Origin of the sequence: Streptomyces sp. NPDC007917 (assembly GCF_042959105.1) — a bacterium.
GTDB lineage: Bacteria > Actinomycetota > Actinomycetes > Streptomycetales > Streptomycetaceae > Streptomyces.
Genome location: NZ_JBIBKK010000008.1, coordinates 393,611 through 479,555, shown reverse-complemented (window position 1 = coordinate 479,555; position 85,945 = coordinate 393,611). Strand labels below are relative to the sequence as shown.

83 protein-coding genes and 1 pseudogene (1 of these 84 only partly in view) are annotated in these 85,945 nt (G+C 71.6%); 42 read left to right on the top strand and 42 right to left on the bottom strand.

Going from position 1 to position 85,945, the window contains the following annotated elements; translation table 11 throughout:
• The 4 genes from ACFZDL_RS19315 to ACFZDL_RS19300 all read left to right on the top strand — a co-directional run.
• A partial coding sequence (locus tag ACFZDL_RS19315; protein WP_391191622.1) for a biotin/lipoyl-containing protein occupies positions 1-429 on the top strand: 429 nt, incomplete at its 5' end.
• Between the two features lie 137 nt (positions 430-566).
• Positions 567-1,007, top strand: a complete 441-nt coding sequence (locus ACFZDL_RS19310; RefSeq protein ID WP_353588164.1) for a hypothetical protein — start codon at positions 567-569, stop codon at positions 1,005-1,007.
• A gap of 39 nt (positions 1,008-1,046) precedes the next feature.
• Positions 1,047-2,117, top strand: coding sequence for a hypothetical protein (locus ACFZDL_RS19305; RefSeq protein ID WP_353588166.1), 1,071 nt, complete (start codon positions 1,047-1,049; stop codon positions 2,115-2,117).
• An 88-nt stretch (positions 2,118-2,205) separates the two neighbouring features.
• Positions 2,206-2,799 carry a helix-turn-helix domain-containing protein gene (locus ACFZDL_RS19300; protein WP_353588168.1) on the top strand — a complete coding sequence of 198 codons (594 nt, stop codon included), beginning with the start codon at positions 2,206-2,208 and terminating at the stop codon, positions 2,797-2,799.
• 74 nt (positions 2,800-2,873) lie between these two features.
• Here ACFZDL_RS19300 and ACFZDL_RS19295 read toward each other — a convergent pair whose 3' ends face one another.
• Together ACFZDL_RS19295 and ACFZDL_RS19290 are read right to left on the bottom strand one after the other, a co-directional pair.
• The gene (locus ACFZDL_RS19295) at positions 2,874-3,857 is read right to left on the bottom strand and encodes a DeoR family transcriptional regulator (RefSeq protein ID WP_391191619.1); all 984 of its coding nucleotides are present in this window, start codon (positions 3,855-3,857) and stop codon (positions 2,874-2,876) included.
• A 162-nt stretch (positions 3,858-4,019) separates the two neighbouring features.
• The gene (locus ACFZDL_RS19290) at positions 4,020-5,468 is read right to left on the bottom strand and encodes an NAD(P)H-quinone dehydrogenase (protein WP_353588172.1); all 1,449 of its coding nucleotides are present in this window, start codon (positions 5,466-5,468) and stop codon (positions 4,020-4,022) included.
• An 86-nt stretch (positions 5,469-5,554) separates the two neighbouring features.
• On the opposite strand from ACFZDL_RS19290, the gene ACFZDL_RS19285 reads away from it, so the two are divergent.
• From ACFZDL_RS19285 to ACFZDL_RS19275, 3 genes are all read left to right on the top strand, one after another.
• Positions 5,555-5,992, top strand: a complete 438-nt coding sequence (locus ACFZDL_RS19285) for a gamma-glutamylcyclotransferase (protein ID WP_353588174.1) — start codon at positions 5,555-5,557, stop codon at positions 5,990-5,992.
• 148 nt (positions 5,993-6,140) lie between these two features.
• The gene (locus ACFZDL_RS19280; protein ID WP_353588176.1) at positions 6,141-6,956 is read left to right on the top strand and encodes a purine-nucleoside phosphorylase; all 816 of its coding nucleotides are present in this window, start codon (positions 6,141-6,143) and stop codon (positions 6,954-6,956) included.
• A gap of 1,149 nt (positions 6,957-8,105) precedes the next feature.
• Entirely contained in the window at positions 8,106-9,899 is a 1,794-nt protein-coding gene (locus ACFZDL_RS19275) for a phospho-sugar mutase (protein WP_353588177.1), read from the top strand.
• Between the two features lie 62 nt (positions 9,900-9,961).
• Here the strand turns inward: ACFZDL_RS19275 and ACFZDL_RS19270 are convergent, their stop codons facing one another.
• Positions 9,962-10,924: a helix-turn-helix domain-containing protein gene (locus tag ACFZDL_RS19270; protein ID WP_353588179.1), complete on the bottom strand. Its 963-nt coding sequence runs from the start codon at positions 10,922-10,924 to the stop codon at positions 9,962-9,964.
• A 122-nt stretch (positions 10,925-11,046) separates the two neighbouring features.
• Here ACFZDL_RS19270 and ACFZDL_RS19265 point away from each other — a divergent pair, with 122 nt between their 5' ends.
• Together ACFZDL_RS19265 and ACFZDL_RS19260 are read left to right on the top strand one after the other, a co-directional pair.
• Positions 11,047-12,078 (top strand): saccharopine dehydrogenase NADP-binding domain-containing protein, encoded by a 1,032-nt coding sequence (locus ACFZDL_RS19265; protein WP_353588181.1) that lies wholly within the window; start codon positions 11,047-11,049, stop codon positions 12,076-12,078.
• 95 nt (positions 12,079-12,173) lie between these two features.
• On the top strand, positions 12,174-13,493 hold the full coding sequence (locus ACFZDL_RS19260; RefSeq protein WP_353588183.1) for an ankyrin repeat domain-containing protein: 1,320 nt from the start codon (positions 12,174-12,176) through the stop codon (positions 13,491-13,493).
• A 101-nt stretch (positions 13,494-13,594) separates the two neighbouring features.
• Here the strand turns inward: ACFZDL_RS19260 and ACFZDL_RS19255 are convergent, their stop codons facing one another.
• Entirely contained in the window at positions 13,595-15,445 is a 1,851-nt protein-coding gene (locus ACFZDL_RS19255) for a HEAT repeat domain-containing protein (protein ID WP_353588185.1), read from the bottom strand.
• A 142-nt stretch (positions 15,446-15,587) separates the two neighbouring features.
• Complete coding sequence (locus ACFZDL_RS19250) at positions 15,588-15,710, bottom strand: hypothetical protein (protein ID WP_391191610.1); 123 nt, start codon at positions 15,708-15,710, stop codon at positions 15,588-15,590.
• Between the two features lie 68 nt (positions 15,711-15,778).
• On the opposite strand from ACFZDL_RS19250, the gene ACFZDL_RS19245 reads away from it, so the two are divergent.
• A complete protein-coding gene (locus ACFZDL_RS19245) occupies positions 15,779-15,955 on the top strand; it encodes a PhzF family phenazine biosynthesis protein (protein ID WP_353588187.1) in 177 nt (58 codons plus the stop codon).
• Positions 15,956-16,058: 103 nt separating this feature from the next.
• Here the strand turns inward: ACFZDL_RS19245 and ACFZDL_RS19240 are convergent, their stop codons facing one another.
• Both ACFZDL_RS19240 and ACFZDL_RS19235 read right to left on the bottom strand, forming a co-directional pair.
• Positions 16,059-16,667 (bottom strand): DUF6879 family protein, encoded by a 609-nt coding sequence (locus tag ACFZDL_RS19240; RefSeq protein WP_353588189.1) that lies wholly within the window; start codon positions 16,665-16,667, stop codon positions 16,059-16,061.
• Positions 16,660-16,929: a hypothetical protein gene (locus tag ACFZDL_RS19235; RefSeq protein WP_078610493.1), complete on the bottom strand. Its 270-nt coding sequence runs from the start codon at positions 16,927-16,929 to the stop codon at positions 16,660-16,662. The genes ACFZDL_RS19240 and ACFZDL_RS19235 overlap by 8 nt, the downstream gene beginning before the upstream one ends.
• Positions 16,930-17,184: 255 nt before the next feature.
• Between ACFZDL_RS19235 and ACFZDL_RS19230 the strand changes: the two genes are divergently transcribed.
• Complete coding sequence (locus ACFZDL_RS19230) at positions 17,185-19,308, top strand: tetratricopeptide repeat protein (protein ID WP_353588191.1); 2,124 nt, start codon at positions 17,185-17,187, stop codon at positions 19,306-19,308.
• 39 nt (positions 19,309-19,347) lie between these two features.
• Here ACFZDL_RS19230 and lspA read toward each other — a convergent pair whose 3' ends face one another.
• Positions 19,348-19,923: a signal peptidase II gene (lspA, locus tag ACFZDL_RS19225; protein WP_353588193.1), complete on the bottom strand. Its 576-nt coding sequence runs from the start codon at positions 19,921-19,923 to the stop codon at positions 19,348-19,350.
• Positions 19,924-19,961: 38 nt separating this feature from the next.
• Positions 19,962-20,642 carry a PH domain-containing protein gene (locus tag ACFZDL_RS19220; RefSeq protein ID WP_353588195.1) on the bottom strand — a complete coding sequence of 227 codons (681 nt, stop codon included), beginning with the start codon at positions 20,640-20,642 and terminating at the stop codon, positions 19,962-19,964.
• A gap of 246 nt (positions 20,643-20,888) precedes the next feature.
• Here ACFZDL_RS19220 and deoC point away from each other — a divergent pair, with 246 nt between their 5' ends.
• The 4 genes from deoC to ACFZDL_RS19200 all read left to right on the top strand — a co-directional run bounded on the left by deoC (position 20,889) and on the right by ACFZDL_RS19200 (position 25,121).
• A complete protein-coding gene (gene deoC / locus ACFZDL_RS19215) occupies positions 20,889-21,899 on the top strand; it encodes a deoxyribose-phosphate aldolase (RefSeq protein WP_353588197.1) in 1,011 nt (336 codons plus the stop codon).
• 37 nt (positions 21,900-21,936) lie between these two features.
• A complete protein-coding gene (locus ACFZDL_RS19210; RefSeq protein WP_353588199.1) occupies positions 21,937-23,430 on the top strand; it encodes an aldehyde dehydrogenase family protein in 1,494 nt (497 codons plus the stop codon).
• Positions 23,431-23,447: 17 nt separating this feature from the next.
• Entirely contained in the window at positions 23,448-24,368 is a 921-nt protein-coding gene (locus ACFZDL_RS19205) for an aldehyde dehydrogenase family protein (RefSeq protein ID WP_353588201.1), read from the top strand.
• 87 nt (positions 24,369-24,455) lie between these two features.
• A complete protein-coding gene (locus ACFZDL_RS19200) occupies positions 24,456-25,121 on the top strand; it encodes an ATP-binding protein (RefSeq protein ID WP_353588203.1) in 666 nt (221 codons plus the stop codon).
• A gap of 52 nt (positions 25,122-25,173) precedes the next feature.
• Here ACFZDL_RS19200 and ACFZDL_RS19195 read toward each other — a convergent pair whose 3' ends face one another.
• The gene (locus tag ACFZDL_RS19195) at positions 25,174-25,563 is read right to left on the bottom strand and encodes a hypothetical protein (protein ID WP_353588204.1); all 390 of its coding nucleotides are present in this window, start codon (positions 25,561-25,563) and stop codon (positions 25,174-25,176) included.
• Positions 25,564-25,779: 216 nt separating this feature from the next.
• Complete coding sequence (locus ACFZDL_RS19190; protein ID WP_353588206.1) at positions 25,780-26,607, bottom strand: SigE family RNA polymerase sigma factor; 828 nt, start codon at positions 26,605-26,607, stop codon at positions 25,780-25,782.
• A 204-nt stretch (positions 26,608-26,811) separates the two neighbouring features.
• Between ACFZDL_RS19190 and afsQ1 the strand changes: the two genes are divergently transcribed.
• The 4 genes from afsQ1 (at position 26,812) to ACFZDL_RS19170 (ending at position 30,367) form a co-directional block, all read left to right on the top strand.
• Entirely contained in the window at positions 26,812-27,489 is a 678-nt protein-coding gene (gene afsQ1 / locus ACFZDL_RS19185) for a two-component system response regulator AfsQ1 (protein WP_179285670.1), read from the top strand.
• On the top strand, positions 27,387-29,063 hold the full coding sequence (locus ACFZDL_RS19180) for a HAMP domain-containing sensor histidine kinase (RefSeq protein WP_353588208.1): 1,677 nt from the start codon (positions 27,387-27,389) through the stop codon (positions 29,061-29,063). Before afsQ1 ends, ACFZDL_RS19180 begins: the two co-directional genes overlap by 103 nt.
• The gene (locus ACFZDL_RS19175; RefSeq protein WP_353588210.1) at positions 29,060-29,659 is read left to right on the top strand and encodes a hypothetical protein; all 600 of its coding nucleotides are present in this window, start codon (positions 29,060-29,062) and stop codon (positions 29,657-29,659) included. The genes ACFZDL_RS19180 and ACFZDL_RS19175 overlap by 4 nt, the downstream gene beginning before the upstream one ends.
• A gap of 123 nt (positions 29,660-29,782) precedes the next feature.
• The gene (locus ACFZDL_RS19170; RefSeq protein ID WP_353588212.1) at positions 29,783-30,367 is read left to right on the top strand and encodes a VanZ family protein; all 585 of its coding nucleotides are present in this window, start codon (positions 29,783-29,785) and stop codon (positions 30,365-30,367) included.
• A 95-nt stretch (positions 30,368-30,462) separates the two neighbouring features.
• Here the strand turns inward: ACFZDL_RS19170 and ACFZDL_RS19165 are convergent, their stop codons facing one another.
• Positions 30,463-30,768: a hypothetical protein gene (locus ACFZDL_RS19165; protein ID WP_353588213.1), complete on the bottom strand. Its 306-nt coding sequence runs from the start codon at positions 30,766-30,768 to the stop codon at positions 30,463-30,465.
• Between the two features lie 136 nt (positions 30,769-30,904).
• A complete protein-coding gene (locus tag ACFZDL_RS19160; RefSeq protein WP_353588215.1) occupies positions 30,905-32,071 on the bottom strand; it encodes an adenosine deaminase in 1,167 nt (388 codons plus the stop codon).
• A 102-nt stretch (positions 32,072-32,173) separates the two neighbouring features.
• Between ACFZDL_RS19160 and ACFZDL_RS19155 the strand changes: the two genes are divergently transcribed.
• Entirely contained in the window at positions 32,174-32,935 is a 762-nt protein-coding gene (locus ACFZDL_RS19155) for an alpha/beta hydrolase (RefSeq protein WP_353588217.1), read from the top strand.
• A gap of 42 nt (positions 32,936-32,977) precedes the next feature.
• Here ACFZDL_RS19155 and ACFZDL_RS19150 read toward each other — a convergent pair whose 3' ends face one another.
• The gene (locus ACFZDL_RS19150; RefSeq protein ID WP_391191599.1) at positions 32,978-34,021 is read right to left on the bottom strand and encodes a LysR substrate-binding domain-containing protein; all 1,044 of its coding nucleotides are present in this window, start codon (positions 34,019-34,021) and stop codon (positions 32,978-32,980) included.
• A gap of 36 nt (positions 34,022-34,057) precedes the next feature.
• Here ACFZDL_RS19150 and ACFZDL_RS19145 point away from each other — a divergent pair, with 36 nt between their 5' ends.
• Positions 34,058-35,422: an MFS transporter gene (locus tag ACFZDL_RS19145; RefSeq protein WP_353588219.1), complete on the top strand. Its 1,365-nt coding sequence runs from the start codon at positions 34,058-34,060 to the stop codon at positions 35,420-35,422.
• A gap of 93 nt (positions 35,423-35,515) precedes the next feature.
• On the opposite strand, the gene ACFZDL_RS19140 is transcribed toward ACFZDL_RS19145, so the two are convergent.
• The 11 genes from ACFZDL_RS19140 to ACFZDL_RS19090 form a co-directional block, all read right to left on the bottom strand.
• On the bottom strand, positions 35,516-36,796 hold the full coding sequence (locus tag ACFZDL_RS19140) for a thymidine phosphorylase (RefSeq protein WP_353588221.1): 1,281 nt from the start codon (positions 36,794-36,796) through the stop codon (positions 35,516-35,518).
• Positions 36,797-36,848: 52 nt separating this feature from the next.
• Positions 36,849-37,268 (bottom strand): cytidine deaminase, encoded by a 420-nt coding sequence (locus ACFZDL_RS19135; RefSeq protein WP_353588223.1) that lies wholly within the window; start codon positions 37,266-37,268, stop codon positions 36,849-36,851.
• On the bottom strand, positions 37,268-38,536 hold the full coding sequence (locus tag ACFZDL_RS19130) for an ABC transporter permease (protein WP_353588225.1): 1,269 nt from the start codon (positions 38,534-38,536) through the stop codon (positions 37,268-37,270). The genes ACFZDL_RS19135 and ACFZDL_RS19130 overlap by 1 nt, the downstream gene beginning before the upstream one ends.
• Positions 38,533-39,735, bottom strand: coding sequence for an ABC transporter permease (locus ACFZDL_RS19125; RefSeq protein ID WP_353588227.1), 1,203 nt, complete (start codon positions 39,733-39,735; stop codon positions 38,533-38,535). Before ACFZDL_RS19125 ends, ACFZDL_RS19130 begins: the two co-directional genes overlap by 4 nt.
• Positions 39,732-41,306 carry an ABC transporter ATP-binding protein gene (locus ACFZDL_RS19120; RefSeq protein WP_353588922.1) on the bottom strand — a complete coding sequence of 525 codons (1,575 nt, stop codon included), beginning with the start codon at positions 41,304-41,306 and terminating at the stop codon, positions 39,732-39,734. Before ACFZDL_RS19120 ends, ACFZDL_RS19125 begins: the two co-directional genes overlap by 4 nt.
• A gap of 167 nt (positions 41,307-41,473) precedes the next feature.
• Complete coding sequence (locus ACFZDL_RS19115; protein WP_353588229.1) at positions 41,474-42,511, bottom strand: BMP family ABC transporter substrate-binding protein; 1,038 nt, start codon at positions 42,509-42,511, stop codon at positions 41,474-41,476.
• Positions 42,512-42,675: 164 nt separating this feature from the next.
• Positions 42,676-43,941, bottom strand: a complete 1,266-nt coding sequence (locus tag ACFZDL_RS19110; protein WP_353588925.1) for an amidohydrolase — start codon at positions 43,939-43,941, stop codon at positions 42,676-42,678.
• Positions 43,942-44,249: 308 nt separating this feature from the next.
• Complete coding sequence (locus ACFZDL_RS19105; RefSeq protein WP_391191594.1) at positions 44,250-45,551, bottom strand: hypothetical protein; 1,302 nt, start codon at positions 45,549-45,551, stop codon at positions 44,250-44,252.
• Positions 45,499-46,434 (bottom strand): N-acetylneuraminate synthase family protein, encoded by a 936-nt coding sequence (locus ACFZDL_RS19100; RefSeq protein WP_353588231.1) that lies wholly within the window; start codon positions 46,432-46,434, stop codon positions 45,499-45,501. Before ACFZDL_RS19100 ends, ACFZDL_RS19105 begins: the two co-directional genes overlap by 53 nt.
• Positions 46,435-47,655 carry an acylneuraminate cytidylyltransferase gene (locus ACFZDL_RS19095; protein WP_353588233.1) on the bottom strand — a complete coding sequence of 407 codons (1,221 nt, stop codon included), beginning with the start codon at positions 47,653-47,655 and terminating at the stop codon, positions 46,435-46,437.
• 211 nt (positions 47,656-47,866) lie between these two features.
• A complete protein-coding gene (locus ACFZDL_RS19090) occupies positions 47,867-49,192 on the bottom strand; it encodes a DUF6716 putative glycosyltransferase (RefSeq protein WP_391191639.1) in 1,326 nt (441 codons plus the stop codon).
• A gap of 322 nt (positions 49,193-49,514) precedes the next feature.
• On the opposite strand from ACFZDL_RS19090, the gene ACFZDL_RS19085 reads away from it, so the two are divergent.
• The 8 genes from ACFZDL_RS19085 to ACFZDL_RS19050 all read left to right on the top strand — a co-directional run bounded on the left by ACFZDL_RS19085 (position 49,515) and on the right by ACFZDL_RS19050 (position 57,439).
• Positions 49,515-50,489 (top strand): glycosyltransferase, encoded by a 975-nt coding sequence (locus tag ACFZDL_RS19085; RefSeq protein ID WP_353588237.1) that lies wholly within the window; start codon positions 49,515-49,517, stop codon positions 50,487-50,489.
• Positions 50,489-51,913 carry a polysialyltransferase family glycosyltransferase gene (locus ACFZDL_RS19080; protein WP_353588239.1) on the top strand — a complete coding sequence of 475 codons (1,425 nt, stop codon included), beginning with the start codon at positions 50,489-50,491 and terminating at the stop codon, positions 51,911-51,913. Before ACFZDL_RS19085 ends, ACFZDL_RS19080 begins: the two co-directional genes overlap by 1 nt.
• Before the next feature lie 138 nt (positions 51,914-52,051).
• Positions 52,052-53,275, top strand: a complete 1,224-nt coding sequence (locus ACFZDL_RS19075; protein ID WP_353588241.1) for an acyltransferase — start codon at positions 52,052-52,054, stop codon at positions 53,273-53,275.
• An 83-nt stretch (positions 53,276-53,358) separates the two neighbouring features.
• The gene (locus ACFZDL_RS19070) at positions 53,359-53,766 is read left to right on the top strand and encodes a peptidase inhibitor family I36 protein (protein ID WP_353588243.1); all 408 of its coding nucleotides are present in this window, start codon (positions 53,359-53,361) and stop codon (positions 53,764-53,766) included.
• A 46-nt stretch (positions 53,767-53,812) separates the two neighbouring features.
• A complete protein-coding gene (locus ACFZDL_RS19065) occupies positions 53,813-54,556 on the top strand; it encodes a PP2C family protein-serine/threonine phosphatase (protein WP_353588245.1) in 744 nt (247 codons plus the stop codon).
• On the top strand, positions 54,556-54,777 hold the full coding sequence (locus ACFZDL_RS19060) for a SpoIIE family protein phosphatase (protein WP_353588247.1): 222 nt from the start codon (positions 54,556-54,558) through the stop codon (positions 54,775-54,777). Before ACFZDL_RS19065 ends, ACFZDL_RS19060 begins: the two co-directional genes overlap by 1 nt.
• Before the next feature lie 319 nt (positions 54,778-55,096).
• Positions 55,097-57,082: a SpoIIE family protein phosphatase gene (locus tag ACFZDL_RS19055; RefSeq protein WP_353588249.1), complete on the top strand. Its 1,986-nt coding sequence runs from the start codon at positions 55,097-55,099 to the stop codon at positions 57,080-57,082.
• Between the two features lie 207 nt (positions 57,083-57,289).
• Positions 57,290-57,439, top strand: a complete 150-nt coding sequence (locus ACFZDL_RS19050) for a hypothetical protein (protein ID WP_353588251.1) — start codon at positions 57,290-57,292, stop codon at positions 57,437-57,439.
• Between the two features lie 340 nt (positions 57,440-57,779).
• On the opposite strand, the gene ACFZDL_RS19045 is transcribed toward ACFZDL_RS19050, so the two are convergent.
• The gene (locus ACFZDL_RS19045; RefSeq protein WP_353588929.1) at positions 57,780-58,382 is read right to left on the bottom strand and encodes an XRE family transcriptional regulator; all 603 of its coding nucleotides are present in this window, start codon (positions 58,380-58,382) and stop codon (positions 57,780-57,782) included.
• Positions 58,383-58,835: 453 nt separating this feature from the next.
• On the opposite strand from ACFZDL_RS19045, the gene ACFZDL_RS19040 reads away from it, so the two are divergent.
• Together ACFZDL_RS19040 and ACFZDL_RS19035 are read left to right on the top strand one after the other, a co-directional pair.
• Positions 58,836-59,216, top strand: coding sequence for a hypothetical protein (locus ACFZDL_RS19040; RefSeq protein ID WP_353588253.1), 381 nt, complete (start codon positions 58,836-58,838; stop codon positions 59,214-59,216).
• Positions 59,213-59,464 (top strand): hypothetical protein, encoded by a 252-nt coding sequence (locus tag ACFZDL_RS19035; protein WP_353588255.1) that lies wholly within the window; start codon positions 59,213-59,215, stop codon positions 59,462-59,464. Before ACFZDL_RS19040 ends, ACFZDL_RS19035 begins: the two co-directional genes overlap by 4 nt.
• A gap of 559 nt (positions 59,465-60,023) precedes the next feature.
• On the opposite strand, the gene ACFZDL_RS19030 is transcribed toward ACFZDL_RS19035, so the two are convergent.
• Positions 60,024-61,217, bottom strand: a complete 1,194-nt coding sequence (locus ACFZDL_RS19030; protein WP_353588257.1) for a HAMP domain-containing sensor histidine kinase — start codon at positions 61,215-61,217, stop codon at positions 60,024-60,026.
• On the bottom strand, positions 61,214-61,876 hold the full coding sequence (locus tag ACFZDL_RS19025) for a response regulator transcription factor (RefSeq protein ID WP_353588259.1): 663 nt from the start codon (positions 61,874-61,876) through the stop codon (positions 61,214-61,216). Before ACFZDL_RS19025 ends, ACFZDL_RS19030 begins: the two co-directional genes overlap by 4 nt.
• A gap of 181 nt (positions 61,877-62,057) precedes the next feature.
• Here ACFZDL_RS19025 and ACFZDL_RS19020 point away from each other — a divergent pair, with 181 nt between their 5' ends.
• The 3 genes from ACFZDL_RS19020 to ACFZDL_RS19010 are packed head-to-tail and all read left to right on the top strand — an operon-like array spanning position 62,058 to position 65,298.
• Positions 62,058-62,993, top strand: coding sequence for an ATP-binding cassette domain-containing protein (locus tag ACFZDL_RS19020; protein ID WP_353588261.1), 936 nt, complete (start codon positions 62,058-62,060; stop codon positions 62,991-62,993).
• Positions 62,990-64,525, top strand: coding sequence for an ABC transporter permease subunit (locus tag ACFZDL_RS19015; protein WP_353588263.1), 1,536 nt, complete (start codon positions 62,990-62,992; stop codon positions 64,523-64,525). Before ACFZDL_RS19020 ends, ACFZDL_RS19015 begins: the two co-directional genes overlap by 4 nt.
• Positions 64,522-65,298, top strand: a complete 777-nt coding sequence (locus ACFZDL_RS19010; RefSeq protein WP_353588265.1) for an ABC transporter permease subunit — start codon at positions 64,522-64,524, stop codon at positions 65,296-65,298. The genes ACFZDL_RS19015 and ACFZDL_RS19010 overlap by 4 nt, the downstream gene beginning before the upstream one ends.
• Positions 65,299-65,334: 36 nt before the next feature.
• Here the strand turns inward: ACFZDL_RS19010 and ACFZDL_RS19005 are convergent, their stop codons facing one another.
• From ACFZDL_RS19005 to ACFZDL_RS18985, 5 genes are all read right to left on the bottom strand, one after another.
• Complete coding sequence (locus ACFZDL_RS19005; RefSeq protein ID WP_353588267.1) at positions 65,335-66,807, bottom strand: CoA transferase; 1,473 nt, start codon at positions 66,805-66,807, stop codon at positions 65,335-65,337.
• A gap of 61 nt (positions 66,808-66,868) precedes the next feature.
• The gene (locus ACFZDL_RS19000) at positions 66,869-67,903 is read right to left on the bottom strand and encodes an L-idonate 5-dehydrogenase (protein ID WP_353588931.1); all 1,035 of its coding nucleotides are present in this window, start codon (positions 67,901-67,903) and stop codon (positions 66,869-66,871) included.
• A gap of 25 nt (positions 67,904-67,928) precedes the next feature.
• Entirely contained in the window at positions 67,929-68,714 is a 786-nt protein-coding gene (locus tag ACFZDL_RS18995) for an SDR family oxidoreductase (RefSeq protein ID WP_353588269.1), read from the bottom strand.
• A 22-nt stretch (positions 68,715-68,736) separates the two neighbouring features.
• Positions 68,737-70,134 carry a gluconate:H+ symporter gene (locus ACFZDL_RS18990; protein WP_353588271.1) on the bottom strand — a complete coding sequence of 466 codons (1,398 nt, stop codon included), beginning with the start codon at positions 70,132-70,134 and terminating at the stop codon, positions 68,737-68,739.
• Between the two features lie 51 nt (positions 70,135-70,185).
• The gene (locus ACFZDL_RS18985; protein ID WP_353588273.1) at positions 70,186-70,701 is read right to left on the bottom strand and encodes a gluconokinase; all 516 of its coding nucleotides are present in this window, start codon (positions 70,699-70,701) and stop codon (positions 70,186-70,188) included.
• 145 nt (positions 70,702-70,846) lie between these two features.
• Between ACFZDL_RS18985 and ACFZDL_RS18980 the strand changes: the two genes are divergently transcribed.
• Positions 70,847-71,548, top strand: a complete 702-nt coding sequence (locus tag ACFZDL_RS18980; RefSeq protein ID WP_353588275.1) for an FCD domain-containing protein — start codon at positions 70,847-70,849, stop codon at positions 71,546-71,548.
• On the opposite strand, the gene ACFZDL_RS18975 is transcribed toward ACFZDL_RS18980, so the two are convergent.
• Positions 71,545-72,975, bottom strand: coding sequence for an amidase (locus ACFZDL_RS18975; RefSeq protein ID WP_353588277.1), 1,431 nt, complete (start codon positions 72,973-72,975; stop codon positions 71,545-71,547). The two genes, ACFZDL_RS18980 and ACFZDL_RS18975, sit on opposite strands and share 4 nt — an antisense overlap.
• Positions 72,976-73,135: 160 nt before the next feature.
• Here ACFZDL_RS18975 and ACFZDL_RS18970 point away from each other — a divergent pair, with 160 nt between their 5' ends.
• Entirely contained in the window at positions 73,136-73,276 is a 141-nt protein-coding gene (locus ACFZDL_RS18970; protein WP_353588279.1) for an SCO1431 family membrane protein, read from the top strand.
• Here ACFZDL_RS18970 and ACFZDL_RS18965 read toward each other — a convergent pair.
• A complete protein-coding gene (locus ACFZDL_RS18965; RefSeq protein WP_353588280.1) occupies positions 73,251-73,961 on the bottom strand; it encodes a hypothetical protein in 711 nt (236 codons plus the stop codon). The two genes, ACFZDL_RS18970 and ACFZDL_RS18965, sit on opposite strands and share 26 nt — an antisense overlap.
• 170 nt (positions 73,962-74,131) lie before the next feature.
• Here ACFZDL_RS18965 and ACFZDL_RS18960 point away from each other — a divergent pair, with 170 nt between their 5' ends.
• Positions 74,132-74,863, top strand: coding sequence for a phenylalanine--tRNA ligase beta subunit-related protein (locus tag ACFZDL_RS18960; protein WP_353588282.1), 732 nt, complete (start codon positions 74,132-74,134; stop codon positions 74,861-74,863).
• A gap of 16 nt (positions 74,864-74,879) precedes the next feature.
• Here ACFZDL_RS18960 and ACFZDL_RS18955 read toward each other — a convergent pair.
• The 3 genes and pseudogenes from ACFZDL_RS18955 to ACFZDL_RS18945 form a co-directional block, all read right to left on the bottom strand.
• Positions 74,880-75,056: pseudogene (locus ACFZDL_RS18955) on the bottom strand (AzlD domain-containing protein); the annotation flags it as partial.
• Positions 75,057-75,058: 2 nt separating this feature from the next.
• Complete coding sequence (locus tag ACFZDL_RS18950; protein WP_353588284.1) at positions 75,059-75,709, bottom strand: hypothetical protein; 651 nt, start codon at positions 75,707-75,709, stop codon at positions 75,059-75,061.
• Between the two features lie 74 nt (positions 75,710-75,783).
• Complete coding sequence (locus ACFZDL_RS18945) at positions 75,784-77,373, bottom strand: methylmalonyl-CoA mutase family protein (protein ID WP_353588286.1); 1,590 nt, start codon at positions 77,371-77,373, stop codon at positions 75,784-75,786.
• A gap of 167 nt (positions 77,374-77,540) precedes the next feature.
• On the opposite strand from ACFZDL_RS18945, the gene ACFZDL_RS18940 reads away from it, so the two are divergent.
• The gene (locus ACFZDL_RS18940) at positions 77,541-78,425 is read left to right on the top strand and encodes a L,D-transpeptidase family protein (protein ID WP_353588288.1); all 885 of its coding nucleotides are present in this window, start codon (positions 77,541-77,543) and stop codon (positions 78,423-78,425) included.
• A 176-nt stretch (positions 78,426-78,601) separates the two neighbouring features.
• Here the strand turns inward: ACFZDL_RS18940 and ACFZDL_RS18935 are convergent, their stop codons facing one another.
• The 4 genes from ACFZDL_RS18935 to ACFZDL_RS18920 all read right to left on the bottom strand — a co-directional run bounded on the left by ACFZDL_RS18935 (position 78,602) and on the right by ACFZDL_RS18920 (position 83,767).
• Positions 78,602-79,939 (bottom strand): hypothetical protein, encoded by a 1,338-nt coding sequence (locus tag ACFZDL_RS18935; RefSeq protein ID WP_353588290.1) that lies wholly within the window; start codon positions 79,937-79,939, stop codon positions 78,602-78,604.
• Positions 79,939-80,622 (bottom strand): RNA polymerase sigma factor, encoded by a 684-nt coding sequence (locus ACFZDL_RS18930; RefSeq protein ID WP_353588292.1) that lies wholly within the window; start codon positions 80,620-80,622, stop codon positions 79,939-79,941. Before ACFZDL_RS18930 ends, ACFZDL_RS18935 begins: the two co-directional genes overlap by 1 nt.
• A 55-nt stretch (positions 80,623-80,677) precedes the next feature.
• Positions 80,678-81,685, bottom strand: coding sequence for a DUF4328 domain-containing protein (locus ACFZDL_RS18925; RefSeq protein WP_353588294.1), 1,008 nt, complete (start codon positions 81,683-81,685; stop codon positions 80,678-80,680).
• A 375-nt stretch (positions 81,686-82,060) separates the two neighbouring features.
• Positions 82,061-83,767 carry a glycoside hydrolase family 20 protein gene (locus ACFZDL_RS18920; RefSeq protein WP_353588296.1) on the bottom strand — a complete coding sequence of 569 codons (1,707 nt, stop codon included), beginning with the start codon at positions 83,765-83,767 and terminating at the stop codon, positions 82,061-82,063.
• 321 nt (positions 83,768-84,088) lie between these two features.
• Between ACFZDL_RS18920 and ACFZDL_RS18915 the strand changes: the two genes are divergently transcribed.
• The 4 genes from ACFZDL_RS18915 to sdhA form a co-directional block, all read left to right on the top strand.
• Positions 84,089-84,631, top strand: coding sequence for a 2-oxo-4-hydroxy-4-carboxy-5-ureidoimidazoline decarboxylase (locus tag ACFZDL_RS18915; RefSeq protein ID WP_391191575.1), 543 nt, complete (start codon positions 84,089-84,091; stop codon positions 84,629-84,631).
• A gap of 156 nt (positions 84,632-84,787) precedes the next feature.
• The gene (sdhC, locus tag ACFZDL_RS18910) at positions 84,788-85,168 is read left to right on the top strand and encodes a succinate dehydrogenase, cytochrome b556 subunit (RefSeq protein WP_076972214.1); all 381 of its coding nucleotides are present in this window, start codon (positions 84,788-84,790) and stop codon (positions 85,166-85,168) included.
• Positions 85,169-85,173: 5 nt separating this feature from the next.
• A complete protein-coding gene (locus ACFZDL_RS18905) occupies positions 85,174-85,644 on the top strand; it encodes a succinate dehydrogenase hydrophobic membrane anchor subunit (RefSeq protein ID WP_319689691.1) in 471 nt (156 codons plus the stop codon).
• A 24-nt stretch (positions 85,645-85,668) separates the two neighbouring features.
• A protein-coding gene (gene sdhA, locus ACFZDL_RS18900) for a succinate dehydrogenase flavoprotein subunit (RefSeq protein ID WP_353588297.1) crosses the window boundary here: on the top strand, positions 85,669-85,945 show its 5' portion. 1,478 nt of this gene lie beyond the right edge of the window; 277 of the gene's 1,755 nt are visible here — the first part of the coding sequence; the start codon lies at positions 85,669-85,671; its stop codon lies off the right edge, out of view.

Here is an 85,945-nt window from a genome sequence, read left to right as displayed (position 1 = left end):
TTCAACAACACCATCACCCCCTACACCCCCACCGGCACCGACGAAACCGACGAGCCCGTCGCACGCGAGACGGTGGTCGTCGAGGTCGGCGGCAAGCGGCTGGAGGTCTCCCTCCCCGCCTCGCTCGGTGTGGCGGCCGCTCCGGCCGGCGGTGGGGCCGGGTCGAAGAAGCCCAAGCGCAAGGCCGTGAAGAAGTCGGGCTCGGCCGCCTCCGGTGACGCCCTGGCCTCGCCCATGCAGGGCACCATCGTCAAGGTCGCCGTCGCCGAAGGAGACCAGGTCGCCGAGGGCGATCTGGTCGTGGTCCTGGAAGCGATGAAGATGGAACAGCCGCTGAACGCCCACCGCTCCGGCACCATCAAGGGCCTCGCCGCCGAAGTCGGCGCCTCCATCACCTCCGGCGCCGTCATCTGCGAAATCAAAGACTGACAGCAAGGGCTGACACCCCGCCACACAGCTGTACCCCCGGGCCCCGGTCGATCCCCTCGACCGGGGCCCGGCGCATACGGTGGCGACCGGAGCCGTCCGCGCGGCACGATGTGAGCTCGGCCGAGGGAGGGGGACCTATGGCACAGAAGAACCTGGAAGCGCTCATCACGCGAATCCAGGCTGCCGCACGGACCGGGGACGCGGCGGCCCGGAGGGCGTGGGACGCGCTGATCGCGCTGGTGCTGCGGCGGGGCGCCACGGCGGCGGACCTCGTAGTGACCCCGCACCTGCTCGTCGTACTGATCGAGGAACGCATCCGCGAGGGCCGGCAGTTCGACCGCAGACTCCGGAAGTGGACAAGCCAATACGGCACGGTCGCCGGGAGCGGCAAGGTCCGCAGCGAGCCCAGCGGCTCCAACGAATCCATCAGCGGCCCTGTCGTCCAGGGACGCGATTCCCACAGGGACATCACGATCGGCGACGCCATGCCCGCCCGGCCGCCCGGCCCTCCGTTCGGCGACGACGACTGGGACGAGGAGACGACGGACGACAACGAGACGACGGACGACAACGCGTGACCGATCCGCTCGCCCCCCAGCCACGGGAGGCCCGCCCCCGTGGGTGATATCGCCAAGGGCGTGCTCGGCGGCGCCTGGACCCTGCTCGTCGGCTGGATCCTGCCCACCGCGCTCAACCTGTCCGTCTTCTTCTTCACCGTCGCGCCCAGCCTCCACCACATCGACCTGGCGCAGCGCCTGTGGCCTTCGTCGAAGGTCAACACCGCCCTCCTCCTGCTGGCCGTCTCCCTCCTCCTCGGACTCGTCGTCTCGGCGGTGCAGACCCTGCTCTACCGCCTCCTGGAGGGCTACATCCTGTGGCCCGCCACCGCCTACGATGGGCGCTGCCGCCGCCACCGGCAGACCAAACAGGACCTCCGCGACCGCCTCGCGCTGCTGCGTCTCGAATGCCTCGAGCGCGAGGGCGGGCTGTCGCCGGAGGCCGCCCGACAACTGGCCGAGCTGCGCGCCAACCCCCGTATCGCCCGTGCCGCCCGCCGGGACCGCCTCCGTACGGCGGCCCAGCGCGCCCTCCTGCAGGAGCGGTTGCGCCGCTACCCCATCGACGACGACCAGGTCGCGCCCACCCGCCTGGGCAATGCCATCCGCCGTCTGGAGGAGTACGGCTATGACCGCTTCCGCCTCGACACCCAGGTCTTGTGGGGAGAGCTGACCGGCATCGCGCCCGAGCAGGTCCGCCGCCAGGAGGAACTGGCGCGCGCCAGCGTCGACTTCTTCATCGCCCTGCTCTACGGCCACGCCGCGGTGGCGGCGGCCGCCCTGGCCGCGCTGGCCTCCGGGGACGCGGACCGCACCGCGCTGCTGACCACCGCCGCCGTGCTGATCGCGCTGATCCCGCTGTGGTACCGGTCCGCCGTGACCGCCACCGACGTGTGGGCCGCCGCCGTACGGGCGCTGGTCAACGTGGGCCGCAAGCCGCTGGCCGAGTCGCTGGGCCTGGCGCTGCCGTCCGAGCTCGCCGCCGAGCGCACCATGTGGACGCTGGTCTGCCTGTTGTCCCGGGTCCCCTACCACGAGCGCGCGGCCGCCCTCGACCCGTTCCGCGCCGATCCCCAGCCGCCGGCCTGGCCCCCGGTCCCGCCGCCGACGCCGCCCCCACCCGGCTCGTAATGGCATGCTTGACCCACGGCCCCGTACGGCCCCTGACCTCCGTACGGCCGGCCGACCCCGTACGACCAGCGGCGCAGGGAGGACCGCGATGGCGACCGAGACAGCCACGGCGCACACCCCACCGCGCGCCATGCGCGCCGACGCGCGCCGCAATTACGAGCGGCTGCTGAACGAGGCGAGGACCGCGTTCGTCGAGCACGGCACCGACGCGTCGCTGGAGGACATCGCGCGCCGCGCGGGGGTCGGGATCGGCACGCTGTACCGGCATTTCCCCAACCGCACCGCGCTCATGGGGGCCGTCTTCCGACAAGAGGTGTGCGCGCTGCTGGCGCGCGCCCGCGAGCTGGCGAAGGCGCCGCAGCCGTGCCATGCGCTGGTCGACTGGCTGCGCGAGATCATCGATTACGCGAGCACCTACCGCGGGCTCTCGCACGCCCTGATGGCGGCCTCCGGGGACGAGAGCTCATCGCTGTCCCAGGGGTGCGGTCTGCCGATGCGCGAGGCGGGCAGCGCGCTGCTCGCCCGCGCCCAGCAGTCCGGGAACGTACGGTCCGACGTCGGCATAGACGATCTGATGCAGCTGACCAACGCCATCGCGCTGGCGGTGGAACAGTCACCGGACGACCCGGAGTTGGCCGACCGGCTGCTGGCCCTGACCTTCACCGGCCTCAAGTCCCGCTGAACGGGACTCACGTCCTGCCCAGCCGGCCTCACGTCCGGCTGAACCGGCCCGAACCGGTCAGGGCTTCACCCCCCTCAGCGCCGCCGTGGCGCCAGGTCCGCGACCCGGCCTCCCGGCTGCTCCGCGAGCGGCATCCCGCCGCGCAGCGTGGCGCCGGGCCCGGGGCCCGGTGGGTGCGGGTGGTTGCGACGCGGTCCGGGGAGCGGCAGCCCGTCCTCCGTGCCGCGCGCGGGGGGCGGGCCGCCGAGCCGGGGCTGCTGGCGGCCCGGCCCCGCCGGACCGCCCTCACCGCCCGCCGGGCCCGAGCCCGCGCCCGGCCCGGCCACCGCGATCTGCACGCCCTGGTCGGCGAGGGCCTGCAGTTCGGTCAGGGCGCGCTCGTCGTGCGGGGGCGGCTCGTCCGTGACCAGACGGGTGATCACATCCGTCGGCACCGTCTGGAACATGGTGTCGGTGCCCAGTTTGGTGTGGTCCGCGAGGACCACCACCTCGGCCGCCGCCTGCACCAGCGCCCGGTCGACGCTGGCCGACAGCATGTTGGACGTGGACAGGCCGCGCTCGGCGGTCAGCCCGCTGCCGGACAGAAAGGCCCGGCTGACCCGCAGCCCCTGCAGGGACTGTTCGGCACCGCTGCCGACCAGCGCGTAGTTGGAGCCGCGCAGGGTGCCGCCGGTCATGACGACCTCGACCCGGTTGGCATGGGCCAGCGCCTGGGCGACGAGCAGGGAGTTGGTGACCACGGTCAGACCCGGGACGCGCGCGAGCCGGCGGGCCAGCTCCTGCGTGGTGGTCCCGGCGCCGACCACGACGGCCTCGCCCTCATCGACGAGACCGGCCGCGAGATCGGCGATGGCCGTCTTCTCCGCGGTCGCTAGATGGGATTTCTGCGGGAAGCCGGACTCCCTGGTGAATCCGCCCGGCAGCACCGCACCGCCGTGCCGGCGGTCGAGCAGTCCTTCTGCCTCCAGCGCCCGCACATCCCGCCGTACGGTCACTTCGGAGGTCTGGACGACGCGGGCGAGCTCGCGGAGCGACACCGCTCCGTTCGCACGCACCATTTCAAGGATCAATTGGCGACGTTCTGCAGCGAACACGAAACTGACAGTAACGCCAACGACCGTCTGGTTTCAGCAGCTTGCACCAATTAACAGATGTTGTTCGTCTGCGACCCCGCGAGATGGTATGGGGACGGTGTGAGGGGGATATGGGGAGCGAGCGGCCTACGCCTCCGCCTGCGTCTTGCGCGTGTGCAGCTGCCGCGCCACCTCGGCGATCGAGCCGGACAGCGACGGGTACACCGTGAAGGCGTTGGCGATCTGCTCCACCGTCAGATTGTTGTCGACCGCGATCGAAATCGGATGGATCAGCTCGCTGGCGCGCGGCGCGACCACCACACCGCCGACCACGATGCCGGTGCCCGGACGGCAGAAGATCTTCACAAAGCCGTCCCGGATGCCCTGCATCTTGGCGCGCGGGTTGCGCAGCAGCGGCAGCTTCACCACCCGGGCGTCGATGTTCCCGCCGTCCACATCGGCCTGGGAGTAGCCGACCGTGGCGATCTCCGGGTCCGTGAAGACGTTCGCCGAGACGGTCTTGAGGTTCAGCGGGGCGACCGCGTCGCCGAGGAAGTGGTACATCGCGATCCGGCCCTGCATGGCCGCCACCGACGCCAGCGCCAGCACCCCGGTGCAGTCGCCCGCCGCGTACACGCCCGGCGCGCTGGTCCGCGAGACCTTGTCGGTCCAGATGTGCCCGGACTCCTTGAGCCGGACCCCGGCCTCCTCCAGGCCCATCTCCGCCGTGTTCGGTATCGAGCCGACGGCCATCAGGCAGTGCGTGCCAGTGATCACCCGCCCGTCGGCGAGGGTCACCTCCACCCGGTCCCCGACCCGCTTGGCGGCCTGCGCCCGCGAGCGCGCCATCACGTTCATCCCGCGCCGGCGGAAGACGTCCTCCAGCACCGCCGCCGCGTCCGGGTCCTCGCCCGGCAGCACCCGGTCCCGGCTGGAGACGAGGGTGACCTTGGACCCCAGCGCCTGGTACGCGCCGGCGAACTCGGCGCCCGTGACACCGGAGCCGACCACGATCAGCTCCTCCGGGAGCTCGTCGAGGTCGTACACCTGCGTCCAGTTCAGGATGCGCTCCCCGTCCGGCAGCGCGTCCGGGATCTCCCTCGGGTGGGCCCCGGTCGCCACCAGCACGGCGTCCGCGATCAGCGTCTGCTCGGTGCCGTCCGCGGCCCGGACGATCACCTTCCGTGACCCGTCGGGCGACTGCGACGGCTCCAGCCGCCCGCGCCCGCGCAGCACGCGCCCACCCGCGCGGGTGACCGAAGCGGTGATGTCATGCGACTGGGCCAGCGCCAGGCGCTTCACCCGTCGGTTGACCTTGCCCAGGTCCACGCCCACGACCCGGGCCGCCTGCTCCAGCGGCGGGGTGTCATCCGCGACGATGATCCCCAGCTCCTCATAAGAGGAGTCGAAGTTCGTCATCACCTCAGCGGTGGCGATCAAAGTCTTCGAGGGCACACAGTCGGTGAGCACCGATGCCCCGCCCAGACCGTCGCAGTCGACGACGGTCACCTCCGCGCCGAGCTGGGCGGCGACCAGCGCCGCCTCATAGCCGCCGGGTCCGCCACCAATGATCACGATCCGAGTCACATGCTCCATTGTCCCGCACCCGTTCGACATCACTCCTCCGGGGGGTTCCCGCCGCCCCCGAAACCTTCGCCCCCCACTCCCGTACCCTCTGAGCCATGTCGCTCTACGCCGCGTACGCCGGCAACCTCGACGCGCGGCTGATGTCCCGCCGCGCACCGCACTCCCCGCTGCGCGGCACGGGGTGGATCAACGGCTGGCGCCTGACCTTCGGCGGCGAACAGATGGGCTGGGAGGGCGCCCTCGTCACCATCGTCGAGGCACCGCGCTCCCAGGTCTTCGTCGCCCTGTACGACATCGCCCCCATGGACGAGGAGTCCATGGACCGCTGGGAGGGGGTCGGCCTGGACGTCTACCGCCGGATGCGGGTCCGCGTCCACACCCTGGACGGCGACGAGGCGGCCTGGCTGTATGTGCTGAACGGCTACGAGGGCGGCCTGCCCTCCGCCCGCTACCTCGGCGAGATCGCGGATGCCGCGGAATCCGCGGGCGCCCCGCACGACTACGTCATGGAACTGCGCAAGCGCCCTTGCTGAGACCGCGGCCCCGCCCCGTCTCCCGGGCCCCTCGACTGGCCTGCTCCGCACGCCTCTTCCCCGCGGTTCGATCGCGCCTTGACAACGAATCGAATACCGCCGTCGATACTTCTACGCGCGTAGGCAAACACCGGCTAGTCTCGTGCGCGTGAACGCATCAGTTACCCATCAGGGGGACCCCCACGCCGCCGCAGACGCCGCGGCCGCGCGCCTGCGCGAACTCACTGGCGAAGAGACTCACGACGTCGCCCTGGTCCTCGGCTCCGGCTGGGTACCCGCCACCGACGCCCTCGGCGCCCCGGAACACGAGTTCCCGGTCACCGATCTCCCCTCCTTCCCGCCGCCCGCCGTCGAGGGCCACGCGGGCAAGCTCCGCTCGTACAAGATCAACGACAAGCGAGCGCTGGTCTTCCTCGGCCGCACGCACTACTACGAGGGCCTCGGTGTCGCCGCCGTCGCGCACGGTGTACGGACCGCCGTCGCCGCCGGCTGCAAGACCGTAGTCCTCACCAATGGCTGCGGCGGCCTCCGCGAGGGCATGCGCCCCGGCCAGCCGGTGCTGATCAGCGACCACATCAACCTCACGGCAACCTCCCCGATCGTCGGTGCGCACTTCGTCGACCTCACCGACCTCTACTCGCCCCGGCTGCGCGCCCTGTGCCGGCAGATCGACCCCACCCTCGAGGAGGGCGTCTACGCGCAGTTCCCCGGCCCGCACTACGAGACGCCCGCCGAGATCACCATGACCCGCACCCTCGGGGCGGACCTCGTCGGCATGTCCACCGCCCTCGAGGCGATCGCCGCCCGCGAGGCCGGCGCCGAAGTCCTCGGCATCTCCCTGGTCACCAACCTCGCGGCGGGCATGACGGGCGAACCCCTCAACCACGAGGAGGTCCTTCAGGCCGGCCGCGACTCCGCCGCGCGGATGGGGAGCCTCCTGGCGCAGGTCCTCGACCGCATCTGACCCGCGCCCGCCGACGCCCCGGGCCGCCGGCCCTGACCGGTGATCCGTACGCGATCCGTACGCGCTCGCCCGGACCCACAGGACCGGAGCCGGTGCCCCGAACGCGCTGACCTGGGCCGGTAACCCCGGCCCTGCGGACCCGAGCCGCCGACGCGAGTCACGGACGCGAGTCACGGGCCTTGGGCCACAGACCGGAGCCACCGGCCTGGCCCCGCTGACCGGGACCCACTGCCCCGGACGTACAAGCCCGAGCCGCCGACGCAGACCCGCCAGTCCGAGCCTCGGGCCCCGAGCCGGTGCCTGGGACGCACCGACCCGGACCCGCCGGCCCGAGCCAGACCCGAGCAGGTGACCCCGGCCCTGGTGACCCACCCCGTTCGACCCGGACCGCCGCCCCTGAGCCGTCGACCGAACCCGTCGGTCCCGGCCCGCCGCACCCGACTCACCGACGCCGAGCCCCTGCCCCCGGCTCGCCGCCCTCGCCGCCCTCGCCGGCCGGCGAACCGGGCGGGAGACGGCCGGGCGGCAGGTGGTCGGGGGACGTACGGGCCGGGCGGCGCACGGTCCGGGCGACCGGGCGACGGCGGCCGGGTGGCACCACCCGCGCCGCCGCGCCGGACCGCGGGGTCCGGGCGCCCGTGGGTGCCGCCACGCCCGTGCGCGGCGGCCGCACAGCCGCAGCGGGCCGACCCGGCCCAGGCGGGCGCCGCTGCGCCGGACCGCGAGGCCCGGGCGCGGGGCCCTGTGGGCCGGCGCGGGCCCCCGCGCCCGCCGCAGCGCGGTGTGCGCCACGGCCGCGCCGCGGCAGGTGCCGCAGCGCTCGTGGGCCACGGCCGTGCGCCGCGGCCGTACAGCCGCAGCGGACCGGCCCGGGCCAGACGGGCGCCACCGCGCTGGCCCGCCGCGGACGTACAGCCGCAGCGGGCCGACCCGGCCCGGGTGGCATGGTCCGGCGCCGGGCGAACCCCGGGCGTCAGGGCTGTCTCTCGGGGTACTCACTGGTCAGCCACCCTCGGCGGCCATCCACCTCCGGCGGCGCCGAGGCGGCGGGCGCGGGCTTGCGACAGCGCTGCCCGGCCCCGCCCCCGATCCCGCCCAGAACCACGCATCCGCCCGACCCAGCCCCCCACCCACACCAGGAGGCCGCCCATGGCGCCCACCCCCGAGTCCGAACTCATCTCCGAGGCCCGCGCCTGGATGGCCGAGGACCCCGACCCCGAGACCCGCGACGAGCTGGCCAAGCTGCTGGAGGCGGCCGAGGCGGGTGAGGCCAAGGCCCTCGACGAGATCGCCGAGCGCTTCTCCGGCACGCTGCAGTTCGGCACCGCCGGCCTCCGTGGCGAGCTGGGCGCCGGGCCCATGCGCATGAACCGCGCCGTGGTCATCCGCGCCGCCGCCGGTCTCGCGGCGTACCTCACCAAGCAGGCGGGCGCGACCGAGCAGGCAGGCGCGACCAAGCAGGCAGGCACCACCGAGCAGGCGGACGCCGAGCCGCAGCCCGGCCTCGTCGTCATCGGCTACGACGCCCGCTACAAGAGCGCCGACTTCGCCCGCGACACCGCCGCCGTCATGACCGGCGCGGGCTTCCGGGCCGCCCTGCTGCCGCGTCCCCTCCCCACCCCCGTCCTCGCGTTCGCCATCCGCCACCTCGGCGCGGTCGCCGGGATCGAGGTCACCGCCAGCCACAATCCGCCCCGCGACAACGGCTACAAGGTCTATCTCGGCGACGGCTCCCAGATCGTGCCGCCCGCCGACCTCGACATCGCCGCCGAGATCGCGGCGATCGGCGGCCTCGCCGACGTCCCCCGCCCCGACTCCGGCTGGGAGACCCTCGGCGACGACGTCCTGGGCGCCTATCTCGCCCGTACCGACGCCGTCCTCTCCCACTCCTCCCCCCGGGACGTACGCGTCGTCTACACGCCCCTGCACGGCGTCGGCGGCGAGACCGTCGCCGCGGCCTTCGCCCGCGCGGGCTTCCCGGCCCCCACGGTGGTCGCCGAGCAGGCCGAGCCTGATCCGGCCTTTCCGACCGTCGCGTTCCCGAACCCGGAGGAGCCGGGCGCGATGGACCTGGCGTTCGCCACCGCGCGCCGCCTCGGCCCCGGCGGCGCCGACATCATCATCGCGAACGACCCGGACGCCGACCGCTGTGCGGTGGCCGTGCCGGCCCCCGACCCCACGGCGCCCGACGCCACCCCCGCCTGGCGCATGCTCCGGGGCGACGAAGTGGGCGCGCTCCTCGCCACCCACCTCATCCACAAGAACGCCCGCGGCACGTTCGCGACCTCGATCGTCTCGTCGTCCCTGCTGTCCCGGATCGCCCAGGCCGCGGAGCTGCCGTACACCGAGACGCTGACCGGCTTCAAGTGGCTGGCCCGGGTCGAGGGGCTGCGCTACGCCTACGAGGAGGCGCTGGGCTACTGCGTCGACCCGGCGGGCGTACGCGACAAGGACGGCGTCACGGCCGCCCTGCTCGTCGCCGAGCTGACGGCCGAGCTGAAGGAGCAGGGCCGCACCCTCACCGATCTGCTCGACGACATCGCGCTGGAACACGGGCTGCACGCGACCGACCAGCTCTCCGTACGCGTCGAGGACCTGTCCCTGATCGCCCAGGCCATGAAGCGGCTGCGCGAACAGCCGCCCGCCGAGCTCGCGGGCCTCGCCGTGTCCGCCGGTGAAGACCTCTCGCGCGGTACGGCGACGCTGCCCCCGACGGACGGGCTGCGCTACCTCCTCTCCGGCCGCATCGGTGCCGGCCCGGGCGGCACGGTCCGGTCGGCCCGGGTGATCGTCCGTCCCAGCGGCACCGAGCCGAAGCTGAAGTGCTATCTGGAGGTGGTGGTCGACGTCCCCGGGGCGGACGCCCTCGCGCCGGCGCGGGCGACGGCGGAGCAGGTCCTGTCGGCGCTCAAGGCGGATCTCGCGGCGACGGCGGGCATCTGAACGCTCCTGGTCAGGCCATGGGCCATGGTCGTTCCGGCGCCACGGCCATTGCGGCGCCATGGTCATTCCGGCGTCATGGCCGGCCGGGTCCGGGCGCGGAAGGTGCGGCGGTAGGCGTCCGGGGGCACGCCGACCGTGCGGTTGAAGTGTCGGCGCAGCGTCGTGGCGGTGCCCATGCCGGCGGCCGCCGCGATGGCGTCGACGCTGTCGTCGGTGGTCTCCAGCAGCTCCTGGGCGTGGCGGATCCGCTGGGTCAGCAGCCACTGCAGCGGGGTGGTGCCGGTCACCGCCCTGAAGTGGCGGCCCAGGTTGCGCGAGCTCATCCTCGCCCGGCGGGCCAGGTCCTCCACGGTCAGCGGCTGGTCCAGCCGTTCGATCACCCAGGGGAACAGTTCGGCCAGCGGGTGGCTGGCCGGGGCGGGGAGCGGGGTGGTGACGAACTGGGCCTGGCCGCCGTCCCGGTGCGGCGGCACGACCAGGCGGCGGGCGACCGTGTTGGCGATCGACGAGCCGTGGTCGAGGCGGACGAGGTGCAGGCACAGGTCCATGGCGGCGGCCTTGCCTGCGGAGGTGAGCACGCTGCCGCCGTCCACGTAGAGCACGTCCGGGTCCACCTCCACCTCGGGGTGGCGGGCGGCCAGGATCTCGGTGTGCGCCCAGTGTGTGGTCGCGCGCCGCCCGTCCAGCAGACCGGCGGCGGCCAGCACGAACGCGCCCGTGCACAGGGAGGCCACGCGTGCGCCCGCCTCGTGGGCCGCGCGCACCGCGTCGACCAGGTCGGCGGGCGGGTCGACGTCGATGTCGGCCCAGCCCGGGACGATCACGGTGTCGGCGCGCGCGAGCTGGTCGAGGCCGTGGTCGGGCTCCAGCCGGAACCGGCCGAGCCGCACGGCGGCCGGCCCGCAGACGGCGAGGCCGTACCAGGGGTCGGCCACGCCGCTCATGTCGGCGCCGAAGACCTCATACGCCATGGACAGTTCGAAGTGGAGCATGCCGTCGGTGACGGCCAGTGCGACGGTATTCACGTCCGGAATTGTATGGGTCATGGCGTTCCGGACACTCGTCCGGGCCGCCACCCCTCGTCAGGATGGTCCGCGGCAGATCGCGGCAGATCGCGGCAGATCAATTCGAGTACGGGGGAGAACCCATGGGATCGGGGCTCACGGTGGCGGTGTTCGGCGCGTACGGGCACACCGGGCGCTTTGTGGTGGCGCACCTGCGGGATCGCGGGTTCGTCCCGGTCCTGTCCGGGCGCGACGCCGACAAGCTGAAGGCGCTCGCGGAGTCCGCATCGGGCCTGGACGCCCGCCCGGCGTCGGTGGACGACCCGGCCGCGCTCGACCGTGCGCTGGCCGGCGCGGCGGCCGTGATCAACTGTGCCGGGCCCTTCGCCACGACGGCCGCCCCCGTGATCGAGGCGGCACTGCGCGCCGGTATCCCGTATGTGGATGTGGCGGCCGAGATCGAGGCCAACGTCGATACGTTCGCGCACTTCGCGGAGCGCGCCCGTGCCGCGGGAGCGGTGATCGTCCCCGCGATGGCCTTCTACGGCGGCCTCGGCGACCTGCTGGTCACCGCCGCGATGGGCGACTGGACGTCGGCCGACGAGGCGCACATCGCGTACGGGCTGAGCAGTTGGCACCCCACCGCCGGAACGCGCGCCGCGGGCGCGGTGTCCCAGCGGCGGCGGGAGGGCCGGCGCGTCCGTTACGCGAACGGGCGGTTGGAGTACCACGGCGACGAACTGCCGACCCTGGAGTGGCCCTTCCCCGACCCGATGGGCCCCCGGACCGTCCTCGGGGAGTTCACGATGGCCGACGTCGTCACCGTCCCCAGCCACCTGTCCATCCCCGAGGTGCGCACCTACATGTCGGTCGAGGCGGCCAGGGACCTGTCGGCCCCGGACACACCGGAGCCGACGGCGGCCGACGAGCGGGGGCGGTCCGATCAGACCTTTCTCGTCGATGCCGTGGTGCGCTCCGGCGGCGCCGAACGGCGCGCCGTGGCGCGGGGCCGGGACATCTACGCCGTCACCGCGCCGCTCGCGGTGGAAGCGGTCCACCGCATCCTGACGGGACGGACCAGGACGGCCGGGGTCGCCTCCGCGGGCGAGATCTTCGACGCGGCCGACTTCCTGCGCGCGCTGTCCGCGCACCTCTCCCTCGAAGTCCGCCCGTAGCGCACGCCCTTGCCGCCCCGCGTCGGCGTCGGCCTCGGCGTCGGCCTTGACAACGGCCTCGGCACGGCCGGGCGCCGTCGTACACAATCGCGGCCATGGATCTGAACGACGTGCTGCGCTGTCTCACAGAGGCCGAGGCCGACCGGCGCCGGCCCGAACTCTCCGGCAGGCGCTATGTGTCCGTGGCCAACCGCTACGCCCATGACGACGGCGCCCCGCTGCCCCTCGACCTCTTCGACGGGATCGAGGACGAGGAAGGAGAGGAGTGCTCGATCCTCGCCGGACTGGGCGAGGCCACGTCCGTGTACGACGCGCTGGACATCCTGGCGTCCGCCGTACTGGAGGAGGTGGGAGATCCGCCCGACGAGGAGGACATGAGGGAGGCGGACCTCCGGCGGCTGGACGGCATCCGCTCACCGGAGCGCCGCGCTCTCGCGTGCCTGCTCATGGGCTACGAGGGCGCCATCGAGGTGGACACGAGCGCGGGCCCGGGCTGGCTCGCCGGTGCCCGCTTCGTCTTCCTCAGCACCGCCGTCCCGCCCAACCAGGAGGCCGACTACGGCATCCTGGAACTCCAGCCCACCGGAGACCCCTCGGACGCCGACCGCGCGCTCATGGACGCCGCCGAGGCCGGTGACGCCGACGCCGTCTCCGAGGCCTTGAGCGAGGGCGCCCGCATCGACGCGCTGGATGAGCGCGGCATGAGCGCACTCCACATCGCCGTGGCCCACCGCCAGGTGTCCGCCGTGGCGGCGCTGCTCGCGGCAGGAGCGGATCCCGCGCTCCAGGCCACCTACAACAACGCCCCCCAATTCGCGTCACTCGACGACATGGAGCGGGTCTCGGCCGGCGCGGAGCGGATCGAGGACGCCGGCCACCTGGACATCCTGCGCGCGCTCATCGAGGCCGGGGCCCCCATCAACGCGCAGAACCGCGACGGCTCGACGCTGCTCGACATGGCCATCGCCACCCGGCCCTACCCCGAGGAGACGATCCGCTTCCTCGTCGGCAAGGGCGCGCGGAGTGTCCGGCTCACGGATCCGGACTTCGGCCGCCTCCTGGCCGACCTGCCGTACCACGGCGGCCGGCAAGCCCTCGAAACACGCGTCAGCCAACTGCGGTTCCTCCTCGAGTCGGGAGCCCGCCCCGAGGACGCCGAGGCGGCGGCCCAGCGGCCGTGGCTACGGGCTCAGGACGGCCCGGCCTTGCACGCGCTGCTCCACTTCACCGGGTACTACGAGCGCGAGGTGCCCGGCGAGATACTTCTCGAACTCGTCGATGTGCTCCTCCGCCACGGTGTCCGCGACATCTCGTACCAGGGCAGCACCGCGCTGGAGTGCGCCGAAAAGTGGGTGAAGAACGGCCACGCCAATTACGAGCCGGTGGTGCGAAGACTGCGCGAGGCCGCCGCCTGACCACCGGCGGAGCTTTAGCTTTGTGGTGAGTATGGGACAGCGACACGCCGTGATGTCGGCGTGTCGCTGTCCCATACTCACCACAAACACGCTGGCATGGCTCACAGGTGGGAGAAATGAGCCAGGTCGGTCAGCGATTGCAAGGCGTCCACGGCCGAACCGCCCACATCGATGCCCGCGAGCGCGGCGAACAGCGGCCTGGCGTCATGCCAGACAAGCCTGGCCCCGTAGGTTTCACCACCCTGCTCGTCCAGGACGAGTCCGAGATACGCCACCAGGCCGCCGTCATCGCCCTCGACGGCGCGTTCCACATGGAAACCAACCTGGGCATGGAGGGCAGTCCCGAAACGGCGACCGAGCGCGAGCGGAGTCACGCCCACCGAACCGCCTCCGTCTCCGTTTCCGCCTCCGTCCGCCATGCTCTTGGCGAACGCATACGACTGGCGTACTTCGGACCAGCCCCCCTCCGCCAGACACTCGACGAACGCGTCCAGGTCGGCCCGCAGGGCCGGGGTCAGCTCGGTGAAGGGGACACACACCCGCGCTTGGTCGTCCCCACCCGGCGTCACCGGCTCGGGCTCGTCATCGATGCGCGTCAGATCAGGCGGAAGGAGGGTGTAGCCCAGCTCCGCGAACACCGTCTCGGCAGCTGCCACACCGTCCAATTGCGGATAGAAGGCCCACGAGTAGCTCCCCCCAAACTGGTGCCGCGCCACCAGGGCCATCAGTGGCTGGGCGATCATCCGGCCAGCGGACATGAGCTCGGGCGGGAAGTCATCCGGGTCCTCCGGAATCGCGGATTCAATGCCCTCGGTCCACCGGTTGAGGAAGACGAACGGAGTGTCCAGCCACTCCTCCCGGCCCACCGCATGCGCCGCGTCCACTGCGGCCGGCACCTGCCGGGGACGCAGAATGAGCACCCTTTTGTCTTCGCCGGCAGCGTCGCCGAAGGCGTGGACGAACTCCCCCCGATCGAAGCCCGCCTCGATGCCATGGTCACTCAAGGCCAGCCAAAGACTGCCATATGCCCAGGCCGCGTCGCTGGCGGCGATGGCCGCCAATACCCGGCGCTGCCGCGGATCGAGGTCGTCGCGTGTGAAAGGAGTCGGCAAGGACTCCCGGGCCTGCGGCCCGAACGTCGCTGCCAGCAGCATCCCGTACAGCGACATCGCCCGGTCCTCGTCCGTCTCCGAGACCAGGACGGCGCACACCGCGTCGAGCAGTTCCAAGGACGCGTCGCCGGAAGCCAGCAGAGTCTCGCAGCGGGCCAACGGACTGTCCCGGGTCAGCTCGCGGGTCCACTCGTGCAGCCGGGTCAGGCTCTCCCCGTCGCGCAGCAGGCCGGTGAGCGTGTCCGCCACTTCCGCCCCGCCACGCGGCGCGCGGGCCAGCGCCCATGCCAGCCGCACCGCGCCATCCGCCTCGTCGCGGTCCGCCTCGTCGCCGTCGGCCGACAGCCGCCCTGCGCCCATCTCGCCCAGCGCCAGCCACGCGCCCGCACGCACGGACGGCTCCGGATCGGCTGTCAGCCGCGCCACATCGTCGGCAGCATGGCGGAGTTCGGCCGACGACAGGGCCCACAGCACCCGAAGACGCACCCCCGGGTCGCCGTCTCGCAGCAGTGGCGTCAGCCGAGGCACCTGCACGGCCATCGCCGCCAGCGCAGCGGCGTGCCCTGCGTCGCCGCCGTGGCACACATCGCCCAGGAACGACAGCAGATCCTCACGATCGGGATATCCGGGCTCCACGACGATATCGACCAGGAACGGAACCGCCGCGGCCGTCGCCTCGTACACCGACCCCTGATGACACAGGCTCCCGTATATATCGTAAAAAGCACCACTACGGTCTTGGGCATCGGCCGACCGCAGCGCACCCAGAATCCCGGGAACGTCGGTGGCCGCGCCGTACGCGTGCTTCAGCGACGCCCAGTCCACGTCTTCGATGTTCACGTCGATATCCAAACATCCGGGTGAGACATCGCAACGGTCCTTGGAAACGGCTGAGTTGGGGAACGAGCCGAGGTTTCGCCACCCCGCCGACTCCTGGCCGACCTGCCGCCGGGGCTACGCGACTACGGGAGCTACGGCGCCTTCACCAGCCGGCCAGGCGTTCCACCAGCAGAAGACCGCCGATGACGATCATCATGGCACCGGAGACCCGGGTCACCGCCCGAGCCGCCGTGGGCCGGGTCCTCAGCACCGCCGCAGCCGCCACCGAAGGGCCCCACCGCCCCGGAGGCGGACCTCGCCCACCCGTGGGTCGACAACGGTCCCGGCTGGGCCGTGAGCCAGCTGCCCACGGCCGAGGATGTCCTCGCCCTCGAACCCGACCTGTCCCTCATCCCGACCGCGATGATCGGGGCGATCGGCGCCCACACCGAGGGGGCCGAGCACGACTTCGAGATGCGCACCTTCGCCCCCGCCTGCGGCGTGGCCGAGGACCCGTATGCGGCAGCATGAACGCCTCGGTGGGCCAATTGCTCACCGCCACCGGCGCCGCGCCCTCCACCTACCGGGTCTCCCAGGGGGCGCGCGCCACGACGGCCTGATTCCCCGCAAGCCCTCAGTCAACAACGGGAGGCGGCAGAGGGGCGATTTCCCGGTCGAAGAAATCAAAAAACGGCTCGGCGCGCTCGTAAAGAACATTGAAGTCGGCCGATGTTTCTCTGATCAGCTCTGGATCCGTGAACCGATTGGCCCCTGCCGCGTTTCCGTCGTCGTCATACACAACTTCATACATGGCCACATCCCCAAGAATCACAACTTCGGGGACGGGCCGCCGCTCTTCGACATCCGCGATCTTACGGGCATCGAGGACCTTGATTTTATCGCCCAACTCGACGCGCAGGCGCAGCACGAACAGCTCCCACTGCACGTAGGGGGTGACAGGGAACTCCACAACGCGAAGACGGCGCTCTGTGACGTTGAGCTCGGAAGCCTTTCGGAATTGCTTGGCGTATACTTCGCGCTTCTCCTCGACAAGAGACAGCGCTTTGGCCCATTCTCCGGCAGCAAAGGCTTCCCAACTCGGGAAGCCTCGTTCCTTGAAGTTCTGGCCGCGCTCCAGCTTGTTCAGAAAGCCGATGCCGCTCTCATAAACGCGGCGAAAATCCTCGTGATACGCCGGACGCATCAAGCGCTCGGAGGCGCCGCTCGGAAACGAGTCAAACACTGGGGATGTCCGGCTTCGCCGCGATCATCATGCTCCTGGGGATGACCACCAGCCGTTCGTCGGCTCCCACGGAGACTCCCGGAGGCAGGGACTTGCCGAGTGAGTCCGTGAGATCCCTTCCGATAATGGCGACATCACCATTGCCAAGTTCCCAGATATCGGGGCAGTCCGGGTTGTCCGTCGTCGTCCCCAGCTCTTGGGGTGATTTACCCAGACGCCTCTTGAAGGTCGTCGACGGGTCGGCTTCCCACGGCCTAGCCATAGCCATCACTCCCTGGCTGCGCCCCGATTTGGGGCGACCATACTGCCAGGACACCGGGTTGACCAGGAATGGCGCACAGTTCAGGTCATCAGGCATATGCCAAAGGCAAGAGGGCCGAGCAGTGATCCTTGTTGGGCGAGCCCAGAAGTGAAATGATATGCGATCGCCAAGCAGGTCGCACAATCACGGCATAATCATCTCATCTGATCCATTAGCGCGGAGTCGGACCTGCATTCGACGGCCGCGGGGGGAGCCATGAGCGCAACCATGGACGGCCACGCTGAGGATGATGGCCGTGTCTACCAATCCGCAGGCGACCAGCACATCAATGAGCATCATTATTACGGGGCCGAAAGAGCAGAAATGGGCGGTCCGGACTCTGTTCGTCGTCCGGCGATCGGTCGGGTGCCCACGGTCCTGCGTGACCGCGCCGAGGTGTTGGAGCGCTTACAGGCAAGTGTCGGAAGGGAGCGCGGTGGTGAGGTCTACGTGCTCCATGGCATGGGTGGCTGCGGCAAAACAGCCGTGGCTCATGCCCTCTTCCAGTTCGCCACCGAGGAGAGCGGGCGGATCGGCTTGTGGGTGAATGCCGCCGACCGCGCGAGCTTACGCGCCGGCATGCTGGCCGTCGCAGCTGACCGAGGTGCCGGCGACGGCGAACTACTGGCTGCCAGAAATGGGCTCCGGCCTGCGGCTGATCTCGTGTGGCACTGCCTCGACCGTTCCCCTGAGTCCTGGCTGTTGGTGCTCGACAACGCCGACGACCCCCAGATCTTTCGTGACGGCAGCTGGCTCCGCAGCAGTTCGCGAGGTACGACCGTGGTCACCACGCGTCGCGCGGCCGCTCGCTGGTGGCCCGGTGCGGAGTTGCAGCACATCGGCGTACTGCCGCGCGACGACGCGGCCCAAGTGCTGTGCGACCTTGCTCCGCAAAGTGGCACGATGGAGCAGGCCGCTGCCATCGCGGACCGGCTGGGGCGGCTACCGCTCGCGCTCACACTCGCGGGGGGCTTCCTGTCCCACCAGGTACTCGACCCTTGGACGATGGACGCCTACGGGCGGCATCTGGACGAAGGCGAGTGGGTCGAGCTCATAGACCAAGGAGCTGACGTCTTGTCCGACGCCGACCCCCGGCACCTGGTCGGTCGAACCTGGCAACTGTCACTCGACGCCTTCGAAGCCCGCGGCCTTCCGGAGGCGGCTTCCCTTCTGAGGCTGATGGCCCGCTTCGCTCCCGAGCCCTTGCCACTGTCTCTGTTGAACCGGCCTGAAATCAGCGGTGTTCTCCCTCGCGCTCGGTGTGAAACAGCGTTGAGAGCGCTGTTGGACCATTCACTGACCGAACTGGTCGACGTCGGCGTTCGTTGTGCGCAGAGCCACGGTGTGCTGCTCGACAGTGTCACCGCTTCCACGCCTCGTGACAGACTCCCCGGTCTCGACGCGACGGCTGCCCGGTTACTCGACGCGGCCGTCCCCGCCCATCCGGACGCCGGCCCGTACGACCCGCAGTTACGCCTACTCGCCCCTCACACGCTTGCTCTGCTGGGGCACGCCTCACAGCCATCGATCATTTCTGACGTGTTGGCTGTCGCCAAACGCTTGTCCATCGCTCTTCACCGCACCGGGGACTACATGTCCGCCTGGGAGACGGCCAATGCCGCGGCCAACCTCACGGAACAGTCCCTCGGAGCAGAACACCGGCTGGTACTGGCAACACGTTCAAGAGCCGGCCGGGCGCTTTTCCGGCTGGGTAGATACACCGAGGCCGAGCTGCTCCTGGGCAACGTACGAGCGGCTCAAGAGCGCATTTTCGGGAATGACGACGCCGACACTCTCGACACCAGTCACGGCCTCCAACTCGTACTCGCAAATCTCGGCAGGCGCGAGGAAGCCCTGACGCTGCTGAAGTCAGTGGTGGCGGGACGCCAGGCAGTACTCGGGGCGGCGCACCCACTGACCTTGCGTTCCCGTGCCAGCCTGCTCACGATGTTGTCCGCCGATGAGCTGACTGCCAACCGCGACACACTGCTTTCGGTGCCTTCGGACTGTGATCTCCATCTTGGCCCCGAGCACACGGTTACTCTGGGTGCCCGGCATAATTACGCTTGGGCGCTGTATGTGCTGGGCCAGTTCGCTGCCGCCGACGAGGCGATACGGCTGGTTTGCCAGTCGTATAAAGATCGCTTCGGCCCCGACTATCCGATCGCACTCGCAGCCCAACAGCTCTTCGCCCGGACCCGGTTCGCACTCGGTCATACGGAATCGGGAGTCGACTTGATGGTTGATGTCGTGGCGAGACGAGAACGCAGCCTGGGGTTCGACCATCCTTTCACGGTCGCAAGCCGCGAACTCCTGGGGCAGTTCAGGGCGAGGCGATAGCGGTCGATCGGCGCGGGGCGGGGCTTCATGGGCGAGTGCTTAGGAAGCGCCGAGCCCTCCCTGCCGAGGCGGACCGCTGTCGCCCGCGGCATCGGATGGACTGGTCACGGAGCCCAGCTCCACCCCGCGGAAGGACAGCAGGACCACCAGGACGCCCCCGCAGGTGATCGCCCAGTCGGCGAGGTTCATCACGCTGAAGTCGCGGACCGCGATGAAGTCGACCACCGCGCCCTCCAGGCCGCCGGGAGAGCGGAAGAGCCGGTCCGTCAGGTTTCCGAGCGCCCCGCCCAGCAGCAGCCCCAGCGCGAACGCCCACGGGGTGCTGGTCAGCCGGCGCGACACCCGGATGATGGCGACGACGACGGCCGTCGCGATCAGTGTGAACACGATGGTCGTCGCCTCACCGAGGCTGAACGCGGCGCCGGGGTTGCGCTGCACCCGCAGCTCCATCCAGGTGCCGATCACCGGGACGGGGTCGTGTCCCTCCAGCCCCGCGACCACCGCCACCTTGCTCACCAGGTCGACGGCGTACGCGATACCGGCCACCAGCCACAGCAGCCAGACCCGCCGCCTCGGGGCGGGTGTGGCGCTCTCGGTCGCGTCGCTTGTCGTCACGCTCGGTCTCCTCGCTGTCCCCGTCCCGTTTCGGCCGCTCAGGTGATCGCCAGCACCACCGCGAGCAGCACCGCCCCCGCCACCGCCGGTGCGATGACCTCGAACGCCCAGCGCACCTCGGGCTCGCCCTGCGCGCCCTCCCGCGTGGCGTGGTTCTCCGCGAGCCCGCGCAGCTCGTCGATGGACCGGTCGGCCTGGGCCCGCCGCTCCGCGTCCGCGTCCACCGCCGCCTGGACGGACGTACGGCGGAAGGGGTCCTCGGTCGCCGCCCTCGCCTGCCGCCGCGTGGCCCGCTTGCGCTGGCGCAGCGACACCGGGATGGCCCACAGCTGGTACTTCGCGCCGCCGGCCAGCACCTCGCTGGAGTAGCCCGCGCGCACCGCCTCCACCGAGGCCCAGGGCAGGGTGATCGTACGGAAGGGGTTGCGCACCCGCAGCCGGTCCGCGCCGGCGAACACCGCCGGCCGGACCGTGAAGGCGACCACCAGCGGCACCGCCAGCAGCAGCCCGGCGAGCGCCACCCACGGCGTCCGGCCCTCGCCCCGGATCACCGCGTCGATCCCCAGCCAGGCGCCGATCGCGAGCAGCAGTACGCCGCCCGCGATGCCGCCCGGGGAGCGGAAGACGCGGTCCGCGTACTCGGTCTCCTGGTCAGCGGTCCCCTTTTCGGGCCCGCGCGGGGCGGAGGATTCGTGCGAGGAGTCGTCCGGGCTCGTCATGAGGCCGATTCTGCCGCACCGCCGCGGGCCCGCGGCGCTCGGCCCGTGCCGCGGCCCGTGCCCCGGCCCGCACGGCCCAGGGCCGCGGGGCGCTCCCCGGCCCGGGGAGCGCCCCCGGGAACGGCCCGGGGAGCCGCCTCGGGGACCGCCCGGGAACCACCTGAGGACCGCCCCTCGGGAACGGTCCCGGGAACGGCCCCGGGGGTGACATTCGGCTACGCGCGTAGATATGCTCCCCTGGTGACCATGCCCACCACAGTTCCCGCATATGGCGCGGACGCGGCCGAGCGACTGGCGTCGATGGCGGATGTGACCGCCACCGACGGTGCGCTGCGCCGCTTCCTGCACGGCCTGCCGGGCGTCGACGCGGTCGGCCTGCAGGCCCGTGCCGCCGCGCTCGGCACCCGCTCGATCAAGACCACGGCGAAGGCGTACGCCATCGACCTGGCCATCTCCATGATCGACCTGACGACCCTGGAGGGCGCGGACACCCCGGGCAAGGTCCGGGCGCTGTGCGCCAAGGGGGTCAGCCCCGACCCGACCGACCGCTCCGTCCCCAAGGTCGCGGCGATCTGCGTCTACTCCGACATGGTGGCCACCGCCAAGCAGGCCCTGGCCGAGGCCGGCGGGCCGGAGGTCCATGTGGCCTCCGTGGCGACCGCCTTCCCCTCCGGGCGCGCGGCGCTCGCCGTCAAGCTCGCCGACACCCGGGAGGCCGTGGCCGCCGGCGCCGACGAGATCGACATGGTGATCGACCGCGGCGCCTTCCTGTCCGGTCGCTATCTCCAGGTCTTCGAGGAGATCCGGCAGGTCAAGGAGGCGTGCCGGCGCGCGGACGGCAGCGGCACCGCAGCCCACCTCAAGGTCATCTTCGAGACCGGCGAGCTGCAGACCTACGACAATGTGCGCCGCGCCTCCTGGCTGGCGATGCTCGCGGGCGCCGACTTCATCAAGACCTCCACCGGCAAGGTCGCGGTCAACGCGACGCCCCCCGTCACCCTCCTCATGCTGGAGGCGGTCCGCGACTTCCGCGACACGACCGGGGTGCAGGTCGGGGTGAAGCCCGCGGGCGGCATCCGCACCTCCAAGGACGCCATCAAGTACCTAGTGCTGGTCAACGAGACGCTGGGCGCCGACTGGCTGACCGCCGACTGGTTCCGCTTCGGCGCCTCCAGCCTCCTCAACGACCTGCTGATGCAGCGCCAGAAGCTGAGCACCGGACGGTACTCCGGTCCCGACTACGTGACGGTGGACTGAGGCTGCCATGACCAATCCAGCCATGACGAATCCAGCCATGACGAACGCATTCGAATACGCGCCCGCACCGGAGTCCCGCTCCGTCGTCGAGATCGCCTCCTCCTACGGGCTTTTCATCGACGGCGAGTTCGCCGGGGCCGCCGACGGCAAGGTCTTCAAGACCGTCTCCCCCTCCTCCGAGGAGACGCTGTCCGAGGTCGCCCAGGCGGGCGCCGAGGACGTGGACCGCGCGGTCAAGGCGGCCCGCAAGGCCTTCGGGAAGTGGTCGGCGCTGCCCGGCGCCGAGCGCGCCAAGTACCTCTTCCGCATCGCCCGCATCATCCAGGAGCGCTCGCGCGAGCTGGCCGTCCTGGAGTCGCTGGACAACGGCAAGCCGATCCGCGAGTCGCGCGACGTCGACCTCCCCCTGGTCGCCGCGCACTTCTTCTACTACGCGGGCTGGGCCGACAAGCTGCAGTACGCCGGCTACGGGGCCAACCCGAAGCCGCTGGGCGTCGCGGGCCAGGTCATCCCCTGGAACTTCCCGCTCCTGATGCTCGCGTGGAAGATCGCCCCCGCCCTCGCCGCGGGCAACACGGTCGTCCTCAAGCCCGCCGAGACCACCCCCCTGTCCGCCCTCTTCTTCGCGGACGTCTGCCGCCAGGCCGGGCTCCCCAAGGGCGTCGTCAACATCATCACCGGCGACGGCTCCACGGGCGCGGAGCTGGTGGCCCACCCCGGGATCGACAAGGTCGCCTTCACCGGCTCCACCGAGGTCGGCAAGGCCATCGCCCGCAGCGTCGCCGGTACGGAGAAGAAGGTCACCCTCGAACTGGGCGGCAAAGCGGCCAACATCGTCTTCGACGACGCGCCGATCGACCAGGCCGTCGAGGGCATCGTGGGCGGCATCTTCTTCAACCAGGGCCACGTGTGCTGCGCGGGCTCCCGCCTCCTGGTCCAGGAGTCGATCCAGGACGAGCTGCTGGACGCGCTCAAGCGCCGTATGCGCACGCTCAGGGTCGGCGACCCGCTGGACAAGAACACCGACATCGGCGCGATCAACTCGGCCGAGCAGCTGGCCCGGATCCGTACCCTCGCGGACGCCGGGGAGGCCGAGGGCGCCGAGCGCTGGGCCCCGGAGTGCGAGCTGCCCTCCTCGGGCTACTGGTTCGCGCCCACCCTGTTCACCGGCGTCACCCAGGCCCACCGCATCGCGCGCGAGGAGATCTTCGGCCCGGTGCTCTCCGTCCTCACCTTCCGCACCCCGGAAGAGGCGGTCGCGAAGGCCAACAACACCCCGTACGGGCTGTCCGCCGGCATCTGGACCGAGAAGGGCTCGCGCATCCTGTGGATGGCGAGCAAGCTCCGCGCGGGTGTGGTGTGGTCCAACACCTTCAACAAGTTCGACCCGGCCTCTCCGTTCGGCGGCTACAAGGAGTCCGGTTACGGTCGCGAGGGCGGCCGCCACGGCCTGGAGGCGTACCTCTCCGGAGCAGCCGAGCCGACGAGCGAGCGCAGGGGGTACCTCCCGCCGAAGGCAGGGGGAGAGTGAGAAGGGGAGCGCGACCAATGAAGGTGTCTGACAAGAACGAGAAGACGGACAAGCACGCTGAGCGCCTGGGCGTGCTCAAGACCTACAAGCTGTTCGTCGGGGGCAAGTTCCCCCGGTCCGAGAGCGGGCGGGTGTACGAGGTGACCACAGCGACATCAGCCGCTGGCGCGGCGGGGAAGGGCACGTGGCTCGCCAACGCGCCGCTCTCCTCCCGCAAGGACGCCCGCGACGCGGTCGTCGCCGCCCGCAAGGCGTTCGGCGGCTGGTCGGGGGCCACGGCCTACAACCGCGGCCAGATCCTGTACCGCGTCGCGGAGATGCTGGAGGGCCGCCGCGAGCAGTTCGCGCGGGAGATCGGCGACGCGGAGGGTCTGGGCAGGTCCAAGGCCGCCGCCGTCGTGGACGCCGCGATCGACCGCTGGGTCTGGTACGCGGGCTGGTCCGACAAGGTCGCCCAGATCGCCGGGGCCGCCAACCCGGTCGCGGGCCCGTACTTCAACCTCTCCACGCCCGAGCCGACCGGTGTGGTGGCCGTTCTGGCGCCCCAGGACTCGTCGTTCCTCGGGCTGGTGTCCGTGATCGCCCCGGCGATCGTCACCGGCAACACGGCGGTCGTCGTGGCGAGCGAGCGCGCCCCGCTCCCGGCCCTCTCCCTCGGCGAGGTGCTGGCCACCTCCGACCTCCCGGGCGGCGTGGTCAACGTCCTCTCCGGCCGCACGGCCGAGATCGCCACCCCGCTCGCCGCCCACCAGGACGTCAACGCGATCGACCTCGCGGGCGCGGACGCGGAGTTGGCCCGCTCACTGGAGGAGTCCGCCGCGGACAACCTCAAGCGCGTCCTGCGTCCACAGCCTGTGGACTGGTCGGCCGACCCGGGCACGGCCCGGCTGCTGGCCTTCCTGGAGACGAAGACGGTGTGGCACCCGATGGGCGTTTAGCGCCGACGAACGCCGCGCGTCCGCCGGGGGAACACCACACGACCCGAGGGGTCCCTCCGGCGGCGCCATGCCTCACACTGGTGTCCCGTGACCATTCCTCCCATACCCGCCCGCGTCGTCCTGCTGTCCGGCCCCTCCGGCTCCGGAAAGTCGTCCCTGGCGGCCCGCGCCGGCCTGCCCGTGCTCAATCTGGACGACTTCTACAAGGGGGGCGACGACCCCTCGCTGCCGCAGCTCCCGGGCGGGGCGGGCGCCGACTGGGACTCCCCGCTGTCATGGGACGCGGACGCCGCGGTCGCGGCGATCGAGGCGCTGTGCCGTACGTCACGTACGACGGTTCCGGTGTACGACATCGCCACCAGTGCCCGCGTCGGCGCCGAGCCGCTGGCCATCGGCCGTTCGCCGCTGTTCGTCGCCGAGGGGATCTTCGCCGCCGACATCATCGAGCGCTGCCGCGCGCTCGGCGTGCTCGCCGACGCCCTGTGTCTGCGCGGCCGCCCCTCCACCACCTTCCGCCGCCGGCTGCTGCGCGATCTGCGGGAGGGGCGCAAGTCCGCGCCCTATCTGCTGCGGCGGGGCTGGCGGCTGATGCGCGCGGAGCGCGGCATCGTGGCACGGCAGTCGGCGCTCGGGGCGTATCCGTGCGGGAAGGGCGAAGCATTGGACCGGATCGCGGCGGCCGCATGGGCCGGCCGGTTCAGCGCGAGGCCCGCGGAGTCGGCGCCGAGGAGCGCCTCGACCGGTGCCCCGTGAGCCGGGTCCCCGTCACCGTGTCGGCTTCTTCGAAAAGACGCAGTCCTCTTCGTCATCGACGTCGATGACGTACCTCAGCCCCAGGCCGCCCCCGTCCCCGTCGCGGGACGAATTCCAGCCCGTACAAGGCCTTCTTGTGCTTGAGGTCCAGGGATTCCGGGGCGTCTCCGTCAACGCCTTCGTAGAGGAACCACTCGCCGCCCCCGGACAACCGCCGGAAGTCGCGTCCGTGGTCCACGAACTCGTACGCGAACCGATCGAAGCGGAAGGTGCCGTCTTCGGCCACATCGATCGTCGCCCCGCAGTCGCCGTTCCAGTGGCCGACCAGCTGGCGTTCGGTGACGGTTCCCGTATAGGGATCCGCCGGTGCGCCGCACGCCGCGACCAGGGGAAGCGTGAGTGCGGCACAGGCCACCCACGGTCTTCTGAGGTAAGGCCCCATCGACGCCAACTCCTTGCTCCGTCACGGCCGCGCGTCGGCCGCGACAGAGTACTTCGCCCCCGGGCGGGCAGCGGAAAGCGGGCCCGGACAGACCCCCCGGCCGTCCGGACCCGCGCTTTCCCCCGTGCTCCCCCGTACTTCCCCCGTGCTACCGGCGCTCCCCCGAACGCCGGCCCCCGTGGTCCCCCCGCTTTCCCCCGTGTCCCCCGTTCATCCTCAGGCGACGAGCTCGCCGAAGGACTCCTCCTCGTCCCGGCCGAAGCTGAGGGCCTCGTCCTCGCGCAGCCGGCGCAGCGAGCGCCAGATGCCGCTTTTGACCGTTCCGACACTGATGTTGAGAATGTCCGCGATTTCCGGGTCCGTCCGGCCCTCGTAGTAGCGCAGCACCAGCATGGTGCGCTGCAGCTCGGGCAGCCGGGCCAGGGCCTGCCACAGCACGGCGCGCAGCTCGGTGCCGCGCATCGCGTCGTGGTCGCCCGCCGTCTCCGGCAGCTCCTCCGTCGGGTACTCGTTGAGCTTGCGCCGACGCCAGGCGCTGATGTGCAGATTCGTCATGGTGCGGCGCAGATAGCCGCCGACCGCCGCCTTGTCACTGATCCGGTCCCAGGCCCGGTAGGTCGAGAACAGCGCGCTCTGGAGCAGGTCCTCGGCCTCGAACCGGTCGCCGGTCAGGTGGTAGGCGGTGGCGTACAGGGAGGCGCGGCGCTCTTGGACGTAGGCGGTGAACTCCACCTCCGACGCCTCGCACCGCTCCCCCGATGCCTCCCTGTACGAGCTTCCCCCGCTTCCTCCGCGTTCCCCCTGGTCCGCGGAGCCCCCCTGGTCCCTGGAGCCGGCCGGCTCCACGGTTCCCCCCGGGCCCGCGTTCCCCCCGTGGGCCCCTGTGTACGCGTCAATGGCCACCATGAAAGGAGGCCGCTGACGCCCGGCGCCGCGAGCGCACCCCCGCCCGCTCACGGCACCGGACTTCTCGTTGCTCCGGCCGGCGTCGTGGAGGCGCGTGCGAATGACTGCGCTGGCGTTATTGAAGTGCAGTGTGTTCATCTCGCGCCCCCCGTCGGTAGAGCTTGCTCGGTTCCGTCGTGCTTCCCGGGCCGTCGTTCCTCCCGGTGCCCAAAAGATTGCCGGGCCAGTTTCATGGCCCTGTCTGCCGACTGTCACAGGCTCGTCACAGGGGCAGGGGGCGAATGAACCTCCTGACCGCCTGACGGTCGAACTACAGGCCCCTTGTAGGCCAGAATGACCAACGTGCCTTTCCTTCTGCTGATCGAGGACGACGACGCCATCCGCACGGCCCTCGAACTCTCGCTGTCCCGCCAGGGCCACCGCGTGGCGACGGCGGCGACCGGCGAGGACGGCCTGAAACTGCTGCGCGAGCAGCGGCCGGATCTGATCGTGCTGGATGTGATGCTGCCCGGCATCGACGGCTTCGAGGTGTGCCGCCGCATCCGGCGCACCGACCAGCTGCCGATCATCCTGCTGACCGCGCGGAGCGATGACATCGACGTCGTGGTCGGTCTTGAGTCGGGCGCGGACGACTATGTGGTCAAGCCGGTGCAGGGGCGGGTGCTCGACGCCCGGATCCGCGCGGTGCTGCGCCGCGGCGAGCGGGAGGCCAATGACTCGGCGTCGTTCGGCTCCCTGGTCATCGACCGGGCGGCCATGACCGTGACCAAGAACGGCCAGGACCTGCAGCTCACCCCGACCGAGCTGCGGCTGCTGCTGGAGCTGAGCCGCCGGCCGGGGCAGGCGCTGTCGCGGCAGCAGCTGCTGCGGCTGGTGTGGGAGCACGACTATCTCGGTGACTCCCGGCTCGTGGACGCATGCGTACAGCGACTGCGCGCGAAGGTGGAGGACGTACCGTCGTCGCCGACGCTGATCCGTACGGTGCGCGGGGTCGGATACCGGCTGGACACGCCACAGTGAGCGAGAAGCCCAGCCGGGCGCGCGGCTGGGCCGCGGGGCTGTTGCGGTGGCTCAGTCTGCGGCTGCGGCTGATGCTCGTCTTCGGTCTGGTGGCGCTGGCGGCCGCCGTGTCGGCGTCGGCGATCGCGTACTGGCTGAATCGTGACGCGGTGCTCACGCGCACCCAGGACGCCGCGCTCGACGACTTCAGCAAGTCGCTGAAGGAGGCCACGGACCCGCTGCCGGCCGTGCCGACCTGTCCCGAACTGCAAGACGCCGCGGATCGGATGGCGAACAACACCCAGAAGTACGAGGTGCTGCTGATCGCCCGGACCGAGGGCAGCGGCCCGTGCACCGCGGCCTCCGCGGACGATCTGCTGACGCTGAAGACGGTGCCGGAGGCGCTGCGGAGCGCGGTGGACAAAAAACGCGCCGTCGCGGGCTCCAATACCTCCCCGTACCACCTCTACTGGCAGCGGATCACGCTGAAGGGCACCCCGTACCTGATCGGCGGGGCCCGGGTGAACGGCGGCGGGCCGACCGGCTACATGCTCAAGTCCCTGGAGACCGAGCGCCAGGACCTCAACTCCCTGGCCTGGTCCCTGGGCATCGCCACCGCCCTGGCGCTGATCGGCTCCGCCCTGCTCGCACAGGCCGCCGCGGCCACCGTGCTGCGGCCGGTGCAGCGGCTGGGGGAGGCGGCGCACCGGCTGGGCGAGGGGCACCTCGACACCCGGCTCGAAGTCTCCGGCACCGATGAGCTCGCCAATCTCTCCCGTACCTTCAACCGGGCCGCGGAGCGGCTGGAGAAGCGGGTGGAGGAGCTGAGCGCCCGGGAGGCGGCCAGCCGTCGCTTCGTCGCGGACATGTCGCACGAACTGCGGACCCCGCTCACCGCGATCACGGCGGTGACGGAGGTGCTGGAGGAGGAGACCGACGCGCTCGACCCGATGATCGCCCCGGCGGTGCAGCTGGTGGTGAGCGAGACGCGGCGGCTGAACGACCTGGTGGAGAACCTGATGGAGGTGACCCGCTTCGACGCGGGCACGGCACGGCTGGTCCTGGACGACGTCGATGTCGCCGACCAGGTGACGGCGTGCATCGACGCCCGGGCCTGGCTGGACGCGGTGGAGCTCGACGCGGAGCGCGGCATCGTGGCCCGGCTCGACCCCCGGCGGCTGGACGTCATCCTCGCCAACCTGATCGGGAACGCCCTCAAGCACGGCGGCTCGCCGGTCCGGGTCTCGGTGCGGCCCGTGGACGACGATCTGCTGATCCGGGTCCGGGACCACGGCCCGGGCATCCCCGAGGATGTGCTTCCGCATGTCTTCGACCGCTTCTACAAGGCCAGCGCCTCCCGGCCCCGGTCGGAGGGCAGCGGCCTCGGCCTGTCGATCGCGCTGGAGAACGCGCATATCCACGGCGGCGAGATCACCGCGGACAACTCCCCCGACGGCGGAGCCGTCTTCACCCTGCGGCTGCCCATGGACGCCTCGCGGCTGAGCGGACCGGACCAGGGCGACGGCAAGGACGGCGGCCAGGACAACACCCAGCACACCGGTCAGGACGGCCCGGACGAGGGGAGCGAGCGATGAGGCGGCGAGCGGCGGGGGCGCTGCTCGGAGCGGTGGCGCTGCTGGCTTCCGGATGCGGTATCCGCGGTACGTCGGTGCCGGTGGACGCGGGCCCCGCCCCCTCGCGCGCGTCGTGCCAGGCGCCCGACCCGGGCCGCTCGGCCGAGGGAGCGGGCCGGGTCACCGTACGGGTCTATCTGATCTGCACCTCGCGAATCCTCTCGGTGAGCCGCTCCGCGCGGCTGACGGACGAGAAGACGCCCGAGCCGCTGCAGGTCGCCCGCGCGCTGCTGGACCAGTTGCAGGAGCAGCCCTCGTTCGCCGAGGAGGAGGCGGGGTTCTCCACCGCGGTGGAGGACTGGGTGCGGATCTCCGGACCGGCCAAGGGCGACCCGGACGGCGCGCTGCGGCTGAACCGGCTGCCGGAGGAGCTGCAGTCCTACGCGCTCGCGCAGCTCGTCTGCACATACGCGGAGACCACCGTGGCGGACTCCAGGCACCGGGTGGTGCTCGGCGGCCCGGACGCCGACCGGGACCCGCTCAAGCGGTACGAGTGCACGGAGGAGATGCGCCGCCATCCCGAGATCGCGGCCAATTCCGGCGTGCTGGTCTCCTGACGCCCTGCTTCCCCCCGCTCTCCCGCCGCGTTCCCCGCTCCTGGCCGACTCACCGGTAACCCGTTTCTCACCAGCGCGGCTCCGGCGGAACCGCGACCCCCGCAACAGGCGTCCATAAGAGGCGTGCAGGGTCATGGTTCCGGCCGCCGCAGGGCCGCCTTCCGCTTCCGCGCCGCGGGATTCGTCCTTCTCGCCGCACATCTGTCGTATGTGTGCTGGCTGACCCTGCGCCCCCTGACCGCGCCGTGGGTGACCGCCGTCACCCTGGAGCCGCTGGCCACCATCCGCGCCGATCTGGCGCTCGGCCCGTGGGAGGCCACCCGCAGCATCGGCGGCGGGCTGCTGCTGCTCGCTCCGCTGGGCGTGCTGCTGCCGCTGGCGGGGGGCCGGGTGACGGCCTACCCGCTCGCCTCGTTCGTCCGGACGGTCTTCACCGGCGCGATGATCTCCCTGACGATGGCGCTGGTGCACAGCGAGCTCACCGGCCAGATCATGAACGTCGACACGGTGCTGCTCAACACGGCTGGCGTCGCGCTCGCGCACCTCGCGGTGGTCCCCGCCGCCCGGGGTTGGCTCCGGCGGCGGGCGGACCGGAGGCGGGCCGCCGCGCTGCCCCGGGACGAGGGGGACGAGGGCCTGGAAGGGGAGCGGGACGGCAGCGTTCAGGCCCTGGCCCGTTCCATCCACAGCGTGGGGGTCGCGCCGTAGCGCGGCACAGCGCGCGGCGGGGCCCGCACACCCGATCCGGGTGTGCGGGCCCCGTCTTCTGCCCGGCGGTACGGGTTCTGCCCGGCGGTACGGGGTCAGCCCAGCAGACCGCCCGGCAGACCGGCCGGCAGACCGCCGGTCTTCAGGGCGTTGGGGGGGAGGGGAAGGTTGTCCAACACGGTCTTGCCGTTGGGGCCGGGCTGACCCGGCCGCGCGGCCGGACCCTGAGGTGCGGGCGCGGGACCCTGCCCGGCGACCGCCTTCGCCTGCCCGGCGCCCATGCCGGCGCCCACGGGCCCGGCCGGGGCGCCCGCGACCGCAGCCGCGGTCCCGCCTCCGGCAATGACGGCGACCGCACCGAGGGCAATGGCGCCGAGGGTCTTGATGGTTCCCTGCTTCATCAGAAATCTGTCCTTGAGACGGGGGCTTGACCGGTACGGCAACGTAGCCAGGGATTTCGACCTCCCGCAAACCGGGAAATACGCCCTCCGCTTGCCATCCGGCCGTTTATCCCGGCCCGCTTCCCGCTCTGCGGGATCAGCCGCCTTCGACGCCAGACTCCCTGATCAGAGGCGATGCGGAGGCCATCTGACGGAACAGCCATTCGGATTTCAATTCGGCATACCCGGGCTTGATCACGTCATTGATCATCGCCAGACGTTCATCAAAAGGAATGAACGCCGATTTCATTGCATTGACCGTAAACCATTGCATGTCGTCGAGCGTGTAGTGGAACGTCGAAACGAGGTGCTCGAATTCGTCACTCATGCTCGTGCCGCTCATCAGACGATTATCCGTATTCACGGTCGCCCGGAATTGCAGCCGGCGCAGCAGCCCGATGGGGTGCTCGGCGTACGAGCGGGCCGCGCCCGTCTGGAGGTTCGAGGTCGGGCACAGCTCCAGCGGGATGCGCTTGTCCCGGACGTACGAGGCGAGCCGGCCGAGGGTCACGCTCCCGTCGTCCGCCACCTGGATGTCGTCGATGATGCGGACGCCGTGGCCGAGCCGGTCGGCGCCGCACCACTGGAGCGCCTGCCAGATGGAGGGCAGCCCGAAGGCCTCGCCCGCGTGGATCGTGAAGTGGTTGTTCTCCCGCTTGAGGTATTCGAAGGCGTCGAGGTGGCGGGTGGGCGGGTAGCCGGCCTCGGCGCCCGCGATGTCGAAGCCGACGACGCCCCGGTCGCGGTAGCCGTTGGCGAGTTCGGCGATCTCCAGCGCGCGGGCGGCGTGGCGCATCGCGGTGAGCAGGGCGCCGACGCGGATACGCAGGCCCTTCTCCCGGGCCCGCCGCTCCCCCTCGCGGAAGCCCTCGTTGACCGCCTCGACGACCTGCTCCAGGGTCAGCCCCCGGGTCAGGTGCTGTTCGGGGGCGTAGCGCACCTCCGCGTAGACGACCCCGTCCTCGGCAAGGTCCTCGGCGCACTCGGCGGCGACCCGGAACAGCGCGTCGCGGGTCTGCATGACGGCGCAGGTGTGCGCGAAGGTCTCGAGGTAGAGCTCGAGCGAACCGGAGTCGGCGGCCTCCCGGAACCAGCGGCCGAGCTCCGCCGGATCGCTCTTCGGTAGCGCGTCATAGCCCGTCTCACGGGCGAGGTCGACGACGGTGGCGGGGCGCAGCCCGCCGTCGAGGTGGTCGTGCAGCAGTACCTTCGGGGCACGGCGGATCTGCTCGGGGGTGGGGCGGTCGTGGTACTCGCTCGTCATCTGCGCACCATACCCCTACGCGCGTAGATCACGGTCGATAGATATGCAACAGTGACCCGCACGAGTGGTGGAGTACACCGCTCCTTCTGCGATCGTGTCGCCATGGCTCAGCAAGCGTTGCCCGAGCGGGGCGCCCGGCTGGGGCGGCCGAGAGGCGCGGCCGCCGCCCAAGAGACCGTGCACGGTGTGGTGTTGCTGCTCCCCGGGGGCCCGGAGACCGGCACCGGACGGCCCTCGCGGCTGTCGGTGGCCGCGGTGCTGCCCCTGGCCCGGCGGCTGGTACGGGCCGGCCGCTCCGAAGGGCTGACCGCCCATGTCGTCCACTACCGCCACCGCGGCTGGAACGACACCGCCGACCCCGCCGCGGACGCCGGGTGGGCGGCGGACGAGGCGGTCCGGCGCTACGGCGATGTGCCGGTGTGCCTCGTCGGCCACGGCATGGGCGCCCGCGCCGCCCTGCGGGCCGCCGGGCACGACGCCGTCGCCTCGGTGGTCGCGCTGTCCCCGTGGCTGCCGCCGCCCGAGTCCGCGCTGGAACCCGAGCCGGTGAAGCAGCTCGTCGGGCGGCAGGTGCTGATCGTCCACGGGACGAACGACCAGCGGGCCGACCCCGAGATGTCGTACCGGCTCGCGGAGCGGGCCAAGAAGGCCAACCGGGACGTGTGCCGCTTCGAGGTCCACGCGGAGGGACACGGCCTGCACCACCACCGCTCCGAAGTGCAGGCGCTGACCGCCGACTTCCTGCTCGGCTCGCTGTTCGCCCACGGCTTCTCCCGCCCGGTCGTGGACGCCCTCGCGGCCCCGCCCCCACTGGGGCTGCGCATGCCGCTGGCGGCGGGGTTCGGCTCGACGCTGCCGCGCTGAGCCCCGGCCGGGCGGGCGTCAGCCGGGAGCGCCGGGCGGGCGTCAGCCCGGGAGCAGTTGTCCGCGGCGGCTCAGCAGGAAGCGTTTGAAGGCGGCGACCGGCGCGGTGTCCGGATGCCCGTCGAGCCAGGCGACGCCGATCTCGCGGACCGCCCGGGGGGCCGTCACCGTCAGTTCGGCGACCCCGGGGCGGGGTACCGCCGGGGGCGGCAGCAGCGCCACGCCGAACCCCGCGGCCACCAGGCCGCGCAGCGTCTCGGCCTCCTCGCCCTCGAACGCGACCTTGGGTTTGAAGCCCGCCTCGGCGCACAGCGCGTCCGTGATGCGCCGCAGCCCGTAGCCCGGTTCGAGGGTGACGAAGAGCTCCGTGGCGGCCTCGGCCAGCCGGATCCGCTTGCGGCCGGCGAGGCGGTGGTCGTCGGGGACCACCAGGCGCAGCCGCTGCTCGTCGAGGCGGCGCGCGACCAGGTCCGGGGCGTCGGGGATGGGTGAGGTGAGGCAGAGGTCGAGGTCGCCCAGGCGCATCCGCTCGATCATCGCCTCGCCGTAGCTCTGGACGAGTTGGAAGCGCACCCGCGGGTGGTCCTCCCGGAAGGCGCGGATCAGGCCGGGTACGGTCTCCGGGCCGAGGGTGTGCAGAAACCCGAAGGCGATCTTGCCCGCGGCCGGGTCGGCGTCGGCCCGTACGGACTCGGCGGCGCGCTCGACCTCGGCCAGCGCCCGCTCCACCGCGTGCAGGAAGGTACGCCCGGCGGGGGTGAGCGCGACGGTGCGGCCGCGGCGGGCGAACAGGGCGACGCCCAGGTCCGTTTCGAGGCGTACCATCGCCCGGCTGAGCGTCGACTGGGGTACGCCGAGCCACTGCGCGGCGCGGGTGACGTGCTCGTGGCGGGCCACCGCGGCGAACTGCACCAGGCGGGGTGTGAGGGACGCGGCCCAGGAGTCGGCGTCGAGCTCGGCCATCACCCGGTCGACACCCGGGGACCCGGCTGTCACAGGAATGTCTTTTTCATTGCTGGGGCGTGACAGTGATCTCGCTGACCACGGCTGATGCTGCACAGCATCGATTATGGCGATTCCGTGCATTGGACGCATCAAAAGGGGGGCACATACGGTCGAGACATGCCTCCTGCTGATACCGAGGCGTCCACCGGAACCCGGGTGGACGCCTGCACCAAGACGGCCCCTGACCGGACGAACCCCGACCGGATGAGCCCCGGAGACCCCGGCTTCGTCCGGATGCGGCTGGCTCTCTTCGCCGCCGGTCTCGCGACGTTCGCCCTTCTCTTCTCCACCCAGGCACTGCTGCCCGCGATCTCCGCCGACCTCCACGTCCAGCCCGACCAGGCGAGTTGGACGGTCTCGGCCGCCACCCTCGCGCTGGCCCTGGCGGTGCTCCCGCTCAGCGCCCTGTCCGAGCGGTTCGGCCGCCGCGCGATGATGACCGGCTCGCTCGCCGTCGCCGTCGCCGTCGGCCTCGCGGTGCCCTTCGCCCCCGACCTGGGCTGGCTGATCGCGCTGCGCGCCGTCCAGGGTGCCGCGATCGCCGGCATCCCCGCCTCCGCGATGGCCTACCTCTCGGAGGAGGTGCGCCCCTCCTCCCTCATCGGCGCCATCGGCCTGTTCGTGGCGGGCAACAGCTTCGGCGGTATGACCGGCCGGCTGCTCACCGGCTGGGTCGCCGACGGCTGGGGCTGGCGCGTCTCGCTGGCCACGGTCGGCGTCCTGTCGCTGGTCTGCGCGATCGCCTTCCGCCTGCTGCTGCCCAAGGCGCGCCACTTCACCCCCTCCGCGGTCAGCCCGCGCGCCCTGGCCCGTACGGTCGGCGGCCACCTGTCCGATCCGCTGCTGCGCAGGCTGTACGCGATCGGCGCGCTGTTCATGACCGTCTTCGGCGGCGTCTACACGGTCATCGGCTACCGCCTGGTCGCCGAGCCCTTCAACCTCTCGCAGTCCCTGGTCGGCTCGATCTTCCTGATCTACCTGGTCGGTACGGCATCCTCGGCGGCGGCCGGGAAGCTGGTCGGCCGGCTGGGCCGGCGCGGCGCCCTGTACGTGGCGGTCACCACCACGGCGGCCGGGCTGCTGCTGAGCCTCGGCGACTCGCTCACGGCGGTGCTGCTGGGCCTGGTGCTGATCACCGCGGGCTTCTTCGCGGGGCACGCCGTGGCCTCCTCCTCGGTCAGCCGGGCCGCCAAGACCGGTCGCGCCCAGGCCTCCGCGCTCTACCAGACCGCGTACTACATCGGCAGCAGCGTGGGCGGCACCCTCGGCGCCCTCGCCTTCCACACGGCCGGCTGGACCGGCACGGTCGTGCTCGGTCTTGTGGCCGTGGCCGGCGCGGCGGCGATCACGCTCTACGCGACGCGGAAGGCGCTGGCCGAGCGGCGCGCGGAGATCGTGGCCCGGTCGGCGCAGCAGGCCGAGCGGTGTGCGCCGTCCAACGAGACCACGCAGGGCATGCGTCGGCTGGCCGCGCAGGCGTAACGGCCCGGCGCCCGGCAAGCACCACAGAGCCCGAAGGGGCCGCTCCGCCACTGTCCCGGCGGAGCGGCCCCTTCGCCCGTCCTGACGTTCCCGTTACCGCGCGATGCGGTCCAGCACGATCGGCTCGGCCGTGAACTTTGTCCCCGGCGGGGCGTAGCTCACCGCCCCCGCCAGCGCCTGGAGCGCGTAGTCGAATTTCTCCGGCGTGTCCGTGTGCAGCGTCAGCAGCGGGTCGCCCGCCCGTACCGCGTCCCCCGGCTTGGCGTGGATCTCCACGCCCGCCCCCGCCTGCACCGGGTCCTCCTTGCGGGCGCGGCCCGCGCCAAGACGCCAGGCGGCGACGCCGATCGCGTACGCGTCCAGGCCGGTCAGCACCCCGGTCGACTCGGCCGTCACGACGTGCTGTTCGCGGGCGACGGGCAGCGGCGCGTCCGGGTCGCCGCCCTGGGCGGCGACCATGCGGCGCCAGTGGTCCATCGCGGACCCGTCCGCGAGCGCCTTGGCCGGGTCGGCGTCCGGCAGCCCCGCCGCGTCCAGCATCTCGCGGGCGAGGGCGAGGGTGAGCTCGACGACATCGGCCGGGCCGCCGCCCGCCAGGACCTCCACGGACTCGCGGACCTCCAGGGCGTTGCCCGCGGTGCGGCCCAGCGGGGTGGCCATGCCGGTGAGCAGGGCGACCGTACGGACCCCGTGGTCGGTGCCCAGGCCCACCATCGTGGCGGCCAGCTCCCGCGCCGAGGCCAGGTCCTTCATGAAGGCGCCGGAGCCGACCTTCACGTCCAGCACCAGCGAGCCCGTGCCCTCGGCGATCTTCTTCGACATGATGCTGCTCGCGATGAGCGGGATCGACTCCACGGTCCCGGTCACATCGCGCAGCGCGTACAGCTTGCGGTCCGCGGGCGCCAGCCCCTCGCCCGCCGCGCAGATGACCGATCCCACGTCCTCGAGCACCCGCAGCATCTCCTCATTGGACAGCCGCGCCCGCCAGCCCGGGATGGACTCCAGCTTGTCGAGCGTGCCGCCGGTGTGGCCGAGGCCGCGCCCGGACAGCTGCGGCACGGCCGCTCCGCAGGCGGCCACCAGCGGGGCCAGCGGGAGCGTGATCTTGTCGCCCACGCCACCGGTCGAGTGCTTGTCGGCGGTCGGGCGCGGAAGCGAGGAGAAGTCCATGCGCTCGCCGGACGCGATCATCGCGGCGGTCCAGCGGGCGATCTCCGCGCGGTCCATGCCGTTGAGGAGGATCGCCATCGCGAGCGCGGACATCTGCTCGTGGGCGACCTCACCGCGCGTATAGGCGTCGATGATCCAGTCGATCTGGGCGTCGGTGAGACGGCCGCCGTCGCGTTTGGCGCGGATGACGGTGATGGCGTCCATGGTGGGGTGCGGGCCTTTCGGAGGATGCGGGCGTCGTGACACCCGTGGCGGCTCAGCGTTCCAGGTCGTTGCGACCGAACGCGTCCGGGAGGAGTTCGGCGAGCGGGCGGATACCGGAGGCGGTGTCCACCTGGAGCTCCGGGCCGCCGTGTTCCCACAGCAGCTGGCGGCAGCGGCCGCAGGGCATCAGCACCGCGCCGTGGCGGTCACAGCAGGTGAACGCGGTCAGCCGGCCGCCGCCGGAGGCGAACAGGGCCGAGACCAGGCCGCATTCGGCGCACAGCGCCACACCGTACGCCGCGTTCTCCACATTGCAGCCGGTCACCGTGCGGCCGTCGTCGACCAGCGCGGCGGCGCCCACGGGGTAGCGGGAGTACGGGGCGTAGGCCCGGGACATCACGCCCCGGGCCTCGGCGCGCAGCGCTTCCCAGTCGACCGGCGCGCTCGCGGTCGGGGTCGCGCCCGAGGTCATCATCCGCCTCCCTTGTAGTACGGCTGCCCCGCCGCCTTGGGCGCGCGCAGCCGCTGGGCGGACAGCGCCAGCACCAGCAGCGTGGCGATGTACGGTGCCGCGGTCACGAACTGGCTCGGCACCTCGTCGGTCAGCGAATACCAGACCAGCAGCAGCGCCGAGACCGCCGCGCCGATGACCGCCGCGACGTACTTCTTCCGGTACAGCTGCCACACCGTGACCAGCGCGAGCACCAGCACCAGGAACAGCAGCAGCGCGTGCACATTGGTACCGCCGGAGCGCAGGTTGAGGCTGTCGGTGTAGCCGAACAGGCCCGCGCCCATGGCGAGGCCGCCGGGCATCCAGTTGCCGAAGATCATCGCGGCGAGGCCGATGTAGCCGCGGTTCCCGGTCTGGCCCTCCTGGTAGATGTTGGAGGCCACCTCGGCCAGGAAGACGCCGCCGAGCCCGGCGAACCCGCCGGAGATGATCACGGCCAGGTACTTGTACCGGTAGACGTTGACGCCCAGCGACTCCGCCGCCACCGGGTTCTCGCCGCAGGACCGCAGCCGCAGGCCGAACGAGGTGCGCCACAGCACCCACCAGGTGGCCGGCACCAGCAGCAGCGCCACGACGGTGAGCAGCGACAGCTGTGTCACCACGCCGCCGACGAACCCGGCGAGGTCCGAGACGAGGAACCAGTGTTTGCCGTTGAGGGTCTTCATCGCGTCCGAGAGCCCCGGCACGGTGATGTCGGTGATCGGGTCGATGGTCGGGGACTGCCGGGCGCTCTTGGAGCCCTCGGCCTCCAGGAAGGTGAAGTTGGAGAGGTAGCGGGTGGCGCCGACGGCGAGGATGTTGATCGCCACACCGGAGACGATGTGGTTGACGCCGAACGTCACGGTGATCACGGCGTGCAGCAGCCCGCCGAGCGCGCCGCCCAGGATGCCGAGCAGCACACCGGTCCACGGCCCCCACTGGTATCCGGCCCAGGCACCGAACCAGGTGCCGAGGATCATCATCCCTTCGAGGCCGATGTTGACCACGCCCGCCCGCTCGGCCCACAGGCCGCCGAGCCCGGCCAGGCCGATCGGGATGGCGAGCTCCAGCGCGCCCGAGACCTGGCCCACCGAGGTGATGTCGTCGGCGCCTGTGATCAGCCGGACCACCGAGACGAGCACCACGGCGCCCGCGACGATCAGCAGGACGACGGGCAGGGACAGCTTCTGGCGCGCGGGTTTGCGGGGCTGCGGCTGCGGTTTCGCCGTCGTAGCAGCCATGGTGCTCATACGGGCACCTCCTCACGGGTCGTCGTGGCGCGGGCCGCGGCGGCGAGTTCTTCGCCGACCTTCCGCTGCTGGCGGCGCAGGCCGTAGCGGCGGACGGTCTCGTAGGACACGACCACGGAGATCACGATCAGGCCCTGCATGATCGTGGCGATCTCCTTCTCGTAGCCGTTGTAGTCCAGCGTCGAGGCCGTCTTGTCCAGGAACGCGATCAGCAGCGCACCGAAGGCGATGCCGACCGCGTTGTTGCGGCCGAGGAGGGCGATGGTGATGCCCGTGAAGCCGATGCCGGTCTGGAAGTCCAGGCTGTAGGTGTGCGCGTCGCCGAGCAGCATCGGCATGCCCGCCAGGCCCGCCACGGCGCCGGAGATCAGCATGCTGGTGAGCACCATGCGCTTGGCGTCCACGCCGCTGGCGGCCGCCGCGCTCTCGCTGGCGCCGGTGGCGCGCAGGTCGAAGCCGAAGCGGGTGCGGCCGAGCACCAGCCAGTACGCCACGCCGCAGCCGATCGCCACGAACACGAAGCCGTAGATGTCCCCGGCCACATCGCTGACGTGCAGGCCCGGGAACCAGGCGGAGGACGGCAGGTCGCCGGTGGTGAGGTTGTTGCTGCCCTTGGGCTGCACACCGAACTGCTCGGGCAGGATCAGATACGCGATCAGGCTGGTGGCGATCGCGTTGAGCATGATCGTGGAGACGACCTCGCTCACCCCGCGGGTGGTCTTGAGGATGCCCGCGATGCCCGCCCAGAAGGCGCCCGCCAGCATGGCCACGATCACGATCAGCGCGATGTGCAGCGGGCCGGGGAGCGAGACGTTGGCGCCGACCAGGGCGGCGGCCATCGCGGCGAGCCGGTACTGGCCGTCCACGCCGATGTTGAACAGGTTCATCCGGAAGCCGACGGCCACCGCGAGCGCCGCCAGGTAGTAGGCGCCCGCCTGGTTGACGATGAGCACCTGGATGTCGGCGTTGCCCGCGTACTCGAGCATCAGCTGGTACGGCTCGAACGGGCTCTTGCCCGAGGCCAGCAGCACCCCGGAGGTCAGCAGCACCGCCACGACCAGGGCCAGCACCGGTCCGGCCACGGCCAGCAGCAGCCGGTCCCGGCTGAACCTCTTGCCCGCGGAGCCGCCGGACCTGGCCGGGCCGCCGCCGGTCTTCGCGTCGCCGTTCACCGGCTTCGCCTCGTCGGTCTTCTTCATCGCGCCGCCCCCTCCTCGGCGGGGTGCTCCAGATGGCCCGTGGCAGCGCCGGTCATGGCCGAGCCCAACTCCTCGGGGGTGATGGTCGCCGGGTCCGCGTCCGCGACCAGCCGGCCGCGGTAGATGACCCGCAGGGTGTCGGACAGCCCGATCAGCTCGTCCAGGTCGGCGGAGATCAGCAGGACGGCCAGGCCCTCACGGCGCGCCTCGCGGATCTGGTCCCAGATCTGCGCCTGCGCGCCGACGTCCACGCCGCGGGTGGGATGCGCGGCGATGAGCAGCCGCGGATGGTGGCTCATCTCCCGCCCCACGATGAGCTTCTGCTGGTTGCCGCCGGACAGCGAGGCCGCGGTGACCTCGATACCGGGGGTGCGCACGTCGTACTCGGCCACGATCCGCTCGGTGTCCGCCCGCGCGCCCTGGAGGTCGAGCCAGAAGCGGCCCTTGCCCTTGGTGTTGGGGCGCTCGGTGACGTGCCCGAGGATGCGGTTCTCCCACAGCGGCGCTTCCAGCAGCAGGCCGTGGCGGTGCCGGTCCTCGGGGATGTAGCCGACGCCGCCCTCGCGGCGGCGGCGGGTGGGCCAGCCGGTGACGTCCTCGTCGCCGAGGAGGATGGTGCCGCTGTCGGGCTTGCGGGTGCCGACCAAGGCGTCGATCAGCTCGGTCTGGCCGTTGCCCTCGACGCCGGCCAGGCCCAGCACCTCGCCCTTGCGGATGGTGAAGGTGATGTCGTCCAGCACGGTGCGGGCGCCGTGCTCGGCGTCCTGCGCGGTCAGCGTCACCCCGTCGACCCGGAGCATCGGCACATCGGTGACGGTGGACTCGCGCGTCTCGGGCGAGGGCAGCTCGCTGCCAACCATCATCTCGGCCAGCTGCCGGGCGGTCACCTCGGAGGGGACGACGGAGCCGACCGTGGTGCCGCGCCGGATGACGGTGATGTCGTCCGCGACGGACAGCACCTCGCCGAGCTTGTGCGAGATGAAGATGACGGTCAGCCCCTCCGCCTTGAGCTCGCGGAGGTTGTCGAAGAGCGCGTCGACCTCCTGCGGGACCAGCACGGCGGTCGGCTCGTCCAGGATCAGCGTCCGGGCGCCCCGGTAGAGGACCTTCAGGATCTCCACGCGCTGCCGGTCGGCCACGCCCAGGTCCTCGACGAGGACGTCGGGGCGCACCCCGAGGGCGTACGCGTCCGAGATCTCCTTGATCTTCGCGCGGGCCTTGGTCCCGATGCCGTACAGCTTCTCGGCGCCGAGGACGACGTTCTCCAGGACGGTGAGGTTGTCGGCCAGCATGAAGTGCTGGTGCACCATGCCCAGGCCGTGGGCGATGGCGTCGGCGGGGCTGTGGAAGGAGACCTCTTCGCCGTCGACCACGATGGTCCCCTCGTCCGGCTTGTGCATGCCGTAGAGGGTCTTCATCAGGGTGGACTTGCCCGCGCCGTTCTCGCCGACGATCGCGTGCACGGTGCCCTTGCGGACGGCGATGTGGATGTCGTGGTTGGCGACGACGCCGGGGAAACGTTTGGTGATCCCGCTGAGTTCTACCGCGGGTGGACTGCTGGACGCGTTGATGGCGCACTCTCCTCGAAGAAGGAGTCTCGGCGGTGGGGCGTGGCGTGGTGTGGCGTGGTGCGGTGGTGCGGGACGGCGAGGGGCCGCACAGCGAGCGGGACCTGAGGTGGTGTGGCCGAACTCCCTCCCCAGGCCCCGCTCGTCCGCTCGGCGTGTCGAGTACCGCCCTACGGCGTGGTATTAACCTTGATCTCGCCGCTGATGATCTTCTTCTTCGCGGCCTCGACCGCCTCGACGACCTTCGTCATCTTCTTGTAGGCGGGGTTGGAGTCGGCCAGGCCGACGCCGCCCGTCTTGAGGCCGTAGCGCACCGTGCCGGACTGCGGCTTGCCGTCCTTGACGGACTTGACCAGGTTGAAGACGGCGTCGGGGATGCCCTTGGTCGCCGAGGTCAGGATGTGGTCCTTGACCTTGGTCAGGCCCGCCTGCTTGTACTGGTCCATGTCGACGCCGATGGCCCACTTGCCGCGCGCGGCCGTGGTCTCGATCACGCCGGTGCCCGCCTTGCCCGCGACCTGGTAGATGACGTCCGCGCCCCCGTCCAGCTGGCCGTTGGCGGTGCTCTTGCCGAGGTCGGGCTTCTTGAAGCCGCTGTAGTCCGGCGGCTGGGTCAGGTACTGGACCTTTACCTTGACCGACTTGTCGGTGTCGTGGACGCCCTGGACGTAACCCGCCTCGAACTTCTTGATCAGAGGGTTCTCCACGCCGCCGACGAAGCCCACCGTCTTGGACTTGGTGGTCAGGGCGGCCGCCACGCCCGCCAGGTAGGAGGACTGCTCCTCGTTGAACACCATGTTCACCACGTTCTTGGCGTGGACGGTGTCGTCGTCGACGATGCCGAAGGTGGTCTTCGGGTACTTCTTGGCCACCTCCTTCACCGCCGGGGCGTAGACGAACCCGACGGCGATGACCGGGTTGTGTCCCTCGCGGGCCAGCTCGGTCAGGCGCTGCACCTGGTCGGCCTGGGACTCACCCTCGGACGGCTCGACGTCGTCGCCCTTGACCCCCAGCTCCTTCTTGGCCTTGGCGAAGCCCGCGTAGGCTGCGTCGTTGAAGGACTGGTCACCACGACCGCCGACGTCATAGGCGATGGCGACGCCCTTGTCCTCTTTGGAGTCGGATGAGCTGCCACCACAGGCCGTGGTGGTGAACGCGAGGGCCGCGATGCCTATGCCCGCGACGGCGATGCTGGATACCCGGCGCACGAGGGTTCCCCTTCGGCTTGAGCGCCTCCTGCGGCGCTGGTTTCGCCGCATCGTAACGCGCGTAGATGGCAGATAAAGGGGCGTCCGGAAGCCGTTATCGGATCGTCGCGAATCTGACTTGTCCCGGGAGCCTCCGGGACATGTCATTCAGGCGAAGTCCCGGCTCAGTCGAGCAGCGCCGCGGCGGTGAAAAGCTCCACACCAACCTCGATGGCCCCCTCGTCCACGTCGAAATCGCCACAATGCAGATCACGCCGGGCCGTGTCACCGACCCTGCGGACGCCCAGGCGCGCCATCGCGCCGGGCACGTGCTCCAGGTACCAGGAGAAGTCCTCGCCACCGAGGCTCTGCTCCGTGTCCTCCACCGCATACGATCCACGGCGGGTTTCCATCGCGCGGCGCAGCAGCTCGACGGTGCTCGCCTCGTTCACCACGGGCGGCACCCCGCGGACGTAGTTGATCTCCGACTTGGCGCCGTGCAGGGTCGCGACCTCGTCGATCGCCGCGTACACCAGGTCGGGCGCCTCCCGCCAGGCGGGCAGGTCCAGGCAGCGGACCGTACCCGAGAGCTCGGCGTGCTGCGGGATCACATTGCAGGCGTGGCCCGACTCCACCCGGCCCCAGGTGACGGCCAGGCCGGAGCGGGTGTCGACCCGGCGGGACAGCAGCGCGGGCACCTCCGTGATCACCTTCGCGGCGGCCGTCACCAGATCGGTGGTGAGGTGGGGGCGCGCGGTGTGGCCGCCCGCGCCGTCGAGGGAGACCTCCAGGCGGTCGCAGGCGGAGGTGATCGCGCCGGTGCGCAGCCCGATCCGGCCCACGTCGACCTTGGGGTCGCAGTGCACGGCCAGGATCCGGCCGACCCCGTCCAGCACGCCCGCCTCGACCGCGTCGGGCGCGCCGCCCGGCAGCACCTCCTCCGCGGGCTGGAACAGCAGCCGTACGGGGCGCGGCAGCCGGCCCTCGCGGGCCAGCTCCGCCAGGACCAGACCGGCGCCGAGGACGACGGTGGTGTGGACGTCGTGGCCGCAGGCGTGGGCGCGGTCGGGCACGGTCGAGCGGTAGGACACGGACTTGGTGTCCGGGATGGGCAGCGCGTCGATGTCGGCGCGCAGCGCCAGCATGGGCGGGGCCGCGGCGTCGCCCGTGCCGATGTCGCAGACCAGGCCGGTGCCGGAGGGCAGCACGCGCGGCGTGAGGCCGGCCTGCTCCAGCCGTGCCTTGATGGCGGCGGTGGTGCGGAACTCGCGGTTGCCGAGCTCCGGGTGCATATGGATGTCCCGCCGGAAGGCGATCAGTTCCGTCCGCAGCTCCTCGGGGAGCCGGCCGGGCAGCGCGAGGGCGTCCGCGGGGACGTTCTCGGGCACGAGGGCCTGGGCCTGGGCGACGGCCTCGGCCTCAGCGGTGACGGAATCGGTCTCGGGAGACATCAATTGCTTCACCCGATGAAGCGTAGAACGGCTGGTGGGGCGACCGGATGTCGATCAACAAAACTTCAACCCGTTAGGGGACAGGAAACTGCCACCCCTCGCGAATGATCTCCCTAGTCAGGGGGTATAACAGTGCCTTCCACGGGCGCCCCACAGTGACGAGCGCCACATGGCGTACAGGTGAACCTCTGACAGGAAGTTGCCGCCGCCATCTCAGGATGTGGTCGGCGGCCCCCCGGCCCGGCCCTTTACGGCCCGGCTCTTTACGGCGTGGTCCTTTACGGCGTGGTCCTTTACGGCCCGGCCCTCTACGGCGTGGCCGCGGGCGTGGCCGGGGCCACCGACCGCAGCCGGTGCGCGTCCCGGGCCGTGCCCGTGACCCCCGACAGGAACCCCTGGGCGCGCGGCGAGGCGTCGCTCCTCAGCCAGGCGGGGTCCACATCGCAGACCGCGACCTTGACCCCGGTGCCCTCGAGCGCCAGCGGAAGCGTGTGCACGACGGTCGACGGGAAGCTCACGATCGTATGGCCGATGGGGCCGCGGCGGGCTATCAGCTCCAGCGGCAGATCCGGCCGTACGATCTCAAGCCCGATCTCGTGCGCGACCCGGTGGAGCTTGTCCGCGCTCTCGCGGCGGTGCGCGAAGTAGCGGGTCGCGCCGTGCGTACGGGCCAGGGAGGCCACCGCCTCCAGATAGCGCTCCAGGTCGACCACCCCGGTCTCCACCAGGGACGTGCCCACCAGGTCGGTGCCGCGGGTGAGCGTGGGCGGGCCGAAGCGGTCCCGGGTCCAGGCGAAGGAGTTGGCGGTGACGGTCACCCCGGCGGGCGGCTCGACGGGCATCGAGCTGAACACCTCGACCCGCCGGTTCGCGCCCGGGGTCAGCCGGCGGCGCGCGGTCGCCGACACCGGCGCGAACACCATCTCGCGCGCGCCCCGGCCCGTGCCCCGGCGGTGCCAGCGCACCAGGGGCTCACCGCTGGCCAGCTGGGAGACGAACTCCATGGTGGCCGTGCCGTCGTCGACGACGACCAGGTCCTGGGCGCGGGTGAGCGTGAGCAGCAGCTGCACATAGCGCGAGAACGGATCGCCGATGACGATCCGGTCGGCGCGGCGCAGCGGGCCGCGCAGCCCCCCGATGGTCTTCAGCGGCGCGCCCGCCCCGCCGCGCGCCTCCTCCCACCGCACCGTGATGCCCTCGTCCCGGGCGAGCTCCGCCATCCGGCGCAGCTGGCCGCGCGTCATCGGGTCGTGCGGCGACAGCACCACGACCGTGAGCCCCTCGGGGTCGGCTCCGTCCGCGTACGCCCACTCCAGGACGTTCAGCAGCTGAACCGGGCTCTCGACGAAGGCCAGGGTGGCGCCCGAGCCGGCGCCGGCGGGGCCGGGGCGCGCGGCGCGCCGCGCGCCGTCCCCGGGCAGGGCCCGGAAGCGGCGGGCAGCCCCCGCGGAGTCACGGGGACCCGCCGCTTCCGGGTGTGGGCCGGGCTGACCGGCCGATGAGTTCACAGCAGACGGCTCCTTGGCCTCTTGGACCTCTTTGGCTCCGACCGGGCGGTCAGACCCCGGCCGGCTCGCGCTCGGCGGCGGTCTCGCCCTCGGCGATGACACCCGCGACCCGGCGCAGCTTCTTCATCGGCCCGAGCTCGCTCTCGTAGACCTTCTTGACCCCGTCGCCCAGCGACTCCTCGATGGTGCGGATGTCGCGGACCAGGCGCTGCAGGCCCTGCGGCTCGACGGAGGCGGCCTGGTCGGAGCCCCACATCGCGCGGTCCAGGGTGATGTGGCGCTCGATGAAGGTCGCGCCGAGCGCGACGGCGGCGAGGGTGGTCTGCAGACCGGTCTCGTGGCCGGAGTAGCCGATCGGCACGTTGGGGTACTCGGCCTGCAGGGTGTTGATCACGCGCAGGTTGAGCTCCTCGGCCTTGGCCGGGTACGTCGAGGTGGCGTGGCAGAGCAGGATGTTCTCGCTGCCCAGCACCTCCACCGCGTGGCGGATCTGCTTGGGGGTGGACATGCCGGTCGACAGGATGATCGTGCGGCCGGTCGCGCGCAGGGCGCGCAGCAGCTCGTCGTCGGTCAGCGAGGCGGAGGCCACCTTGTGGGCGGGCACGTCGAACTTCTCCAGGAAGGCGACGGCCTCGGTGTCCCACGGGGAGGCGAACCAGTCGATCCCGCGCTTCTTGCAGTGCTCGTCGATGGCGCGGTACTCGTCCTCGCCGAACTCGACGCGGTGCCGGTAGTCGATGTAGGTCATCCGGCCCCAGGGGGTGTCCCGCTCGATGTCCCACTGGTCCCGCGGGGTGCAGATCTCCGGGGTGCGCTTCTGGAACTTGACCGCGTCACAGCCGGCGTCCGCGGCGACGTCGATCAGCTTGAACGCGTTCTCCAGGTCGCCGTTGTGGTTGATGCCGATCTCACCGGTGACGTAGACCGGGTGGCCGGGGCCGGCGATCTTGTCACCGAGCTGACGGAGGCGATTGTCGGAGCTCACTTAAGACAGTTCCTTTCCAAGAATCCACGAGGCGATCTCGCGGATCGCACCGTCACCTCCGGGCGTGGAGGTGACCGCGCGTGCGGCGCCGCGCACGACGTCGTGCGCACCTGCGACCGCCACGGGCCAGCCGACGAGGCCGAAGCACGGGAGGTCGTTGACGTCGTTGCCGACATAGAGCACGCGCTCCGGCGCGATGCCCTGCTCCTCGCACCACTGCTTCAGTGCGAGGTCTTTCCGGTCGATGCCGTGCAGCACGGGGACCCGCAGCTTGCGGGCGCGTGCGGCGACAACCGGGTTCTGCTCCGTGGACAGGATCAGCAGCGCCAGCTCAGCGCGGCGCAGGGCGGCGATCCCGAGCCCGTCGCCGCGGTGCACGGCGACGAGTTCGCGTCCTTCGGAGTCGATCAGCACCTTGTCGTCCGTCTGGGTGCCGTCGAAGTCGAGTACCACCGCGTCGATGTCCTCGCGGGTGGGGAGCGCGCCGGGGCGCGGGGCGTCCAGGAGCGGCGCGAGCGCGCGGGCGCGCGCCAGGTCGTGCGGGTCGTCGACCTCCAGGACGCGGGCGGCGTCGGTGCGGACCAGGGCGGTGCGGCCGAAGAAGCGGTGCCGCTCGGTGCGGAAGCCCTCCACCCGCATCGCGTACGCGGCGCCGGTCTCCAGCAGGTCCTGCGGCCGGTCCTGGCGGCGCGGCCGGTACGACTTGTCGTGGTTGACGCCGTACCCGCCGTCGGCCGTCGCATCTGTCTCCGCGTCGGTCCCGTCCTCGGCGTCCCGCCACACGAAGCCGTGGAACGGGGCCACGGTCAGCGCGGTGTCCGCCCCGCCGTCCAGCACCGCCTCGGCGACGCCGTCCACGTCCTCGCGGACGATGAACGGGCTGGTGCACTGCACCAGCAGCACGACCTCGGCGCTGATCTGGTGCGTCGCCTCGTACGCGTCGAGCGCGTGCAGCACGGCGGCCTCGCTGGTCGCGGTGTCGCCCGCGATGGCCGTCGGCCGCTGGACGACCTCCGCGCCCGCGCCGCGCGCCACGGCGGCGATGCCCGCGTCGTCGGTGGAGACGACCACGTCCGTCACCAGACGGCTGGCCAGGCACTCCCGGACGGCGCGCGCGACGAGCGGCACGCCCCCCACGGCGGCGAGGTTCTTGGCGGGCACGCCCTTCGAACCGCCACGGGCGGGAATCACGGCGACCACGCGCCGGTCGGAGGGGGACATGACGGCTCCTTCAGTGCCTGCGGCGCCTTCTGCGCCTCGCTTCGTTGCGCCTTCGGGGTTCTCTTGAGCGCTCACAGCAACCACCCGTTCGCCCCGCCGCGGCAGCGGCTGATGTAACTGCCGCCCGCGCGGCGCAGAGGTGCGGCCATCAGGGGCATGTGCGGCCCGGCGGCGCGTGCTCCCCCAGCTACCGCTGGGCGGTGCCCCCTGCTCACAGCTCCCCCATCCGCCGGATCACCGGCGCCACCCGCTGGACCCCGTGCCGGTAGGCGCCCCGCGCCGCCTCTCGCATGGTGTTGCGTACGACCCGCCGCAACCCGCTGACCTGCGCCGCGTCCCCCGCCGCCGCGCCCGGCCGCGGCCGGCCGTCCGGCTCGAAGCCGTACCGGGCGAGCCTCGCGGGCAGATAGCCGGGCGCGGTGGTCCGCGTGTAGTACGGGGCGAGGGGCGGCAGTTCGTCCGCCGCGGCCAGCTCGGCGACCCGCTGCCGCGCGGCGTCGAAGGCCGTCTCGTACGCGCCGTCGGCCGCGACGCCCTGGCGGCTCACCCACTCGGGGTCGGGCTCGGGCAGATGGCCCGCGTCCAGCTGGTCCCAGGAGGCGAGGCAGCCGGAGCCGAGGAAGTGATGGTTGCCCAGCACCTCACGGACCCCGAGGTCGGTGAGGACGGCGGTCGGGATACCGCGGTGCAGGGACTCCAGGGCGGCCGTGGAGCTGACCGTGACCAGCAGGTCCGTGGTGTCCAGGACCTCGCCCATGTTGCCGTAGGCGAGGCGGAAGTTCCCCGGCACGTCGTCGCCGAGCTTGCCGACCAGCTTCTGGTACGGCAGCTCCTCGATGTGCGTGGTGTGCTCACCGGGCTTGCTGCGCAGCTTGACCAGGACCTCGCGGTCGGGGTGCGCCCGGGCGTGCTCCACGGCGCGGCGCAGCAGATACATCCGGTCGGCGCGGTTGTCCGGGACGGACGGCTGCACCGCGAAGACCACGGTGCCCCCGGGGTACGCGCGCCCCTGACGGGCCGTCTCGTCGTACGGCGCGCCACCGAGGAACGGCAGCGCGCACTCCACGACGCTGTCCGCCGGGGCGCCCACGCCCGTGTAGACATCGCGGAACCGCTCGGCGTCATGGCGGGAGTTGGCGAGCACGACGTCCGCGCCGTGCCGCAGCAGCAGGCCGTCGGCCAGCTTCTCGTAGACGACGCCCACATAGCCGGTGACCACGACGGGGCGGCGCGCGGCGCCCTCCCAGGCGCGGGCGAGGCCGTGCAGCATGGCCTGGACGGCGCCGCCGACCAGGGACAGCACGATCACGTCGTACCGCTCGCGGTCGACCGCCGAGACGAACTCGACCCCCGTCACCTCGCGCAGCGAGTCCGCGCGCACCCCCACCTCGGCGAGCTGCCGGACCGTGGGCGTCGCCCGGCCGCGCAGCAGGAAGCCGTCCATGCGGCGGGCGGAGGCGGAGTCCAGGTCATCCGGTACGAGGCGGTGCGCGGTGAGCGCGCCCCATTTCCACCGGGTGTCGGAGTCCGCGAGCACGGCGACTCGTAGGGGGGAGTTGGTACGTGAGGGCACGACGCTGACGCTAGGAAGGGATTTCGATTCACGGCCCAACGCAGGAGCAACAAAGGGTTAACAGAACATCGACGATTGGCGAATCGGCCGACGGGAACCGACGGGCACCCTTCGGAAAGCCGTCCGGAAGCTGTCGGGAACCCGCCGGAAGGCCGATCGGAGCGCCTGGTCAACCGTGTGGATGTGGCGACAAAGGCGGCGGGTTAACCGTCCTGACGTTCTTCGTTCACCTTTACGTACACCCCTCGTCAAGACGAATGCCAGACGGCGACCTACCGTCACGCGAGTGGTTAAGCTCTCCGTCATCGTGCCGTTCTACAACGTGCAGACCTATGCCCCCGATACGCTGAGAAGTCTGCGCGCCAACGCGCGCGACGACTTCGAATTCATTCTCGTCGACGACTGTGCCACCGACGGGACGCCGGAGATCCTGGAGCGCGCCGAGCGCGACCTTCCGGGGGCCGTCTATGTCCGGCACGAGCAGAACGGCGGGCTCGCCACCGCACGCAACACCGGCCTTGACGCGGCCCGCGGCGAGTACCTCACCTTCCTCGACGGCGACGACTGGCTCGCGCCCGGCTACTACGAGCAACTGCTTGGCGCCATCGAGGAGTTGGACTGCGATTTCCTGCGCACCGACCACGTCCAGGTGACCGGTCGGGCGCGCACCATCCACCGCGTGCCGCACGGTCTGCGCAACGTCGTGATGGACCCGCGCGACGTCATCCTCCCCGCCGACCGCTCCACCTCGGTCGACTACGCCTACGCCTGGGCCGGCATCTACCACCGCCGCCTGGCCGACCAGGGACTGCTGCACTTCACGCACGGTCTGCGCACCGCCGAGGACCGCCCCTGGATCTGGAAGCTGCACCGCGAGGCGCGCTCATTCGCGGTGGTCGGACTGCTCGGGGTGTTCTACCGGCGCGGTGTCGCGTCCTCCTTGACCCAGATCGGCGACGTACGGCAGCTCGACTTCATTCGCGCATTCGATCAGGTAATCGAAGAAACGGCCCGGGACCGGGACGCGGACACCCTTCTCCCGAAGGCCGTGCGCACCTATTGCGCGATCATTTCCCACCATCTCGGCAACATCGAAAGGTTCGAGCCGACCGTGGCCAAAAAACTGCGTTCCATGTCCGCGGCCGCACTGAAGCGCATGCCACAGGACGTACTCAAAGAAGCGCTGGACTCGATGGACTACGAGCGCGCGGCCCGGCTGCGCCGGCTCAAGCGCCGTGCGGGGACGGAGGTGGCGGCCTGATGTCCGCCGTCGTCCCCGCCCGCCGCCCCCGCACCCAGCGCAAGCGGACTCAGATCTTCCTTGCCTCCACGCTGTACGGCGTCGCCACGATCGCCGCCGCCATCGACGCGGAGCGCATTGGCCCGGCCGACCGCCGTCTGCTGCTCATCAGCAACAACGCGGCGACGCCCGAGACCACGCCCGCCATCGACGACATGCCCGGCTTCGAGCGGCTGCGCGGCCGCTTCGACCGCGTCCTGTCCTGGAACGAGACGATCAGCCCCTTCCACCCCGGCGGCTGGTCCCCGCGCTCCGACGACGCCCCGCTGTGGGAGCGCCATCTGCGGCTGCTGTGGAACCTCGACGACGACGACATCGAGATCGTCCTGGAGTCCATCCAGGTCAACCCGGCCATGGCGATCGCAGGTGTCTTCCAGGGCGCGCCCATCGACGTCTACGCCGACGGGCTGATGAGCTACGGCCCCACCCGCAACAAGCTCGACCCGCTGCTCGGCACCCGCATCCGCCGCCTCCTCCACCTCGACCTCGTACCCGGCCTGCGGCCGCTGCTGCTCACCGAGTTCGGCGTCAAGCCGGAGGTCATCCCGTCCGACGTCTTCACCAAGGTGCTCGCCGAGATCGCCGACGCCGCCCCGCGCGGCGTCATCTCCGCGAGCGAGCGGATCGCCACGGGCGTGGGCCCGGCCCTGATGCTCGGTCAGTACCTCTCCGCGCTCGACATCCTCACTCCGCAGGAAGAGGAAGAGCTGCACGTACGGATGTTGCGCGGCGCCGTGGCCCTCGGCCACCGCAGCGTCGTGTTCAAGCCGCACCCCACCGCCCCGGCCCGCTGGTCGCGGATGCTGGAGAAGAAGGCCGCGGAGCTGGGCGCCGAACTGACCGTCATGGACACGCCCGTCCTCGCCGAGGTGCTGTACCAGCGGATGGCCCCGGCCCTGGTCATCGGCTGCTTCTCCACCGCGCTGCTCACCGCGAGCGTCTTCTACGAGCTGCCGGTCGCCCGTATCGGCACCGAGGTGCTGCTGGAGCGGCTGACCCCCTACCAGAACAGCAACCGGGTGCCCGTCACCATCGTCGACGCGCTGCTGCCCGACCTCGAGGACCACAAGGCCGTCGCCGCCTGGACCCCGCCCACGGACGAGCGCACCGGCCGGCAGCTGACCGGGCTGATCACCGCCGTCGGCTTCGCCATGCAGGCCAAGATCTACCCGGGTCTGCGCCCGGCGGCCGAGCGCTATCTGAACACCCATCTGGACGCCCACACCTGGCGCTACTTCAAGCGCCGCCGGCTGACGGCGCTCGCCCTGCCCGGCGCGGTCCCGTCGCAGCTCGCCTTCATCCCGCGCAACGAGACCGTACGCCGCGTCGCCCGCCGGGCGCGCGCGCTCAAGCGGTCGGCGCTGAAGCGCGCTGCCACGGGGTGAGCCGGGGGCGGGGGACACATCGGATGGCTTTGAGCAGGCGACGAGTGCGAAGGAACGGAAACGGCAGATGACCACGGGCAGAGAGCTCGACCGAATACGCGTTGAGGGTGCCGGGGCGACGCGGAACGAGGTGGCATCGTGACCGCGACCGCAGGCGCACCCGCCCCCTCGTCCACGGGCCAGGACGACACCGGCCCGATACCCCCGGCGTCCCCCGCATCCCCCACCGCCGCGCGCCCCCTGCCCCCCGCGCTCCCGCAAACGCCCTCGGCCCCCGAGGGCTCCCGCCCCTCCCGCGGCGCGCCCGTACGGCTGCGCGCGCTGGACGGGCTGCGGCTGCTCGCCGCCCTGATGGTCGCCGCGTACCACTACGGCGGCCGGGGCGGGGAGATCAGCCAGGCGTGGGGCAGCTCCCCCCGCGAGCAGTTCCCCACCGCCTCGACCTACTTCGCGTACGGCTGTCTCGGCGTCCAGATCTTCTTCGTCATCAGCGGCTTCGTCATCTGCATGAGCGGCTGGGGCCGCCCCCTGCGCTCCTTCTTCGCCTCCCGCGTCTCCCGGCTCTACCCCGCCTACTGGGCCGCGATCCTCATCATCACCGCCGTCTTCGCGCTCCCCTGGGTCGCGTTCAAGTCGGTCTCGCCCAGCGACACGCTGGTCAATCTCACGATGCTGCAGCAGCCCATCGGCGTGGACCGGGTGCTGGGCGTGTGCTGGACGCTCTGGGCGGAGCTGCGCTTCTACGCCCTCTTCGCGCTCTTCGTCGTCCTCCCCGGCGCGAACCGCCAGCGCGTCATCCTCTTCTGCGCCATATGGACCCTGGGCGCCGCCCTCGCGGACGCCGCGAACCAGCCCTTCCTCGAGCTGGTCCTGATGCCGGAGTACGCCCCGTACTTCATCGGCGGCATGGGCCTCTACCTGATCCACCGCTACGGCCATGACGCCCTGGCCTGGGGCATCGTCGGCCTCAGCTTCCTCATCGGCCAGCACTACGCGGTGGCCGAGCTGTGGCACGCGCCGAATCCTTCCTTCTTCTCCTACCGCTCCACGCTCGGCATCGTCGCGATCGTGGCCTTCGGCTATCTGGCGGTCGCCCTGATCGCCCTGGGCAAGTTCCACTGGGCCAACTGGCGCTGGCTCACCCTCGCGGGGGCACTGACCTACCCCTTCTACCTGGTCCATGAACACCTGGGCTGGGTGGTGGTCGAACTGCTCCACCAGAAGCTGGGCATCCCCTCGTACGGCACCTTCGTGCTGACCATCCTGCTGATGCTGTTCCTCGCCTGGCTGCTCTACCGCTTCGTGGAGCAACGCCTCACGCCTGTCATCAAGCGGTCGCTGACGGCCGTTCGGGTGCGCTAGCCGCGGGCCCCGCCCTAGGGTCTTGTCCCGTTCGTTCGGCGCATCACCCGATGGGGCCCGTAGGGGCCAAGGAGGCAAAATAGATGAGGAACACGTTGCGTGCCCTGCTCGTGCCGGTGGCCATCGCGGCCGCCACCGCGCTGCCGGCTTCCACGGCCCACGCGGCCGACGGGTACGACCGGTGTCCTGACGGCTACTACTGCATGTTCTCGGGACTCGACGGCACCGGCGACATGATCAAGCTGAAGGGCAGCACGCCGGACCTCGCGGCGCTCGGCATGAACGACCGGGCCAAGTCGGACTGGAACCGGACCTCTTCCACCATCTATCTCTGGTCCGACGCGAACTACACGGGCTGCACCGTTGTCACCTCCGCCGGCCCGGCCGGCCAGGGCAACTTCTTCCCCGACTACCGCGACTTCCTCAGCTCCGTACAGTTCGACGGCCCTGGCGGCCTGAGCTGCGGCACCCCGCCCGGCGAAGCCGGCTGACCGCCGCCGCGGCGGCCTGGGCCGTGCGCGCAGGCCGCCGTGGGCAGTGTTCGCCGCGCTTGTGGTCTACATCGCCCTGATCAGCACGCTGGACGCGATCATATCGGACAGTGTGCTGCGCCTGGCGCCTTTCGTCATGCTCGCTCCGCTGATCGCGGCCGCGCTGCTCAGTTTCCGCTTGACCACTGTTGTGTGCGGGCTGTACCTGGCGCTGATCCGCCTGGAGCGCGAGGAGCGCATCAAGCGGCTGAGACTGACGGCAGGGGCGGCCCAGCGGTTGCTGCTGCGGTCGTTGCCGCTGATGGCCGGCGACGTCATGGCAGACGGCTTCCACGAGGCGGCCGAGCGCGAAGCGATGGTCGGCGGGGACATCTACGAGGTGCTGTGGACTCCCTACGCCACGCGGATGGTGATTGGAGACGTGCGGGGCAAGGGCCTCGCGGCGATCGGCGCGAGCGGGGCGGTGCTGACCGCATTCCGCGAGGGCGCCTACCGGGAGCCGGACCTGCGGACCGTCGTGGAGCACATGGAAGAGGGGCTGCTGCGGTGGGAGGACCAGTCTGCCCGCGAGCCTCAAGAGGAATTCGTCACCGCTCTGGTAGCGGAGACGCTGGGACGGGACCTGCGAGTGATCGACTGCGGGCACGTCCCCCCGTTCGTACTCGCCGATGGCGAGGTGAGGGAGGCCCAGTTCAAGGAGCCCGGCCTGCCGCTGGGACTGGCCGACCTCGCGGACACACCGCGGCAATGGCAGCACATCGAGGTTCCCCCAGCGGCGGACGGGTGCTGATGTGCACGGACGGGCTCGTCGAGGCGCGAAACCCGCAGGCCGAGTACTACCCGCTGGCCGAGCGGCTGCGCGCGTGGGTGGGGCTGCCCACCGGCGATCTGCTCGAGCGGCTGCATGAGGACCTGAGCGAGTATGTCGGCGGAGTCCTCAGCGACGACGCGGCCGTGCTCGTGGTACAGCGCCGAGGAATCAAGGCGTCTTTGTGGCCCAAGGGCGCTTGACGCCCTCCCGGCGCCCCCACCAGCCCAAACGGACGTTGAGGCTGTTTCCTTTCGGCTGTACCCGCCTGTGCGCGTTCCGGTGATGCCAGCGGGCAATACTGGGTAGTGAACCGGTGAGGGACGGTCCGGCGCGGGCTGGAGTAACCAGCTTGAAGGTGGCACCTCGGTTCGGTCTCGGAAGGACCACTGCCTGCGACGTCCGGAGGGCCCAGAGACAGGACATCACCCACCCTCCTGGCTCACCACCTAGGAGACGATCTCAGTGAACGTGGAGCGCCGTGTGCACGTGCTGAGGAGAAGCCGGGCGGTCGTGTCCGCCATGATGGCACCTTTGCTTGTCTGTCTGGCGCTGGTGCCGTTCGAGGGCTTCCCCAGCGACAACGCGGCTCTCGTCCTGGTCGCGGTGGTGGTGGCTGTGGCCGCCCAGGGGGACCGCGTCGCAGGCCTGATCGCGGCGGTCTCGGCCACCGTCTGGTTCGACCTCTTCCTTACAGGCCCATGGTTCACGATCTCCATAACAAATGCCGAGGACCGCTGGACAGTCCTCCTACTGCTCCTCATCAGTGTCGCGGTCTCGGAGCTGGCCATCCGCGGCCGCCACCAACGGGAGCTGACTCAGGCGGCTCATGGCCGCCTGGAGCTTCTGCACGACGCCGGCACGGCCATCGGCACCAGCCTCGATGTGAAGCGGGCCGCGCAGGAGCTGGCGCGGGTAGCGGTGCCCCGGTTCGCGGATTTCGTCACCGTGGACCTGGCGGAGTCCGTCCTGCTCGGAGAGGAGCCGGCGGTCGACGGCGTGGACCTACGCCGGGTGGCAGTCGCGGGCACCCGGGAGAGCCACCCGTTCCGCCCTGAGGGCGCGCTGATCACATCCATCGTGTCCGCTCCGCAGGTCGGCAGCCTCCTCCGTAGTGGCCAGGCGATGATCGAACCCGACCTGCGATCCTCCACCGCATGGCGGTCTCTGGTCCCGGATCACGCCGGGCCGGTGCTGGGCTACGGCATCCACTCTCTGATCGCAGCGCCGCTGCGGGCACGGGGCGTGCCGCTGGGGGTCGTCAGCTTCTGGCGAGCAGAGGGATCCGAACCCTTCGAAGTGAGGGATCTGGCCGACGCCGAGGAGCTGGCCGCCAAATCCGCCATGGCCACCGACAACGCTCGTCGTTACACCCGTGAGCGGGCCACCGCGCTCACTCTGCAGCGAAGTCTGCTGCCGCAGCATCTGCCCAGGCAGACGGCCGTGGAGGTGGCCTTCCGCTATCTGCCGGCAGGCTCACAGGCCGGCGTGGGTGGCGACTGGTTCGACGTGATCCCGCTCTCCGGCAGCCGGGTCGCCCTCGTCGTCGGAGATGTCGTCGGCCACGGTGTCAACGCGTCCGCCACCATGGGACGGCTGCGCACCGCCGTGCGTACCCTGGCCGACGTCGACCTGCCGCCCGACGAGCTCCTCACCCATCTCGACGACCTGGTCATCCACCTCGCCGGTGACGAGGATGTCGGCACCGCGGAAGGCGATGTCGCGGCGTCCGGCGAGCTGGGAGCGACCTGCCTGTACGCGGTATACGACCCGGTCTCCCGGCGCTGCGCACTGGCCTCGGCCGGTCATCCGCTGCCCACCCTCAGCACTCCCGACGGGACTGTGGAAAGTGTCTCCGGGTTCGTTGGTCCGCCGCTCGGGCTGGGCGGCCTGCCCTTCGAGAGCACAGAGCTGACCCTGCCCGCGGGCAGCGTGCTCGCCCTCTACTCCGACGGCCTCGTCAAATCCCGCTGGCGTGACGTGGACGAGGGCCTGGACACGTTGCGTGACGCGCTGGCGGTACAGACACCAACGCTCGATGCCGCCTGCGACACCGTTATCCACAGGTTGGTGGCCGATCGCCCCGCCGACGACGTCGCCCTGCTCCTCGCCCGCACCCGTGCCCTCACCTCCGACCGGGTCGCCATCTGGGACATCCCCCCTGACCCGTCCCTTGTCGAGGACGCCCGGAAGGTGGCCGTCGAACAGCTCGACGAGTGGGGACTGGCAGATGCGACGTTCACCACCGAGCTACTGGTCAGCGAGCTGGTCACCAACGCCATCCGCTACGGCGACTCCCCGATCCAGTTGAGGTTGATCCGCGACACCACGCTGATATGCGAGGTCTCCGACGCCAGCAGCACCGCGCCGCACCTGCGCCGGGCCCGGGTCTACGACGAGGGCGGCCGGGGCCTGCTCCTGGTATCCCAGCTCAGCCAGAACTGGGGTACCCGGCATGCCACCGTCGGAAAGACCATCTGGTGTGAGCAGAAGCTACCGACGGGCTGACCCTTCGGGCGCGAGCGCGGCGTGAATACAGGAGTCGGCCTCGTCCCCCGGCAGCCGCACCGACCTGCGCTGCCTGGACCTGATCCTGGCCAAGGACTCGATGTCGGCCGGAGAGCTCACCACTGCGGCCAAGCTCAGCCCGGCCGCGACGACAACCGCCATCGACCGGTCGCCGCCACCGAGGCTGCCCACGCTGCCGAGCGCGAGGTGTACGGTCCCCTCGGCGAGGCCGGGATGTCGGCGCTCCGGCGCTACGGCGGAGAACAACTTGCCGTGATCATCGACTTCCTGGAGACGGCCCGCCGGGTCCAGGAAGAGCAGACAGCGCGCCTCAAGGGGCTGCCGGCCCGTGAATGAACGCGGGCATCGGTGGGCTTCAGCACGGCCGGCTCGCCGTTGGCGAATCGGCTGCCCACACGTGACGAGGGTGTCCAGAGTCAGTTTGTGACGACCGACCTGGACACCCTCGCGACCGCACTCCACGTGAAGACCGACGACCTGCTGAAAGAGCGCCGCACCTGGCCCCGTGGCGTCCACGGGTAGGCATCACACCCAAGCTCAGCGACGCCGAACTGGTCACCCTCGCGGTGATGCAGGCCATGCTCGGCTTCGTTTCCGAGGCCCACTGGCGCACCTACACCAACCCACCCCACAACTACCTCGAACAACCCGAGCCGCAGCACGGGGCATGCGACCGCTATCGAGAGGCAGCCGACGAGAGTTCCGGGATGGGAACGCCACCGGACCACAGTTCCTCCGCATGCTCCGCGAAGCGGGAGAACATCCCCGCGTCACCATGACGCCGCAGATGCATCAACGGCGAGTCGTGGCCGACGAGCCTGGCCAGGTGTGGCGTGACGAGGGCATCGTCGTCAAAGCGGAAGACCGAGAGGGAAACGTGGTTCATGGCATCAGCCCTGGCGGAAAATCGCGCTTCCAGGCCCTGCACCGCACCTATCTTGGCCAGTTGCTCCAGGGTCGTCTTGATACGTGTGGAGACCGTCAGGGCAACGTCCTCGATCTCTTCGCGTTGGCGGGCCACCGGTCCATCTGGGTCGCCGAGCAGAAAGCGGACTCGGCAACCGCTCTCCGCCTTCCTCCGCAGCGTCTCGGGAAGCGCGGGCACCTGTGTCCAGAGGAAGTAGGACGTGAAACCGGCGAAGAACAGATCGTCGGTCGCCCCGGCGATCAGGTCGGCCCAGACCGTCGAGGGACATGCGGACCGGTAGGCGTAGCTTTGGACGAGCTCCCGGTCGCCGCCGGTCTTCAGCCGGTCCCTCACAGCTTTCGGCCACAGCATCTCTGCGTCAACTCCCAACACCTCAGAGGTGTCTATCCGGTTTCTGGCGTGCGGGGTGAGCTCTTCGTCGGCGATCCATCGTTCAACGGTCTTGCCAGAGACACCCACCCGGATAGCGAGCTGCCTCGGTGACAGCCCAGCGGACTCGATAGCTGATCGTAAGGCCGTATTCAAGGCTTTCCCTGGGGACGTTTGGGCGTTTTCAACGGTAGCGCCGATACGCCCCAACCGTCCTTGCTTTGGCAGGCGATACGTCCGCCACGGGGGATCAGGATTTGGTCGGAAAGACCCCCGCGACGGGCGAACGTCCGGGGGCACGGCCAACAGCTGCGAAGGAGCTGATCGCATGCGTGCCCCTATCCGGTGTGCACTCGAATGGGTGAGTGCCGTTTGCGCCCTACGGCCCGACGCGGGACCCGAGTGGATTCACGGCATGCTCGTGGGCGCGGCGCGATGACCGCGGTGAATGGGTTGCGCTTGCTGCCGTGGTCCGGCACAGACGGCAAGCCGTGCTATCTGGCGACGGACGGCGGCAACAGCCCGCTGAGCCACAGAGCGGACGAGATCGAGGCGCTACAGATGTCGATGGGGAGAGAGCTCCTCGACCACGCCCGTGCGCTGCTCGGGGACCGCAAGGCCAGCGCGGGGGAACTGCGGTTCCTGGCGGATCGGCTGTGTGAGGCGCTGCGCGAGGTGCTGCGGGTCGCTGAGAGCCGGGGCGGGCGCCTGCCAGAGCACGGAGAGGAATGCGCGGCCGGTCCGGACGACCCGAATGAACCGGGCGACAGCCAGGGCAAGAGTCCCGCCCCCATGAACGCCGAGGGGGCGTCATGACCGACTGGCAGATCGGACCCGTCCCCGGGCGGGGCCTGCACCGTACGCACGAGGGAGAGCTCGCACTGCCACTCCGGATCAGCCACGGCGGCCAGCACCGCGCCATCGCCGAACTGGAGCTGACCCCCGCCGAGGCGGAGCAACTGCACGCCGCCCTGTGCTACGCACTGGGCGAACAGCCCCCGCCCGCTGACGCGCCCGAATGCCGTCGACCGGTCCGCTTCCCAGGAGGCCGACAGCGGTATTGAGGACGACCGCCCGCACGCGTCACCGCGAAGTCGACGATCGGGCCACCGGACGCCATGCGGCCGGCCAGGCGACGTCCCGGGCAACGGCCCCCGACACACCGAGGCTGGCGCGGGCGTGTTCGACGTAGCGACTCCGCGCGTCCCGGAACTCTTGATACGCCTGACTCCAGTCCTGTTCGGTCTCCGTGGCGACGCCCCGAGCCAGACACTCCAATCGCCACAGGCAGTGGTCAAGTGTCTTGGACGCGGTGTTCGCCTCTGTGTCACCGAGCAGCCCCAGCGTCTCCGACAGCGCGGAACGGCGCGACTCCAACTCGCGTACCTCGGCAAGCACTTCGGGCGTAGGAACGACATGGCAGCCCCCAGGGCCACGCCCACGAGCGGAAGTATCTGGCCGGTCAGACTCATCATGGACTCCGGATGAAGTAGCACAGCAATGTACACATTCCTTTCCACGGGACCCGAAGCGCGCAACACCCATACGGCTTGCAGGCGAGGGCGGCGCGAATGCAGGAGTCGGCCTCGTCACCCCGCCGGGCGTCCGAGCCCCGATATGCGTTCAGGTCGCGGGTTCCGCGTGGTTGTCCCTGTGATGTCGGGGCTGGGGGTGGGGTGGGTGTGCGAACCGTACCGTGATGGCGAGGCCGCCTTCGGGGCGTGCGTCGGTGGTGAGGGTGGCGTGGTGAGCCTGGGCGACGGCGTTGACGATGGCGAGGCCGAGTCCGTAGCCGTCGCGGTGGCTGTGGCGGTCGGGTGCCAGTCTCTGGAAGGGGTGGAGGAGGCGCTGGATCTGGTGGGCGGGGATGACCGGGCCGGTGTTGGTGATGGTCAGGGTTGCCCGCGTGCCGGAGGTACGCGTGGTGATCTGCACGTGCCCGTGCGGGTGGTTGTGGCGGATGGCGTTGTCGATGAGGTTGGCGACGAGGCTTTCGATCAGTCCCGGGTCCCCGGCCGTCACCGCGGGCGTGAGGTGTTCGGCGAGGTCGATGCCTTTTTCTGCTGCCCGGTCGCGGCGGGAGGCGAGCACTCCTTGGACGACATGGGCGAGGTCGAGGGTGTCGCGGCGGGTGACGCCGCGTTCGCTGGTGGCCAGGGCGAGCAGCGCCTCGACGAGCCGTTCCTGGTGTTCGCCGAGGGCGAGGGCCTCCTGGCAGACCGAGCGCAGGGTGTCGGCGTCGGCGTCGGGGTCGGCGAGGGCGACTTCGAGGAGGGTGCGCAGGCCGGCGAGGGGGGTGCGCAGCTCGTGGGAGGCGTTGGCGACGAAGTGGCGTTGGGCGTCGAAGGAGGCTTGGAGGCGGGCGAAGAGGTCGTCGAGGATGTGACCGAGTTCGGTCAGTTCGTCGGCGGGTTCGCCGAGGTCGAGGCGGTGGTGGAGGTTTCCGGCTGAGATGTGCCCGGCGGTGGTGGTGATGGCCCGCAGGGGCCGCAGGAAGCGGCCGGCGACGAACCAGCCGCCGGCGAGGGCGAGGGGGACGAGGAGGGCGAGCGCGACGGCGGAGCCGAGGAGGAGCTGGTGCGGGCCGATCCCTTCTCCGGTGCCGGTGATCGTGCCCCCCGTGCCGGTGTTCCCCTCCCCGGTGCCGGTGATCCCGCCCGGCTGTGAGCCGGGGACGGGAGCGGTTGACTGGATGCCGACCAGGGGCAGGGTGACGACGGCGGCGACCACCGCCCCGGCGGCGTAGATGCCCGCGGCGTAGAGGAGCGCGAGCCGGGTCTGCAGGGACCGTCTGGGGAGCGGCTGGGGGGTGGTCATGGTGGCCCGATCCGGTAGCCGCCTTCGCGGATGGTCTCGATCACCGGTGGGTCGCCGAGTTTGGCTCGCAGCCGGTGCATGGTGTGCTTGACCGCGGAGGTGAAGGGGTCGGCCGCTTCGTCCCAGACGCGTTCGAGCAGTTCCTCGGCGGGCAGGACCAGGCCGGGTGAGGCGAGCAGGCATTCGAGGAGCGCGAACTCCTTCGGGCTGAGCTCGAGGCGCCGGCCGGCGCGGAACGCCGCCCGGCGGGCCGGGTCGAGGGTGATGTCCCCGCAGGAGAGGGTGGGCGGAAGTGGCGGGGTGGCCCGGCGGGCCAGGGCCCGGACGCGGGCGACCAGTTCGGCGAAGGCGAACGGCTTGGGCAGGTAGTCGTCCGCGCCGAGGCTGAGCCCGTGGACACGGTCCTCGACCGTGCCGGAGGCAGTGAGCATCAGCACGCGGGTCTCGGAGCGGTCGTTGGCGAGCCGCCGGCAGATCTCGTCCCCGTGGACGCCGGGCAGGTCCCGGTCGAGGATCACCACCTCGTAGCGGGTGACGGCCAGGCGGGCGAGGGCGTTGGTCCCGTCCAGCACGACATCGACGGCCATGCCCTCGCGGCGCAGCCCGGTGCCGATCGAGCGGGCCAGCACCTCGAAGTCCTCGGCCACCAGGACCCTCAACGCGGTTCACCGCCTGTCGTGCGGGCCAGTCGGCGGGGCGGGCCGTCGGTGTGGGGTGCCATGTGCCCAACGATGCCAGGTCGCAGGTCGCAGCCAGGTCGCAGCGGCTGCGACCGGGCGGGAACCGGGCAGTCGGTACAACAGCCGGCATGAGTTCACACCGAACCGGCTGCTCATCGCGATGAGCGCCGCAGAGATTGTCGTCGCCGGGCTGCGCAAGCGGTACGGGGCGGTCCGAGCCCTCGATGGCATGTCCTTCACCGTCCGTCCGGGGCTGGTGACCGGCTTCGTGGGACCGAACGGGGCCGGGAAGTCCACCACGATGCGGGTGATCCTCGGCCTTGACGCGGTCGACGCGGGCACGGCGCTCATCGGCGGGAAGCCGTACCGAGGCCTTCGGCACCCGCTGAGCCACGTCGGTTCGCTGCTGGACGCGGCGGCGCCGCACGCCGGCCGCAGCGGGCGTAACCACCTGCTGTGGCTGGCGCATTCACAGGGCCTGGCCGCACGGCGGGTGGACCAGGTGATCGAGCAGGTCGGCCTGGTCCCGGCGGCCCGGCGCAAGGTCGGTGGCTACTCGCTCGGCATGCGGCAGCGGCTCGGGATCGCCGCGGCCCTGCTGGGCGACCCGCCGATCGTCATGCTCGATGAGCCGTTCAACGGGATGGACCCGGAAGGCATCGTATGGATGCGTGGCTTCCTGCGGTCGCTGGCCGCTCAGGGCCGCGCCGTCCTGGTGTCCAGCCATCTGATGAGCGAGGTGCAGGACACCGCCGACCACCTCGTCGTGGTCGGGCGCGGCAGGGCCATCGCCGACGCCGGCGTGGCCGACCTGATCGCGGCCGCGTCCGGGGACCGGGTGGCCGTGCGTACCACCGCCGGGACGCACGCGATGAGCGTGCTCGAGCGTGCCGGCGCGACCGTGGCGGTCACCGGCCGCGACACCCTTGCCGTCTGCGGCCTCGACGCGGACCGGATCGTGAGGCTGCTCGGCGCCGGCGCGGTGCCGTTCTCCGAGGTGTCGGCGCACCGCGCCACGCTGGAGGAGGTCTACATGGAGCTCACCCGCGACGCGGTCGAGTTCCGCGCCGCGGAGCCGCGGGAGGTGTCGCGGTGACCCCCACCGTCACGCCGTACCGGTCCGGGCGGCGGGCCGGGCGGGACGGCTTCGTCCAGTCGCTGCACGCGGAGTGGACCAAGTTCCGGACGGTCCCCGGCTGGGTGACCGGTGTGGTGGCGGCAGCCCTGATGGTGGTGCTGATCGCCCTGCTCGCCGGGGTCAGCAGCGATCAGAAGGGCTCACCGCCCGTTCCGGTCGGACCGGGCGGTGAGCCGGTCACCGACAGCTTCTACTTCGTGCACCGGCCGCTGGCCGGAAACGGCAGCATCACCGTCTCCGTTTCCGCGCTCAGGAGCAGCATCCCCAAGGGCCCCGGTGATCTGCGGCCCGGCACCGTTCCATGGGCGAAGGCCGGGATCGTCATCAAGCAGAGCACCCGCCAGGGGTCGCCCTACGCGGCGATCATGGTCACCGGCAGCCACGGCGTGCGGATGCAGGACAACTACGTCAACGACACGGCCGGTCCCCCCGGCCCCGGCCCCGTCTCCGCCGCGTCCGTCCGCCGGCTGCGGCTGGAGCGCTCGGGCGACGCGGTCACCGGCTATGCCTCCGCCGACGGCACGCACTGGACCAAGGTGGGCACCGTGCGCGTGCGGGGGCTCGGACCGACCGCGCACGGCGGGCTGTTCGTCGCGTCTCCGCCTGCCGTGGAGGGCATGGGCACGAGCGGCAGCGTGTCGACGGCCGTCTTCGAGGACCTTCGTGTCCAGGGGCGCTGGGCCGGTGGTGGCTGGAGGGGCGATCAGGTGGGGCCCGAGTCCCCCAGCTTCGCCGGCTACCCGGAGAACACCTCGGGTTCGTCGACGGAATCCGACGGCCGCTTCACGGTGACCGGCGCAGGCGACATGGCGCCCGCCGTTCGCGAAACCCTGCCGACCGGCGGCACCTTCGGAGACCTGCTCACCGGCACGTTCGCCGCGCTGATCGCGGTGATCGTCGTGGGGGCGCTGTTCATCACCACGGAATACCGGAACGACCTGATCCATGTGACCCTGACCGCCGGCCCGAAACGGGGCCGGGTGCTGCTGGCCAAGGCGATGGTGCTGGGGGCCGTCACCTTCGTCGCCGGGCTGGCGGGAGCGGCCGTGGCGGTTCCGCTCGGCGAGCGGCTCTCCCGGGCCAACGGCGTGTACGTCTTCCCGATGACGACGTCAACCGAGCTACGGGTGGAGCTCGGGACCGCGGCGCTGCTCGCGACCGCCGCGATCCTGGCCCTCGCCGTCGGCACCGTTTTCCGGCACGGTGCCGGCGCGGTCACCACCGTCGTCGTGGCCATCGTGCTGCCCTACATCCTGACCGCCACCCCGTTCATGCCCGCGAGCGTGTCCAACTGGCTGACCCGGGTGACACCGGCCGCGGCCTTCGCCGTCCAGCAGACGCTCACGCCGTACCACCAGGTCACGAGCAACTATGCGCCGTGCAACGGCTATTACCCGCTGGCGCCGTGGGCCGGGTTCTGCGTCCTGGCCGGCTACGCGGCGGTGAGTCTGGCCGTAGCAGCCGTCCTTCTCCGCAGGAGGGACGCATGAGAGGGGCCCTGCACGCGGAATGGACGAAGATACGGACCGTCGCCGGCCCTCTGTGGCTGCTGCTCGGCATGATCGCGGCGACAGTGGCCCTGAGCGCCGGGGCGGTCTCGGTGCCGACCTGCGAGTCCGCGGGCTGCGGCGGCGACATGACCAGGGTCAGCCTCCTTGGCGTCGCGCTCGGCCAGGCGCCGGCCGCCGTCCTGGCCGTGCTGGTCATCAGCGGCGAGTACGGCTCGGGCATGATCCGCACCACCCTCGCGGCGATGCCGCACCGGGCCACCGTCCTCGCGGCCAAGGCCATCACGCTCGCGGGCGTCGTGGCCGCGGCCGGGACCATTGCGGTTCTCGGGTCGCTGGCTGCCGGGCGGCTCATCCTGCCCCGCCACGGCTTCACAGCCGCCCACGGCCACCCGGCCCTGTCCCTGGCCGACGGGCCCACGCTCCGCGCGGCCGCCGGGTCGATCCTCTACCTGATCCTGATCGCCCTGCTCAGCCTCGGCATCGCCGCCGTCGTGCGGGACTCCGCGGCCGCCATCGGGGTCGTCCTCGGCCTGCTCTACCTCCTCCCCGTCCTCTCCCAGGTGGTCGGCGATCCGCACTGGCACCGCCTGCTCCAGCGGATCGGGCCGATGAGCGCCGGGCTCGCCGTCCAGGCCACCACCGATCTCGACAGCCTGCCCGTCAGCCCCTGGGCCGGTCTTGGCGTCACCGCCGGGTGGGCCGCCGCCGCGCTCGTGGCCGGCGGCCTGCTGCTGCGCGGACGCGACGCGTAGCCGGCCGGGCGAGGCGAGCGGCGCGCTGACCGGTGGTCAGAGCCAGACCGGGGCGTCGGTGCCCCAGGGGGTGGGCGGGTGGGACCAGTCGCGGGGGGCGCCGGTGTGGCCGAGGGGCGGGCGGGCGTAGCGCAGCCGGCCGTACGGGGCGGGGCGCTCGGTCAGCCAGGGGGTGGCGTCATAGGTGTCGCCGCGCGGGGTGTCGCCGGTGGCGGGGGTGATGCCGGTGGCGGGGGTGATGCCGTGCATCAGCCAGGAGGCCGTGGCGGCGAGGGAGAGGCGCAACCGGTGTCCGCCGCCGCTGTCCTGGCGCTCGGTCAGGGCACGCAGCACCCCGGCGGCGAGCAGATAGCCCGTGCCGTGGTCCAGGGCCTGCGCGGGCAGGACGCCGGGGTGGCCGTCGGGGGCGGCTTCGAGGGCGGCGATGCCACTCGCGGCCTGGACGAGGCTGTCGAAGCCGCGCCGCTGGGCCCAGGGACCGGACCAGCCCCAGGCGGACACCTGGGCGACGACGAGTCCGGGGCGGCGTTCCAGCAGGGCGTCCGGGGCGAGGCCGAAGCGGTCGAGGGCGCCGGGGCGGTAGCCGGTGACCACGGCGTCGGCGCGGGAGAGCAGTTCCTCGAAGGTCCGCCGGTCCCGGGGGTCGCCGAGGTCCAGCCGGGTGGACCGCTTGCCGAAGCCGGTGTCGGCGTGGGCGTCCGGGTCCTCCGGGAGGTGCGGGGAGTCGACGCGCAGTACGTCCGCGCCGAGCAGCGCCAGGGTGCGGGTGGCCACGGGCCCGGCGATGACCCGGGTGAGGTCGAGGACGCGTACGCCGCCCGCGGGAAGGGGTGCGGGCGGCAGGGGGCCGGGGGCGGCGTCGCCCACGCGGCGGGACTCGACCAGCGGGGGACCGGACAGCGCGGGGCCGGGCAGCGCGGGACCGGTGTCCGCGGCGGCGCTCTCCGCGGCGGCCCCGGTGGCGGCCCGCGGGAGCGGCGCGACCGCTACGGCCAGGCCGCCCGCTCCGTAGACCGTCTCCTGCACCCCGCGGGCCGGGCGGGCCGCCAGCTCCTCCGCGAGCCGCTTGACGAGGACGTCCTCGTCGTCCCCGTCGGCGATGCCCAGGGCGGACAGGAGGCGGGCGCGGTGGTGGGGGTAGTTGGCGTGGGTGCGCACCCAGCCGTCGGCCGCGCGCCAGAAGCCGGACAGCGGCGCGAAGTTCGCCGGCTTCCGGCCGTCGATCCGCAGATGCCGCTCGCTGACGAACGCGGTGGCGACCGCGGCCTCCGCCACCCGTACGGCGGGCACCGCTGACCGGGACCGCCGCGCCGCGAGTTCCGCGGCGGCCAGGGAGCACGCTCCGACGGTGGCGCGGGCCAGCTCCCGTACGGGCAGACGGGCGGGCAGGACCCCGTCGGCGGGGACGTACGAGACCTCCTCCAGCAGGTCCGCGGCGCCCCCGAGGGCGGTCCACGCGTGAGCGGTCGCGGCGTCGGCGCCGGCGGCGGTCTCGATTCGGTGCGTCATGCAGTCATTGTGCGGGGCACCGCAAGACCCACCTCAAGACCGCGCGCGGCGCGGCCCGCCGCTACTCCTCCCCGAACTCCAGCAGCACCTTGCAGGAGCGGCTGCGGTCGGCGGCCAGGGCGAAGGCGTCGGCCGACTCCCGTACCGGCCGGACCGCGCTGATCAGCGACTCCAGGGACGGCTCGGCCGCCAGCAGCCGCAGGGCGTCGTCGAACTCCGCGTGGAAGCGGAACGCCCCGCGCACCTCGATCTCCCGGCTGACCAGCAGGTTCCCCGCGATCGGGCTCTGCCCGGGGGGCAGCATGCCCAGCTGTACGAGGACGCCGCCGCGCCGGAGCCGGCGCAGACACGTGTCGAGGCCGGCCGCCACGCCCGAGGCCTCGATCGCGGCGTCCACCTCGCCGTCCGGCCAGTTCGGATCGGCCGGGTCGTCGGCCCGTACGCAGGCGGTGGCCCCGGCCGATGCCGCGAACTCCAGGGCGCGCGGCAGCAGATCGGTCACCGTGATCCGCGCGGCGCCCGCCGCGCGCGCCGCGGCCACGACCAGACAGCCGATCGGCCCGGCGCCCGTGACCAGCACATGACGGCCCTTGAGGTCCCCGGCGCGCCGTACCGCGTGCAGGGCGACGGCCAGCGGCTCAGCGAGCGCGGCGCGGCGCAGGTCAAGGCCCTCGGGCAGGGCCCGCAGCTGCTCGGCGGGGACGGCTATACGGCCCGCGAAGCCGCCTTGGACGTGTGGGGTCCGCGCGGCGCTGCCCAGATAGCGGGTGTCGCGGCAGACGTTGGCCCGGCCGTCCGCGCACTCGGGGCACACCCCGCAGGGCGTGGCCGGGTGGACGGCGACGGGTGTGCCGGGCGCGGGTCCGCTCGCGCCCTCGCCGTATCCGACGACCGTGCCGACGACCTCGTGGCCCAGCACCATCGGCTCGCTCAGCCGGAAGTCGCCGACCCCGCCGTGGCGGTGGTAGTGCAGATCGGAGCCGCAGATGCCGCCGTAGCGGATCGCGACGACGGCCTGCCCGGGAGCCGGGGTCGGCTCGGGGAGTTCGTCGATCCGCAGATCGCCCTGCCCATGGATCACACAGCCAAGCACCATGTCCTCCACCCACACCTCTCCGTGCTCACAGCACGCTCGTCATGCCGCCGTCTACGTAAAGGATCTGCCCGCTCACGAAGTCCGCCGCGGGGGACGCCAGATACAGCAGCGCGCCGACCAGATCCTCGGTCCGCCCCCAGCGGCCCGCCGGGGTCCGCCCGCGCACCCAGGCGCTGAACGTCTCGTCCTCGACGAGCGGCCGGGTCAGCTCCGTCTCGATGTAGCCGGGGCCCAGCCCGTTGACCTGGATTCCGTACGGGCCCCAGTCGGCGCACATGCCCTTGGTGAGCATCTTCAGGGCGCCCTTGGTCGCCGCGTAGGGGGCGATGCCGGGGCGCACCACCTCGCTCTGCAGCGAACAGATGTTGACGATCTTCCCGTGGCCGCGTTCGGTCATCCGCCGCGCGACCTCGCGGCCCACCAGGAACGCGCTGGTGAGGTTGGTGTCCAGGATCTGGTGCCAGGCCTCGTCGGTGAACTCCAGCAGCGGGGCACGGTTCTGCATGCCCGCGTTGTTGACCAGGATGTCGAGCGGGCCGACCCGCTCCTCCACCTCGGCGACCCCGGCGGTGACGGAGGGGCCGTCGGTGACGTCGAAGACGGCGGTGTGGACGGTGGCGGCCCCGGCCGGCGGGGCGGACTCGGTGAGCTCGGCCGCGGCGGCCTTGAGGCGTTCCGGGTCGCGGCCGTTGAGGACCACCGTGCAGCCCGCCTCCAGCAGGCCCCGGGCGAGCGCGTGGCCGATGCCGCGGCTGGAGCCGGTGACGAGGGCGGTGCGGCCCGCGATGTCGAAGAGCGGATGTGTCGTCATGGGCGTGGGTTCCCTCGGAGTGCTAGATGACCAGGGAGAGCAGCAGGACGAAGCCGATCGAGACGACGGAGATGATGGTCTCCATCACCGACCAGGTCCGTACGGTCTGCCCGACGCTCATCCCGAAGTACTCCTTGACCAGCCAGAACCCGGCGTCGTTGACATGGCTGAAGAACAGCGACCCGGCGCCTATGGCGAGGACGAGCAGCGCGGTGTGCGTGCTGCTCATATCGGCCGCCAGCGGGGCCATCAGACCGGCGGCGGAGATGGTGGCCACGGTCGCCGAGCCGGTCGCCAGCCGGATGCCCACCGCGATCAGCCAGGCGAGCAGCAGCGCGGAGACGTTCCAGTCCTTGGAGAAGTCCATGATCATCTGGCCGACGCCGATGTCGATCAGCGTCTGCTTGAAGCCGCCGCCCGCGCCGACGATCAGCAGGATTCCGGCGATGGGGGCGAGCGAGGTCTCGACGGTGGACGCCAGCCGGCCCTTGGCGAAGCCCGCCGCCCGGCCGAGCGTGAACATCCCCACGAGGACGGCCGCCAGCAGCGCGATCAGCGGCGATCCGACGACGTCCGCGACCCGCTGGACGCCGTTGGCCGGGTCGTCCACGACGATGTCCACGAGCGCCTTGCCGAGCATCAGGACGACCGGCAGCAGCACCGTGGCCACGGTGATCCCGAACCCGGGGCGGCGCTCCAGCTCCTCCGAGGGGCGGGCCGGGATCAGCCGGTCGGGCGGGGTGACGTCCACCCAGCGGGAGGCGACGCGGGCGAAGAGCGGCCCGGCGATCACGACGGTGGGCAGCGCGACCAGCACGCCGAGCGCCAGGGTGATGCCCAGGTTGGCCTTGACCGCGTCGATCGCGGCGAGCGGGCCGGGGTGCGGCGGCACCAGGCCGTGCATGACGGACAGGCCGGCGAGGGCCGGGATGCCGATCCGCATCAGCGAGTAGTTGCCGCGCTTGGCGACCAGCAGCACGACCGGGATCAGCAGCACCATGCCGACCTCGAAGAAGAGCGGCAGCCCGATGATCCCCGCGATCAGCGCCATCGCCCACGGCATGGTGCGGTCGTTCGCCTTGGCGAGGATCGTGTCGACGATCTGGTCGGCGCCGCCGGAGTCCGCGAGGAGCTTGCCGAGGATCGCGCCGAGCGCGATCAGCACACCGACGCCCGCGACCGTGCTGCCGAGCCCGGCCGTGAAGCTGGCTATCGCCTTGTCCAGCGGCGCGCCCGCGACGGCGCCGAGGGCCAGCGAGCCGATGGTCAGCGACAGAAAGGCGTGCAGCTTGAACTTGGTGATGAGCAGGACGATGACGGCGATGCCGACGAGGACGGCGAGTCCCAGCTGGGCGTGACCTGCCGACGTGATCGGGTCGACGGTGTCCGCTGCCAGCGTCTCGACACTGAGACTGGTCACGGAGGCTTCCTTTGCGTGCGTGTCTTGGCCATGCCTTGGCCGTACGTTTGTTTACCGCTGGGCTTCGAACCGCCGCAGTGCGGCGACGGACAGCTCCGTGACGGTCTCGGGATCGGGGGTGACGTCCACCGCGACGCCGTTCTCGTCCGGTTGCAGCGGCTCGAGGGTCGCCAGCTGCGAGTCGAGCATCTTGGTGGTGAAGAAGTGGCCCTTGCGTGCCTCCATCCGCTCCGCTATCTGATCGCGGTCACCGGTGAGATGGAGGAAGAAGATGCCGGGGGCGGCGGCGCGGAGCCGGTCGCGGTAGGCGCGCTTGAGCGCGGAGCAGCTGACCACCCCGCCGCCCGCGGAGTGGTCGTGGGCCCATGCGCCGATGGCGTCCAGCCAGGGGCGGCGGTCGTCGTCGTCGAGCGGGACACCGGCCGACATCTTGGCGATGTTGGCCGGGGGGTGGAAGTCGTCGGCCTCGGCGTACGGAACGCCGAGCTCGGCGGCCAGCAGCTCGCCGACCGTGGTCTTGCCCGTGCCGGACACTCCCATGACGACGACAACCTGGGGGGTCTGCATCGATACCTCGCTGTCTTCTCCGGCGCTGTCTTCGTCGACCTCGGCGCCGCGGCACACTCAACCCCACAGGTACGACGTATTCAAGAGTTCGTGACCTAAAAGTCATACTTAATTGAGGGACCGGCTCGGCACGTAAGGTGAGGCCATGGACAACCAGGGGCGGGGACAGCACGCACGCGTGCTGGCATCCCTCGGGCCCGCGATCACATCAGGCGACTACCCGCCGGGCACCGTTCTGCGCACGGATGAGCTGGAGAAGCGCTTCGACGTCTCACGGACCGTCGTACGCGAGGTGGTGCGCGTCCTGGAATCCATGCACCTGGTGGAGTCCCGCCGCCGGGTGGGGGTCACGGTGCGCCCGGCCGAGGAGTGGGACGTCTTCGACCCGCAGGTCATCCGCTGGCGGCTGGCGGGCTCCGACCGGCCGCGCCAGCTGCGCTCGCTGACCGCGCTGCGCTCGGCGATCGAACCGGCCGCGGCGGCGCTGGCCGCCGAGCACGCCACCCCCGAGCAGTGCGCCGAACTCACCGAGCACGCCCTCAACATGGTGGCCACCTCACGCGGCCAGCAGCTGCCGGCCTACCTCGTGCACGACATCGCGTTCCACCGGGTGATTCTCAAGGCCTCGGGCAACGAGATGTTCGCGCGCCTGGGCGATGTGGTCGCGGAGGTGCTGACGGGGCGCACCGAGCACCAGGTGATGTTCACCGACCCGGATCCGGAGGCGGTCACCCTGCATGTGCGGGTCGCCGAGGCCGTACGGGCGCGGGACGCGGCGCTGGCGGAGGCGTACACCCGGGAGATCACGGTCGGCGCGCTGCGGGAGCTGGACATCCTGGCGCCTTAGGGACGTACGGCCGGCCAGCGCTCGTACCACCGCTGGTCGGCCTCCAGCTGCGCGGCGAGCGAGATCAGCAGCGGCTCGCTGTCGGCGGGGCCGAGGAGCTGGGCGCCCAGCGGCAGGTCGCCGTCCTCGCCGGTGAATCCGGCCGGTACGTTCACGGCCGGCCAGCCCAGGACGTTCCAGGGCCAGGCGTACGGGCAGGCCGCGATCGTCGCCCGGTCGGTGTGCCAGCTGTTCAGCTCGGCCATGGCACCGATCCGCAGCGGTGGTGTCGCGGTCGTCGGGGAGAGCACCACGTCAAAGCCGTCGCCGTCGCCGTCCCGCGAGAAGATCTCCCCGACCCTGCGCCGCAGCGCCCCTTCAGCGGCCCGGGCCAGGCGCAGCGGCCGGCCGCCCAGGAGCCTGCCGTGCCGGACGGCGGTGAGCGTGCGTACGTCGAGCAGGGCCCGGTCCGGGACGTGCGCGGACCACTCCCACAGTCCGGCCATCGCCCGCGGCAGGAAGGACAGGCCGACCCCGACCCCGTAGCGCGGCTCGGCCGCCACGACGTCGTGGCCCAGGGCCGTCAGCCGCTCGGCGATCCTCAGGACGGCGGCCCGGACGACCGGGTCGAGCTGCTTGGGCGTGCCGGTGAAAGGGGGCTTCAGGGAGACCGCGACGCGCAGCCGCCCCGGGTCGCGGCGCACGGCGGAGAGCACGTCCACCGGCGGTGGCTGGTGCAGATCGCCGGGGCGGTTGCCGGTCGCCGCGTGCAGCAGCAGGGCGGCGTCCTCGACGGTGCGGGCGAGGGGTCCGTTGCAGGTGATGCCGTTAAACGCCTCGGCGTACGGCCAGGTGGAGATCCGGCCGCGCTGCGGCTTGATGCCGATCAGGTGGGTCCAGGCGGCGGGGATACGGACCGAACCGGCCCCGTCCGAGCCGAGCGCGGCGGGCACCAGGCCCGCGGCCACGGCGGCCGCGGCTCCGCCGGAGGAGCCGCCCGGGGTGTGGTCCGGGTTCCAGGGGTTGCGCGTCACGCCGAAGGCGGGCCCCTCCGTGAACGGCCACTGTCCCAGCTCGGGGGTGTTGGTCTTGCCCACGATGACGGCGCCTGCCGCCCGCAGCCGCCGCACCGCCTCGGAGTCCTCGGTCTTGGGCGGGAACTGCCCGCAGCACCCGAAGGCGGTCGGCTCGCCCGCCACGTCCGTGTCGTCCTTGACCGCGATCGGCACCCCCAGCAGCGGCAGCCGCCGCCCGGCCGCCAGCAGCCGGTCGGCCTCGTCGGCCTCGCGGAGCGCGGCCTCGGCGCGTACCCGCCGGAAGGCGTTGAGCGTGCCCTGTGTCCCGGCGATACGGTCCAGCGCCCGCTCGACCAGCGCGCGGGAGGACACCTCTCCGCCGGCCAGCGCGCGGACCTGCTCGCTCAGACCTTTCGGAATGACGCTGGTCACGGCGGACCTCCTCGACTCGCTTCGCCCGCGCCCGACGGGCCGGCACCAGTGCTCGTGAGTTCGGCCACTCCCCCTTTACCGCACGGGACGCTGGTGCGCACCCTGGGCGGGGTGACGGCTGCCTCATGCCGAATCATCGCTGAGTGAGAAGGACACCCGCATGACCGACATCGCGGCACGCCGCATCCGTTTCCGGCCCCGGACCGGCGGACCGTCAGACGACGGCCTGCTGGAGACCGTTCTCGGCTGGGTCCTGACCGTCTGCATCGCGATGCTCACCGTCCAGCTCGGGCTGCTGTAGCCGCGAGCGCCGCCTCCTCGCGGCCGCGCAGCCGGCGGTCGAAGAACGCCACGAGCGGCGTACGCGGGTCGTCGGGCCCGGCCGCCGCCGGCTCCGCGTCCAGATCGGCGACCGCCTTGATCCTCGGGTCGTCGTGCATGGTCGCCAGGTCCACCAGGCAGCCCGCGGACCGTCCGAACAGCCCGATCCTGGTCAGGTCCAGGACGCCGGGGGCGAGCGACATGAGCTGGTCGAGCACGAACCGGACGTCCGCCACCCGGTCGTGCGGGAGCTCGGCCGCCTGTGCGTCGTGGACGATGGTCACGACCACATAGCCGTGCGAGGCCAGCTCCTCGGCGAGCGGGCTGGGCGCGTACGCCTCGCCGACGCCGGGCGAGTGGAGCACCACGGGCCGCGGGCCGCTGGGGTCCAGCGCGGGCGGGGCGTCCTGGTGGGCGAAGGTCCCCGGGATCCGCTCGTACCGCTCGACCTCGCGGGCCGGGTAGCGGACGTCGACCGTCAGCTCGCGGAACGGCCTGGAACGCACCCACGGCTCGGGCCGGTCGCGGTCGACCAGGTCCAGGGAGATCATGCCGATAGGGTCCGGGCCGGTCGGCACCTCGGCGCCTGGGGCGGGCGCGGCGAGCGGGGCGGAGGCGGTCGGTTCGCTGCGGTGCGGCCCACGGCCGGCGGTGTATGTCGTCATGTGTTAGAGGATTCCGCGTCGGGCCGCCCGCCACCATGTGGGGAGCCCGCCGTCCTCGGGTGGACCTGAGTCCACCTTGCCCGGGGACGCGAGTCCTGGGACGAACCCCCGCGTCCACTATGCTGCACTTCATCGTTGGACATAGTGGACTACGCAGGAGATCTGAAGCCATGGCTCTCGACGCGGTGGAATGGCTCGACTCGGCCACCATCGACCCCGCCGTCCTCGCGCTGCGCCCCGACTACCGCGCGCTCCTCATCACCGCCGAGGGGCTGCGCCCCGGCCCCAGTGACGACATCAGCGAGGGCATGCTCTCGGCGGCGGAGGCCACGGCGCGCGAGCTGCTGGGCGACGGGGCCGTGGAGCAGCACCCGCACATCGCCGCGTGGCGCGAGGCGTTCCGCGCCTTCGGCGCGAAGCCGCAGCGCACGCGGCCCAGCGCGGAGGCGCTGCTGCGGCGGGCGGCGGCCGGGCTGCCCCGGGTGGACCGGCTCACCGACATCTACAACGCGATCTCCGTCGCCCATGTCCTGCCGCTCGGCGGCGAGGACCTCGACCACTACGCCGGACCGGCGCGCCTGGTGCGCGCCGAGGGCGACGAGACCTTCGAGACCACGGCCGGCGGCGAGGCCGTCGTGGAGCACCCCGCGCCGGGCGAGGTGGTCTGGCGCGACGACGCGGGCGTCACCTGCCGCCGCTGGAACTGGCGCCAGTGCACCCGCACCCGGCTGACCCACGCCACCACCCGCGCCATGTTCGTCCTCGACGCCCTCGGCCCGATGGACGACGCCGCCCTGACCGCCGCCGGGGACGCACTCGCCGCGGCCCTGAAGGACGCCTGCCCCGGCGTACGGATTCACTCGCGGCTGGTCACGGGCGCGCCGCAGGCGGTCACGGGCTGACGGCCCCACCCCTGCCTCAGTCCACTCCGAACCACCTGAGCGCCCCGGTGGTCGCCGCTGCCGCCACCACCGCGGCGAGGAACGGCGCCCGCCGGGCCGCCAGTACCCCGCCCACCAGCACCCCGGCGGGCCGGGCCCAGCCGGCGAAGGCGTGGTCGGCGGTGAGGGACGAGGTGGCGACCAGCGCGCACAGGCTCAGCCGCCGCCGAGGTCCTTGGCCAGTCGCTCCGCCTCGTCCCGGCTGAACGACCCGCTGATCTGCACCTTGCCCCCGGGAATGGCGGCAGCGACGGTCGGGGCGGACAGCAGCTTGTCGCCGCGCACCATCGCGAGCCGGTTGCGCGGGTCCTGCTGCTTGGCAAGCTCACCCGACAACGCCCCGAAGCGCGCGGCGTCCGCGCTGTTGAGGTCGATGGTCACGATGAAGCCCTGGGCGTACTGCGCGTCGAAGGTCGCCTTCGCCGACTCGGTGCTGCGCACGGTCATCCCGCCGTCCGGATCGACGTAGAGGCACGACTGCCCGGCCTCGCTCGTCCCGCCCGTCTTCCCCTTCGGCGTGTCCGTGTACGCGTCGGCGGCACCGCTCGGGCAGGCCCCGGGCTCCTTCCGCTCGACCGGGAGGAACCGCACCGGCGGCCCGCTCACCACACCGCCCCCGGCGCTGCCGCCCGCGTCGTCTCCGCCCCCGCTCGCCGACGGGGCCTTCTTCGGCGGGTCGAAGGCACCCCCGATGGCGCCGCCCCGGTCACCCGCCCCGTCGCTCCCGCCGTCGTCACACCCCGCGGTCGCCGACGCCGTCAGCAACAGCCCCGCCACCGCGACGCCCCGCGCCCATCCGCTCCTCATCGGCCCGCCCCCCGTGGTCCTGAACCCTGTGGCCTCAACTCGGTCCTGAAAGTAGACCAGAATCCGCGACCCGGTCAGAAGGCATCGGCGGGGACATACGTTCCCCACACGTCCCGCAGCGCGTCGCAGACCTCCCCCAGCGTCGCGCGGGCGGCGAGCGCGTCCTTCATCGGGTAGAGGACGTTCGCCGCCCCCGCCTCGCTCTCGGCCGCCTTCTTCAGCGCGGACAGCGCCGCGCTCACCGCCGTACGGTCGCGCTCCGCGCGCAGCTTCGCCAGTCGGTCCCGCTGCCGCTCCTCGATGGCCGGATCCACCCGCAGCGGCTCGTACGGCTCCTCCTCCTCCAGCCGGAAGCGGTTCACGCCGACGACCACCCGCTCGCCCGCGTCGGTCTCCTGGGCGATGCGGTAGGCGTTGCGCTCGATCTCCTCCTTCTGGAAGCCCTGTTCGATGGCGGCCACGGCGCCGCCCAGGTCCTCGACCCGCCGCAGCAGATCGAGGGCGGCGGCTTCGACGGCGTCGGTCAGCGACTCGACGGCGTACGAGCCGGCCAGCGGATCGACCGTGGCGGTCACATCCGTCTCGTGGGCCAGCACCTGCTGGGTGCGCAGCGCGAGGCGGGCGGACTTGTCGGTCGGCAGGGCGATGGCCTCGTCGAAGGCGTTGGTGTGCAGGGACTGGGTGCCGCCGAGGACCGCGGCGAGCCCCTGGAGCGCGACCCGCACCAGATTCACCTCGGGCTGCTGGGCGGTGAGCTGGACGCCCGCCGTCTGGGTGTGGAAGCGCAGCATCTGCGACCTCGGGTCGCGGGCGCCGAACTCCTCGCGCATGACCCGTGCCCAGATCCTGCGCGCCGCCCGGAACTTGGCGGCCTCCTCCAGGAGCGTCGTACGGGAGACGAAGAAGAACGACAGGCGGGGGGCGAACTCGTCGACCGCCATGCCCGCGGCCAGCGCCGTACGGACGTACTCGATGCCGTCGGCCAGCGTGAAGGCGATCTCCTGCGCGGGCGAGGCGCCCGCCTCCGCCATGTGGTAGCCGGAGATGGAGATGGTGTTCCAGCGGGGGATCTCGGCGCCGCAGTACTTGAAGACGTCCGCGACGAGCCGCAGCGAGGGGCCGGGCGGGAAGATGTAGGTGCCGCGCGCGATGTACTCCTTGAGCACGTCGTTCTGGATGGTCCCGGTCAGGTTCCGGGCCGCCACGCCCTGCTCCTCGCCGACGAGTTGGTAGAGCAGGAGCAGCAGGGCCGCGGGGGCGTTGATGGTCATCGAGGTCGAGACGCGGTCCAGCGGGATGCCGTCGAGCAGCGTCCGCATGTCCTCGACGGAGTCGATGGCCACGCCGACCTTGCCGACCTCGCCGTGGGCGAGCGGCGCGTCGGAGTCATAGCCCATCTGGGTGGGCAGGTCGAAGGCGACGGACAGGCCCGTCGTGCCGTGCTCGATGAGCCGGCGGTAGCGGGCGTTGGACTCGGCGGCGGTGCCGAAGCCCGCGTACTGGCGCATCGTCCAGGGGCGGCCGGTGTACATCGAGGGATAAACGCCGCGCGTGTAGGGGTATGCGCCGGGGTCGCCCAGCGCCTGCCCCGGGTCCCAGCCGGTCAGCGCCTCGGGCCCGTACACCGGCTCGATGGGGAAACCCGACTCCGACTCGCGCGCCATGGGTTCACGCCTCCTGCTGGTCCGGTGTCCACCACTGAGGTGGCTCTCCTCACAGCATGCGCCGATGTTCGCCGGGCGGCAGCCCCGGGAAACATGGAAGACGGATAGCGATAGCGAACAGCGAACATTCACCAAGGGGCAGGGACAGGACTGGGGGGTTGGGGAGGATGCACCGGATATCGGTGGCCCGTACGGCGCTCGCCACGGCTGTGGTGGCGGCGCTGGTCGCGGGGTGCAAGGAGCAGCCGAGAGCCGACACGGGGCACACGCGCGCGAGGCCGGAGGTGCGTACGAGCCATGGCGCGCCCGCGCACGCGGCACCGGCGAAGCCGCGGCCGCACAGGACCTGGCACAAGCCGTCGTACAAGCCGCGCCCCACGCACCGGGCCGTGCCGCCGCGGCGGACCGCCCCGCCGGCGCCCGCCGCCGTGATCGCCTTCGGGACGAGCAGTGAGCGGGTGCGCGAGTTACAGGCGCGGCTGCGCGCGCTCGGTCTCTTCGGCCGGAACCCGACCGGCTACTACGGCACGGTCACCCGCTCCTCGGTCCTGGCCTATCAGCGCGGCCACGGCCTGACGGCCACCGGCTCGGTCGACGGCCGCACCTGGAACTCGCTGCGCGCGGCCACCGAGCGGCCCACGCACGACGAGCTGTACCCGCCGACCACCAACCCGCTCGCCAAGCCCGATCCGCGCTGTACGACCGGGCGTGCGCTGTGCATCAGCAAGACGAGCCGCACACTGGCCTGGATGGTGAACGGCAAGGTCGTCTCGGCGATGGACGTGCGGTTCGGCTCGCAGTACACCCCGACGCGGGAAGGGCTGTTCCACGTCGACTTCAAGAGCCGCGACCACGTCTCGACGATCTACCACACCCCCATGCCGTACGCGATGTTCTTCAGCGGCGGTCAGGCGGTGCACTACTCAGCCGACTTCGCCGCCCGCGGCTACAGCGGCGCCTCGCACGGCTGCGTCAACGTCCGGGACAAGGAGAAGATCGCCAAGCTCTTCGACCAGGTCCAGACGGGTGACAAGGTCGTGGTCTACAAGTAGGGCCAAGCAAAGAGAAGGGCGCGGGCAGGGCCGGGGGAACGTGCCCTGCCCGCGCCATATGCGCGGAGCCGTCGGTACGGGGGGAACCTCGGCTCCCGCGCGCCGGCCGATGACCAGTCGGCCCGTTTCTTACAGCGTCACCGCTGAAAAAAACGTCACACCCGGCGTCCGGAACCTCAGCGGGCCGAGCCGGTGGCGTCGTCCACCACCCCGCCGACGGTGTCCCCGGCGCTGTCACCGGCGATGTCGTCGGCGGCCCCGGCCGCGGTGTCCCCGGCGCTCTCGGTCGCGTTGTCGAGGGTCGAGGTCGGGTCGGCGGTCACCGGGCCGGACGGGCCGGACGGGTCGGTCGGGTCGGACGGGTCCAACGGGTCGGACGAGGGCGGCGGTGGGGGCGGGGGCGCCGGGGCGTTGTCAGTGCCTGTGCCCCCGTCCTCTTTTCCCTGGTCTCCACCACCACTGTCGTTGCCGCCGCCGGAGTCGCCGCCCTGGCCGCTGTCGCCGCTGTTGCTGTCGCTGCTGTCGCCGTTGTCACCGTTGTTGGTGCCGCTGCGCGGTATCCCCTCGCTGGTGCCCCCGTTGTCGACGACCTGGACGCAGTAGTCGTGGATCCCGGTCGTGCTGCCCGCGGCCTCCTCCAGCTTGCCCAGCTTCTTGGCGTCGACGGCCGCGGCATCACCGCTCTCCGCCGCCAGATACTGGCGGCACGCGTTGAGCGCCCAGCTGCCCGGGTTCGAACCGGACGCCGAGGAGTCGTCCTCGTTCTTGTTCTTCTTGTCGTCCGTGTCGCCCTCGTCGTCGCCCGCGCCCTCATGGCCCTGGCCGGGTGAGGTGTGCGAGCCGCCGGAGCCGTACGGGGGCCCGCTACTGGCATCGTTGTCGGTCGATCCCCCGTTTCCGGACGGCGTCCGGCCGTCCGGCGAGATCCGGGGCCCGACCGGTTTCCCGCTGGTGTCGGCCGGCATGCTCACCGTGGGCCCCGGCGAGCTGTCCTGCGGCCCGAAGGGCAGCACGCCCGCGGCCGTCGCGACCGCGAATCCGCTGAGCGCGCAGCCGGCCAGCGCGGCGACCAGTCCCATGTGCAGCGGTCTGCGCAGCCGCGCCTGACCGTCCGACGGCCGCGCCGCCCGGGACGTCCCACGGGGCCCCGGGCCGTCGTCGGCGCCGAACCGTACGCTCCGTACCGCCGCCCGGCCGATCCGGCCCGCCTTCCCCGCCCGCTCCGCCCGCTCGGCCCGCACCGCGCGGAACGCGGCCACCGCGGCCTCCTCGCCCGGGAGGGGCTTCAGACCGTCGGCCGTGCCGTCCGCCGCTGTGGGGCGGGACACCTCGGCCACGGCGCTGAGGACGGCGGCCAACCGCTCCGCTTCGCTCCGCGACTGGTCCGACCGGCCGTTGTGCCCGCCGTTCTCCCCGCCTTCGGGGTCGCTGGGTGGCACCCAGGCCGGCTCACCACGAAGCAACCGCTCCGCCGCATCGTCATCCAGCCAGCTGTAGCGGTGGTCGTCGGCCATCACATGTCCTTCTGCGTCGGGGCGCCGGAATCCGTCACACCGGCGGACCTCGCGGTCCCTCTCCGTGACTTCCGCTGCAGCGGCACCCCATCGACTGCCCCGTGCACCCCGTGTGCCCCTTGCTCGGCCCCGTTCCCCGCGTCGAGCAGGTCGGCCAGACGCCGCAGGCCCCGGTGGGCGGCGGTGCGCACCGCTCCGGGGCGTTTGCCGAGCACCGCGGCCGCGCTCTTGGCGTCGAGCCCGAGGACCACCCGCAACACCACCGCCTCGGCCTGGTCGTGCGGCAGCTGGGCGACGAGCCCGAGGGCGCGGCCGGTGCCCAGCGCCTCCAGCGCCTGGTCCGCCGTGTCCGCGTCGGACGCCCGGCCCTCGAGTTCGGTCTCGTCGCCTCCGATCGCCGGGCGCCGCCCGCGCATCCGGATGTGGTCGAGCGCCCGGTTGCGGGCTATGCGCGCGGCCCAGCCGCGGAAGCGGTCGGCGTCGCCGCTGAACCTGGCCAGGTCGCGGGCTATCTGCAGCCACGCCTCGGAGGTGATGTCCTCCGCGTCGCCGTCGCCGACCAGCGTCCGTACGTACCCGAGGAGGCGAGGGTGGACCGCCCGGTACACGGTCCGGAAAGCGGTCTCGTCTCCGTCCTGCGCCGCGCGCACCGCGGCGGTCAGTTCCGCGTCGTCCCCCTGCACGCCCTCTACCTGCCCCACTCGGAGAAACGGAGGTCCAGCGATGCCGTAGCCGAGGCTAGCCGTGGCCATAGGGCGGGTACTGCTGGTTCGGCGGGCCCGGCGGCCCGTAGGGAGGCGTGGGCGGCGCGCCGTAGGGCGGGGCGGTCATGCCGTACGGGGCGCCCGGCGTCCCGTACGGGGCGGGGCCGCCGGCCTGCGGCGGAAGTGAGGCGCGCTGCTCCTGCATCGCGGTGATCTGGCGGACGAGCAGCAGCGCGAGGACGGCCGCGGCGATGAGGACGGCGGTCGCGAACATGTCGATCGCGAGAATGCCCTGCAGGTCGTCGAGGTCGCCCTTGACTTCCGAATAGCTCGGGCTGTAGTCGGCGGACTCCATCTTGCCCCGCAGGGCGTTGTACCGGAGCGTGCCGATGACGTTGGTGACGGCCGCGACGATCCACGTCACCCACCATCCGTTGAGCAGTCCGCGGCGGACGTTGTGCGGCCCCTGGGGGGAGCTGGCGCGCCAGATGTCGTTGGCGATCTGCTTGGGGAACCAGAGGTTGACGACCGGGGTGAACCAGGAACCCGCGGCCCAGCCGCTGCCGAACCGGTGCTGCCCGGGGGCGAACGCCTCGGCGTTCAGCCGCAGCCGCCGGAACCAGACGGCCCATACGACGGCGAGCGCGACCATGATGAAGAAGTAGAGGACCACCGCGGTCGTGTAGACGTCGTCCGCGTCCTCGAGCTTCCTGAGGTCCTCACTGCTCATGCTCAGCAGGCCGCCGTCGAGGATGTCCCCGAGGGTGCCGTACTGGTCACCGCGCGCCACGAAAACGAAGAGGAGGGCGGGGATCGCCACTCCGAAGAGCACCACCAGCGTGGTCGACAGCCCGCGCCGCAGGTCCACCCCGCCGGTCGGCATCCCCATGGCCGGGGCGGCCGGGTAGGCGAGGGGCGGAGCGGCCGGTATGGACCCCTGCTGGGGCGGGGCATACGGCTGAGGCTGCTGGGGCGGCGGTTGGTCGAGCTGTTGCTGGTAGGTCCCGCATGCTGCGCAGCGCCCGTCGGGGCCGACGGCCACGGCGCGGCAGTTCCCACACGGATACATTTTTTGAAGTCCCCCTGAAAACGTGACCCCTTTCGGCCACGCAAGGAATAAACAACACACCGCGCCCACAGCGCGGACCTGCACGTTACGGGGATTCACCCGGTCACGTCCAGAGCCGGACCGGGCCTCGGACACGGTCCGGGCCGCTCGGTCCGGTCACGATCCGGTCCAGGGGAGGTGTGACGTATTCGGGGCGTGCGACGCTGTAGGGAGTACGGGTCCTTCGCGGGCCCGTCCCGGACGACGGTCGGGGCCTCTCCTGTGGGGGGTGGCGGCCCCGACCGTCCTTCCTTGGGCCAGGGGCCGTTCAGCGGACCGCCGCGGATCGCGTCCCGGGTACAGCGTCGCTCATGTCGTCAGCCGATTGCTGAGCGCGGTGAAATCCTTCCAGCTCAGGGGCGGCTTCCCGGGATCCCACAGCCGCTGGGCCAGCGCCGCGAGCGGCAGCCTGATGCCGTCGGCCACTTGTTTCTGGGTCTGCGCACCGGCGATGTCGCACCACACCGCGAAGCGTGCCCCCTGCACCCGGGCGGGACCGGTCAGCGCCGGGTCGGGTACGGGCCTGGTGCCGCGCAGTACCGCCGGGGACCACTCGTCGTATATACGTTCGCCCGTCGGGTAGAGGAAGTTGTTCGGCTGCCCCAGCACGTAATAGAGGTATTCGTCGTTGAGGTTCACCACCGTGCGCCCCTCGCGCAGATACTCCGCCGGTGGCCGGGCCCCGCCCTCCCGGCCCGTCCAGTACTCGACCTGAATGGAGCGGTCGGGGGTGACGACGCCGCCGGTGAAGAAGCCGTCGTTCCACGCCTTGGGCTGTTTGCCCAGCTCGCGCGCGACGGCCGCGCGGGCGTTGAGCCATGCGGTGGCCAGGTCCTGGATGCGCCCCCGCGGCCCGTAGGCCAGCCGGGCGGCCGTGGCCAGCGCCGGATAGGTGGCCTCGGGGTTCCGTGACATCAGCGCGCCGTACTCGTCACCGCCCAGATGCCAGTACCGGCCGGGGAAGAGTGGCGCGAACTCGCGCATCAGGTCGTCCACGATGCGCCCGGCGACCGGGTTCGAGATGTCCACGGCGCCGCGGAACGCGGCCCCGCTCGCGGTGCGCAGCTGGAGCGCGGGGTGCGCGCGGATGACCGCGCCGAGGTGGCCGGGCGAGTCGATCTCGGGGACGACGGTGATGTGCAGGCTCTGGGCGAGGCCGACGATCCGGCGCAGCTCCTGCTTGGTGAGGTGCTGCGGGGCGACGATCTCCGGATGCGAGCTGCTCTGGATGCGGAAGGCCTGGTCGTCGGAGAAGTGCAGACCGAGCTGGTTGAGCTTGAGGTCGGCCATCTCGCGCAGCCGGGCCTCGATCCAGGAGGCTGAGAAGTACTTGCGGGCGATGTCGAGGTTGAGACCGCGCTGTGAGCGGTCCGGGGCGTCGCGGATGACGCCCTGCGGCACCCGGCCCCCGGAGCGCAGCGCCTGCTTGACGGTGCGGGTGCCGTAGAAGACCCCGGCGTCGGAGGAGCCGGTGATCCGGGCCCGGCCGCCGCGCACGGTGAGGATGTACGCCTCGCCGCCGCCGCTCTGCTTGGGGTTCAGCGCGAGCTCCAGGTCGCCGCGGCGGGCGGGGCCGGAGCTGACGCGAAGGCCCAGCTCACGGGCGGTCAGCGCGGCCTCGTCGGCGAGCGGGCCGCGTGTGTTGGTGACGACGCGGCTGCCCGCGCCGGGCCGCCAGCCGGGGCCGGCCGCGGGGGCGAAGTGCCGGACGGACGGGATGGTGCGGGGCGCGGCGGGGAGGGCCGTCGGGCTGGCCGGGGGCCGGGGCGAGCGGGTGGTGGGGCGGGGGCTCGGGGTGGCCGGGGGGCGGCCGGTCGTGGTGGTGGGGGTGCCGGTCGGGCGGTGGCTGGTGGTGGCCGGGTGCCCGCCATCGCCGCCCTGCTGCTGGCAGCCGGTGACCAGGGCGAGGGCCGTGACGACCGCTGCGGCGACGGCCGTGACGGCGGGGGTGCGCGCGCCGGCTGTCCTGCGGTCGGGTGCCTGTCGCCCTGGCCGCCTTATATACGGCGATCCCATGGCACGGGCCGCTCTCGGACGTCACTCAGGCCTGCCGGCTCGCTCGAACCCCGCAGACCTCCCGGCTCCCTCAGGCCTCCTGGCTCGACCACGCCTCTCAGTCCTCTCGCCTCTCTCAGCTCTCTCATCGCGCTGACCTCCCGTTCCGGCCCCGTGGCGTCCACCGCACTCCGCGAAACCTCCACTTCCGGGTGAATTTCGTACATCCTCCGGACAGCGACTGACACATATCGTTACCTTGAACTGCCGATCGCACCACTTCAACCCCTTGCGCCCGTTACCTCCCGCCCCACACCCCTTGCACCGCCCCGTCGAACACGCGTGTCCAAGGAGCCCAAGCTGTCCACCGCCCGCCTCGACCACCTCAACGCCGCCCCGGCCGGCGCCGCCGAGGACGCCCTGCTCGCCTGCTGCGGCAGCCGACGCTGGGCGCGTCGACTCGCGGCGCACCGCCCCTATCCGGACCTCGACGCGCTGCTCGCGGCCGGCGACGAGGCCAGCTATGACCTCACCCCCGCCGACCTCGACGAGGCCCTGGCCGACGAGGCGGTGGTCGGACAGCTGCCGGCCGACCTCCCCATGGACGGGGCGGGGGCGCTGGCCGCGCACACCGCGCTACGGGCCGCCCACGCGGAGTACGAGCGCCGCTTCGGACATGTCTTCGTGATCTGCCTGGACGGGCTGCACCCCGACGAAATGCGCAATCGGGTGCTGGCCGAAATACATGCCCGCCTGGACAACGAGAAGGACGCCGAGCGGGTCAAGGCAGCCGAGGAGCTGCGGCGCATCGCACGCGGCCGACTCGTACGGCTGATCGCGGGCCGAACTCAGATGTCCGGAATCAAGCGGTTCCGCCCCGCCTGACGTGGGCCATGCGTGCCTGATCGATCACACTGGAGCCCCCCGGGCGAGCGAACCGACAACACGTCGCTACGATGGCCAGGGCCGGTGGACCGTACCCGGCCGGGCCCGACCGACAGAAGCCGGCAGGCCCCAATCCCCGTTTCCGGAGGGTTTTCCGTGCCGGCTGGAACGCTGTATCGCGGCCGGGAAGGCATGTGGTCCTGGGTGGCTCATCGAGTCACCGGCGTCCTCATCTTCTTCTTCCTGTTCGTCCACGTCCTGGACACCTCGCTTGTACGCGTGTCGCCTGAGGCCTACGACGACGTCGTCGCGACGTACAAGAATCCGATCGTGAACGTGATGGAGTACGGCCTGGTGGCCGCCATCCTGTTCCACGCCCTCAACGGCCTGCGCGTCATCGCCGTGGACTTCTGGTCGAAGGGCCCGAAGTACCAGCGGCAGATGCTGTGGAGCGTCGTCGGTATTTGGGTCGTGCTGATGGCCGGTGCCTTCTACCCGGTCCTGCAGCACACCCTGCGCGAGCTGTTCGGGAGCTGACGCAGATGTCCGCCGAGACCACCACCCCCGCGAACGACAGCGTCCGCGCGTACGACGTGGACCACCCCGCGCCGCTCATCGAGCCGCCGCGCGCCCGTACCCGTAAGACGCCGAAGGCGACCCGCACCAATTTCGAGATGTACGGCTGGCTGTTCATGCGGCTGTCCGGCGTCCTGCTGGTCGTGCTCGTCCTGGGCCACCTGCTGATCCAGCTGGTCCTCGACGGCGGCGTCTCCAAGATCGGCTTCGCCTTCGTGGCCGGCCGCTGGGCCTCGCCGTTCTGGCAGGCATGGGATCTGATCATGCTCTGGCTCGCCACGCTGCACGGCGCGAACGGTCTGCGCACGGTCATCAACGACTACGCGGAGCGGGACAACACCCGCCTGTGGCTGAAGGCGCTGCTCTACACGGCGGCAGGATTCACCATTGTGCTCGGCACCCTGGTGATCTTCACCTTCGACCCGAACATCCGCTAGGCCCCGGGGCTGAGGTATCCACTCATGAAGATCCACAAGTACGACACCGTCATCGTCGGCGCCGGCGGCGCCGGGATGCGCGCGGCCATCGAGTCGACGAAGCGCAGCCGCACCGCGGTGCTCACCAAGCTCTACCCGACCCGCTCCCACACCGGCGCCGCGCAGGGCGGCATGGCCGCCGCCCTCGCGAACGTCGAGGAGGACAACTGGGAGTGGCACACCTTCGACACGATCAAGGGCGGCGACTACCTGGTCGACCAGGACGCCGCCGAGATCCTGGCGAAGGAGGCCATCGACTCGG

Excerpts from the sequence above, each read along its gene's own strand:
- ACFZDL_RS19310 (WP_353588164.1), top strand. The coding sequence starts at position 567 with ATGGCACAGAAGAACCTGGAAGCGCTCATCACGCGAATCCAGGCTGCC.
- ACFZDL_RS19300 (WP_353588168.1), top strand. The coding sequence starts at position 2,206 with ATGGCGACCGAGACAGCCACGGCGCACACCCCACCGCGCGCCATGCGC.
- ACFZDL_RS19295 (WP_391191619.1), bottom strand. The coding sequence starts at position 3,857 with ATGGTGCGTGCGAACGGAGCGGTGTCGCTCCGCGAGCTCGCCCGCGTC.
- ACFZDL_RS19290 (WP_353588172.1), bottom strand. The coding sequence starts at position 5,468 with ATGGAGCATGTGACTCGGATCGTGATCATTGGTGGCGGACCCGGCGGC.
- ACFZDL_RS19285 (WP_353588174.1), top strand. The coding sequence starts at position 5,555 with ATGTCGCTCTACGCCGCGTACGCCGGCAACCTCGACGCGCGGCTGATG.
- ACFZDL_RS19275 (WP_353588177.1), top strand. The coding sequence starts at position 8,106 with ATGGCGCCCACCCCCGAGTCCGAACTCATCTCCGAGGCCCGCGCCTGG.
- ACFZDL_RS19265 (WP_353588181.1), top strand. The coding sequence starts at position 11,047 with ATGGGATCGGGGCTCACGGTGGCGGTGTTCGGCGCGTACGGGCACACC.
- ACFZDL_RS19260 (WP_353588183.1), top strand. The coding sequence starts at position 12,174 with ATGGATCTGAACGACGTGCTGCGCTGTCTCACAGAGGCCGAGGCCGAC.
- ACFZDL_RS19235 (WP_078610493.1), bottom strand. The coding sequence starts at position 16,929 with ATGGCTAGGCCGTGGGAAGCCGACCCGTCGACGACCTTCAAGAGGCGT.
- ACFZDL_RS19230 (WP_353588191.1), top strand. The coding sequence starts at position 17,185 with ATGAGCGCAACCATGGACGGCCACGCTGAGGATGATGGCCGTGTCTAC.
- ACFZDL_RS19220 (WP_353588195.1), bottom strand. The coding sequence starts at position 20,642 with ATGACGAGCCCGGACGACTCCTCGCACGAATCCTCCGCCCCGCGCGGG.
- deoC (WP_353588197.1), top strand. The coding sequence starts at position 20,889 with ATGCCCACCACAGTTCCCGCATATGGCGCGGACGCGGCCGAGCGACTG.
- ACFZDL_RS19210 (WP_353588199.1), top strand. The coding sequence starts at position 21,937 with ATGACGAACGCATTCGAATACGCGCCCGCACCGGAGTCCCGCTCCGTC.
- ACFZDL_RS19205 (WP_353588201.1), top strand. The coding sequence starts at position 23,448 with ATGAAGGTGTCTGACAAGAACGAGAAGACGGACAAGCACGCTGAGCGC.
- ACFZDL_RS19195 (WP_353588204.1), bottom strand. The coding sequence starts at position 25,563 with ATGGGGCCTTACCTCAGAAGACCGTGGGTGGCCTGTGCCGCACTCACG.
- ACFZDL_RS19190 (WP_353588206.1), bottom strand. The coding sequence starts at position 26,607 with ATGAACACACTGCACTTCAATAACGCCAGCGCAGTCATTCGCACGCGC.
- ACFZDL_RS19180 (WP_353588208.1), top strand. The coding sequence starts at position 27,387 with ATGCGTACAGCGACTGCGCGCGAAGGTGGAGGACGTACCGTCGTCGCC.
- ACFZDL_RS19175 (WP_353588210.1), top strand. The coding sequence starts at position 29,060 with ATGAGGCGGCGAGCGGCGGGGGCGCTGCTCGGAGCGGTGGCGCTGCTG.
- ACFZDL_RS19165 (WP_353588213.1), bottom strand. The coding sequence starts at position 30,768 with ATGAAGCAGGGAACCATCAAGACCCTCGGCGCCATTGCCCTCGGTGCG.
- ACFZDL_RS19160 (WP_353588215.1), bottom strand. The coding sequence starts at position 32,071 with ATGACGAGCGAGTACCACGACCGCCCCACCCCCGAGCAGATCCGCCGT.
- ACFZDL_RS19155 (WP_353588217.1), top strand. The coding sequence starts at position 32,174 with ATGGCTCAGCAAGCGTTGCCCGAGCGGGGCGCCCGGCTGGGGCGGCCG.
- ACFZDL_RS19150 (WP_391191599.1), bottom strand. The coding sequence starts at position 34,021 with ATGCACGGAATCGCCATAATCGATGCTGTGCAGCATCAGCCGTGGTCA.
- ACFZDL_RS19145 (WP_353588219.1), top strand. The coding sequence starts at position 34,058 with ATGCCTCCTGCTGATACCGAGGCGTCCACCGGAACCCGGGTGGACGCC.
- ACFZDL_RS19140 (WP_353588221.1), bottom strand. The coding sequence starts at position 36,796 with ATGGACGCCATCACCGTCATCCGCGCCAAACGCGACGGCGGCCGTCTC.
- ACFZDL_RS19135 (WP_353588223.1), bottom strand. The coding sequence starts at position 37,268 with ATGACCTCGGGCGCGACCCCGACCGCGAGCGCGCCGGTCGACTGGGAA.
- ACFZDL_RS19130 (WP_353588225.1), bottom strand. The coding sequence starts at position 38,536 with ATGAGCACCATGGCTGCTACGACGGCGAAACCGCAGCCGCAGCCCCGC.
- ACFZDL_RS19125 (WP_353588227.1), bottom strand. The coding sequence starts at position 39,735 with ATGAAGAAGACCGACGAGGCGAAGCCGGTGAACGGCGACGCGAAGACC.
- ACFZDL_RS19110 (WP_353588925.1), bottom strand. The coding sequence starts at position 43,941 with ATGTCTCCCGAGACCGATTCCGTCACCGCTGAGGCCGAGGCCGTCGCC.
- ACFZDL_RS19095 (WP_353588233.1), bottom strand. The coding sequence starts at position 47,655 with ATGTCCCCCTCCGACCGGCGCGTGGTCGCCGTGATTCCCGCCCGTGGC.
- ACFZDL_RS19080 (WP_353588239.1), top strand. The coding sequence starts at position 50,489 with ATGTCCGCCGTCGTCCCCGCCCGCCGCCCCCGCACCCAGCGCAAGCGG.
- ACFZDL_RS19070 (WP_353588243.1), top strand. The coding sequence starts at position 53,359 with ATGAGGAACACGTTGCGTGCCCTGCTCGTGCCGGTGGCCATCGCGGCC.
- ACFZDL_RS19060 (WP_353588247.1), top strand. The coding sequence starts at position 54,556 with ATGTGCACGGACGGGCTCGTCGAGGCGCGAAACCCGCAGGCCGAGTAC.
- ACFZDL_RS19055 (WP_353588249.1), top strand. The coding sequence starts at position 55,097 with ATGATGGCACCTTTGCTTGTCTGTCTGGCGCTGGTGCCGTTCGAGGGC.
- ACFZDL_RS19045 (WP_353588929.1), bottom strand. The coding sequence starts at position 58,382 with ATGCTGTGGCCGAAAGCTGTGAGGGACCGGCTGAAGACCGGCGGCGAC.
- ACFZDL_RS19040 (WP_353588253.1), top strand. The coding sequence starts at position 58,836 with ATGACCGCGGTGAATGGGTTGCGCTTGCTGCCGTGGTCCGGCACAGAC.
- ACFZDL_RS19035 (WP_353588255.1), top strand. The coding sequence starts at position 59,213 with ATGACCGACTGGCAGATCGGACCCGTCCCCGGGCGGGGCCTGCACCGT.
- ACFZDL_RS19030 (WP_353588257.1), bottom strand. The coding sequence starts at position 61,217 with ATGACCACCCCCCAGCCGCTCCCCAGACGGTCCCTGCAGACCCGGCTC.
- ACFZDL_RS19020 (WP_353588261.1), top strand. The coding sequence starts at position 62,058 with ATGAGCGCCGCAGAGATTGTCGTCGCCGGGCTGCGCAAGCGGTACGGG.
- ACFZDL_RS19010 (WP_353588265.1), top strand. The coding sequence starts at position 64,522 with ATGAGAGGGGCCCTGCACGCGGAATGGACGAAGATACGGACCGTCGCC.
- ACFZDL_RS19005 (WP_353588267.1), bottom strand. The coding sequence starts at position 66,807 with ATGACGCACCGAATCGAGACCGCCGCCGGCGCCGACGCCGCGACCGCT.
- ACFZDL_RS19000 (WP_353588931.1), bottom strand. The coding sequence starts at position 67,903 with ATGGTGCTTGGCTGTGTGATCCATGGGCAGGGCGATCTGCGGATCGAC.
- ACFZDL_RS18995 (WP_353588269.1), bottom strand. The coding sequence starts at position 68,714 with ATGACGACACATCCGCTCTTCGACATCGCGGGCCGCACCGCCCTCGTC.
- ACFZDL_RS18985 (WP_353588273.1), bottom strand. The coding sequence starts at position 70,701 with ATGCAGACCCCCCAGGTTGTCGTCGTCATGGGAGTGTCCGGCACGGGC.
- ACFZDL_RS18980 (WP_353588275.1), top strand. The coding sequence starts at position 70,847 with ATGGACAACCAGGGGCGGGGACAGCACGCACGCGTGCTGGCATCCCTC.
- ACFZDL_RS18970 (WP_353588279.1), top strand. The coding sequence starts at position 73,136 with ATGACCGACATCGCGGCACGCCGCATCCGTTTCCGGCCCCGGACCGGC.
- ACFZDL_RS18965 (WP_353588280.1), bottom strand. The coding sequence starts at position 73,961 with ATGACGACATACACCGCCGGCCGTGGGCCGCACCGCAGCGAACCGACC.
- ACFZDL_RS18960 (WP_353588282.1), top strand. The coding sequence starts at position 74,132 with ATGGCTCTCGACGCGGTGGAATGGCTCGACTCGGCCACCATCGACCCC.
- ACFZDL_RS18950 (WP_353588284.1), bottom strand. The coding sequence starts at position 75,709 with ATGAGGAGCGGATGGGCGCGGGGCGTCGCGGTGGCGGGGCTGTTGCTG.
- ACFZDL_RS18945 (WP_353588286.1), bottom strand. The coding sequence starts at position 77,373 with ATGGCGCGCGAGTCGGAGTCGGGTTTCCCCATCGAGCCGGTGTACGGG.
- ACFZDL_RS18940 (WP_353588288.1), top strand. The coding sequence starts at position 77,541 with ATGCACCGGATATCGGTGGCCCGTACGGCGCTCGCCACGGCTGTGGTG.
- ACFZDL_RS18935 (WP_353588290.1), bottom strand. The coding sequence starts at position 79,939 with ATGGCCGACGACCACCGCTACAGCTGGCTGGATGACGATGCGGCGGAG.
- ACFZDL_RS18920 (WP_353588296.1), bottom strand. The coding sequence starts at position 83,767 with ATGGGATCGCCGTATATAAGGCGGCCAGGGCGACAGGCACCCGACCGC.
- ACFZDL_RS18905 (WP_319689691.1), top strand. The coding sequence starts at position 85,174 with ATGTCCGCCGAGACCACCACCCCCGCGAACGACAGCGTCCGCGCGTAC.